The sequence below is a fragment of the Aquamicrobium soli genome (genome assembly GCF_042646345.1).
GTDB lineage: Bacteria > Pseudomonadota > Alphaproteobacteria > Rhizobiales > Rhizobiaceae > Mesorhizobium > Mesorhizobium soli_A.
Genome location: NZ_JBHRTK010000006.1, coordinates 110446 through 212517, shown reverse-complemented (window position 1 = coordinate 212517; position 102072 = coordinate 110446). Strand labels below are relative to the sequence as shown.

General features: G+C 65.6%; 95 protein-coding genes (1 of these 95 only partly in view). 45 read left to right on the top strand and 50 right to left on the bottom strand.

Annotated elements, in window-relative coordinates; all coding sequences use genetic code 11:
- Positions 1–189: 189 nt before the first annotated feature.
- A complete protein-coding gene (locus ACFOHJ_RS06240) occupies positions 190–1800 on the bottom strand; it encodes an ABC transporter substrate-binding protein (RefSeq protein WP_378219587.1) in 1611 nt (536 codons plus the stop codon).
- A gap of 287 nt (positions 1801–2087) precedes the next feature.
- On the opposite strand from ACFOHJ_RS06240, the gene ACFOHJ_RS06235 reads away from it, so the two are divergent.
- A complete protein-coding gene (locus ACFOHJ_RS06235) occupies positions 2088–3278 on the top strand; it encodes a M24 family metallopeptidase (RefSeq protein WP_378219618.1) in 1191 nt (396 codons plus the stop codon).
- A 43-nt stretch (positions 3279–3321) separates the two neighbouring features.
- On the opposite strand, the gene ACFOHJ_RS06230 is transcribed toward ACFOHJ_RS06235, so the two are convergent.
- Genes ACFOHJ_RS06230 through ACFOHJ_RS06220 form a run of 3 tightly spaced genes read right to left on the bottom strand, consistent with a single transcriptional unit; the run spans position 3322 to position 5807 of the window.
- Positions 3322–3741 carry a cupin domain-containing protein gene (locus ACFOHJ_RS06230; protein WP_378219585.1) on the bottom strand — a complete coding sequence of 140 codons (420 nt, stop codon included), beginning with the start codon at positions 3739–3741 and terminating at the stop codon, positions 3322–3324.
- A gap of 26 nt (positions 3742–3767) precedes the next feature.
- A complete protein-coding gene (locus ACFOHJ_RS06225; protein WP_378219583.1) occupies positions 3768–4601 on the bottom strand; it encodes a phosphoenolpyruvate hydrolase family protein in 834 nt (277 codons plus the stop codon).
- A gap of 9 nt (positions 4602–4610) precedes the next feature.
- Positions 4611–5807 (bottom strand): Tm-1-like ATP-binding domain-containing protein, encoded by a 1197-nt coding sequence (locus ACFOHJ_RS06220; RefSeq protein ID WP_378219581.1) that lies wholly within the window; start codon positions 5805–5807, stop codon positions 4611–4613.
- Positions 5808–5910: 103 nt separating this feature from the next.
- Between ACFOHJ_RS06220 and ACFOHJ_RS06215 the strand changes: the two genes are divergently transcribed.
- The 7 genes from ACFOHJ_RS06215 to ACFOHJ_RS06185 all read left to right on the top strand — a co-directional run bounded on the left by ACFOHJ_RS06215 (position 5911) and on the right by ACFOHJ_RS06185 (position 12604).
- Complete coding sequence (locus tag ACFOHJ_RS06215) at positions 5911–6561, top strand: TetR/AcrR family transcriptional regulator (RefSeq protein ID WP_378219579.1); 651 nt, start codon at positions 5911–5913, stop codon at positions 6559–6561.
- Positions 6562–6918: 357 nt separating this feature from the next.
- Positions 6919–8238, top strand: a complete 1320-nt coding sequence (locus ACFOHJ_RS06210; protein WP_378219577.1) for an ABC transporter substrate-binding protein — start codon at positions 6919–6921, stop codon at positions 8236–8238.
- 72 nt (positions 8239–8310) lie between these two features.
- Positions 8311–9216 (top strand): carbohydrate ABC transporter permease, encoded by a 906-nt coding sequence (locus ACFOHJ_RS06205; protein ID WP_378219575.1) that lies wholly within the window; start codon positions 8311–8313, stop codon positions 9214–9216.
- Between the two features lies 1 nt (position 9217).
- Complete coding sequence (locus ACFOHJ_RS06200; protein ID WP_378219573.1) at positions 9218–10177, top strand: carbohydrate ABC transporter permease; 960 nt, start codon at positions 9218–9220, stop codon at positions 10175–10177.
- The gene (locus ACFOHJ_RS06195) at positions 10174–10395 is read left to right on the top strand and encodes a hypothetical protein (protein WP_378219572.1); all 222 of its coding nucleotides are present in this window, start codon (positions 10174–10176) and stop codon (positions 10393–10395) included. Before ACFOHJ_RS06200 ends, ACFOHJ_RS06195 begins: the two co-directional genes overlap by 4 nt.
- Positions 10392–11498: an ABC transporter ATP-binding protein gene (locus ACFOHJ_RS06190; RefSeq protein WP_378219570.1), complete on the top strand. Its 1107-nt coding sequence runs from the start codon at positions 10392–10394 to the stop codon at positions 11496–11498. The genes ACFOHJ_RS06195 and ACFOHJ_RS06190 overlap by 4 nt, the downstream gene beginning before the upstream one ends.
- Positions 11498–12604, top strand: coding sequence for an ABC transporter ATP-binding protein (locus tag ACFOHJ_RS06185; protein WP_378219568.1), 1107 nt, complete (start codon positions 11498–11500; stop codon positions 12602–12604). Before ACFOHJ_RS06190 ends, ACFOHJ_RS06185 begins: the two co-directional genes overlap by 1 nt.
- Before the next feature lie 35 nt (positions 12605–12639).
- Here the strand turns inward: ACFOHJ_RS06185 and ACFOHJ_RS06180 are convergent, their stop codons facing one another.
- From ACFOHJ_RS06180 to ACFOHJ_RS06165, 4 genes are all read right to left on the bottom strand, one after another.
- Positions 12640–13617 (bottom strand): hydroxyacid dehydrogenase, encoded by a 978-nt coding sequence (locus ACFOHJ_RS06180; protein ID WP_378219566.1) that lies wholly within the window; start codon positions 13615–13617, stop codon positions 12640–12642.
- A 3-nt stretch (positions 13618–13620) separates the two neighbouring features.
- Positions 13621–14334, bottom strand: a complete 714-nt coding sequence (locus ACFOHJ_RS06175) for a FadR/GntR family transcriptional regulator (protein WP_378219564.1) — start codon at positions 14332–14334, stop codon at positions 13621–13623.
- Positions 14335–14336: 2 nt separating this feature from the next.
- The gene (locus ACFOHJ_RS06170; RefSeq protein WP_378219562.1) at positions 14337–15506 is read right to left on the bottom strand and encodes a mandelate racemase/muconate lactonizing enzyme family protein; all 1170 of its coding nucleotides are present in this window, start codon (positions 15504–15506) and stop codon (positions 14337–14339) included.
- A gap of 67 nt (positions 15507–15573) precedes the next feature.
- On the bottom strand, positions 15574–16461 hold the full coding sequence (locus ACFOHJ_RS06165) for a sugar phosphate isomerase/epimerase family protein (protein WP_378219560.1): 888 nt from the start codon (positions 16459–16461) through the stop codon (positions 15574–15576).
- Positions 16462–16850: 389 nt separating this feature from the next.
- Between ACFOHJ_RS06165 and ACFOHJ_RS06160 the strand changes: the two genes are divergently transcribed.
- The 10 genes from ACFOHJ_RS06160 (at position 16851) to ACFOHJ_RS06115 (ending at position 26533) form a co-directional block, all read left to right on the top strand.
- Positions 16851–17906 (top strand): sugar phosphate isomerase/epimerase family protein, encoded by a 1056-nt coding sequence (locus ACFOHJ_RS06160; RefSeq protein WP_378219558.1) that lies wholly within the window; start codon positions 16851–16853, stop codon positions 17904–17906.
- A gap of 37 nt (positions 17907–17943) precedes the next feature.
- Positions 17944–19131, top strand: a complete 1188-nt coding sequence (locus ACFOHJ_RS06155; protein ID WP_378219557.1) for a Gfo/Idh/MocA family protein — start codon at positions 17944–17946, stop codon at positions 19129–19131.
- 33 nt (positions 19132–19164) lie between these two features.
- Positions 19165–20016, top strand: coding sequence for a sugar phosphate isomerase/epimerase family protein (locus ACFOHJ_RS06150; protein ID WP_378219555.1), 852 nt, complete (start codon positions 19165–19167; stop codon positions 20014–20016).
- A 135-nt stretch (positions 20017–20151) separates the two neighbouring features.
- Positions 20152–20505 (top strand): DUF2946 family protein, encoded by a 354-nt coding sequence (locus ACFOHJ_RS06145; protein WP_378219553.1) that lies wholly within the window; start codon positions 20152–20154, stop codon positions 20503–20505.
- Between the two features lie 100 nt (positions 20506–20605).
- Positions 20606–21133 (top strand): copper chaperone PCu(A)C, encoded by a 528-nt coding sequence (locus tag ACFOHJ_RS06140; protein ID WP_378219551.1) that lies wholly within the window; start codon positions 20606–20608, stop codon positions 21131–21133.
- 32 nt (positions 21134–21165) lie between these two features.
- On the top strand, positions 21166–21693 hold the full coding sequence (locus tag ACFOHJ_RS06135) for a YcnI family copper-binding membrane protein (RefSeq protein ID WP_378219549.1): 528 nt from the start codon (positions 21166–21168) through the stop codon (positions 21691–21693).
- Positions 21694–21750: 57 nt separating this feature from the next.
- Positions 21751–23382, top strand: a complete 1632-nt coding sequence (locus ACFOHJ_RS06130) for a copper resistance CopC/CopD family protein (protein WP_378219547.1) — start codon at positions 21751–21753, stop codon at positions 23380–23382.
- A gap of 139 nt (positions 23383–23521) precedes the next feature.
- Entirely contained in the window at positions 23522–24946 is a 1425-nt protein-coding gene (gene gndA, locus ACFOHJ_RS06125; protein ID WP_378219616.1) for an NADP-dependent phosphogluconate dehydrogenase, read from the top strand.
- 44 nt (positions 24947–24990) lie between these two features.
- A complete protein-coding gene (mgrA, locus tag ACFOHJ_RS06120) occupies positions 24991–26034 on the top strand; it encodes an L-glyceraldehyde 3-phosphate reductase (RefSeq protein ID WP_378219545.1) in 1044 nt (347 codons plus the stop codon).
- Between the two features lie 94 nt (positions 26035–26128).
- Positions 26129–26533 carry a Fur family transcriptional regulator gene (locus ACFOHJ_RS06115; RefSeq protein ID WP_378219543.1) on the top strand — a complete coding sequence of 135 codons (405 nt, stop codon included), beginning with the start codon at positions 26129–26131 and terminating at the stop codon, positions 26531–26533.
- A 225-nt stretch (positions 26534–26758) separates the two neighbouring features.
- Here the strand turns inward: ACFOHJ_RS06115 and ACFOHJ_RS06110 are convergent, their stop codons facing one another.
- Positions 26759–27922, bottom strand: coding sequence for a GGDEF domain-containing protein (locus ACFOHJ_RS06110; protein ID WP_378219542.1), 1164 nt, complete (start codon positions 27920–27922; stop codon positions 26759–26761).
- 446 nt (positions 27923–28368) lie between these two features.
- Positions 28369–31305, bottom strand: a complete 2937-nt coding sequence (gene polA, locus ACFOHJ_RS06105) for a DNA polymerase I (protein ID WP_378219540.1) — start codon at positions 31303–31305, stop codon at positions 28369–28371.
- A 395-nt stretch (positions 31306–31700) separates the two neighbouring features.
- Between polA and ACFOHJ_RS06100 the strand changes: the two genes are divergently transcribed.
- From ACFOHJ_RS06100 to ACFOHJ_RS06080, 5 genes are all read left to right on the top strand, one after another.
- A complete protein-coding gene (locus tag ACFOHJ_RS06100) occupies positions 31701–33086 on the top strand; it encodes a M20/M25/M40 family metallo-hydrolase (RefSeq protein ID WP_378219538.1) in 1386 nt (461 codons plus the stop codon).
- Between the two features lie 11 nt (positions 33087–33097).
- Positions 33098–33718 (top strand): ribonuclease D, encoded by a 621-nt coding sequence (locus ACFOHJ_RS06095; RefSeq protein WP_378219537.1) that lies wholly within the window; start codon positions 33098–33100, stop codon positions 33716–33718.
- Between the two features lie 50 nt (positions 33719–33768).
- A complete protein-coding gene (locus ACFOHJ_RS06090; RefSeq protein WP_378219535.1) occupies positions 33769–33972 on the top strand; it encodes a hypothetical protein in 204 nt (67 codons plus the stop codon).
- Positions 33973–34062: 90 nt separating this feature from the next.
- Positions 34063–34317 (top strand): GlsB/YeaQ/YmgE family stress response membrane protein, encoded by a 255-nt coding sequence (locus tag ACFOHJ_RS06085; RefSeq protein ID WP_378219533.1) that lies wholly within the window; start codon positions 34063–34065, stop codon positions 34315–34317.
- Between the two features lie 34 nt (positions 34318–34351).
- On the top strand, positions 34352–34498 hold the full coding sequence (locus ACFOHJ_RS06080; RefSeq protein ID WP_378219531.1) for a hypothetical protein: 147 nt from the start codon (positions 34352–34354) through the stop codon (positions 34496–34498).
- A gap of 29 nt (positions 34499–34527) precedes the next feature.
- On the opposite strand, the gene ACFOHJ_RS06075 is transcribed toward ACFOHJ_RS06080, so the two are convergent.
- Positions 34528–34836 carry a DUF982 domain-containing protein gene (locus tag ACFOHJ_RS06075; protein ID WP_378219529.1) on the bottom strand — a complete coding sequence of 103 codons (309 nt, stop codon included), beginning with the start codon at positions 34834–34836 and terminating at the stop codon, positions 34528–34530.
- Positions 34837–35015: 179 nt separating this feature from the next.
- On the opposite strand from ACFOHJ_RS06075, the gene ACFOHJ_RS06070 reads away from it, so the two are divergent.
- Both ACFOHJ_RS06070 and ACFOHJ_RS06065 read left to right on the top strand, forming a co-directional pair.
- Complete coding sequence (locus tag ACFOHJ_RS06070; RefSeq protein ID WP_378219528.1) at positions 35016–35219, top strand: hypothetical protein; 204 nt, start codon at positions 35016–35018, stop codon at positions 35217–35219.
- 73 nt (positions 35220–35292) lie between these two features.
- A complete protein-coding gene (locus tag ACFOHJ_RS06065; protein ID WP_378219526.1) occupies positions 35293–35448 on the top strand; it encodes a hypothetical protein in 156 nt (51 codons plus the stop codon).
- Positions 35449–35633: 185 nt separating this feature from the next.
- Here ACFOHJ_RS06065 and ACFOHJ_RS06060 read toward each other — a convergent pair whose 3' ends face one another.
- The 5 genes from ACFOHJ_RS06060 to ACFOHJ_RS06040 form a co-directional block, all read right to left on the bottom strand.
- Positions 35634–36413, bottom strand: a complete 780-nt coding sequence (locus ACFOHJ_RS06060; RefSeq protein WP_378219524.1) for an amino acid ABC transporter ATP-binding protein — start codon at positions 36411–36413, stop codon at positions 35634–35636.
- Between the two features lie 24 nt (positions 36414–36437).
- On the bottom strand, positions 36438–37127 hold the full coding sequence (locus ACFOHJ_RS06055; RefSeq protein WP_378219522.1) for an ABC transporter permease: 690 nt from the start codon (positions 37125–37127) through the stop codon (positions 36438–36440).
- Positions 37117–37836, bottom strand: coding sequence for an ABC transporter permease (locus ACFOHJ_RS06050; RefSeq protein WP_378219520.1), 720 nt, complete (start codon positions 37834–37836; stop codon positions 37117–37119). Before ACFOHJ_RS06050 ends, ACFOHJ_RS06055 begins: the two co-directional genes overlap by 11 nt.
- 96 nt (positions 37837–37932) lie before the next feature.
- The gene (locus tag ACFOHJ_RS06045; protein WP_378219518.1) at positions 37933–38727 is read right to left on the bottom strand and encodes a transporter substrate-binding domain-containing protein; all 795 of its coding nucleotides are present in this window, start codon (positions 38725–38727) and stop codon (positions 37933–37935) included.
- A gap of 276 nt (positions 38728–39003) precedes the next feature.
- Positions 39004–39975, bottom strand: a complete 972-nt coding sequence (locus ACFOHJ_RS06040) for a LysR substrate-binding domain-containing protein (protein ID WP_378219516.1) — start codon at positions 39973–39975, stop codon at positions 39004–39006.
- A gap of 137 nt (positions 39976–40112) precedes the next feature.
- Between ACFOHJ_RS06040 and ACFOHJ_RS06035 the strand changes: the two genes are divergently transcribed.
- Both ACFOHJ_RS06035 and ACFOHJ_RS06030 read left to right on the top strand, forming a co-directional pair.
- The gene (locus tag ACFOHJ_RS06035) at positions 40113–40895 is read left to right on the top strand and encodes a maleate cis-trans isomerase family protein (protein WP_378219514.1); all 783 of its coding nucleotides are present in this window, start codon (positions 40113–40115) and stop codon (positions 40893–40895) included.
- A gap of 39 nt (positions 40896–40934) precedes the next feature.
- Positions 40935–41930, top strand: coding sequence for a 2-hydroxyacid dehydrogenase (locus ACFOHJ_RS06030; RefSeq protein ID WP_378219512.1), 996 nt, complete (start codon positions 40935–40937; stop codon positions 41928–41930).
- A 44-nt stretch (positions 41931–41974) separates the two neighbouring features.
- On the opposite strand, the gene ACFOHJ_RS06025 is transcribed toward ACFOHJ_RS06030, so the two are convergent.
- The 6 genes from ACFOHJ_RS06025 to ACFOHJ_RS06000 form a co-directional block, all read right to left on the bottom strand.
- Complete coding sequence (locus tag ACFOHJ_RS06025; protein WP_378219510.1) at positions 41975–43096, bottom strand: ABC transporter ATP-binding protein; 1122 nt, start codon at positions 43094–43096, stop codon at positions 41975–41977.
- A gap of 46 nt (positions 43097–43142) precedes the next feature.
- The gene (locus ACFOHJ_RS06020; RefSeq protein ID WP_378219508.1) at positions 43143–43934 is read right to left on the bottom strand and encodes an ABC transporter permease; all 792 of its coding nucleotides are present in this window, start codon (positions 43932–43934) and stop codon (positions 43143–43145) included.
- Between the two features lie 9 nt (positions 43935–43943).
- On the bottom strand, positions 43944–44798 hold the full coding sequence (locus tag ACFOHJ_RS06015) for an ABC transporter permease (protein WP_378219506.1): 855 nt from the start codon (positions 44796–44798) through the stop codon (positions 43944–43946).
- An 85-nt stretch (positions 44799–44883) separates the two neighbouring features.
- The gene (locus ACFOHJ_RS06010) at positions 44884–45900 is read right to left on the bottom strand and encodes an ABC transporter substrate-binding protein (protein ID WP_378219504.1); all 1017 of its coding nucleotides are present in this window, start codon (positions 45898–45900) and stop codon (positions 44884–44886) included.
- A gap of 274 nt (positions 45901–46174) precedes the next feature.
- Entirely contained in the window at positions 46175–46774 is a 600-nt protein-coding gene (locus tag ACFOHJ_RS06005; protein ID WP_378219502.1) for an SRPBCC family protein, read from the bottom strand.
- A gap of 109 nt (positions 46775–46883) precedes the next feature.
- Positions 46884–48155: an ArgE/DapE family deacylase gene (locus ACFOHJ_RS06000; RefSeq protein ID WP_378219500.1), complete on the bottom strand. Its 1272-nt coding sequence runs from the start codon at positions 48153–48155 to the stop codon at positions 46884–46886.
- 279 nt (positions 48156–48434) lie between these two features.
- Between ACFOHJ_RS06000 and ACFOHJ_RS05995 the strand changes: the two genes are divergently transcribed.
- The 3 genes from ACFOHJ_RS05995 to ACFOHJ_RS05985 are packed head-to-tail and all read left to right on the top strand — an operon-like array spanning position 48435 to position 52137.
- On the top strand, positions 48435–49304 hold the full coding sequence (locus ACFOHJ_RS05995) for an FAD binding domain-containing protein (RefSeq protein WP_378219498.1): 870 nt from the start codon (positions 48435–48437) through the stop codon (positions 49302–49304).
- Positions 49301–49792: a (2Fe-2S)-binding protein gene (locus ACFOHJ_RS05990; protein ID WP_378219497.1), complete on the top strand. Its 492-nt coding sequence runs from the start codon at positions 49301–49303 to the stop codon at positions 49790–49792. Before ACFOHJ_RS05995 ends, ACFOHJ_RS05990 begins: the two co-directional genes overlap by 4 nt.
- A 2-nt stretch (positions 49793–49794) precedes the next feature.
- Entirely contained in the window at positions 49795–52137 is a 2343-nt protein-coding gene (locus tag ACFOHJ_RS05985; RefSeq protein ID WP_378219495.1) for a xanthine dehydrogenase family protein molybdopterin-binding subunit, read from the top strand.
- A 185-nt stretch (positions 52138–52322) separates the two neighbouring features.
- Here the strand turns inward: ACFOHJ_RS05985 and ACFOHJ_RS05980 are convergent, their stop codons facing one another.
- The 5 genes from ACFOHJ_RS05980 to ACFOHJ_RS05960 form a co-directional block, all read right to left on the bottom strand.
- Positions 52323–53513: a diaminopropionate ammonia-lyase gene (locus ACFOHJ_RS05980; RefSeq protein ID WP_378219493.1), complete on the bottom strand. Its 1191-nt coding sequence runs from the start codon at positions 53511–53513 to the stop codon at positions 52323–52325.
- A gap of 145 nt (positions 53514–53658) precedes the next feature.
- The gene (locus ACFOHJ_RS05975) at positions 53659–54342 is read right to left on the bottom strand and encodes a GntR family transcriptional regulator (protein ID WP_378218886.1); all 684 of its coding nucleotides are present in this window, start codon (positions 54340–54342) and stop codon (positions 53659–53661) included.
- A 97-nt stretch (positions 54343–54439) separates the two neighbouring features.
- Positions 54440–54772, bottom strand: coding sequence for a cupin domain-containing protein (locus ACFOHJ_RS05970; protein ID WP_378219491.1), 333 nt, complete (start codon positions 54770–54772; stop codon positions 54440–54442).
- A 25-nt stretch (positions 54773–54797) separates the two neighbouring features.
- Entirely contained in the window at positions 54798–56438 is a 1641-nt protein-coding gene (locus tag ACFOHJ_RS05965; RefSeq protein ID WP_378219489.1) for a thiamine pyrophosphate-binding protein, read from the bottom strand.
- 28 nt (positions 56439–56466) lie between these two features.
- A complete protein-coding gene (locus ACFOHJ_RS05960) occupies positions 56467–57255 on the bottom strand; it encodes an SDR family oxidoreductase (RefSeq protein ID WP_378219487.1) in 789 nt (262 codons plus the stop codon).
- 160 nt (positions 57256–57415) lie between these two features.
- Here ACFOHJ_RS05960 and ACFOHJ_RS05955 point away from each other — a divergent pair, with 160 nt between their 5' ends.
- Genes ACFOHJ_RS05955 through ACFOHJ_RS05935 form a run of 5 tightly spaced genes read left to right on the top strand, consistent with a single transcriptional unit; the run spans position 57416 to position 62598 of the window.
- Positions 57416–58879: an aldehyde dehydrogenase family protein gene (locus ACFOHJ_RS05955; RefSeq protein ID WP_378219486.1), complete on the top strand. Its 1464-nt coding sequence runs from the start codon at positions 57416–57418 to the stop codon at positions 58877–58879.
- A gap of 19 nt (positions 58880–58898) precedes the next feature.
- Positions 58899–60167 (top strand): alpha-hydroxy acid oxidase, encoded by a 1269-nt coding sequence (locus tag ACFOHJ_RS05950; protein WP_378219484.1) that lies wholly within the window; start codon positions 58899–58901, stop codon positions 60165–60167.
- Between the two features lie 31 nt (positions 60168–60198).
- A complete protein-coding gene (locus ACFOHJ_RS05945) occupies positions 60199–61473 on the top strand; it encodes a flavin-containing monooxygenase (protein WP_378219482.1) in 1275 nt (424 codons plus the stop codon).
- Positions 61474–61501: 28 nt separating this feature from the next.
- Positions 61502–61918, top strand: coding sequence for a RidA family protein (locus ACFOHJ_RS05940; RefSeq protein WP_378219480.1), 417 nt, complete (start codon positions 61502–61504; stop codon positions 61916–61918).
- Positions 61919–61923: 5 nt separating this feature from the next.
- Positions 61924–62598 carry a DUF1028 domain-containing protein gene (locus ACFOHJ_RS05935; protein WP_378219478.1) on the top strand — a complete coding sequence of 225 codons (675 nt, stop codon included), beginning with the start codon at positions 61924–61926 and terminating at the stop codon, positions 62596–62598.
- A 21-nt stretch (positions 62599–62619) separates the two neighbouring features.
- On the opposite strand, the gene argE is transcribed toward ACFOHJ_RS05935, so the two are convergent.
- The 10 genes from argE to ACFOHJ_RS05885 all read right to left on the bottom strand — a co-directional run bounded on the left by argE (position 62620) and on the right by ACFOHJ_RS05885 (position 74023).
- Entirely contained in the window at positions 62620–63786 is a 1167-nt protein-coding gene (argE, locus tag ACFOHJ_RS05930) for an acetylornithine deacetylase (RefSeq protein WP_378219476.1), read from the bottom strand.
- Positions 63787–63893: 107 nt separating this feature from the next.
- Positions 63894–64970 carry a tartrate dehydrogenase gene (locus tag ACFOHJ_RS05925; protein ID WP_378219474.1) on the bottom strand — a complete coding sequence of 359 codons (1077 nt, stop codon included), beginning with the start codon at positions 64968–64970 and terminating at the stop codon, positions 63894–63896.
- A complete protein-coding gene (locus ACFOHJ_RS05920) occupies positions 64957–66048 on the bottom strand; it encodes an isocitrate/isopropylmalate dehydrogenase family protein (RefSeq protein ID WP_378219472.1) in 1092 nt (363 codons plus the stop codon). Before ACFOHJ_RS05920 ends, ACFOHJ_RS05925 begins: the two co-directional genes overlap by 14 nt.
- 45 nt (positions 66049–66093) lie before the next feature.
- Positions 66094–67503, bottom strand: coding sequence for an MmgE/PrpD family protein (locus ACFOHJ_RS05915; protein WP_378219470.1), 1410 nt, complete (start codon positions 67501–67503; stop codon positions 66094–66096).
- Positions 67504–67723: 220 nt separating this feature from the next.
- Positions 67724–68431 carry an FCD domain-containing protein gene (locus ACFOHJ_RS05910; protein WP_378219468.1) on the bottom strand — a complete coding sequence of 236 codons (708 nt, stop codon included), beginning with the start codon at positions 68429–68431 and terminating at the stop codon, positions 67724–67726.
- Between the two features lie 225 nt (positions 68432–68656).
- Positions 68657–70387, bottom strand: a complete 1731-nt coding sequence (locus tag ACFOHJ_RS05905; RefSeq protein WP_378219466.1) for an ABC transporter permease — start codon at positions 70385–70387, stop codon at positions 68657–68659.
- A gap of 247 nt (positions 70388–70634) precedes the next feature.
- The gene (locus ACFOHJ_RS05900; RefSeq protein WP_378219464.1) at positions 70635–71681 is read right to left on the bottom strand and encodes an ABC transporter substrate-binding protein; all 1047 of its coding nucleotides are present in this window, start codon (positions 71679–71681) and stop codon (positions 70635–70637) included.
- An 11-nt stretch (positions 71682–71692) separates the two neighbouring features.
- Positions 71693–72760 carry an ABC transporter ATP-binding protein gene (locus tag ACFOHJ_RS05895; protein WP_378219462.1) on the bottom strand — a complete coding sequence of 356 codons (1068 nt, stop codon included), beginning with the start codon at positions 72758–72760 and terminating at the stop codon, positions 71693–71695.
- 148 nt (positions 72761–72908) lie between these two features.
- Positions 72909–73448, bottom strand: coding sequence for a chromate transporter (locus ACFOHJ_RS05890; RefSeq protein ID WP_378219460.1), 540 nt, complete (start codon positions 73446–73448; stop codon positions 72909–72911).
- On the bottom strand, positions 73445–74023 hold the full coding sequence (locus ACFOHJ_RS05885) for a chromate transporter (protein WP_378219458.1): 579 nt from the start codon (positions 74021–74023) through the stop codon (positions 73445–73447). Before ACFOHJ_RS05885 ends, ACFOHJ_RS05890 begins: the two co-directional genes overlap by 4 nt.
- Positions 74024–74202: 179 nt before the next feature.
- Here ACFOHJ_RS05885 and ACFOHJ_RS05880 point away from each other — a divergent pair, with 179 nt between their 5' ends.
- From ACFOHJ_RS05880 to ACFOHJ_RS05870, 3 genes are all read left to right on the top strand, one after another.
- Positions 74203–74883, top strand: coding sequence for an FCD domain-containing protein (locus ACFOHJ_RS05880; RefSeq protein WP_378219456.1), 681 nt, complete (start codon positions 74203–74205; stop codon positions 74881–74883).
- A gap of 2 nt (positions 74884–74885) precedes the next feature.
- The gene (locus ACFOHJ_RS05875) at positions 74886–75635 is read left to right on the top strand and encodes an SDR family oxidoreductase (protein ID WP_378219454.1); all 750 of its coding nucleotides are present in this window, start codon (positions 74886–74888) and stop codon (positions 75633–75635) included.
- Between the two features lie 104 nt (positions 75636–75739).
- Positions 75740–77080: an MmgE/PrpD family protein gene (locus tag ACFOHJ_RS05870; protein WP_378219452.1), complete on the top strand. Its 1341-nt coding sequence runs from the start codon at positions 75740–75742 to the stop codon at positions 77078–77080.
- 64 nt (positions 77081–77144) lie between these two features.
- Here the strand turns inward: ACFOHJ_RS05870 and ACFOHJ_RS05865 are convergent, their stop codons facing one another.
- Together ACFOHJ_RS05865 and ACFOHJ_RS05860 are read right to left on the bottom strand one after the other, a co-directional pair.
- Complete coding sequence (locus ACFOHJ_RS05865) at positions 77145–78218, bottom strand: tartrate dehydrogenase (RefSeq protein WP_378219451.1); 1074 nt, start codon at positions 78216–78218, stop codon at positions 77145–77147.
- A gap of 89 nt (positions 78219–78307) precedes the next feature.
- A complete protein-coding gene (locus ACFOHJ_RS05860; protein ID WP_378219449.1) occupies positions 78308–79384 on the bottom strand; it encodes a PdxA family dehydrogenase in 1077 nt (358 codons plus the stop codon).
- Positions 79385–79516: 132 nt separating this feature from the next.
- On the opposite strand from ACFOHJ_RS05860, the gene ACFOHJ_RS05855 reads away from it, so the two are divergent.
- The gene (locus tag ACFOHJ_RS05855) at positions 79517–80500 is read left to right on the top strand and encodes an alpha/beta fold hydrolase (RefSeq protein WP_378219447.1); all 984 of its coding nucleotides are present in this window, start codon (positions 79517–79519) and stop codon (positions 80498–80500) included.
- A 39-nt stretch (positions 80501–80539) separates the two neighbouring features.
- Here ACFOHJ_RS05855 and araD1 read toward each other — a convergent pair whose 3' ends face one another.
- The 4 genes from araD1 to chvE form a co-directional block, all read right to left on the bottom strand.
- Positions 80540–81535, bottom strand: coding sequence for an AraD1 family protein (araD1, locus tag ACFOHJ_RS05850; protein WP_378219445.1), 996 nt, complete (start codon positions 81533–81535; stop codon positions 80540–80542).
- Between the two features lie 17 nt (positions 81536–81552).
- The gene (mmsB, locus tag ACFOHJ_RS05845; protein WP_378219443.1) at positions 81553–82767 is read right to left on the bottom strand and encodes a multiple monosaccharide ABC transporter permease; all 1215 of its coding nucleotides are present in this window, start codon (positions 82765–82767) and stop codon (positions 81553–81555) included.
- Positions 82764–84299 carry a multiple monosaccharide ABC transporter ATP-binding protein gene (mmsA, locus tag ACFOHJ_RS05840; RefSeq protein ID WP_378219441.1) on the bottom strand — a complete coding sequence of 512 codons (1536 nt, stop codon included), beginning with the start codon at positions 84297–84299 and terminating at the stop codon, positions 82764–82766. The genes mmsB and mmsA overlap by 4 nt, the downstream gene beginning before the upstream one ends.
- A gap of 115 nt (positions 84300–84414) precedes the next feature.
- The gene (chvE, locus tag ACFOHJ_RS05835; protein WP_378219439.1) at positions 84415–85485 is read right to left on the bottom strand and encodes a multiple monosaccharide ABC transporter substrate-binding protein; all 1071 of its coding nucleotides are present in this window, start codon (positions 85483–85485) and stop codon (positions 84415–84417) included.
- Positions 85486–85786: 301 nt separating this feature from the next.
- Here chvE and ACFOHJ_RS05830 point away from each other — a divergent pair, with 301 nt between their 5' ends.
- Entirely contained in the window at positions 85787–86770 is a 984-nt protein-coding gene (locus tag ACFOHJ_RS05830) for a LysR family transcriptional regulator (RefSeq protein WP_378219614.1), read from the top strand.
- Here ACFOHJ_RS05830 and ACFOHJ_RS05825 read toward each other — a convergent pair.
- From ACFOHJ_RS05825 to ACFOHJ_RS05805, 5 genes are read right to left on the bottom strand one after another with little or no spacing between them, the layout of a single operon-like run.
- The gene (locus tag ACFOHJ_RS05825) at positions 86740–88239 is read right to left on the bottom strand and encodes a lipopolysaccharide biosynthesis protein (protein WP_378219437.1); all 1500 of its coding nucleotides are present in this window, start codon (positions 88237–88239) and stop codon (positions 86740–86742) included. The genes ACFOHJ_RS05830 and ACFOHJ_RS05825 overlap by 31 nt on opposite strands.
- On the bottom strand, positions 88236–90113 hold the full coding sequence (locus ACFOHJ_RS05820; RefSeq protein ID WP_378219435.1) for a glycosyltransferase family protein: 1878 nt from the start codon (positions 90111–90113) through the stop codon (positions 88236–88238). The genes ACFOHJ_RS05825 and ACFOHJ_RS05820 overlap by 4 nt, the downstream gene beginning before the upstream one ends.
- Entirely contained in the window at positions 90113–91168 is a 1056-nt protein-coding gene (locus ACFOHJ_RS05815) for a UDP-glucuronic acid decarboxylase family protein (RefSeq protein WP_378219433.1), read from the bottom strand. Before ACFOHJ_RS05815 ends, ACFOHJ_RS05820 begins: the two co-directional genes overlap by 1 nt.
- Before the next feature lie 39 nt (positions 91169–91207).
- Positions 91208–92602 carry a sugar transferase gene (locus tag ACFOHJ_RS05810; protein ID WP_378219431.1) on the bottom strand — a complete coding sequence of 465 codons (1395 nt, stop codon included), beginning with the start codon at positions 92600–92602 and terminating at the stop codon, positions 91208–91210.
- The gene (locus ACFOHJ_RS05805; protein ID WP_378219612.1) at positions 92595–93419 is read right to left on the bottom strand and encodes a WecB/TagA/CpsF family glycosyltransferase; all 825 of its coding nucleotides are present in this window, start codon (positions 93417–93419) and stop codon (positions 92595–92597) included. The genes ACFOHJ_RS05810 and ACFOHJ_RS05805 overlap by 8 nt, the downstream gene beginning before the upstream one ends.
- 498 nt (positions 93420–93917) lie before the next feature.
- Between ACFOHJ_RS05805 and ACFOHJ_RS05800 the strand changes: the two genes are divergently transcribed.
- The 5 genes from ACFOHJ_RS05800 to ACFOHJ_RS05780 are packed head-to-tail and all read left to right on the top strand — an operon-like array spanning position 93918 to position 100534.
- Entirely contained in the window at positions 93918–95123 is a 1206-nt protein-coding gene (locus ACFOHJ_RS05800; RefSeq protein WP_378219429.1) for a polysaccharide biosynthesis/export family protein, read from the top strand.
- A gap of 23 nt (positions 95124–95146) precedes the next feature.
- Positions 95147–96097 carry a glycosyltransferase family 2 protein gene (locus ACFOHJ_RS05795; protein ID WP_378219427.1) on the top strand — a complete coding sequence of 317 codons (951 nt, stop codon included), beginning with the start codon at positions 95147–95149 and terminating at the stop codon, positions 96095–96097.
- Complete coding sequence (locus tag ACFOHJ_RS05790) at positions 96094–97197, top strand: glycosyltransferase family 4 protein (protein ID WP_378219425.1); 1104 nt, start codon at positions 96094–96096, stop codon at positions 97195–97197. Before ACFOHJ_RS05795 ends, ACFOHJ_RS05790 begins: the two co-directional genes overlap by 4 nt.
- 26 nt (positions 97198–97223) lie before the next feature.
- Positions 97224–98366 (top strand): glycosyltransferase family 4 protein, encoded by a 1143-nt coding sequence (locus ACFOHJ_RS05785; protein ID WP_378219423.1) that lies wholly within the window; start codon positions 97224–97226, stop codon positions 98364–98366.
- Complete coding sequence (locus ACFOHJ_RS05780) at positions 98363–100534, top strand: GumC family protein (RefSeq protein WP_378219421.1); 2172 nt, start codon at positions 98363–98365, stop codon at positions 100532–100534. Before ACFOHJ_RS05785 ends, ACFOHJ_RS05780 begins: the two co-directional genes overlap by 4 nt.
- An 86-nt stretch (positions 100535–100620) precedes the next feature.
- Here the strand turns inward: ACFOHJ_RS05780 and ACFOHJ_RS05775 are convergent, their stop codons facing one another.
- Positions 100621–101253: a response regulator transcription factor gene (locus ACFOHJ_RS05775; RefSeq protein ID WP_378219420.1), complete on the bottom strand. Its 633-nt coding sequence runs from the start codon at positions 101251–101253 to the stop codon at positions 100621–100623.
- Between the two features lie 242 nt (positions 101254–101495).
- A protein-coding gene (locus tag ACFOHJ_RS05770) for a Crp/Fnr family transcriptional regulator (RefSeq protein ID WP_378219418.1) crosses the window boundary here: on the bottom strand, positions 101496–102072 show its 3' portion. Its footprint extends 209 nt past the window's final position; only the last 577 of its 786 coding nucleotides appear in the window; the start codon falls outside the window, past its right edge; it ends in the stop codon at positions 101496–101498.

Here is a 102072-nt window from a genome sequence, read left to right as displayed (position 1 = left end):
CACGTCCCCCTCCCCCTTGTGGGGAGGGACCAGGGGTGGGGGTCTGGTGCCCACGATGCGAACGAATTCCATATCGGCGATTGCCATGCGTTTGCAGGGACGACAGCAGGCAGGATGGTAGCGGGCGCGAGCGAGCGATCACGGCGGCAGTTGAGCATCAGCAGGCGGGGGTTGCAAGCGTCCGTCGGCTCACCCTTCCAGCCACGTATCGGCCCAGTTGGAGACGGCCCAGCGCGGGTTGTCGGCGATGTTGTGCAGCTTGTCGCTGGCGACCGAGGTAAAACTCCAGTCGGCGACATTGATGAGCGGCAGGTCCTGCGTCACCTTCTTCTGGAATTCCTTGTAGAGGTCGATGCGCACCTTTGGGTCGAGCGTCTCCGACGCCTTCTCGATGAGGGCGTCGATCTCCGCGTTCCTGTAGCCGCCCTGGTTGGAAAAGGGCACGCCGTCGGGAATGCCGCTTTGCACCAGGATGGTGGTGGAGATCGCCGGGTCGCCGCGGAAGACCGGCGGGCCCACGGCAAGGTCGAAGGCATGGTCGGTATAGACGGCCTTGATGTGGGCGGCGGCATCGTTGTTGACCAGTCGGGCGTCGATGCCGATGGCGGCCAGTGCCTGGCGCAGATAGTCGCCGAACTGGCGGGTCTCGTTGAAATAGGGCGCAGGCAGCAGCTTCAGCGAAAAGCGGGTGCCGTTCGAGGTCCGCTTGTAGCCGGCTTCGTCCAGCAACGCGTTGGCCCGGGCGACGTCGAACGGGTAGAGTTCGACGTCCGGCGTATAGAATTGCGGATCGTTCTTCGGTACCGGTCCGGTGGCGGCCTCGGCGTAACCGAGGAAGATCGTCTTGACGACGAAATCCTTGTCGATGGCATGGGCGATGGCCTGCCGCACCTTGAGGTCGGCCAGTTCCTTGCGGCGGTGGTTGATCTCGACCACCAGTTGATAGGTCAGCGCTTCGTACCCCCTGGTGACGACCTTCAGCCCCGGAACTTTGGCCATGCGGTCGAGATCGGCCAGCGGCACGGCCGAGAAAGCGGCCAGCTGGATTTCGCCGGCCTCCAGTGCGCTCGCTGCCGCCGCGCGGTCCGGCAGCACCTGGTAGACGATCTCGTCGAGATAGGGCTCGCCTTCGCCCCAATAGGCGTCGTTTCTGGCCAGCCGGTAATATTCGCCGGGCTTGTACTCGGCGAATTTGAACGGGCCGGTGCCGACCGGCGCGTTGTTGGCCGGGTTGTCCTCGATGCTGCCTTGCTCGTAGAGGTGCTTCGGCACCACGCTCGACAGCGCGGGCAGGGCGTTGCGGATCAACTGGAACGGTGTCGGCTTCGAGAACTTGAAGATCGCGGTCCGCTCGTCCGGCGTGTCGACGGCGACGAGGTCCTTGAAGACGGTTCGGCCGAGATTTTGCAGCGGTTTCCACAGGCTGAGCGCAGAAAAGGCGACGTCGGCCGAGGTGAAGGGCTTGCCGTCGTGCCACTTCACGCCCTCACGCAGCTTGAAGGTCGCCGAGAGGCCGTCGGGGGCGCCTTCCCAACTGACGGCCAGCCTCGGCGCCAGGCCGTTCTCGCCGTCGAACGAGGCTTCGGCCAGGGGTTCGACGATCTTGCTCGAGACGAAGAAGACGCCGTTGGAGGCAACGATGGCGGGGTTGAGGTTGCGCGGCTCCGAATCGGCGGCGACCACCAGCCGCCCGCCTTTCCTCGCCTGCCCGGCCCAGCCGATGCGGGGCAGCGCGGTGGAGGCCAGCAGAAGCGCCGAGCCGGAAAGAACGGTGCGCCGTGAAACCTTGTATCTCGACATGATCCTCTCCACGCCCACCGTGGGGCGATGTCTTGCTGCCTTGCGCCGGGCCGGCCGGGGCCGCCGAACCGCACGCGATTATGCCCATAGGCTTTGGTTTCGCCAGAGAAGGATACGCTAAGACGCGGGGTGGCTTTGAGGAATCTTTTTCCTGGATCAATTTATGAGGCCAGAAAGAATCCCGCTTGATCTGGTAGGACCAGATTGGCAGAATGGCGAATACGCGTTACGAATGCGCTTTCGCGCGCGGCATTGCGCTGCGGCCGTCGAGTTTCGGGGAGATCAAGATGGATAGTGTACCGGGCAAGGCCAGCGTCATGGCTGTGCCGTTCGACCAGGCCCGTGTCGACCGGCTGATGGACGAGGCCGGCATCGACGTCCTTGTCTCGACCTCCAAGCACAACACGCAGTACCTGCTCGGCGGCTACAAGTTCATCTTCTTCGCCGCCATGGACGCCATCGGCCACAGCCGCTACCTGCCGATCGTGGTTTACGAGAAGGGTGCGGTGGAGCGCGCCGCCTATATCGGCAACAAGATGGAGATTGGCGAGCACCAGAACCAACCGTTCTGGACACCGAACGTCCACACCGCGACCTGGGGCACGCTGGATGCCGCCGCCCTTGCGGTGGCGCACCTGCGCAAGACCGGCAAGGAGCGGGCACGCATCGGCATCGAGCCCGGTTTCCTGCCGGCCGACGCCTATCTCCATCTGCGCAAGGAATTGCCGCAGGCCGAACTGGTCGACGCGACCGGCATGTTGGAGCGCATGCGCGCCATCAAGACCGATGCGGAACTCGACCAATTGCGCATCGCCTCGGAAATCATCACCGACGCGATGCTGGCGACCATCGGCTGGGCGCGCGAGGGATCGAGCAAGAGCGAGATCATCGAGCAGCTTCGGCGCGAGGAGACCAGCCGCGGCGCGCATTTCGAATATTGCCTGCTGACCCTGGGGGCGAGCCATAACCGCGCCAGTTCCTCGCAGGCCTGGAAGAAGGGCGAGGTGCTGTCGATCGATTCCGGCGGCAATTATCACGGCTATATCGGCGATCTCTGCCGCATGGGCGTGCTTGGCGAGCCGGACGCCGAACTTCAGGACCTGCTCGCCGCGGTGGAGGCGGTGCAACAGGCGGCGTTCTCGAAGGTGCGGGCCGGCGCCCTCGGCGGCGATATGATCGAGCACGCCACGGCGGTGCTGAAGGCATCGAAAGTGGCGCCTTACACGGATTTCTTCGCCCACGGCATGGGCCTGATCACGCATGAAGTGCCGTTCCTGATGACCAACCATCCGGTGGCCTATGAGGGCACGGACGCCGCGAAGCCACTGGAAAAGAACATGGTGCTGTCGGTGGAAACGACGATGCTGCACCCGACGCGCGGCTTCATCAAGCTGGAGGACACGGTCGCAGTGACCGAGACGGGATACACCATGTTCGGCGATCGCGGCCGGGGCTGGAACCGGGGCGCGGCCGCATAGCGGCCGGTCCCGCAAACGGGCGGGCCGGCCACGACGCTCTGCCTTACTTGCCCGTAGGCGGCAGCAAGCGGAAGTCGGGCAGTTCGCGCAGGCCGAGTTCCGGGCCGGCGGGCGAATAGACGACGAAAAGCTGCATCGGCGCGTCGCTGGTATTCAGCGTCGAGTGGAAGCGGGCCTGCGGCACGAACACCGTGCAGCCGGGGCCCACCTTCCTCGTCACCGGCTGGCCGTTCTCGTCTTCCACCATCTGCTCGCCGTTGCCGGAAATGACGAAGATGATTTCCTCCGCTTCCGGGTGGTTGTGGCGGGTGTGGCCCTTGCCCGGCGGCAGGTCGACCACGCCGCCCGAGAACTGCGTCGCGCCGTTCACTTCCGGCCCGACGGTCAGGGAAAGCCTGCCCCAGTCGAAGCCGAAGGCGCTGACTTCGCTCGGATGGACGAAATGGTTCGTTGGCTTGCTCATATCTTCCTCCCCGGATTGTGTCGTGTTCAGCCGAGCGTCACCGCCTTGAAATCCGCGGTCTGGCGGGCGATCGCGGCTTCGGCGGGCAGGCGCTCCATGGAGCTTGCGCCGTAGAAGCCGTGCAGACCCTTGCAGCGTTCGAGGATGTAGCGGGCATCCTCGGGCATCGAGATCGGCCCGCCATGGCAAAGCAGGATGACGTCGTTGCGAACGGAGCGCGCGGCATTCGCGATCGCGTCGATTTCGGCGACGCAGTCGTCCAGTGTCTTCGCCGAGGTCGCGCCGATCGAGCCGCCGGTGGTGACGCCCATATGGGCGACGATGATGTCGGCGCCGGCCTCGGTCATCGCCCTGGCTTCATCGGGGTTGAATACATAGGGCGTCGTCAGCAGATCGAGCCTGTTGGCCTCGGCGATCATGTCGACCTCCAGCCCGTAGCCCATGCCGGTTTCCTCGAAGCTTACCCGCATGCGGCCGTCGAACAGGCCGATGGTGGGGAAGTTCTGCACGCCGGAAAAGCCCATGGCCTTCAGTTCGGCCAGGAATTGCGGCATGAGGACGAACGGGTCGGTGCCGTTGACGCCGGCCAGAACCGGCGTCTTCCTCACCACCGGCAGCACCTCATAGGCCATTTCCCGGACGATCTGGTTGGCGTTGCCGTAGGCGAGAAGCCCGGCGGCGGAACCGCGCCCGGCCATGCGGTAGCGGCCGGAATTGTAGATGATGATGAGGTCGATGCCGCCCGCCTCCTCGGCCTTGGCCGACAGCCCGGTGCCGGCGCCGCCGCCGACGATGGGCACCCCCGCCGCGATCATGTCGCGGAATTTCTCCAGTATGGCCTTGCGCGGAATGGCGGGCATGGTCTTTCCCTAATGTCTGGCGATTTCTCTGAAGGCGGCGACGGCCGCTTCGGCGAATGCGGGGTCGTTGATGTGCAGCGGCAGCCGCTCTATGCGACGGTTTTCGCCGGGTTGGATGGTACGTTCGATGGCGTCGAACAGGGCGGCGTCGGCTTCCGGATCGAAGAAGGCTCCGCCTTCGATATCGAGCGCCGACACGCCTTTTTCCGGGATCAGGAAGCGGATCGGCCCTTCGCAGCGGGCGAGCCTGCCGCCGATCCATTCGCCGATCTGCCGGCATTCGTCGGCCGTTGTTCGCATCAGTGTCACGTTCGGATTGTGCTCGTAGAACAGGCGGCTTCGGTGCTTTTCCGGAATGGTCGAAGGCGCCCAGAAATTCACCATGTCGAGCGCCCCGGCCGAGCCGACATAAGGCAGCCTCGTTCGCTCGACGGTGCCGAAGCGGTCCTGCGTCGCTGGAAGCACGCCGCCGAACAGAAGGTCGCAGACTTCCGTGGTGGTGATGTCGAGGATGCCCGCCATCAGGCCGCTGTCGGCCAGCTTTTCCATGCTGCGGCCGCCGGTGCCGGTGGCGTGGAAAACCATGCAGTCGTAGTCGGCCCGCAATTGTTCAGCGATCGCCATGACGCATGGCGTGGTGACCCCGAACATGGTGAGGCCGATCGACGGCTTTCCCACCACCGCTGGCGCGGGGTGCGCCGCCATGCCGGCTATCGCATGGGCTGCGTTGTGCAGGACGATGCGGGAAATGCGGTTGAGACCGGCCATGTCGGTAACGGCCGGCATAATGACGATGTCGGACACGTCGACATAGGGCGCGGTGTCGCCGGAGGCGAGCGTCGAAACCATGAGCTTCGGCAGGCCGAGCGGCAGCGCCCGCATGCCGGCGGTGACGATCGAGGTACCGCCGCCGCCGCCGATGCCGATCATGGCGGCGATGTCGGTTCGCGTCGCCGTGAACTCGGCGAAGGCCCGGCCCATCGCGGCGACGGAGGAACCCCGGTCATCGCTGCCGAGCACGGCCTTTTCGCCGTCGGGATGGTGGGCGGCGACCGTCCGGGCGGAAATGTCCACGGGGATGGTGGGTTCGCGGGTGCCGACATCGACGCGGGCGACCGCTACGCCGGTCGCGGCGATCGTGTCCGCCAGGAAAGCCAGTTCCTCGCCCTTGGTGTCGGCGGTGCCGACGACGTAGATGCGCTTCATGGCCTCCTCCCGGGGGAAGGCAGGCACCGGAAAGAGGTAGCGTGAGACGGCATGGGATGAAGCAGCCATTGCATCATTTTTGAGACGAGCGTATCGTATTGATATGGATATCTCACGTCAACCGGCATCGAAGGACAGTTCAGGCAAGGGGCCGCGCGCCCGCACCCGGCGGCTGATGCTGGAGACGGCGACGCGGCTGATGCAGGCCGGCGCCACGCCGTCCGTCAGCGAGGTGGCGGAGGCAGCGGAGGTTTCACGGGCGACTGCCTACCGCTATTTCCCGAGCCAGGCGGCGCTGGTGCAGGCGGTGGTCGGCGAGGGCCTCGGCCCCATCCTGACATGGCGCTCGGCGTCCACGGACGCGGCGGAGCGCGTCGCCGACCTGATCGACACGTCGATGCCGCGCATCGAAGCGTTCGAGGCGACTTTCAAGGCGGCGCTGAAGCTTTCGCTTGACCAGTGGGCGAGCCGGCAGGCGGGGACGCTGGGCAGCGAGCCGGCCTTCGTGCGCGGCCATCGGGTAGCGCTGCTGGAGGATGCGCTTTCCCCGCTGAGGGAAAAATTGCCCGCGCCGGCTTTTGCGCGGCTGGCGCAGGCGCTGTCGCTGATTTTCGGCGTCGAAGTGCTGATCGTGCTCAAGGACATGTGGGGCCTGGACGGGAAAGACACGCTGTCGGTGGCGCAGTGGGCGGCCCGCTCGATGGTGCAGGCGGCCATCGCCGAAGCGGGCGAGGGCCACGGCGGAACGGAATAAAGGGCAGGCGTAAACTGGCTTTCTGGTTGGACCAGATTGATTTTCAGACGATTTGATAGGCGAAGCCGCCTGCCGATTGTTTAGGGTGTTGGAGAGCCAGTCGCATGAAATGGCGGAAAAATGGCGAGGTGACCGGGATGCCTGGCTCCAGTCGGGGCTGGCGATCCAAGAATCCGCTTGACGCGCATTTCGAATTGGTACTACCAGATTGGAGGGGAAAAAGCAGATCACGGCGGTGTCATGCACCCTGATTTTCCGGCGGGGCGGGGAGGCCCTGCCTTATCGTCGTGAGAGGGCGACCCGGCGGCCGATGGCCTGCCCATAAAGAATTGAATGCGCACCAGGGAGGAGACCATCATGCGCAAGACAATGACCAGCGTGCTGGCTGGGGTAGGCTTGATATTGGCCTGCGGAACGTCGATCGTTCACGCACAGGACAAGGAACTCACCATCTTCTGGGCGGAGTGGGATCCGGCCAACTACCTGCAGGAACTCGGCAACGAGTATGAGAAGGAAACCGGCGTCAAGATCACCGTCGAAACGACGCCGTGGGCCGATTTCCAGACCAAGGCCTTCACCGAATTCAACGCCCATGGCGACGCCTACGACCTGGTCGTCGGCGACTCCCAGTGGCTCGGCGCCGGTTCGAGCGGCGGCCACTATGTCGACCTCACCGACTTCTTCAACGAGCACAAGCTCAGCGACGTGATGGCGCCGGCGACGGTGAAATATTACGCCGAATATCCCGGCAACAGCGGCAAGTACTGGGCGATCCCGCTCGAGGGCGACGCGGTCGGCTGGTCCTATCGCAAGGACTGGTTCGAGGACCCGAAGGAGATGGAGGCGTTCAAGGCCAAGTACGGCTACGACCTCGCGCCGCCCAAGACCTTCAAGGAACTGCGCGACATCGCCGAGTTCTTCCACCGCCCCGACGAGAAGCGCTACGGCATCGCCATCTACACCGACAATTCCTATGACGCGATGGCCATGGGCTTCGAGAACGCGCTGTTCTCCTATGGCGGCGACCTCGGCGACTACTCGACCTACAAGGTCGACGGCTTCATCAATTCCGACAAGGCGGTCGCCGCCCTTGAGATGTACAAGGAGCTCTACAGCTTCACGCCTCCGGGCTGGGCCAAGACCTTCTTCGTCGAGGACAACCAGGCGATCACCGAGGGCCTGGCGGCGATGAGCATGAACTACTTCGCCTTCCTGCCCTCGCTGCTCAACGAATCGACCAATCCCTATGCCAAGGTGACGGGCTTCTTCGCCAATCCGGCCGGCCCGGACGGTGACCAGTTCGCAGCGCTTGGCGGGCAGGGCATCTCGATCGTCTCCTACTCGCAGAAGCAGGAAGAGGCGATGAAGTTCCTCGAATGGTTCATCAAGGACGAAACCCAGCAGAAATGGGCCGACCTCGGCGGCTATACCTGCAGCCAGGCGGTGCTGAAATCGGAAGCCTTCCAGAACGCCACGCCCTATAACAAGGCCTTCTACGAGACCATGTTCAAGGTCAAGGACTTCTGGGCGGTTCCGGAATATGCCGAACTGCTGCAGCAGCTCAACCAGCGCGTCTATCCCTACGTCGTCGGCGGCGAGGGGCAGGCCAAGGACGTACTCAACGCCTTGGCTGAGGACTGGAACGGCACCTTCAAGAAATACGGCCGCACCCAGTAGGCGAGTCTTCATGGCGAAGGGGGTTTTTGGGCCTCCTTCGCCCTTCGTTTCATGCAAAAGGGAGTTGGGGTCTTGGCGACCGCGATGATGACCACGCTGGATTCCAATTCGCGGGCTGCGGCGCGCGGCTTGAGCGACCTTTCGATCCGCAATCTCTTCATCATACCGACGATCCTGTTCCTGATCGTCTTCAACATCTTCCCGTTGATCTACTCGCTCGGCTATTCGTTCACCGACTTCCGGGCCTCGACCAACGCGCCGGCCAATTTCGTCGGCCTGCAGAATTACCGCGAGCTGCTCAACGATCCGTTCGTGTGGTCGAACTTCGCCATCACCGCGCAATATGTCATCGTCTCGGTGGCCGGCCAGCTGGTGGTCGGGTTCGGCGTGGCGATGCTGCTGAACCGCGACATCCCTTTCAAGGGGCTTTTGACGACGCTGCTGCTGTTGCCGATGATGCTGTCGATGGCGGTGGTGGGGCTGTTCTGGAAGCTGCTCTACGATCCCTCCTTCGGCATCATCAACTATGCGCTCGGGCTCGGCACCTTCGAATGGCTGGCCAACCCGAAGATGGCGCTCTATGCGGTGGCGCTCACCGATATCTGGATGTGGTCGCCCTTCGTCATGCTGCTGTCGCTGGCGGGGCTGTCGGCGGTGCCCAAGCACCTCTACGAGGCGGCCGCCATCGACCGCGCCGGGCCGTTCTACACCTTCTTTCGCATCACCCTGCCGCTGGTGGCGCCGATCCTGATGATCGCGGTCATCTTCCGCACCATGGAAGCGTTCAAGACTTTCGACCTCGCCTACATCCTGACCAGCCAGCCGACCACCGAACTGATCTCGATCCGGCTCTACAAGATGGCCTTCCAGGAATGGCAGACGGGGCGCTCCTGCGCACTGGCCTACATCGTCCTCATCATGGTGATCGCCATCACCAACATCTACGTGAAATACCTGAACAAGGTGAAGGAGCGCTAGGATGGCCCAGGTCCGCACTTCTTCGGAGGTCGCGCTCAACCGGTTCGCCATCGTGGCGGTGCTGGTGGCCACCGTGATCTTCCTGGCGCCGATCTACTGGATCGCCTCGACGGCCTTCAAGCCGCGCAACCTGGCGACCACGGTGCCGCCGACGATCGTGTTCCAGCCCGAGGTGTCGCCCTTCGTCAAGCTGTTCACCAAGCGCTCGCAACTGCGCGCGCAGCCGACGCCGGAAGAATATGCGGCGGCGCCGTGGTGGGAGCGCGTCGTGTTCGACGGCGGCGAAAAGGTGGTGCGCGACGGCAAGGGCGCGGTCCAGTGGTCGGGCTATCCGAGCCGCTTCATGAACTCGCTGATCGTGGCCATCACCTCGACCGTGCTCGCCGTCGGCATGGGTACGCTGACCGCCTACGGGTTCTCGCGTTTCAGGGTCAAGGGCGAGCAGGACTGGCTGTTCTTCATCCTGTCGACGCGAATGCTGCCGCCGGTGGTGGTGGCGATTCCGATGTTCCTGATGTACCGCACCGTCGGCCTCAACGACACGCATATCGGGCTGATCATCCTCTACACCGCCTTCAACCTGTCGTTCTCGGTGTGGCTGATGAAGGGCTTCATCGACGAGATCCCGAAGGAATACGAGGAAGCGGCCCTCGTCGACGGCTATACCCGCATGCAGGCCTTCTTCAAGGTGGTGCTGCCGGAGGCCGCGACCGGCATAGCCGCGACTGCCGTGTTCTGCTTCATCACCGCGTGGAACGAGTACGCCTTCGCGCTGATCATGACCAACCGGCGCGCGCAGACGGCGCCGCCCTTCATCCCCAGCCAGGTCGGCTCCGGCATCCCGGACTGGACGGTGATCGCCGCCGGAACCTTCCTGTTCCTGCTGCCGGTCGCGATCTTCACCTTCCTCCTGCGCAACCACCTCTTGCGCGGCATGTCGTTCGGAGCCATCCGCAAATGAGCTTTCGCGCCATCAACCGAAAGTACCTGGAGCCGGGCTCGCAATGGCTCATGATCCTCGGCATGGTCGCGCTGTGCCAGCCGTGGAGCCTGTTCCTGCACCGCTACGGGCTGACCATGATCCTGGTCGGGCTGGTCGCCTTCATGCTGACCGGCAAGATCGCGCCGGAGGAACAGGCCGATAGCGGGCAGGCGCGCATTTCGGGGGCAGGCCATTGACCCAGATCGAGCTTCGCGGCGTCCAGAAATATTTCGGCGCCGTCCAGGTCATCAAGAACCTCAACCTCGCCATCGCCGACAACGAGTTCATCGTGCTGCTCGGCCAGTCAGGCTGCGGCAAGACGACGACGCTGCGCGCCGTCGCCGGGCTGGAGACGATCGACGAGGGCGACATCCTCATCGACGGCAAGCCAGTCCAGAACCTCAAGGCGGCCGACCGCGACATCGCGCTGGTGTTCCAGTCGTTCTCGCTCTACCCGCATATGAGCGTCTACGAAAACATCGCCTTTCCGCTGCGCGCGACGCGCAAGAGCAAGGCGGAGATCGACACCGAGGTCCGCTCGATCGCCGCCACGCTCCAGATCACGCATCTGCTCGGCCTGAAGCCGTCGGCGCTTTCGGGCGGCGACATGCAGCGTGTGGCGATCGGCCGGGCGCTGGTGCGTCGCCCCAAGGCGCTTTTGATGGACGAGCCGATCGGCGCGCTCGACGCCAAGCTGCGCGAGGAGATGCGCGCGGAAATCAAGCGGCTGCATGTGCGCCAGGGTTCGACCACCATCTACGTCACCCACGACCAGATCGAGGCGATGAGCCTCGCCGACCGCATCGTCATCATGCACGAGGGCGTGCTGCAACAGGTCGGCACGCCCGACGAGGTCTATTCGCGCCCGGCCAATCTGTTCGTGGCACAGTTCGTCGGCAGCCCGGTGATGAACGTCTCCAGCGCGATGCTGGCGGGCGACGGCGGGGCGGTTTCGGTGCGGATCGGCGGCCACGAGAAGGGCTTCGAGTTTCCGCCGGCGCTTGCTTCGTGCCTCAATGGCCATGCCGCCGGCGGTGCGCTGGTGCTCGGCATCCGCCCGGAAGGCATCGTCGTGCGACACGATGCGGCGGCTGGGTTCCTGCCGGTCGAGGCGCAGATCATCGAACCGCTCGGCGCCTACGATATCGTCGATCTCAAGGTGGGCTCGGCCATCCTGCGGGCGCGCACCAAGAGCGGTTTCGTCCCTGGGGCGGGCGCCCGGGTGTTTGCCCGCGTCGACCCCGAACAGGCGCATTTCTTCGACGCCGAAAGCGGCCAATCCCTTGGAGTAAGCCTCTGATGGCGCATATCCGGCTCGAAAACATTTCCAAGAAGTTCGGCAGCCACACCGCACTTTCGGGGCTCGACCTGGAAATCGCCGATGGCGAGTTCTTCGTCCTGCTCGGCGAGACGGGTGCCGGCAAGACCACGACGCTGCGGCTTATCGCCGGGCTCGAAAAGCCGACCGAGGGGCGCGTGTTGATCGACGGTGTCGATGTCGCCGAATGGGGTGCGGCCGAACGCGACGTGGCGCTGGTGCTGCAGCAATATTCGCTTTATCCGCGCTATACGGTGCGCGAGAACCTGGAATTTCCGCTTCGGCCGAAAATCCGCCGCCTGCCCGAGGAGGAAATCCGCGAGCGCGTGGCGCGCGCCGCCAAGACGCTGCGCATCGAACACCTGCTTGATCGCAAGACCGACCGGCTTTCCGGCGGCGAGATGCAGCGCGTCTCGATCGGACGCGCCATCGTGCGCAAGCCGCGCGTCTTCCTGATGGACGAACCGCTGTCGGCGCTCGACGCCAAGCTGCGGGAATCGCTGCGCACCGACTTGAAAAGCCTGCAGGTGCAGCTTGGCGCGACTTTCCTGTTCGTCACCCACGATCAGATCGAGGCGATGTCGATGGGCGACAAGGTCGGCGTCCTCAACCATGGCCGCATCGTCCAGAGCGGCACGCCGCAGGAAATCTACAACAACCCGCGCGATACCTATGTCGCGAGCTTCGTCGGTTCGCCACCGATGAACCTGCTCGACGGCCGGTTGGTCGACGGCCGCGCGGTCATGGCGGCGCCGGGATTCGAACTTCCCTATGCGGGGGCAGGAGGGGGGAGCGGGGGCATGCCGAAGGCAAGCGGCGCGGCGGGCGGCCGCCCGCTCGTCTTCGGTATCCGGCCGGAAGACGTCCATCTGGAATCCGGCGCGCCGGTGGAGGCGATCGTCCACGACGTGGAGAACCACGGCGTCGAAAAGATCCTCACCCTGCAGGTGGGCGGCGCGACGTTGCGGGCCACCGTACCGGCGCGCACCGATGTCCGCATCGAGCAGCCGGTGCGCTTTGCCTGGAATCCGGAAAAGGTGGTGCTGTTCGACAAGGAGAGTGGCATCAACCTGCGCCATGTTGCGTAAGTTTTAGCTTACGCGATGCAGACGGGCCCAGACCTTCAGGCGGCTGGAAAGCGCTTGCGGTAGCTTTCGACCACTTCGGGATTGCGCAGGTTGAGCGGCAGTTCGTTTGCCAGCACCCGCAGCGCCTCGGCGGCAGCACCCGTGCCCATGCGCATCATCGATTCTTCCGTGATGCCGGCCATGTGTGGGGTGACGATGACGTTGTCGAAGCTGAAATAGGGATGGTCGGGCGGCGGCGGTTGCGTGGCGAATACGTCCAGCGCCGCACCGCCGATCCTGTTTTCACGCAGGGCGGTGACCAGCGCCGCGTCATCGATCACCGGGCCGCGCGCGACGTTGACCAGCAAGGCGTTCGGCTTCATGTGCGCGATGCGCCGGGCATCGATCAGGCCGCGCGTTTCCGGCGTCAGCGGGCAGCACAGGACGACGATGTCGGCGGCGGCGACGAGGTCGTCGATGGCGACGAAGCGCATGGTTTCGGTGGTTTCCCGGGCGCTGCGCGTCGTTGCCAGGACGTTCGCCCCGAAGCCATGATGTGCTATCTGCGCTACCGCCTGACCGACGGCGCCGAAGCCGACAATGCCGATGGTCTTGCCGGCAAGCTCATGATTGCCGTCCGCGTAAGCGCGGCCGGCGGCCCAGCCGTCATGGCGCAGCGCGCCGTCCATGGCGCGAAACCGCCTAAGTAAGATTAAACTTACCATAAGTGCGTGCTCAGCGACCGAGCGCGCGTTGACGGCCGGCACGTTGCCCACCAGCACGCCGGCTTGCGTGGCGGCTTCCATCGGGATCATGTCGAGGCCGGCGCCGTGGCGGATCGCGGCCCTGAGGCGGGGTGCGCTGCCGAACAGGGCAGGCGGCAGGGGCGCGCGCACGATGACGATGTCGGCGCCGGCCGCCTGCCTCACCAGCGTGTCGGCGTCGAGCGCCGAGGCGACGACCAGTTCTCCCGCGCTGGCCAGCATTTCCGTCGCGCGCGGGTGCAGGGGATGGGTCGAGAAGATGGTCGGCATGGTTCAGGCGCGCTCGAGAACCGGGTTGTGCGCGTCGCTGCCGCCGCCGATCAGGCCCTTCCAGTAGCTCTCCGCGCCTTGCAGATGCGCGCTCATCAGCGCCTGCGCCAGGTTGCCGTCGCGCCGCAGCAGCGCCTCGTAGATCTGGATGTGCTCGGCATGGGACTTGGCGCTGCGTTCGTGGTCGTTGAAATAGACCGGCAGGCGCTGCTCGCCCATGACGTAGTAGACGCTGCAGATGCGGTAAAAGACGCTGTTCTGGGTGGCGCGCACGATTTCGAGATGGAATTCGCGGTCCTGCTTGGCCAAGCCTTCGCCCTTGGCGAGCTGCTCCTCGGATTCCCTCAGGATTTCGCGCAGCCGCTCGTAGTTTTCTTCCGTTGCGCGCGAGCAGGCAAGTTCGGCCGCCTTGATCTCGTGGATCTTGCGCAATTCCACCGTCTCGTAGATCTGGATCGGGTCGAGCGGCAGCCCGGCCTTGGCAAACAGCGCCATCGCCTCGACGCTGGCCTGCTTGATGTCGACATAGATGCCGGACTTCGCGCGCCGCTCGACGATGCGCATGGCCTCCAGGATGGCGAGCGCCTCGCGAATCTGGCCGCGGCTGACGGTGAAGTGCTCGGCCAGCTCGCGCTCCGAGGGCGTGCGGCCGGTCTCCTTGTCGGCATGGGAGAACAGGTAGGCGGCAAGTTCGGCGAGAAGGTTCTTTTCTTTCATGGTCAGCCGCTTTGCGCGTGTGCCTCCAGGAATCGCTCGGAAACGGTAAAGCCCAATCCGGGCTTTTCGGGGATCGCTATCATACCGTCCCGCGCTTCGACAGTCTCTTCGACGAGATCGTGGATCATCGGGTTGGCGCCGAGCGAATATTCGATGATGAAGCTTGCGGGCGAGGCCGCGCAGATATGCAGGCCGGCGAAGAAGCATGGCGCGCCCGCCCACAGATGCGGGGCGAAGCGCAGGTTGAAGGCGCTGGCCAGCGTGCCGATCTTCATCGCCTCGCTGATGCCGCCGCAAAAGGCGGGATCGGGCTGGAAGATGTCGGCCGCCTTGAGCACGGCGAGATCGCGGAAGGCATAGCGCGTCGCCTCGCTCTCGCCGGTGGCGATGGGCACGCTGCCGGACGCGCGCACTTCCGCCAGACCGGGCTTGTCGTCGGCGATGACGGGTTCCTCGAACCAGGCGAGATCGTAATCGCGCACGAGGTGGACGAAGCGCTTGGCTTCCGCCACGGTATAGGTGCCGTGCGCGTCGACCATCAGTTCGATGTTGGGGCCGATCGCCTCGCGCGCGGCGCGCACCCGCGCCGCCGAGACGGAGGGGGCGCCGTCCATCGCGCCGACCCGCATCTTCAGCGCCTTGAAGCCGCCCTGGTCGATATAGGACTGAAGCTGCTCCCCGAGCGCGTCGGCGGCGGCCCAGCCGCCGGAAGCGTAGGCCGGCAGGCGGTCCTGCTTGCGGCCGCCGAGAAGCCGCCACACCGGCTGGCCGAGCGACTTGCCCAGAATGTCCCACAGCGCGATGTCGACGGCGCTGATGGCGGCTATGCTCAAGCCGCGCCGGGCCAGTTGCGGCATGGCGTGGCCGCCCGCCGCCGCCGTCTCGTGGCGCACGCCATTGTAGAGCATCTCCCAGATGACGCCGATATCGGCCGGATCGCGGCCGATCAGCTGCGGCCCGACCTCGTGGTTGAGCATGTGGACCAGCGCGCCGTAGCTGCCGGCGCTGCCGGCGGCGTTCTTGCCCTCGCCCCAGCCGACCAAGCCGTCCTCCGTCTCGATGCGCAGGATGGCGGCGTCGAACGTCGTGACCTGGCCGAAGTCGCTGCGATGCTGGCGCGCGGCTTCGATCGGTACGCGAACCCACCAGGCCTGAACCGTCTTGATACGCATGGCAGTCCCCGTCCCGGCCGCCGGCCAGGCCGGGACCTGGGGCGGGGGCTTGTTTCAGGATGGCTTCCTACTTGATCAGCGGCAGCAGCGTCTCGGCCGTGATGCGCATCTGGTCGGTGTAGAATTTTTCCGTCAGCAGGCTGGAGCCGTGGTCCTGGATGAACTTGAGCTGCTCGGGGGAGATGTCCACCGGGTTGCGCTCCACCATCTCGGGATAGCGGTTGGCCGGCGTGCGGTCGACCGGGGCGACGAACTCGTTGGTCAGGGCGCCGTCATAGCCGATGTCCCTCAGGGTGCCGACGATCTTCTTCCAGTCGATGGTGCCGATGCCGGCGGCAAAGCGGTTGTTGTCGGCGACGTGGAAGTCGAACAGCCGCTTGCCGGCCTTGCGGATCGCTTCCTCGACGTCGAACTCCTCCATGTGGATATGGTAGGCGTCGAGGCAGATGCCGCATTCGGGCGAAACCGCGTCGGCCAGCGCCATCGCCTGCTCGCCGCGGTTGAACAGGTAGGTTTCGAAGCGGTTCAGCGGCTCGATGGCAATCCGGACGCCTACCTTTTTAGCGTGGTTGAAGCATTCGCGCGTGGCGTCCACCACCCAGTTCCATTCCTCCGCCTCGGTGCCGTCCGGCACGACCTTGCCGACGGTCGCCGGCACCAGCGTGATGATCTCGCCGTCGAGTTCGCTGACCATGGTCAGCACGTCCTTGACGTACTGGACCGAGCGCTCGCGCTGGCCCTGGTCGCGGGCGGCGAGGTTGCGTTCGCCCAGCATCAGCGTAACCGCGCCCCAGCAGCGGATGCCATGCTCTTTCAGAAGCGCGCGCGTCTCGGCGGTCTTGTACTGCTCGGGCTCGCCGGAAATCTCGATCGACTCATAGCCGAACTTCTTGATGCGCTTCAGCGTCACCTCAAGCGGCTCGGCCCTCATCCAGTTGTGCGTCGAAAGATGCATGGTTCGTCCTTCCCAATTCACTCGGCTTCATTGCCTTGCGGCGCGCATCGCCGTCCGGTGCCGCCTCCTCCTCCCGAAGCGCTCCTGTTTCGCAAACTGGTTCGACCAATCGGGTATGAGGGTAGCTCTACAGCAATTTTATCCACGCGACAAGAAGCTGTTTCTCAGTGAAGGAGATACCTATTATGCACTTGATTTAGAATGCTATAATTGAGAAATGCGGGTATTTTTGCGGCTCTGCCGGCCTGATGGGCTGGCTTGACCAATTCGGCGTATTTGGTAATACCAGTGCCGCGACGGCGTGGCCGTAAGACATGCGAACGGGGCAGGTTGTGCCGGCGTCGCATCGGGCGCTATGTTCGGTCGCACCGCAAAGGGGAGGAATTTCGATGCCGACGACCATCAAGGGGCCCGCGCTGTTCCTGGCGCAATTCGCGGGTGATGCCGCGCCGTTCAATTCGCTGGCCTCGATCACCAAATGGGCGGGGAGCCTGGGCTACAAGGGCGTGCAGATTCCGACCTGGGACGGGCGGCTGTTCGACCTCGAAAAGGCGGCCACCTCCAAAACCTATTGCGACGAGGTGAAGGGCATCTGCGCCGACGCCGGCGTCGAGGTGACCGAGCTTTCCACCCATCTGCAGGGCCAGCTTGTCGCCGTCCATCCCGCCTATGACGCGCAGATGGACGGTTTTGCGCCGGCCAAGGTCCACCACAACCCGAAGGCGCGCCAGCAATGGGCGGTCGAGCAGATGAAGTTCGGCGCCAAGGCGTCGCGCAATCTCGGCCTCGACGCCTCCGTGACCTTCAGCGGCTCGTTGGCCTTTCCCTATCTCTATCCGTTCCCGCAGCGGCCCGCCGGGCTGATCGAGGAAGCGTTCGAGGAACTGGGCAAGCGCTGGAAGCCGATCCTCGACGCCTATGACGAGAACGGGGTCGATGTCGGCTACGAGATTCATCCCAGCGAGGACGTGTTCGACGGCGCCACCTTCGAGATGTTCCTGGAGGCGGTCGGCAACCACAAGCGCTGCGCCATCAACTACGATCCCTCGCATTTCCTGCTGCAGCAGATGGACTACCTCGCCTTCATCGACATCTACCACGAGCGCATCAAGGCCTTCCACGTCAAGGACGCCGAGTTCAACCCGGATGGCCGGCAGGGCGTCTATTCGGGCTACCAGAGCTGGATCAACCGCGCCGGCCGCTTCCGCTCGCTGGGCGACGGCCAGGTCGATTTCGGCGGCATCTTCTCCAAGCTTTCGCAATATGGCTACGATTCCTGGGCGGTGCTGGAATGGGAGTGTTGCCTGAAGCATCCGGAAGACGGGGCGGCCGAGGGCGCGCCTTTCATCCAGAGCCACATCATCCGCGTGACGGAAAAGGCCTTTGACGATTTCGCGGCCGGCACGACGGACAAGAAGCTGCTCAGGGCGATGATGGGGATCTGACCCCGGCGAAAAAAGCTGTTCTTTGAGGGAGGAAAAGATGGTCGGCGCTTCGAAGGCGGAGAAGGGAGGCGGCCCGATCCGCCTCGGCATGGTCGGCGGCGGGCAGGGCGCCTTCATTGGCGCGGTTCATCGCATCGCCGCGCGGCTGGACAACGAGTTCGTGCTGGTGGCCGGCGCGCTCTCGTCCGATCCGGCGCGCGCCAAGGCTTCGGCGGTCGAGCTCGGGCTCGACCCGGAACGCAGCTACGGCTCCTTCGCCGAAATGGCGAAGGCGGAGGCGAAGCGGCCGGACGGCATCGAGGCGGTCGCCATCGTCACCCCCAACAACGTGCATTTCCCGGCGGCGAAGGCGTTCCTGGAAGCCGGCATCCACGTCATCTGCGACAAGCCGGTGACCTCCACGCTTGCCGATGCGAAGAAGCTGGCGGCGCTGGTGGAAAAGACCGGCAAGGTGTTCGTGCTGACCCACAACTACACCGGCTATCCGATGATCCGGCAGGCGCGCGAGATGGTGGCCAAGGGCCAGCTCGGCGACGTCCGCGTCGTGCAGGCGGAATATCCGCAGGACTGGCTGACCGAGGCGCTGGAGACGACCGGGCAGAAGCAGGCGTCGTGGCGCGTCGATCCCAAGCAGTCGGGCGCGGGCGGGGCGCTGGGCGATATCGGCACCCACGCCTATAACCTCGCCCGCTTCGTTTCCGGCCTCGAACTGGACAGCGTGTCGGCCGACATCGACGCCTTCGTCCCGGGCCGGCTGCTGGACGACAATGCCAACGTGCTGCTTCGCTTCAAGGCGAAAGGCAAGGCGCGCGCGGCCAAGGGCATGCTGTGGGCAAGCCAGGTGGCGCCCGGCAACGAGAACGGGCTGAAGCTCAGGGTCTACGGCACCAAGGGCGGGCTCGAGTGGACGCAGGCCGACCCGAACTATCTCTGGTACACGCCGTTCGGCCAGCCGAAGCAGCTTCTGACGCGCGCCGGCGCGGGCGCTACGGCAATAGCCGGCCGCGTCACGCGCGTGCCGTCCGGGCATCCGGAGGGCTATCTGGAAGGCTTTGCCAACATCTACCAGGAGGCCGCGCGTGCCATCCGCGCCGCCCGGCGCAAGGGCGGCAAGCCGGACAGGGACATGGTGTTCCCGACCGTGCAGGACGGCGTCGAGGGCGTTGCCTTCGTCGAGGCCTGCGTGAAATCCGCCAAGAAGAACGGGGCGTGGACGAAGCTGTAGGGACAGCGAGCGCGTCCCTGGGAGGGGGCAAGAATGAAAATCGGCATGTGCATGTTCCTGTGGACGACAGCGGTGTCGAAAAAGCACGAGCCGCTGTTGCGCGACATCAAGGCGACCGGCTTCGACGGCGTCGAAATCCCGATTTTCACCGGCACGCCGGACGACTACCGGAAACTCGGCGACCTGCTCGACCGCATCGGGCTGGAGCGCACCGCGGTCGCGGCCATGGGCGATCCGGGGCTGAACCTGATTTCGCCCGACGCCGCGACGCGCCGGGCCGGCATCGAGGCCGTGAAACGGGCGATCGACTGCGCCGACGCGCTCGGCGCGCGCACCCTTTCCGGGCCGCTGCATTCGACGCTCGGCGCCTTCTCCGGCACCGGGCCGACGGCGGCGGAAAGGAAGCGCTCGCTATCCTCGCAGCGGGCCATCGGCGACCATGCGGGCAAGCGCGGCGTCACCATCGGCCTGGAGGCGCTGAACCGCTTCGAATGCTACCTGTTCAACACCATGGCCGATCTGTGCGAGCACATCGACCTCGTCGACCGGCCGCATATCAGGGCGATGTACGACACGTTCCATGCCAATATCGAGGAGGCCGATCCGATAGGCGCCTATACGAAGCACGTCGGCAACATCGTCCATGTCCATATTTCGGAGAACGACCGCGGTGTGCCGGGGCGCGGCAACATTCCGTGGAAGGAAACCTTTTCCGCCATCCGCAAGAGCGGCTACGACGACTGGCTGACCATCGAGGCGTTCGGCCGTTCGCTGAAGGAACTCGCGGCCGCGACGAAAGTCTGGCGCGATTTTTCGGAAACGCCCGAGGCCGTCTATCGCGACGGCTACAAGCATATCGAGCACGGCTGGCGGCAAGCCGCCTGATCGCCCGGGCAGTGCTACGCGCGTGTTGACGCAGCCGTGATCAAGCGATTTCCGGCCGGCCGATAGCATGCTAGGGATAGGCCGATATCGCTTTGAGGGGCGGCCTTGACCAGCAACCGGCGCAGACGATGGAGCATGATGGCGGCTTTTGCCGCTGCGCTCCTGCTCGTCCTGCAGACCACGTTCGGCGCCATGGCGCTCGGTGGTCCTGGCAGCGGCGCTCCACTGGACCGTTTCGGCAACATCATCTGTACCCATGACGGCGCTGCCGAACTGCCGGGTGGCGACCAGCCCGCCCGGCACATGCCGGCCTGCTGCGTGCTCGGTTGCGCCATGGCCACGCCGGCGCTGGACACGCCTCCCGACACGGCTGAATTGTCCATCGCGCGCTCGTTCCAGAGCGTCGTCTACCTGCCGTTGCGGGAGGGGTTCGTCGCTTCCATTCCGGACTGGTCGCCGTCCAATCCGCGCGCACCGCCTGCTGCCTGAGCGACGCCTCGCCGGGCGGAACTTTCCCCGGCTTTTACCATCCAAGACTTGAATCCTTCGCGTCCCACGAGACGGCGCGACCCTTTTTGACGGAGCCATCATGTTCCATTTTTCCATCCCCGGCGCGAGCGCTGTCGTTTCCCGCAAGCTTTGCCTGGCGGTCCTTTCCGCCGGTTTTCTCGCCGCTGCGGGCCAGAGCGTTTTTGCGCATGAGTTCAAGGTCGGCGACCTCGAGATCGAGCATCCGTGGTCGCGCGAGACGCCGGTCGGCGCCCGCGTCGCCGGCGGCTACTTTACCGTGAAGAACAACGGCGCGTCGGCCGACCGGCTCGTTGCCGTGACGTCCGAGGTTTCGGCCAAGGCGGAAGTCCACCAGATGGCGGTCAGCGACGGCGTCATGACGATGCGACGAGTCGAGGGCGGGCTCGAGATACCGGCCGGCGGCACGGTCGCGCTGGAGTCCGGCGGCTACCATCTCATGTTCATCGACCTGAAGCGGCAGCCCAGGAAGGGCGAGAGCTTCCCGGCGACGCTCACCTTCGAGAAGGCCGGCAGCGTCACCGTGGATTTCGCGGTGGAGGGTCTTGGCGAGTCGGGTGCGGATGCGCACGGAAGCCACGCCGACTGATCCGATCGCAAGCAGCCGTTCAGGAGATGATGATGTTCAAAACTTCTGCGATCGCTTGCGCGGTCGCGACCCTTCTCGCCACCGGCACGGGTGCGGCTTTGGCCCATGTGACGTTTGAAACGCAGACGGCGGCGGTCGGCTCGACCTACAAGGCGGTGCTCCGCATCCCGCACGGCTGCGAAGGCAAGCCCACGACGGCGATCCGCGTGAAAATCCCGGAAGGTTTCATCGCGGTGAAGCCGATGCCCAAGCCCGGCTGGAAGCTGGAGGCCGTCAAGGGCAGCTATGCCAAGGCCTACACGCTGTGGGGCGAGACGGTGAAGGAGGGCGTGACGGAAGTGGGCTGGAGCGGCGGCAGCCTGCCGGACGAATTCTACGACGAGTTCGTGTTCCGGGGCACGCTGGCCAGTGACCTCCCGGCCGGCGAGACGCTGTTCTTTCCCGTCGTGCAGGAATGCGAAGGGGCCGTGGAGCGGTGGATCGAGATACCGGCGGCCGGCCAGGGCGAGGACGCCCTGGAAATGCCGGCGCCGGGCCTTAAGCTCACGCCGGGGAAATAAGCTGCGAAGCGGCGCTTGCGAAAGCGCCGCTTTGCTGGGCGGGTGATGATGATGGCTATGCGCGACCTATCGGGCGTGGAAGGCTGGCAGCTGCGATGCGCGGGGCTGGCCGCAGGCATCTTTTGCGTGCTCACGCTGCTCTTCGCCCTGGCCGCATCGACGCCCGCCTTCGCGCATGCCGCGCTGGTCGCCACCGATCCCGCCGATGGCGCGGTGCTGGCCGAGAGCCCGACGCGGTTTACGCTGACCTTCAGCGAGCCGGTGTCGCCCCTGGTGCTGACGCTGGTCGGCCCGGACGGGAAGGCGCAGGCGCTGACCTCGTTCCGGGAAAGCGGCCAGACGGTCGAAATCGATCCCCCGCAACGGCTTGCCAACGGCACGCATGTGTTGAGCTATCGCGTCATTTCGGCCGATGGCCATCCGGTCGGCGGCTCCGTGCTGTTTTCCATCGGCGCAGCGAGCGCCGAACCGCCGGCGGCTGCCGAGCCCGTGGACGAGGCGCTGCGCGGGGCGATCTGGCTGGCGAAGGTCGTGCTCTATGCCGGCCTGTTTTTCGGCATTGGCGGGGCGTTCTGCCTTTCCTGGCTGGTTCCGGGCCTGCCCTCGGGAAGGCGTTTTGCCGTCGCCATGATGCTGTGCGGCCTGCCGGCAGCGCTGTTGTCGCTGGGTCTGCAGGGGCTTGATGCGCTCGACCTGCCGCTGGCGAAAATCACCTTGCCGCTCGTGTGGGAAACGGCGTCGGGAACGACGTTCGGCTGGACGGTGGCGATCGCGCTGGCCGCACTGCTGCTCGGGCTTCTGGCGCTGGCGTCGCCGCGCGCCGTCGCCCGGTTGCTTTCGCTTGCCGGGCTGGCGGGGGTCGGCGCTGCCCTTGCCGCCAGCGGCCACGCCAGCGATGCCGATCCGCAATGGCTGACGCGGCCGATGGTGTTCCTGCACGGGGCGGGCATCGCCTTCTGGGTCGGCGCGCTGGTGCCGCTGATGCTGGCCCTGAAGGACGCCGCGCCGGGAGCGGACCGTTTCCTGCGGCGGTTCTCGAAGGCGATCCTGCCCGTGGTCGCGGTCCTTGCCGTGGCAGGCATTGTCCTTGCCGTCATCCAGGTCGAAAAACCGTCCGCCCTTGTCGATACCGCCTATGGCCGGTTGCTGCTGGCCAAGCTGGCGCTGCTGGCGGTGCTGTTCGGCTTCGCCGCCGTCAACCGCTGGCGGCTGACGGTCCCGGCCGAGGCGGGCGAGGCGGTTGCGTGGAAAAAGCTCGCCCGGTCGGTTGCCGTGGAAGCGTTGCTGGCGCTCGCCGTTTTCGGCGTGGTCGCCGGCTGGCGCTTCACGCCGCCGCCACGCGCGCTGGCCATCGCCGCCGCGCAGCCGGTGTCGACCCATATCCATGCGCTGAAGGCGATGGCGGACCTTACCATCGCGCCGGGCCATGCCGGGCCGGTTACCGTCTCCATCATGGTCATGACCGGCGATTTCGGGCCGCTCGACCCCAAGGAAATCACCTTGGTCCTGTCCAAGCCGGATTCCGGCATCGAGCCGCTGAAGCGGCCGGCGCGCCGGATGGGCGACGGCACATGGAAAGTGGAGAACCTGGTCATTCCGGTGGCGGGCCGCTGGACGGCGGGCCTCGACATCCTGATTTCGGACTTCGAGCTTGTGAAAATCGCCGGGCAGGTCGATATCCGGCCGTGACCGCGATCCGATTTTGCCCTAATCGATTGAAAGAAATTAACAACCGGCGGCCTCCGCGTGTTGACGTTGTCGGCGCGCAGGGTCGATCATGCGCTCCACGGCGAGGAGCGCGGGCCTGCGAACAGACGGGAGCGAGATGATGGAAAAAGCCGAAATCGGACTGATCGGCCTTGGCACGATGGGCTCCAACCTGGCGCTCAACATCGCGGAAAAGGGGCATCGCATCGCCGTCTTCAACCGCACGCCGGAGAAGACCGACGCCTTCGTCGCCAATGCCGGGACGCTGAGGGACAGGCTGGTGCCGTGCAAGAGCCTGGCCGAACTGGCCGAGGCCATCCGCCCGCCGCGCCCGGTCATCATCATGGTGCTGGCCGGGCAGCCGGTCGACGACCAGATCGCGGCGCTGCGCGGCGAACTTGCCGCCAACGACATCATCATCGACGCAGGCAACGCCAATTTCCACGACACGGTGCGTCGCTTCAAGGAACTGGAAGGCTCCGGCCTGACCTTCATCGGCATGGGCGTGTCGGGCGGCGAGGAGGGCGCGCGCCACGGCCCCTCGATCATGGTCGGCGGCACCGAGGCCTCGTGGAAGCGGGTGGAGAAGGTCATCACCGCGATTTCCGCGAAGTTCAAGGGCGAGCCGTGCGCGGCATGGCTCGGGCCGGACGGCGCGGGCCATTTCGTGAAGACCATCCACAACGGCATCGAGTATGCCGACATGCAGATGATCGCCGAGATCTACGGCGTGCTGCGCGACGGGCTCGGCATGGGGCCGAAGGAGATCGCGCCGGTTTTCGCCGGCTGGAACAAGGGGCGGCTCGATTCCTACCTGATCGAGATCACCGCCAAGGCGCTGGAGGCCGACGACCCGAAGACCGGCCGGCCGGTGGTGGACATCATCCTCGACCGCGCCGGCCAGAAGGGCACCGGCAAGTGGTCGGTGATCGAGGCGCAGCAGCTTGGCATTCCGGCCACCGCCATCGAGGCGGCGGTTGCGGCGCGCGTGCTGTCCTCGCTCAAGAGCGAGCGCGAGGCCGCCGAAAAAGCCTATGGAAAGCTTTCCGTGACGACGTTTTCGGGCGCAAGGGACGAGGTGCTGAAGGACCTGGAACTGGCGCTGCTCGCCGGCAAGATCGCCGCCTATGCGCAGGGTTTTGCGGTGATGAGCGGCGCTTCGAAGGAATTCAACTGGAACCTGCCGATGCCGACCATTGCCAGGATCTGGCGGGCAGGCTGCATCATCCGCTCGCAGATGCTCGACACCATGGCCGAGGCCTTCGGCAAGGGCGGCGCCGAGGTCAACCTTTTGATGGCGCCGGCCTTCATCGACATGATGAAGCAAGCGCATCCCTCGCTGCGCCGGGTGGTGGCGCGGGCGGCCGAGGCCGGGCTGCCGGTTCCGGCGCTATCCTCGGCGCTCGCCTATTTCGACGCCTACCGGCAGGGCCGCGGCACGTCCAACCTGATCCAGGCGCAGCGCGACTTCTTCGGCGCGCATGGCTTCGAGCGCATCGATGCCGCCGGGGCCTTCCATGGGCCGTGGGGCGGGACGCAAGGCTGAGCCGCGACCGGCCGCAGCCGGCCGCTCATCTGGAGGAAACGACGATGACCTATGTTCCAGCCGAAAACCGCTACGAAAGCATGATCTACAATCGCTGCGGGCATTCCGGCCTGAAGCTGCCGGCGATCTCGCTCGGCCTGTGGCACAATTTCGGCGAGGATGCCCCGCACGAGCGCAAGCGGGCGATCGCGCGCAAGGCCTTCGACCTCGGCATCACCCATTTCGACCTCGCCAACAATTACGGGCCGCCGCCGGGCTCCGCCGAGACGGCGTTCGGCGAGATGCTGCGCACGGATTTCGCCGGCCATCGCGACGAGCTGATCATTTCGAGCAAGGCCGGCTACAATATGTGGCCCGGTCCCTATGGCGAATGGGGCAGCCGCAAATATCTGCTGGCGAGCCTCGACCAGAGCCTGAAGCGCATGGGGCTCGACTATGTCGATATCTTCTATTCGCATCGCTTCGATCCCAATACGCCGCTGGAAGAGACGATGGGCGCGCTCGATGCCGCCGTGCGGGCCGGCAAGGCGCTTTATGTCGGCATCTCGTCCTACAACTCGCAGCGCACGCGCGAGGCGGCCGCCATCCTGAAGCAGCTCGGCACCCCGTGCCTGATCCACCAGCCGAGCTATTCCATGCTCAACCGCTGGGTCGAGGACGACGGCCTGCTCGACACGCTGGACGGGCTCGGCATCGGCTCCATCGTGTTCACGCCGCTGGCGCAGGGCATGCTGACCAGCAAGTACCTGAACGGCATTCCGCAGGACAGCCGCGCCGCGCAGGGCAAGTCGCTGCGCCAGTCGTTCATCAATGAGGAGACGCTGGCCAACATTAAGGCGCTGAACGACATCGCCGGGCGGCGGGGACAGACGCTGGCGCAGATGGCGCTGGCCTGGGTGCTGCGCCATGGCCGGGTGACCTCGGCGCTGATCGGCGCTAGCCGGCCAGAGCAGGTCGAGGATTGCGTCGGCGCCCTCCAGCGCCTCGACTTCAGCGAGGACGAGCTTGCCGAGATAGACCGCTACGCCCGCGACGGCGGCATCAATTTGTGGGCGGCCTCCGCCGAGCGCGCGGAGACGCCGCGCTAGGCCGATCTGCCGCCGCCGCCCTGCATCGCGAAGCCGCAGGCGGTGGCAAAGTCGCGCGCGCGTTGCTATGTCTTGGGGCAGGAAGGCTGGGAAAATGGCTGCAAGACAGGCTCTGACGAAAAACCAGACATGGGTGCTTGAAAAGCTGGAGGCGGCGGGCGCGCCGCTCAGCGCCTACACGCTGCTCGACCAGTTGCGCGAGCAGGGCTTCCGCGCGCCGCTGCAGGTCTACCGGGCGCTCGACGCGCTGATGAAGGAAGGCCTGGTGCATCGGCTAGAGAGCCTGAACTCCTTCGTCGCCTGCTGCGAGCCGCACGACCACGGCCATTCGATGACCGCCTTCGCCATCTGCGACATCTGCGGCCAGGTCACGGAATTCTCCGACCCCGACGTCAGCCACCAGCTCGACGAATGGATGCACTCGACCGGCTTCTCGGCCAAGAAAGCGGTAATCGAATTCCGCGGCACCTGCGCCAAATGCCAAGCGGAAGCGGCGTAGGGGGGTGGTGGGTTTCGACCTTATTCCCGGTCGTCCGTGTCGGCGGTCATCACTCCTGAAACCGGACCTTGCAGGCGGCCACCGTCATCGATTCTACTCTCGCAGAAGTCAGGTGCAGACTTGTCGCTTTAATCGGGCGTTTCGCCACTGTGGTCGATCGATGGCGCGAGATTATCGGCAGGTCAGGCTGCCTACATCACGCCGTTCCGTCCGATTGGAAATGCTTCACCCAGCGATCGACCACTTAGCGTCAAAGTGCTGTTCCAAGTCGCGAACGCAGTCGCGTCCCTCTGTCTTGGCTCGGTACAGAGCCCGGTCGGCCTGATCCAGCAAAGACCCTAACTCCTCGGTTCCGGTAGCGACGGCGATGCCAAAGCTTGCGGTCGGGAGCAGCGCGCCTTGAACGATATTGGGCGCAGCAGCCTTGAAGGTCACCCTGATGTCTTCGGCGATTTGATGGGCCATGCTCAGATCGCAGGACGGCAACAGAACGGCGAACTCTTCACCGCCCAGTCGAGCGAGTATTGCTCCCTGCGGACAGCTATGCCTAAGTAGTTTTGCAAAACCCTGGATGATCCTGTCACCAGTTTCATGCCCGCAGCGATCATTGATCGACTTGAACAGATCGAGATCACTCACGATCAGAGCGGACGTATCCTGATCTGGCTGCGCATGCAGGAATGCTTTGGCGTAGCGCTCGAAACCGCGCCGGTTGAGCAATCCAGACAAAAAGTCACCTTCAGCTTCGGATCGTATTCTCCCCGTCACGTCCACCGCAATGATCGCGAAAATTCCGACAGCCAGTGTGGAGCATATCAGCGTATCGGAGATCGAGATGGCGAGCCAATAAGCAGTTTCGAAGTCTTCACCGACGATGCCAGGCATCGCAAATAGCGGTCGGCAGGCGAAGGCCAGGGCAGTCGCCGCTACCAGCCAGAATAACAGCGCCTCTACGGGTGTTCGTTGCTGTCGCTTTGGTATATCGGCCAGGATGGTCAGGCAAATGGCCGCAAGGCCGGCACCGAGTATTGCGCCACGTTCCAGCAAACTGTCATGCACAAAGATGTAAAACCCGAGGCCAGACAGGGTTAAGAACATGATGGCTGACAAAAGTACATAGTGGGGACGCTTTTTGAATCTCTGCGATACCCCTATCGACAGAAGCACCATGGTCAACAGAATCAACGCGTTGCTGACCATGCGGAGTGGCATGGTCTGTTCACTCAGTGCGACAAATACGACCAAGAAGCAAATTGCGCGCACTGCATACGACGAGGCAAAAAGCGCGATATAGGTAAGTCGACGCTGGTGCCACCAGAGCGCCAGCAAGCTGATGCTAAAAATTGCCGACATTGCGGGGTTAAGCACCCCTAATACCATGTAACTCATCGCGCTCACGCTAGCGCGGCAAAACCGCGGTACGGTCCACTAAATCGTAGATGGAGAACAGCACGGCTCAGGTGTCATATCAGTAAAGTATTATGGTAAACGATCGCCCGCGTTGTAAAGAAGTCGAATAATCTGCGACCGATGAGGGGTTGCGCCATGTACGCCCAGCAGCCGGGCAACCTCGGCCGGCTGCCAGTGGCCGCCGTGCGGCCTGCTCATCTTCGCGCGAAGTCACAGCGCTTCCGGCCAATCCACCGCGCAAATCCTGAGTTTCGCCACAAAATTGTCGCTCCTCATATCGGCGGGGAGTTTTGTCGCAAAAATCGGGCGCAATACTCGGTGGCACAGTGAGAACTTTTGCGACACCTCTAAGGGCTGCTTTTTGGCCAGCCGAATGGAAGGCTGCCTGGCCGCTTTCCACCCCATACCAGTCTTCCACCCCCCTCTCAGTGCGCTTCGTCCCAGTTTAGCGCGGCGCGGGCGTCTACTTGCAGGGGGACGCGCAGCGCGACTGCGGGCATGGCCGCGTTTTCCATTACGGCTTTCACCACCGGCATCGTCGCCTCGGCTTCCGCTTCGGCCGTCTCGAAGATCAGTTCGTCGTGTACCTGCAACAGCATGCGCGCCGACAGGCCGGCCTTGGCGAGGGCGGCGTCCATGCGCACCATGGCGCGGCGGATGATGTCGGCGGCAGAGCCCTGGATCGGCGCGTTGATGGCGGCGCGTTCGTTGTTGGCGCGGATCGACGGGTTGGAGGCGCGGATTTCCGGATAGTGGGCGCGCCGGCCGAAGATCGTCTCGACATAGCCGTTCTCGCGCGCGAACGCCTTGGTCTCTTCCATGTAGTCGCGGATGCCCGGAAAACGCTCGAAATAGCGCTTGATGTAGTCGCTGGCTTCCTCGCGGGCGATGGAAAGCTGGTTGGCGAGGCCGAAGGCCGAAATGCCGTAGATGATGCCGAAATTGATCGCCTTGGCGCGCCGGCGCACCTCGGACGGCATGCCTTCGACCGGCACGCCGAACATTTCGGAGGCGGTCATGGCGTGGATGTCCACGCCGTCGGCAAAAGCCTGCACCAGCTGCGGAATGTTGGCCATATGCGCCAGCACGCGCAGCTCGATCTGGCTGTAATCGGCCGAAATCAGCCGGTTGCCCTTGCCGGCGATGAAGGCGGTGCGGATCTTGCGCCCCTCGGCGGTGCGCACCGGGATGTTCTGCAGGTTCGGCTCGACCGAGGAAAGGCGACCGGTCGTCGTCGAGGCCAGCGAATAGGAGGTGTGGACGCGCATGGTCTGCGGGTCGACATGGGCGGGCAGGGCGTCGGTATAGGTGGATTTCAGCTTGGTCAGCTGCCGCCAGTCGACGATCTTGCGCGGCAGCTCGTGGCCCTCGGCGGCCAGTTCCTCCAGCACCTGCGCGGTGGTCGACCACTGGCCGGTCTTGGTCTTGGTGCCGCCGGGCAGGCCCATGCGCCCGAACAGGATGTCGCCCAGCTGCTTGGGCGAGCCGATGGTGAAGCGCTCGCCGGCGTGCTGGTAGACTTCCTCCTCGAGCCCGGCTGCGCGCTGGGCAAGCTCGCCCGACAACCGCGACAGGATCTGCCGGTCGATGGAAATGCCGCGCTGCTCCATGGCGGCAAGCGTTTTCACCAGCGGCCGCTCCAGACGCTCGTAGACGGAAACCAGCCCTTCGGCGGCGAGACGGGGCTTCAGCACCCGCCACAGGCGCAGGGTGATGTCGACTTCCTCGCCGGCATAGGCGGTCGCGCGCTCGACGGCGACGTGGTCGAAGGAAACGGCGCTCTTGCCGGTGCCGGTCACGTCCTTGAAGGCGGTGGCGGTGTGGCCCAGCCATCGCTGCGACAGCGCTTCCAGGTTGTGGTGGCTGCTGGTGCCGGCATCAAGCACGTAGGAAATCAGCATGGTGTCGTCGAAGGGCGCGATGTCGAGCCCGTAGCGCTGCATCACCGTCAGGTCGAACTTGCCGTTCTGCAGGATCTTCAGCACCGAAGCGTCGGCCAGCAGCGGCTGGATCGCCGCCAGCGCGTCGCGCACGGCGACCTGGTTTTGAAGCAGCCCGCCGCCCAGCAGGTCGCCGTCGCCGGCCTTGTGGGCAAGCGGCACATAGGCGGCGCGGCCGGGGGCGAAGGCGAGCGCGAAGCCGCACAGTTCGGCCTGCATCGGGTCCTGCGTGGTGGTCTGGGTATCGAAGGCGACGACGCCGGCCTCCTGCGCCGCGGCGACCCAGCGTTGCAGGGTCGGCAGGTCGCGGATGGCCTCGTAGGCGGCGGCGTCGAACTTGCCGGCGACGGCGGCCTCGGCGCGCAGGGCCGACAGCAGCGAAGGCGTCCTGCCTTCCTCCGGCGTCGCCGTAGGCGGGGCGCCTTCCTCGTCCGACAGCCGCAGGGCGGGTTGCCCGGCGCCGACATCCGGGCCATGGGCGGTATCGGCCCGCTCGACGGCGACCGTCGCCGCCGCGATCTCGCCGGCCTCGGCGCCGGTCGCCTCGGCCACGCGCCGCGTCAGCGTGGAGAATTCCATCGCCTTTAGGAAGGCGATCAGCTTCGGGCCGTCTGGTTCGTGGAGCGTGAAGGCTTCAAGGCCCTCGGACACCGGCACGTCGTTCTTCAGCGTCACCAGCTTGCGCGAAATGCGCGCATTGTCGGCGTTGTCGATGATCGTCTGGCGGCGCTTCTCCTGCTTGATCTCACCGGCGCGCTCCAGAAGCTGGTCGAGGTCGCCGAACTGTTCCAAGAGAAGCGCCGCGGTTTTCGGGCCGATGCCGGGCACCCCCGGCACGTTGTCGATGGAATCGCCGGTCAGCGCCTGCAGGTCGATCATCTTTTCCGGCGGCACGCCCCATTTCTCGACCACTTCCGGAATGCCGATCTGGCGATCCTTCATCGGGTCGTACATGCCGACCGTGGGGCCGACCAACTGCATCAGATCCTTGTCGGAAGAGATGATGGTGGTGTCGCCGCCCACCTCGCAGGCAAGCCGCGCATAGGTGGCGATCAGGTCGTCGGCTTCGTATCCTTCCATCTCGATGCAGGGCAGGTTGAACGCGCGCGTCGCTTCGCGGATCAGCCCGAACTGCGGGATCAGGTCCTCGGGCGGGGCGGAGCGGTTGGCCTTGTATTCGGGGTAGAGATCGTTGCGGAAGGTCTTGGAGGAATAGTCGAAGATGACGGCGAAGTGCGTCGGCACCACGCCCGCATCGGTGTTGCGGGCGTCCACCATCAGCTTCCACAGCATGTTGCAGAAGCCGGCGACCGCGCCGACCGGCAGGCCGTCCGACTTGCGCGTCAGCGGCGGCAAAGCATGATAGGCACGGAAGATGTAGCCCGAGCCGTCGACTAGGAAGAGATGATCGCCTTTTTTCATGGGCGAAGGGATAGCGCGGCAAGGCTTTGCGGTCCATGGCAAAGGCGAGGGAAAGGCGCCGGTTACGACAAGCCCCTGACAGATGTTCGTCCGGGATTGCCGATCACGCCTATGTTACGAAGTTGTAATTTTCGTGCCCTTGAATTGCCACCTTCCGGATCACAAATAGGGGGCATCGGCAATTTTCGCCGAGTCCGGAGCAAGGCCCGTCCCCCGCCTATCCCGGACAAAGCGGCAGCCTATCCCCCTCTCCGGGCTGCCGCGCCGTTTAAAGCGCCGCCGTGGTTCCCCTCCGCCACGGCGGCATTTTTTTGCGCCGCTGGCCCATCCGGCCGGGCTTTTCGATCGCCCTCCAGCGCTTTAGGGTGCTGCGCAGAATCGAAAGGCCTCGAAAAATGTCCGCAATTTCTCCCGTCCTCGACCACCTCGACCAACAACTCGATCATAGCCTGCAACGGCTGTTCGAACTGCTCAGGCTGAAATCGATCTCGACCGATCCGGCGTTTGCCGCCGAATGCCGCAAGGGGGCCGAGTGGCTGGTCGCCGACCTCAAGTCCATCGGCTTCGATGCCAGCGTGCGCGCCACCCCCGGCCATCCGATGGTCGTGGCTCACCATGACGGGCCGGCGGGCGCGCCGCATGTGCTGTTTTACGGCCATTACGACGTGCAGCCGGTCGATCCGCTCGACCTGTGGGAGAGCGATCCGTTCTCGCCAGCGCTGAAGGAAGTCGCGCCGAGGCACAAGGTGATCACCGGGCGCGGGTCTGCCGACGACAAGGGCCAGCTGATGACCTTCGTCGAAGCCTGCCGTGCCTGGAAGGCGGTGCATGGCAGCCTGCCGTGCCGCATCACCATCCTGTTCGAGGGGGAGGAGGAATCAGGCTCGCCCTCGCTGAAGCCGTTTCTCGAGGCCAACGCCGAGGAACTGAAGGCCGATTTCGCGCTGGTGTGCGATACCGACATGTGGGACCGCGACACGCCCTCCATCTGCACCTCGCTGCGCGGGCTGGTCGGCGAAGAGGTCGTCGTCACGGCCGCCAATCGCGACCTGCATTCGGGCATGTATGGCGGGCCGGCGGCGAACCCGATCCGCATTCTCGCCCGCATCCTTGCCGACGTCCATGACGAAAACGGCCGCGTCACCATTCCCGGTTTCTACGACGGGGTGGAGGAAACGCCCTCGCAGGTGCTGCAGTCCTGGGAAACGCTCGGCCAGACGGCGGAAAATTTTCTCGGCCCGATCGGCCTGTCGCAGCCGGCCGGCGAGAAGGGCCGCTCGGTTACCGAGATGGTGTGGGCGCGCCCGACGGCGGAATTCAACGGCATTTCCGGCGGCTACGAGGGCAAGGGCTTCAAGACGGTGATCGCGGCGGAGGCCATGGCCAAGGTCTCGTTCCGCCTCGTCCACAAGCAGGACCCGGACAAGATCCGCGCCGCGTTCCGCAAATTCGTCGAGGGGCGGCTGCCGGCCGACTGCTCGGTGGCGTTCCATCCGCATGGCGGTTCGCCGGCGATCCAGCTTTCCTACGATTCCCCGTTCGTCGCCAAGGCGAAGTCAGCGCTGTCAGAAGAATGGCCCAAGCCGGCGGTGCTTACGGGCAGCGGCGGTTCCATCCCGGTCGTCGGCGACTTCCAGACCTATCTCGGCATGGAATCCTTGCTCGTCGGCTTCGGGCTTGCCGACGACCGTATCCATTCCCCCAACGAAAAATATGAACTGTCGTCCTTCCACAAGGGGCAGCGCTCGTGGGCGCGCATCCTGGACGCCCTGACCCGCTGAAAGATCTTTTCATGACGACGATCCGTTTTCACAAGAACGACCTGCCCGACCTCACGCATTACGACGTCGATGCGGTTGCCATCGACACCGAGACGCTGGGCCTCAACCCGCACCGCGACCGGCTCTGCGTGGTGCAGATATCGCCGGGCGACGGCACCGCAGACGTGATCCAGATCGCGCCCGGCCAGAAGCGGGCGCCGAACCTCGTCACCCTGCTCAAGAGCCGCCGGGTGACGAAGCTGTTCCATTTCGGACGCTTCGATATCGCCGTGCTCTACCACACCTTCGGCGTCATGGCCGAACCGGTGTTCTGCACCAAGATCGCCTCGCGGCTGACCCGCACCTATACCGACCGCCACGGGCTGAAGGACATCTGCAACGAACTCCTGGGCATCAGCATTTCCAAGCAGCAGCAGTCCTCCGACTGGGCCGCGGAAGTGCTGTCGCCGGAACAGCTCGAATATGCGGCTTCCGATGTGCTCTACCTGCACCGGCTTCGCGACGTGCTGGCTGGGCGACTGGCGCGCGAGGGGCGCACGAAGGAGGCCGAGGCCTGCTTCCGGTTTTTGCCGACTCGTGCCAAACTCGACCTGATGGGATGGGCGGAGACCGATATTTTCGCGCATAGCTAGCCGGAACAAAAACGGCTGGCATGCGTTACAGGCAGCAGTGAGGGGACAGCATGCCAGCCAGACAACCCATTTCCACCGCGCCCAAGGACGGCTCCCGCATCACGGTCTTCTGGACCGACAGCGACGGCGTCGCCAACGAGTCCATTGCCCGCTGGGACAAGGAGGACGGCGCCTGGTGGACCTACACGGACAGCAACACCCAGAAGAAGATCGAGCCGACCGCCTGGCGGCCCTCTTCCGCTGACGAGGACTGATGCTGCCGGATCGCGACCTTTTCCGATCTCGACGTTTCAACCACGGCCCGGACGGGGACTAGCCGCGGGCCAGCAAAACCGGAGGAGAAAATGGGTATCGAAAGTCTGATCATCTTCCTGATCATCGGCGCGATTGCCGGCTGGCTGGCCGGGCTGATCGTGCAGGGCTTCGGCTTCGGCCTGATCGGCAACATCATCGTCGGCATCGTCGGCGCGGTGATCGCCGGCTGGCTGCTGCCACGCATCGGGCTCGCTTTCGGCGGCGGAATCCTTGCGGCGATCATTCATGCCGTCATCGGCGCGGTGATCCTGCTGTTGATCATCCGGCTCGTGAAGCGAGCGTGACGTTTCGGTTACTCAACGACGAGAGGGCGCGCCTTTGAACAGGAATACGCTTTACATGGTCATCGGCGCGCTCGCCGTCGTGGTCGTCGTGCTTGGCGTCTACATCTACCAGCAGCAAACGAAGCGCGAAGGCATCGAACTGAAATTCGACGACAACGGCATCTCGATCCAGAAAAACTGAAGCCTTCGCTTTAGTTTCGGTCCGTCAGGCTAGCGGACGGCGGTCTTTGCCGCGGTTTCTTCGCTGGCCAGATGGGCTGCGGCGGTCAGGCGGTCCTCGACCAGAAGCCCGGTGATGCGGGCAAAGCCGGAGAAGGAGCGCCGCGCTTCCTCTGCCGTCATCTGCGCGGCCATGGCGGCGGCGCAGCAGTTAAGGGCGCAGCGATAAACCGGCCCGCGCCGGCCGACCGGCCATTCGCGCAGGAACGCCATCGCTTCCGCCACGCTGTCGATCTCCTCGACGGGATGGCCCTTGCCACGGGAAACACGCACCGTCGAAAGAAATTGCAATCTATCCATAGGTTCCTCCCGTGCGACTGAATTCAGGCTGTTAACCATCCTTAACGGTCGTCTACGACTTTAGTTCCATAAAAGCGGCGGTACCAAGGCCGCATCAACTAATGGGCCAGGCATGGCGTTTGGGAGCGGATTTGCTAGAGTGTGTGCGGCTGGGGCGGCCTCATTGATCGAGGGTTCGGTTGACAAAGTCGGTTGAGGTGACGCTGGTCATCACGGTTTCCGTCGACGAACAATATTCCGGCGCCGACCACGCGAGGGACATCGTTTCGACGGCCGTGAAGACGTTTCCCGCCTCCGACGTTCGGGTCCTGGCGATCTCGATCGCCAGCGACCGCGACCTGGTGGAAGGCAGGACGCCGCGGATCGACGACCTGGCGGGGTGACCGGCAGGCTGATTGCGGGAATGGCCGGAATGAGCTATCCGAGCGGCAATCGCAAGATCATCCGAGGTGTCCGATGAAAGACCATCACGACGAGTACATCTACACCCGCGATCACAGGACCCCGGCGGAACGGCGAGCCGCCAACCGCGAGGCGCTTATCGGCTGGATCTCGCTGATCACCTTCACCACGGCGACATTCGTCCTGGCCAATATTTTCCTGGTGAAGTGATCGCGTGGAGCCCCGGCCGCCTGGAGCGGGCGGGCAGTCAAGGCTTTGGAGCGGGGATAAGTGAAAATGCCCGGCTTCACGTCGGCGACAGTGGCAATCCGTCATTCCGGGACCGCGTAGCGGAACTCGGAATCACGTGAGCGAGCAAGGCCCGCCGCCTGCTATAGGAACTGATCGGCTACAGGCTACAGAACCTGGTCCAGGAACGCCTTGAGGCGAGGGCTGTCCGGGTTGCCGAAGAACTGGGCGGTTGGTGCGTTCTCCACGATCTCGCCGCGCTCCATGAATACGCAGCGGTGGGCGACCCGCCGGGCAAAGCCGATCTCGTGCGTCACGCAGATCATGGTGATGCCGGTGGCCGCGAGCTTCTCCATGATACGCAGCACCGAGCCGACCGATTCCGGGTCGAGCGCCGAGGTCGGCTCGTCGAAAAGCATGATGCGCGGCTTCAGGCAGAGCGCGCGGGCGATGGCGACGCGCTGTTGCTGCCCGCCGGACAGTTCGCCCGGATATTTTGCCGCCTGGTCCAGCACGTTGACCTGTTGCAGGTGCTCGCGCGCGACCTCTTCCGCCTCGGCCTGCGGCATGCGCAGCGCCTGCCGCAGGGCGAAAGTGCAGTTCGCGAGCACCGTCATATGCGGGAACAGGTTGAAGTTCTGGAACACCATGCCGAGGCTGCGGCGCACCTCCATGACCCGCGCGGGCTTGCCGGTGAGTTCCAGCCCGTTGACGTGGATGGTGCCGGAATTGTGCTGCTCGAGATGGTTGATGCAGCGGATGAGGCTGGACTTGCCCGAGCCCGAGGGGCCGCAGATGATGACGATCTCGCCATTGGCGACATCGAGGTCGATGTCCTTCAGGGCGTGGAAGGCACCGTAATGCTTGTTCAGGCCGCGTACCGAAACCGCCATCTGCATATCGGGTTGCGCGGTTGGCGGGGCTGCCGTGGCTTGGGTGGCTGGCATGGTCTGATCCTTGGTGGAACGTCGTTATTTCAACGCGAGATGCCGGTTCAGGCGGCTGTCGGCGACGTTGAAGGCGTAACGCATGGCGTTGATGATGACCCAATAGATGCCGGCGGCGGTCACCAGCGGCGTGAACGGGTCGTAGGTGTAGTCGAACACGGTGTTGGCCGCGGCGGTAAGATCGACCAGGGTGATGGCGCTGACCGCCGAGGTGCTTTTCACCATGATCAGCAGTTCGTTCTGATAGGCGCGCAGGGCGTAGCGCGCCGCCATGGGTAGGCGCAGCTTGAACAGGATCTGCATGCGGCCGAGGCCGAGTGCCTGCGCCGCCTCGATGGTGCCGGGCGGCACCGCCGCTAGCCCGCCCCGGACGATTTCTCCCATATAGCCGGAATGGGTGAGCGTCAGCCCGACCCAGGCGCAGAAATAGGCGTTGGAAAACAGGGTCCAGAGCGCGGTGTTGCGGATGACGGAAAACTGCGGCAGACCGCTGTAGATGAGGTAAAGCAGCACGATGCTGGGCACGCCGCGGAAGAAGACGATGTAGGCGGCGGCCAGCAGCGAGCCCGGGCCCCGCTCCAGCCGGGCAAGGGCTACGGGGATCGATATCAGCAGGCCGAGCACCAGCACCGGCAGCAACACGATAAAGGTGGTCAGCGTTCCTTGAAGAAGCGTCGGCAGGCTTTCCCAGGCAAGGGCGATGTCATAGTGCACGGGCGGTCTCCTCCCGGGCGGGGGCCGCGCGGCGCAAGCCGCGCCCTGTCCAGCCTTCGATCCGTTGCGTGACGAGGTAGGTGAGGCCGGTCATCAGCAGGAAGAACGCGGCCGCGAGGATGAAGTAGATGAACGGTTCCTTGGTGACGCCGGAAGCCAGCCGCGCATAGGTCATGATTTCCTTGAGCCCGATCAGCGAGATCAGGGCGGTGTCCTTGAGCACGACGATCCACATGTTGCTCAGCGCCGGCAGTGCGAGGCGAAGCACCTGCGGCAGGATGACGAAGAACCAGGCGGTCGGGCGAGGGATGAGCAGGACGTTGGCGGCCTCGAACTGGCCGGGCGGCACGTTATGGATGGCGCTGCGGACGATGTCGGCGATATAGGCGCCGTAGACGAGGCCAAGCGCCACCACGGCCGCCGCGAAGGGGTTGACCTCGATATTGACCCGCATGCCGACAACGGAAAACAGGCTCGCCAGCATGCCGGAGCCGGCGTAGTAGAACAGGAAAGCGACCAGCAGCGAAGGCACGCCGGTGAAGATCGAGGCGTAGACCTGCCAGATCGCATTGACGATGGGGCGCCGCCGTACCGTGGCGAGCGCAAACAGGGTGCCGACCAGCAGTGCCAGCAGGTACGAGAGGACAGCGACCTCTATCGTAACCATGGCCCCGAGGCCGAGCTGTTCGACAAATCCCAGCAAGGGCATGACAAGCGTGCTCCGGGCGTGCTTCGGTGACGGCGAGCCATCCGCCGTCGAGGGAGACAGGAAGGCCGCGGCGTGGTGCGCCGCGGCCGCTGAGAATTACTTGCAGGCTTCTTCTTCAGGCAGGAGCCCCACATCCATGAACTGCTTGCGCAGCTTGGTGAAGGTGCAGTCCGCGATGATGGTGTCGAGCGCCTTGTTCATGCGATCGATCAACTCGGCGCTGTCCTTGCGCGCGATCCAGCTCGACCCCTGTTCGCCGCCGCCGGTCCACAAATCGCCGCCGGCGAACTTCCAGTCCTTGCCGGCCGGCTTGGACAGGAACTCGTTCGTCCAGCTGATCTTCGGCCCGAGGCTCATGTCGAGGCGACCGCTGGCCAGGTCGAGACGGATCTGGTCGGGATTGTCGTACGGGATGATCTCGACCGCGTCGCCGAACGTTTCCTGCACGTATTTCGCCTGCGCCGAGCTGCGCTGCAGGCCGATGCGAACACCCTTCAGCCCTTCCTTGGTGAAGGTGTACTCCTTGTCCTTGGGGATGACGTAGGAGTCCGGGTTGAACAGGATCGGGCGGCCGAAAAGAACCTTGGCCTTGCGTTCCGGAAGCGGTTTGGTCTGGGTTGCAACCGCGTCGAGCTTGTTCTGAAGCAGGGCCGGGATCAGGGCCTTGAAGTCCATGACCACGATCTCGCATTCGACGTTCATGCGCTTGCACATTTCGCGTGCCAGTTCCGGCTCGAAGCCCGTCAGGGTTCCGTCCGGCGAAACCATGCTGAACGGAGGATAGCTGCCCTCGTTGCCCAGAATGAGTTTTTCGGCACTTGCCGGCATGATGCTCGCGACCGCGAAGACGGATGCGGCCACTGCGCCGAGCCAATTCAATCTACGTTTCATGCTCTTCTCCTCCAACAGAAAAACGGATCGCGGCTGTTCCGGTGATTTTCAATCAATTTGCCGGCTAATTTACTGGATGCGGGCCAGTAAGTGATTGATTCCAAACCCTCTCTCATGGCTGTCTGTTGCAATCGTCGTGGGCCGACATCGGCTGTAACGAGCACCAGATTTCACCGGTTTTCAGTCCGATCGAGGCACAGGGTATGCGCAGAACTCTCGAGATGTCTACAAAAAAAATATGATTGCATACAATATCGGGTTGGAGGAGTGCCGGACTTAGGGGTTCGAGCCGGCGCGGCCGTCGCTTTCGGCGGGGAGGGAATCGGCCGCAGAATTGGCTCCGAAAAGCCCTCCCGGTGTGAAGGATTCGGCCAGGAAGGAGGCGAATAATTCCGCGGCCGGCCGCATCTTTTGCCGGCGAAGGCTGAGCGCCACCACCTGCACCGGCGCCACCTGTTCGGCGATCGATAGCGCGACGATGCGGCCGCCGTCGTAGTTCAGGCCGTGGCGCGGCAGGACGTTGTGGATGGTGTAGCCGCGGCCGTGACCGATGAGGTTGCGGATCAGTTCGGGCGAGCGGGAGCGGTAGGCGATGTGCGGCTCGATGCCGTGGGTGAGGAACAGGTTGAGGAAATAGTTCCGCGAAATCGGCAGGTCGAGCAGGATGAACGGATCGCCGCCGATGTCGTGGATGCTGATCCGCCGGCGCCCGGCCAGCCGGTGTTCAGGCGAGACGAGCACATAGGGGGGCAGTTCCGTCAGGCGCTGCGCCTTGATGTCGTCGGGCACGGCGTAGGCATAGGCCAGCGCCAGTTCGAGGCGTCCGCTCACCAGCCCGTCGAGGATTTCCTGCTGGTTGCCTTCCTGCAGGTTGACGGTGATTCCGGGCGCGCGCCGGGCGAATTCGGCCAGGAGCCCCGGCATGAACCGGGTCGCGAGGGTGACGAAACTGCCGACAGTAATCTCGCCCGTCACGGTGGCGCCCAGCGTCTCGGCGTTGCGGGCGAAGTCGCGGGCGTGGTTGAGCAGGATGCGGGCCTCGTTGACGAAGCGCTGCCCGGCGGCAGTGGTGGTCATGCCGCGCGCATGGTGGCGCACGAACAGAGCGACCCCGAGCCTGGCCTCGATCTGGGCGATGGCGGCGGAAACGGACGGCTGGGAGCTGTTGACCAATTGCGCGCCGCCGTTGACGCTGCCCGCCTCCGCCGTCGCGACGACGTATTGCAGGGCGCGGAAGGAAAATTGCATCGGATTTCCCAATCTAGATGAGCAAGTAAAACTATTTTATCGATGCATGAGGCTGCGGCATGATGCAAGCGGGGTAGGCCGAGATCGGTGCGCTTGAACGCGGACATGCCGGCCCGGAATACGAGAGGAACTTCGCCATGACGAATGCAGAACGAGTCCAGGCCGGGCAGCGGCCGGTTTTCCACTATGACGGCAACGGCTCGTTGGCCAGGGTCGGCCTGATCTTCATGGCGTCGAGCGTAGTGATGGAATCCGAAATGTGGGCGATGGCGGCCGAAGGCGTGTCCGTCCACACCACGCGCATCAAGCTTCCCAAGGTCACGCTCGAAGGGATCGAGCAGATGATGAACGCGCCGCAACTCGAGGAGGCCGCGCGCCTGCTCGGTTCGGCGCCGATCGACGTGCTGTGCTTCGGCGGCACCAGCGCCTCGTTCCTGCACGGCACCGCCTATGACAAGGCGCTGACGAAGAAGCTCGTCTCCTGGGCGCCGGGCAAGAAGATCACCACCGCGTCGACCGCCAGCCTGGCGGCGCTGGCGCAGGTGAAAGCCGGGCCGGTGGCGCTGGCCACCCCCTATATCGACGAGATCCACCAGCGCGCCATCCGCTTCCTGGAGGAGAACGGCCACAAGGTGCTTCGCTCGCAAAACCTCGGCATCAACACCGACGTCGAACTGGCGGAGGTCTCGCTGGACCGGGTCTACGACCTGTGCTGCGCGGTGGACCATCCGGAAGCGACCGCCATTTTCGTCAGCTGCACCAATTTCCGCACCGCCGGCGCCATCGAGGCGCTGGAAACCGCGCTCGGCAAGCCGGTCGTTTCCGCCATCCAGGCGTCGTTCTGGCACAGCCTGACGCTTGCCGGCGTCAAGGGAGCGAAGCCCGGTTTCGGCAGCCTGATGCGCGACGTGACCGCCTGACGGTCACGGGCGAAGCGTAGCGGTTTGGAGGAAATGGCAGTGACGGCACAGGCAACTAGATCGGTTCCGGCAGCAGGCTCGGCTGAAGCGGACGATGCGGCGAAGCGCTACGGCGCGGTATTGTTCTTCAGCGATTTCGACGACCCGGTCACCTGGGGCGACGCGCTCAAGGCGAACATCCCGGGCCTCGATTTCCGTGTCTATCCGGATGTCGGCGATCCGGCCGATATCCGGCATGTGCTGGCCTGGAAGCCTGCTCCGGGGTTCTTCAAGCCATTCACCAATATCGCGCAGGTCATCAATCTCGGCGCCGGCATCGATTCCCTGGTCGGCCGCGACGACCTGCCGGAGGTGCCGATCTCGCGCCTGTCGGACCCGGGCATGATCGCGCTGATGCGCAGCTATGTCCTGTTTTCGGTGATCCGGTACGCCCGCAACATTCCCGAGTTCGAGCAGGCCAAGCGCCGCCGCGAATGGCACTATATTCACCCGCGCCCGCTGCACCAGATCAAGGTCGGCGTGCTCGGCCTCGGCCATCTCGGTAGCGCGGTGGCGGCGGGACTGGCGGCGGCCGGCTTCGACGTGCGTGGCTGGGATATCGCCGCCAAGACGATCGAGGGCGTGCGCACCTATACCGGGCCTGAACGGGATGCGTTCCTTTCGGAGGTCGAAATCCTCGTCAACATGATGCCGCATACGCCGCAGACGGAGAAGCTCATCGACAAGGCGGTGTTCGATGCGCTGCCGCGCGGGGCCAAGTTCGTCAACGCCTCGCGCGGACCGGTGGTCGACGAGCCGGCGCTGGTCGAGGCGCTGCGCTCCGGCCAGATCGGCGGGGCCACGCTCGACGTGTTCTGGGTCGAGCCGCTGCCGTCGGACCATCCGTTCTGGGACATGGAAAACGTGCTGATCACGCCGCACCTGGCCAGCATCACCGTTCCGGAGGCGGCGGCGCGCGACGTTGCCGAAAGCATTCGCCGGGTCAGCGCCGGCGGGGAACCGCTCCACCGCGCCGATACAAGGCGCGGCTACTGAAGACCGGTTCGAAGTAGGAAGGGAAGGGGGGCTCCGGCGCGAAGTTACTTCGCGCCGGACGCCTTCAGGACCACTGCGTTTTCAAGCGAGATCCGGACATCGATCGGCGAGCCTGCCGGCTTCTGGTCGATGATGTGGCCGCCGCCGACGCGCATGTCGAGCAGGCCGAGGCCGGGGGTCTCGATGCGGGTGACGGTATGCGTGCCCTGATAGATATGGGAAACCACCTTGGCCTTGACGACATTGCCGGGACCGCCTTGCACACCGGCGACATCGATGCTTTCCGGCCGCACGAAGATGCTGACGTCGCTGTTGTCGTCGAGGTGGGCATGGTCGCCTTCGGCTTCGAGGGTGACCCCTTCCTGGAAGGCGAACGCGACCGCCTGGCCGCTGCGCTTCAGCCGCGCCACCGGAAGCTGGTTGATCTCGCCGATGAAGGAAGCAACGAAGCTGTTGACGGGACGGCTGTAGAGCTCCAGCGGCTTGGAAATCTGCTGGATCTCGCCCTTGCTCATCACCACGATGCGGTCGGACATGCTGAGCGCCTCGCCCTGGTCGTGGGTGACGAAGACGGTGGTCAGGCCGGTCTTGCGATGCAGGTCCTTCAGTTCGAACTGCATCTGGGTGCGCAGGTTCTTGTCGAGCGCCGAGAGCGGCTCGTCGAGCAGCAGCACCTTGGGGCCGAAGACGATGGCGCGCGCCAGCGCCACGCGCTGCTGCTGGCCGCCGGACAGTTGCTTGACCCGGCGCCCGCCCATGCCCGAAAGCTTGACCATGTCGAGGGCGGCTTCCGCCTCGCGGGCGATCTTCTGCTTGTCCACCTTGCGCATGCGCAGGCCGAAGGCGACGTTGTCGAAGACGGTCATGTGCGGGAACAGCGCATAGTTCTGGAACACCATGCCGGTGTCGCGCAGGTGCGGCGGCACGTTGGTGACGTCGTGGCCGTCGATGCTGATGGTGCCGGCGGTCGGCGCCTCGAAGCCGGCGATCATGTTGAGCAGCGTTGTCTTGCCGCAGCCGCTGGGGCCGAGCAGGGTGAGGAACTCGCCGCGCCGGATCGGCAGCGACACCTGCTTGACGGCGACCACCGCTCCGTAATTCTTGGCGACATTGGCGATGTCGACCGCGATATCGCCCTGCTGCCCGGTTGCCGGTTGAGTGCTCATGTTTTCTCCCTAAAGGTCTTGCGCCGAAGCGATCTTTCTAGCGGGGTTAGTGCGATTCGATTGCCAGCACGCGCTTGAGGCCCAGTGTCCGGTCGACGATGAACATGCCTAGCGTCGTGGAGATGATAAGCAGGGCCGAGATCGCGGCGATCGTCGGATCGGTGTATTCGCGCACATAGGTGTACATGGCCACCGGCAGCGTCTGCGTGGCGTAGCTGGTCACGAACAGCGAGGCGGTGAATTCGGTGAAAGAAAGGATCGCGGCAATGATCCAGCCGCCGACGATGCCCGGAGTCAGCAGCGGCAGCGTGATGCGCAGGAGCACCGTCACCGGCGAGGCGCCGAGGTTGGCGGCCGAGCGCTCCAGCGTGCGGTCGACGTTGACCAGGCTGACATAGACGCTGCGGGTGACGAACGGCAGCACCAGCACGATGTGGGTGATGATGACGATGGTGTAGCCGTTGTTGATGCCGATGCCCGCGCCGACGAGCAGGAAGCCGAACCCGGTGGTGAAGCGCGGGATGATGAGCGGGGCGGCGAGCAGGAACTCCAGCAGGCGCCGGCCGCGGAAATTGTAGCGGTGGGTGACGTAGGCCGCCGCCACGCCGATCACCGAAGCGATGGTCGAGGCGAACAGGGTGACGACCATGCCGTTATAGAAGGAGTCCCGGAAATCCTGGTAGGTGAACGCGCGGGCGTACCAGTGGAGCGAGAATCCCTTCGGCGGGAAGGCCAGCGTCTCGGTCGGGTTGACCGAACTCATGATCACCACGACCGCCGGAACGGTGAGGAAGACGAGAATAACGGTTATCAGCGTCCAGAAAAGGAACTTTCCCATCACATCCTCCTATTGTTCGGCGACGCGGCGTTCGAGCCGCGTCACGAAGGGCTGAACGAGCGCCAGGCTGCCGACCGCGACGATGAAGGCGACGGCGCTGAGGACGGCGGCGATCGGGAAGTTGAACGACGACAGTCCCTGCAGGTAGACGAGGTTGGAGATCATCAGCACCTTGCCGCCGCCGATCAGCTGGGGCGTGGCGAAGGCGCTCATCGTCCAGGCGAAGATGACGACCGTGCTGGCGACGATGCCGGCCATGGTCAGGGGCACGGTGACGCGCCAGAAAACGGTCAGCGGGGCAGCACCCAGATTGGCCGCCGCCTTTTCGAAGTCGCGGTTGACGTGGCTGACGGCGGTGGCGAGCATGATGATCATCACCGGCATCGAGAAGTGCACCAGCGCGACGATGACGCCGAACTTCGTGTACATGAACTGTACCGGCCGGCTTACGATGCCGAGCGCCATCAGCGTCGAGTTGATGAAGCCGTCGGAGCCGAGAACCAGCATCCAGGCGTAGGTGCGCACGATCTCGCCGGTAAACAGCGGGGTGATGGAGAGGATGACCAGCAGGGTGCGTACCCATTCCGACTGCGTGCGCACCAGCGCGTAGGCAACCGGGTAGCTGAGCAGCAGGCAGAACACCGCGGTCAGGAAGCTGATGAGCAGCGTATCGAGGATGACCAGGAAATAGACCGGCCGGCCGATGCTGTAGAAATTGTCGAGCGTGAAGCCGCCGGTTTCAAGCGAACCGGGGACGAACTCGCGGAAGCTGTACTGGAAAACGGCGGCCAGCGACATGACCACGGCAACTGCCACGAGCATGCAGGGCACTATGAAGAACCACCATATCCGACGATCGTTCATCGCAGTCTCCAGCGGGTGTACGGGGTAGAGGGAAAATTCCGCCGCTCCCGGTTGCGGGAGCGGCGGCCAGTCAAGTCGAAAACCGTCAGCGGGTCATGTTCTCGGTGAACCAGGACTTCCACTCGGGAAGCAGCTTGGCGCGGGTTTCGTCGTCCACGAGGATCTGCTTCTGCAGTTCATCCACCGAGGTGAAGATGCCGGGCATGGCGGCGAGCTCGGCGCTGACATGGGCCTTGGAATTCATCGGCGAGCACTTGTAGATGCCGCACAGCTTCTCCTGCACCTGCGGGTCGAGGGCCGTGTTGATGAATTCATACGCGGCGTCCGTCATCTTGGTGCCGGCGCTGATGCCGACCGCGTCGATGCCGACCACGCCGCCTTCTTCAGGGATGACCAGCTTGATCGGAATGCCCTGGCTCATCTGGTGGTAGGCGTTGATCGAAAGCAGGACCTGCACCGGGGTTTCGCCGGTCTTCATCAGTTCCTGCGAGGTCGCGTCGGACTGGTAGAAGGCCTTGATGTTCGGCTTCAGCTTCTCGAGCATCGGAATGCCTTCCTTCCAGTCCTTCACATCGGCGCCGGACAGCTTGGCGGCGGCGATGATGATATGGCTGGGATCGAAGTCGGGCAGGCCGAGCTTGTCCTTGAGCTGGTCGCTCCACAGGTCCTTCCAGCTCGTGATCTTGTAGTCGGCCGGCATCAGGTCGGTGCGATAGGCCGGCGCGTAGACATAGGAATAGAGGCCGATCGTGTAGGGGCTGCGCTGCGCAACCGGATAGGCATCCTTCAGGTTGGGGATCTTCGAGGTGTCGAGCTTCTCGAAGAGATTGTCGGACGAATAGAGATAGGCCACGTGGCTGGTGGTCAGCGTGACGTCGGCCTCGGGCGCGCCGGCCGAAAGCTTGGCCTTGGTCAGGCGGTCCATGGTGCCGCCGGTGATGAACTGCACCTCGATGCCGGTGCGCTTGGTGAATTCGGTTGCGATCGCTTCCTGCGCGCCATCGCGCCAGTTTCCACCCCAGATGCTGACGACCAGCTTGTCCTGAGCGGAGGCGATGCCCGTTCCGGCCAACAATATGGCGGCGGCGAGCAGACCTTTCATGCGAATTGCCATCATTTCCTCCCTGGTTTGAACTTCGTCCGGAACCCGGCTTCCATCCTGGCCGACGGTTCCGACCGGGCCGGCACGTATGCTTCCCAGTACGGGACCGTACCTTTCGCCAATTCTGTATTCAAGTCAATACGCAATGCATACCATTATTAGTAGATTGCATACGTAACTGGATTCCCACAGCGACCAGACCGGAGGAGGCCTCATCTCGGCAATGGAAGCAACCCGTCCGGTATGCCCATGTCGGCAAACCGCGTGGGATCGCTCAGGCACGCCCCACGAGTGCCGCCACCTTTCGACGCAGGATCGCCATGACCAGACCGAGCGCGTTGAGTTCGCGGGCCTTGCGCGGAACCTCGATCCTTGCCGGGGCGCCGGCTTCCTGCGCCGGCTCTGCCGCTTGCCGGCTTTCGGCGTTCATCTGCGTTTCCAGGTTGGCCGCGAAGTCGCGGCAGATCTGCTCGGCGACGGCGTCGACGATGCCGCCCCGGGCGAATTGCGCCAGCGAGCCGGCAAGCGTGTAGTCGACGACGACCGACACCCTGGTGGCTGCGCCGCTCGCCGCTTCCTCGAGCATGTAGACGATCTCGCCCTTGGCGCGCGAGCCGTGGCTCTTGTCCATGCCGGTGCCGACGATCTTGCCGCGGTAGTTCCCTTCGTCGGCCTCGATGTCGACGGCGCCGGTGAACTCGGCGCGCACCGGGCCAAGCTTGACCGTCATGCGGCCGTCGGCATGGTTTGCCGAAGGCACGCCCATCAGCGACGCACCCGGCAGGCACTCGGCCATGCGCGGCAGGTCCTGGAACTGAGCCCAGACGGTCGAGCGCGGATGGTTGACGCTGAAGGCCTGCTTTATCTGGGGCACGGATCACTCCCGATCTTCATTCGACAAGGGGCGGCGACAGGGGGGCGGCAACAGGTGCCGGCCACCGCGCGACGGCCCGGCGGGGCCGTGCGCGGAGCAGGTGCCGGCGTTATTCTGCCGGCTCGCACCAGTCATGGATGCAGAGCGCCATCACCTTGATGGCGGTCAGGTAGTCCTCGATCGACACATATTCGTCGTTGGCGTGCATCACCGCCGTCGAGCCGGGGCCGAAGATGACGGTCGGCGTCGCCGCGTACTGGTTGAGGAAGCGCGTATCGGCCGCGCCCTGCCGGCCGCTGATGATCGGATCGCGGCCCGTCAGTTCCTTGTAGGTGTTCGACAGGGTGGTGACGATGGGATGATCGGTGGGGATTTCCGACGCCTGAGCGTCGTAGCCGACGAAGCGGACCACCGGCGGATGATCCTTCATCCACGGGTCCTTGCTGGCGACCTCGGCGATCTTGTCCACCAGGCTCTGCTTGACGCCCTCGTGGTCCTCGCCCGGGACGGTGCCGATCGAGCCCTTGAGCACCGCGCTGGCGGGGAAGGCGCTGGGATAGTTGCCGGCCTGGAACGAACCGATGATGCAGGGCAGGGAGTCGATCGCGCTCGGGTAGAGCGGATGCCGGACAGTGGCAACGCGGTGGTCCTCCAACTCCTGCACGGCCTTGACGATCTTGTTGCCGAGGTCGATGGCGCTGATGCCGAGATAACGCTGCTGGATGCCGGCCGGCTTGCCCTCGACATCGATCTGGAACCAGATGCGGCCGATGCAGGCGGGCTGCACGTGCAGGTCGCTGGTTTCGCCGGAGATGCCGGCGTCGGCCTTGTAGCCGCGGATGACGGTGTCGAGCGTGCCGTGGCCGCTCACTTCCTCGTCGATGACGACATTGATGTAGACGTCGCCCTTGAGGTCCACACCGGCTTCTTTCAGGAACTGCACGGCAAGGATGTGGGCGGCGACGCCGCTTTTCATGTCGCAGGAGCCGCGGCCGTAGATGCGGCCGTTCTCGATCTTGGCCGACCACGGATCGTCGCTCCAGCCTTCGCCGTTGCCGACCGGGATCACGTCGGTGTGGCCGTTGAGCAGGAGCGAGCGGCCGCCGCCCTTGCCCTTGCGCGTGCCGACGATGTTGGGCCGGCCCTCATAGCCGCGATCGACGGGGCGGTAGCCGGGATGCTTCTTCAGTTCCTCCCAGTCCGTCTCCCACATGTCGACGTCGAGGCCGATGCCTTTCATATAGTCGGCGACGAAAGCCTGGATAGCCGCTTCGTCCCCGGTAACGCTCGGGATCGCCACCATCTTGCGCAGAAGCTCGATGGCCTTGTCCTTGTTCTTGTCGATCGTATCGAGGACGGCTTGCCGGCTTGCGCTGCTCATAGGGGTCAACTCCATGCTGTCTGGTGGCTGGCACGCCTCGCCTCGTGCCTTGTCTGGGCCTTCCGCCTGCCGGGCAGATGCCGGACGTGCGTATCGGGAATGCTATTTACGATACGCATTATCCCCGAACTTGTCTACAATCTTTTTAGTATTGCATACAAGTCTGCGTTGCCCTAAGTTCCCTGCGCACAGACCGTCGACTGGCCCGGTTCGAATGACTATTGCGGTGGGCTGTGCTCCGGCGAGCGCATAGTTGTCGCCACCTGCCAGAGGAATGCAATGAGGCCCGCTTCTTTTGAATATCACAAGGCAGCCGATATCGAGGATGCCGTACGCCTGCTTGCCGAGTTCGGGGACGAGGGGCGGCCCATCGCCGGGGGGCAGAGCCTGGTGCCGATGATGAACCTGCGGCTGGCGCGTCCTGGCCATCTGGTGGACATCAACGCGCTGGCGCTGGACGAGATCGAATTCGACGGCGGTGTCATGCGCGTCGGCGCGCTGGTGCGGCATGAGCGCTATGCCGGCGATCCGCGCATAGCCGAGCATTTCCCGGCGCTGCTGGATGCCGTGCACTGGATCGGCCATCCCACCATCCGCCGGCACGGCTCGATCGGCGGCAGCCTTTCGCATGCCGATCCGACGGCGGAACTGCCGGCGGCCGCGGTTCTTTACGATGCCACGATGATCGTGCGCTCGCTGGAGGGGGAGCGGCGGATCGCCGCCGCCGATTTCTTCGAGAGCGCCTATGTCACCGCGCTGCAGCCCGGCGACCTGCTGGTCGCGGTGGAGTTTCCGGTTCCACCCGCCAATTCGACCGGCAGCTTCATGGAGATCGGGGAGCGGCGCGGCGATTTCGCCATCGCCTCCGTAGGCGCCGCGATCGAGTTCGAGGCCGGCGTCATCACCAAGGCGGCGATCGTCTGCTGCGGGGCCGACCTGGTCGCCATCCGCGCGCCGGACATCGAGGCTTTCCTCATCGGCAAGCCGCTCGATGCGCCGCCGGCGAAGGAGGCGGGAGCGATGTTTGCGGCCGAAGTCGAGCCGTCGAGCGACCACGTTGCCGGCGCCGAGTACAAGACGGCCCTGATCGGCGAGTTGACGCAGCGGGCCGTCGAAGCCGCCTGCGCAAGGGCATTGGAACGCAAATGACGAACATCACGCTTGAGGTAAACGGCACTACGAAAGTGCTGGAGGTCGAACCGCGCCGCCTGCTGGCGGACGTGCTGCGCCACGAGTTCGGGTTCTCCGGCGTGCATATCGGTTGCGCGCACGGCGCCTGCGGCTGCTGTACCGTCCATATCGACGGCGTTCCGCGGCTTTCGTGCCTGACCTTCGCGGTCCAGTGCGAAGGCAAGGCCATCCAGACGGTGGAGGGCCTGGGCGGCCCCAATGCCGAGCATGCCCTGCAGCAGGCCTTCAAGAGCGAGCACGGCCTGCAATGCGGCTACTGCACTCCCGGGTTCATCATGACGCTTGCCCCGTTCGTCGGCGAGATGGCGGCGCAGAAGCGCATGCCCGACGAAGACGAAATCCGGGAAGCGATGAGCGGCAATGTCTGTCGCTGCACCGGCTACCACGGCATCGTCGCAGCGGTTCGCAAGGCAATCGGCGACCAGCTTGCCGAAGGGGGTAAGTGACCATGGTTCAGGCTGAAAACCCGAGGCATATCGGCGCGCGGGTGCTGCGCTTCGAAGACGATCGCCTGCTTTCGGGCGCCGCGCGCTACCTCGACGACATCGTTCGGCCCAACATGCTGCATCTGTCGCTGGTGCGCGCGCAGGTGGCGCACGCCACCATCCTCGGCGTCGATTCCTCGGGGCTGGCGGATGTCGGTTTTCCGACCCAGGTATTCACCGCCGAGGATCTTGGCGGCCTCGCGATCAAGGCGCACCAGGACTATCCGCAGATGCAGTATTCCGAGCAGCCGGTCCTGGCCTCGGGCAAGATGCGTTTCGTCGGCGAGCCTGTCGTGGCGGTTCTGGCCGACGATCCCTACAAGGCCGAGGACGCGGCGGAACTGGTCTTCGTCGACTACGATCCGCTGCCGGTCGTCGGTACCATGGACCAGGCGCAGGATCCTTCGCTGCCGACCCTGTTCGACGGCTGGAAAAGCAACGTCATCGTCGAGCGCGAAATGAAGGGCGGTGACCTCGACAAGGCGCGTGCCGAAGCGGCGCATGTCATCCGCCGCACCTACAGCACCCAGCGCCAGGCCGGCGTGCCGATGGAATGCCGGGGCGTCGTGGCCGAATACAACCCGTCCGACCGTGTGCTGACGGTGTGGTCGTCCACGCAGTTTCCGCATATCGTGCGCACCTGCCTTTCCGAGGTTCTCGGCTGGCCAGAATCGCGCCTGCGCGTCATCGCGCCGGATGTCGGCGGCGGCTTCGGCGTCAAGGGCCAGGTCTATGTCGAGGAAGTGCTGGTAGCGTGGCTGGCCGTAAAGACCGGGCGTCCGGTCAAATGGGTCGAGGACCGCCGCGAACACCTGATGGCGAGCATCCATGCCCGCGACCATCTTCATGTGCTCGAAGCCTATGTATCGGCGGACGGACGCCTGCTCGGCCTCACGGCCGACGTCACCGTGGATAACGGCGCCTATTCGACCTATCCGTTCAGCTCGGCCGGCGAGCCGGGCATGGTCGGCAAGGTGCTGCCCGGTCCCTACGACTTCCAGGCCTATCACGCCGTCTATCGGGCGGTTGCCACCAACAAATGCTCGATCGGCACCTATCGCGGCGTCGCCCGGCCATCGGCGGTGTTCTCGCAGGAACGGCTGATGGACGACATCGCCGAGGAACTCGGCCTAGATCCGATCGAGTTCCGGCTGAAGAACATCATCCGCAAGTTCCCCTACAAGAACGTGCTCGGCTTCAGCTACGACGAGGGCTCCTACGCCGAGTCGCTGGAAAAGATGCGCGACCTTCTGGCGGCGGACCGTGCCGAGGCCGAGGCTTCGAAGAATTCGAAGACCAGGCGCGTGGGCGTGGGCATCGCCTGCTTCATCGAGCAGACGGCGCATGGAACGCCCGACTTCATCCGCCGCCGCGTTCCCATCGAGACCGGCTATATCGCGGCCCGCGTCGAGATGGAGCCGGACGGGCAGGCGATCGTCGACCTCGGCATGCAGAACCACGGCCAGGGCCTCGAGACGACGATGGCGCAGGTGGCCGCCGATGCGCTCGGCATCGAGCCCAAGGACGTGTTCGTGCGCCATGGCGACACGCTGATGACGCCCTATTCGGTCGGCACCTGGGGCAGCCGCGGCGCGGCGCTGGGCGGCGGTGCGGTCCATACGGCCGCCACGCAACTGGCCGACAAGCTGCGCGCCATTGCCGCGCACCTGTTGCAGGCCAAGGCGGAAGACATCGTGCTCGGCGGCGGCAAGGCGAGCCTCAAGACCGACGCCGGCCGGTTCGTCGAGATCCGCCGGCTGGCGCGCATCGCCCTGCGCAATGCCGACCAGATGCCGGAGGGCATGGTGCCCGGTCTGGAAGCCTCCTTCAGCCAGGACGGGCCGGCGGACGGCACCTATTCCAACGCCGTGCATGCCGCCGTGGTCGAGATCGACGTGCCGACCGGCAAGATGAAACTGCGCCGTTTCGTGGTGGTCGAGGATTGCGGCGTCGTGCTCAACCCGATGATCGCCGACGGCCAGGTTCGTGGCGGCGTCGTGCAGGGCATCGGCTCGGCCATGCTGGAGCATTTCGTCTATGACGCCGAGTGCCAGCCGCTGACCACCAGCTTCGCCGACTACCTGATGCCGCAGGCACCGGAAATCCCCAGCATCGAGGTCCACCACATCGTCACGCCGACGCCGCTGACGCCGCTGGGCGCCAAGGGCATGGGCGAGGGGGGCGCCATCGGTCCCGCCGCGGCCATCGCCAACGCGGTTTCGGATGCGCTCGACGTGCAGGTCACGTCGACCCCGCTCAACGGCAATGCGATCTGGAAGCTTTCGGCCGGCCTGCGCGACGCGTAGCCATCCCAGCCGACAAATGCGAATAGGGCGGTTCTGCTTTCGCTAAGCAGAGCCGCCCTATCTCTTTGTCAAAGCTGAATTTTTCGGGAACAGCCCGCATCACGCTTCCGACTGGAACTGACTTAAGAAAAAGGCTGCGCCGCCTTCCGGCAACGCAGCCTTTCTGATGTCCCTTCCGGGGCGGCTCAGTGCGCGGCGAAGGCCGCCGTGCCGTCCTTCAGCAGTCGCTCGTAGAGCTCGGGATCGGTCGCGCCTTCCGTGCCGATCAGCAACACCCGCGATTTCTCGTCCAGCCCGAGCTTGTCGCGCATCGCCGGGTCGGCAACCGCCGTAAGCAGGCCGGCGAGGCCGGCGGCACCGGATTCGCCGATCCGCAGCGCCGGATCGCCGGCGACCGGCCGGGCGAGGCGTCTAAGCGCTTCCACCGCCTGTTCGTCATCGACGTCGAGATAGAAGTCCGCGCTCTTTTCCAGGATGTCCCAGGCCACCAGCGAAGGCTCGTAGCATTCGAGCATGGCCATCACCGTGGCATCGCCCGCATCCATGGCGAGACGGCGGTTGGCCTCGGCGCTGCGTTGCAGGCAGTTTGCGCGCGTCGGCTCGACGACGATGGCGCGGGGCCGCTGGGCGCCGAACCGGTCGAGCAGATGGCCGGCGACGACGGCGGCCAGGCCGCCGACACCGCCCTGCACGAAGACATGGGTATAGGGGGCGGCGGACTGCTGGACGATCTCGTCCATCATGATCGCATAGCCCTGCATGACCATGCCGGGGATCTCGGTATAGCCCTCGGACGAGAAGTCGGAGACGACGGTCCAGCCCTCGGCCTTGCCGGTGGCGCTCGCTTCGGCGACCGACTGGTCGTAATTGCCGTCGGTGCGGCGGATTTCCGCGCCGAAGGCGGCGATGGCGGCCTCGCGGCCGGCCGAAACGCCGCTGTGCAGGAAGATCACGCAGCGGCAGCCGAACATCTGCGCGCCCGCCGCGACGGAGCGGCCATGATTGCCGTCGGTGGCGCAGCATACCGTCATGCCGCGCGCCAGCGCCTTGACTTCGTCGCCGAGCAGCTCGGCCGGCTGCACGTCGCGGCCGAGCTTTTCGCGCGCATGTTCGAGCACCAGCCGCGCCACGGCATAGGCGCCGCCGAGAGCCTTGAAGCTGAACAGCCCGTAGCGCTGGCCCTCGTCCTTGACGGCGATGCCGGCGAGGCCGAGCGACTGCGCCAGCCCCGGCAGTTCGACGAGCGGCGTTTCCTTGTAGATCGGAAACGCCGGCAGGTAGCGCCGCACTTCCGCGGGCGCTGCCTTGCCGGCGATCCCGGCCTCGCTCGCGCTGAGCGCCTGATCATGGTTGGCGGACCTGTTTTCGACCAGCATTGTCCTGTCTCCTTTTCGTTCGCGGGATGGCCGATCGCGGCAATCCATTTCGTTCAAGCAGGCGCACGCCATCGCCGCAGCAGACCGTGCGGAAATCGGTGCCGTTATTCGGTTTCGGTCCTTCGGGGCGCGAGCCCGCTCCGGGTCAGGCCTCGCCGCTCTGTGCCTTGAGGGCGAGGACGACGTCGGCGGCGGAACCGGCCAGCAGGTCGACATGCTCGCGCATCAGCCGGTGGGCCTTCTCCTCGTCGCCGGCCTCGATGGCGGCGACGATGCCGGCGTGCTCCTGCACGGACTTGTGCATCAGCCGCGGCCCGGTGATGTGGCGGCGGTAGACGTTGACCCGGTTGCGCAGCTTGCGCGCCTCCTGGTGCAGGAACTCGTTCTTCGAGCCGAGGAAGATCGCCTCGTGCAGCAGGTTGTTGGCGGCGAAGAAGCCCTCGTAGTCGCGGCCCTCGGCCAGCGCCGTGCATTCCTCGTGGCGGCGCCGCATGACCTCGATCTCCTCCGCCGACATGCGCCGGGCGCTGAGGCGGGCCGAAAGCCCCTCGAACTCCGCCATCACCTGGAACATCTCGATCAGCTCGGTGGTCGTCAGCCGCCGCACCGCCGCGCCCTGGTTCTTGCGGATCTCGACCAGGCCGCTTGAGGCCAGGTGGCGCAGCGCCTCTCGCACCGGCGTGCGCGAGACCTCGAAGCGGCGGGCCAGCGACTGCTCGTCCAGCCGGTCGCCGGGCTTGAGCTTGCTGTCGAGGATGTCGCCTTCAAGAATGCGGATCAGGCTGTCGGACGAGAGCCTGGTTTCCTTTTCTTCCGCGATGGCTTCCACGACGACACTCCGGTTTTCACGGGCGGGACTTTGAAAGCTTCGATCAACCATCGGCTTGCCGCCGATGTGGCTGTTCGAGCTTCGGGCACGCCCCGTTCTACTGCTTCACGGTGATGACGAGATAGACGCTCTCTTCCTCACCCTCGTTGATCGTATAGTGCGGGTCGCGCGGCTCGAAAAGCACCGCCTGACCCGCCGACAGCTTAAATCGCTCCTTTCCGGTGTCGAAAGTCATTTCCCCGCTGATCATGTAGAAAACCTGCGACCAGTCGTCGTGATGGTGCAGTTCGCCGCCGCCGCCTTTCGGCGCCCTCGAGACCTGCACGGAGAAATTGCTGCCGGCGAACGGAACGACGTCGAGCACGGTCAGGCCGCCAAAGTGATTGGGAGGGGTGATTCCGGCGGCAGCGCCGTTCTTCCAGATCTTCATCGGGTCGTCCTCGTTGTCTCGATTTTCAGGAGATGTAGGCCATGTAGGGGCTGATGACGCTGCGCACCGGCACCTGCACGATGGCCGGCTTGCCGGCGGCGATCGCCGCCTTGATCGCATCGCCGATCGACTGCGGATCGCGGCACAGATAGCCGTTGCCGCCGAGCCCTTCGGCGACCTTGGTCCAGTCGCGCCGCGGCAGGTCCATCTGGTAGGTTTCGCCAAAGCTCTGCTGCTGGGGCAGCGAGATGGCGCCCCACTTCTGGTCGTCGAGCACGACGATGATGAAGGCGCGACCATAACGCTCGGCGGTATCGAGTTCCGAGACGTGGAAGCCGACGCCGCCATCGCCGACGAAGACGATTACCGGCGCCTGCGGATCGGCGAAGCTCGCGCCCGCGCCGTAAGGGACTTCCGCGCCCAGCGATCCCGACTGGCCGGCGCGCAGGTAGCGGCCGGGGGCGGTGAATTTCAGCCTTGCGTCTGCCCAGAAGTCGACATTGCCGTGGGAGGAGACGAAGATCGTGTTGCCGGGCGCAGCATCGGTGACCGCGTCGACCGCGACGATCGGGTGGATGCCGGAATTGTCGCCATCGCCGCGCTGGGCGTTCCATTCCGTCGCCCAGTCGGCGAGGACGGAGGAGACCCAGGCGCTGTCCGGCTGCATCGCCGGCGCTTCGGCGAGAACGTCGAAGAAGGCCGACGGCCCGGCCGCGATGGCGAGGTCGGCGCGGTGGTTGCGGTGCAGCAGTTCGGTATCGGAAGCGACCTGGACGACCCTGGTGTCGGGGCCGAGCGTCTCGCCGAATTCCAGGTCGAACTCGAAATGGTGGCCGACCAGGAAGATGCAGTCGGCTTCGGCCAGCGCCCGGCGCAGGGTCGCGTTGCAGGCGGTGTAGCCGGGGCCGGCGAAACGCTCCTGCGTCTCGTCGATGATGCCGCGCGCCAGGCGCAGCGTCGAGAAAGGCAGGCCGTGCTTGTCAACGGCTTCCTGGATGCGGCTGGAGCGGTCCCAGAACGTCTCGTCGCCGAGCAGCAGCAGGGGCCGTTTGGCCGTCTTGCACAGCGCGCGCAGGGCTTCGCCGTCGGCGGCGGAAACACCGGGTCGGGCCGGGGCGGGCGGGGCCGGCAGCGAGGCAACGGCCGAGGCGTTGTCGACCGCGCTGGACAGGATGTCGGTCGGCACTTCGAGGAAGACGGGGCCGGGGCGGCCCGCCCACATCTTGCGCCAGGCCATGTCGAGATATTCGGTGAGCCGGTTGGCGTCGATGCAGCGCGCGGCCCATTTGGTCACGCCCTGCATCAGCGGCAGGACCTCGTAGGACATGCCCGCGCCCTTCTCGAAGGTGCGCGTGCCCGAATGGGCGCCGATGATGATCATCGGCGTTCCGGCCATGGTCGCCACCAGCGAGGGGGTGACCGCGTTGGTGACGCCGGGTCCGAGCGTCACCACCGCGGCACCCGCCTTGCCGGTGACACGGGAAGCGGATTCGGCCATGAAGCAGGCTGCGGCTTCGTGGCGAGCGTGGATGAGGGGCAGGCCCTGTTTCGTGCAGGCCCGGTAGATCGAGTTGATCGGTCCGCCGGAGACGGAAAAGACGTTTTCCACTCCAGCCGCCTTGAGCCACGCGACGATCGAGGCGCCACCATCCATCTGAACTGTCATTTCAATCTCCGCTGGAATTTTCCGGCGCTTAGTATGCGCGCGACTTGCCGCCATCGAGCGAGATGGCCGTACCTGTGATGAAGCCGCCGCGATCGGAGGCCAGCGTTGCCACGATGGCTCCGAAATCGCGCGGATCGCCGAACTTGCGCGCCGGAACCTCGTCAAGCCACACCGCCTCGGCGTCCGAGCGCGAGAGCCCGTCGCGTTCCATGCTGGCGACGATCAGGTCTTCCATGCGGTCGGTGGCGAACGGGCCGGGGCACAGGCAGTTCACCATGATGTTTTCATGCGCGAACTCGATCGACAGCGACTTGGCGAGGCCGACGATGGCGAGCCGCAGCGAATCCGACAGCACCATGTTGGGCTGCACCATCTTCACGCCGACGGTAGTGACATACATGATGCGCCCGCCGCCCGCGGCCCGCATGTGCGGCAGCACGGCGCGGGAAAGGTCGACCAGCGGCAGCAGGATCTCGTTGATGCCGGCTTCCCAGGCTTCGCGCGAGACGTCGAGGAAGGGGCCGGAGGCGGGGCCGCCGGTATTGCCGAGGAAGATATCGAGCCCGCCCAGACGTTCGGCCACGGCGTCGACGGAAGGGCGCAACGTGTCGTGCCTGGCGAGGTCCATCTCGACGGCCATGGCATCCGGCGCGCCGACGGAACGCAGTTCCTGCACCAGTTCTTCCAGCGCGGCGACGCTGCGGCCGGCGACCGCCACCTTGGCGCCTTCGGCACCCAGCGCAAGCGCGGAAGCGCGACCAAGCCCACGTGACGCGGCCGTCACCAGAGCGCATTTTCCCTTCAGTCCGAGGTCCATGGACTCCCCCAGTTGATGACCATCTGTGTGTTCGACGCCTAACATTCTGCCGACATACTGTCAAATGATGTCGACAAATATTAGTTGATTGTATACACCACAGTGACATATTGCGCAATCGTGATGTTGGCGCGTGCCAGCTACGGGAAAGGGAAAAGACATGACCGCTCATCCTCATTTCATTCCGCTCGTCTGCGGCAACAAGGTCCTGAACGAGGGCTCCGACGGCGTGGGGCAGAGCGTCGATCCGTCGACGGGCGCAGTCATCGCCGAGTTCGCCCGGGCCGGCGCCGCCGAGGTCGAAGCCGCCGTTGCCGCAGCGCGCGAGGCGTTCGACAACGGCCCGTGGCGCCGCATGCGTCCGTTCGAACGCGGGCGCGTCATGCAGCGCATCGCGACCCTGCTGCTCGAGCGCCGCGACGCCATCGCGCGCATGGAAAGCACCGACAGCGGCAAGCCGCTGCGCGACGCCTATTGGGAAGTCGACTGCTCGGCCCGCTTCTTCGAGTTCTACGGCGGCGCCGCCGACAAGCTGCAGGGCAACTCCATTCCGCTCGGGCCGGACTGGTCCGACTGGACGGTCAAGGAGCCGATCGGCGTCAGCCTGCACATCATTCCCTGGAACTACCCGCTCCAGCTCATCGCGCGCGGCGTGGCGCCGGCGCTCGCCGCAGGCTGCTCGATCATCATCAAGCCGTCGGCGGAAACGCCGGTCACCGCCTATGAGTTCGTGAAGATCTGCCAGGAAGCCGGGCTGCCCGACGGCCTCGTCAACCTGGTCAACGGCCGTGGTTCCGTGGTCGGCGACCTGCTCGCCCGCCACAGGGGCGTCGACCAGATCACCTTCACCGGCTCGGTGGAAACGGGCGAGCGGGTGCTCGTCGCCGCCGCCTCGCATGCCATTCCCTGCAACATGGAACTGGGCGGCAAGTCGGCGCAGATCCTGTTTGCCGATGCCGACATGGACAAGGCGCTGCCGATCGTGGCAGGCGGATTCCTGACCCATTGCGGCCAGGTCTGCAATGCCGGCACGCGCCTGTTCGTGCAGCGCTCGGTGCATGACGAGGTCGTGTCGCGGCTGCATTCGCGCATCAGCCGCATGACGCTCGGCGCCGGCGTCGACGATCCGGACATGGGGCCGCTGATCAGCACCAGGCACAAGCAGGATGTCGAGCGCTATTTCGACGTCGCGCGGCAGGATGGCGATCTTCTGCTCGGCGCCGAGACGCCGAAGGACGCTTCCCTGGCCGGCGGCGCGTTCGTGCGCCCGGCGCTGGTTGTGGGCGCCGGCAACGATACCCGCATCGCCCGCGAGGAAATCTTCGGCCCGGTGCTGACCATCATTCCCTTCGATACGGCGGAGGAGGCCGTGCGGCTGGCCAATGATTCGCCCTTCGGCCTCGTCGCGGGCATCCACACCAGCAATATCAGCGCGGCGCTGAGCGTCGGCGAAAAGCTGCGTGTCGGGCAGGTCTGGGTCAATTCCTTCGGCGTCGGCCTCGATGTGGAGTTTCCGTTCGGCGGCTACAAGCTGTCGGGTTATGGGCGCGAGAAGGGACTGGAGGCGCTTGCGGCCTACCAGCAGATCAAGAACTTCTGCATCCATCACGCGATGCCGGCGTGAGCCGGTCGGGAAGATCGGCATGAGCGGTCCTAAACAGGAGCAGGGCGGCACGGGCTGGGGCGCAGGCGCCTCCAGCGGCGCCGAGGCCGCGCTGCTCAGGCGGTATCCGGGCTTCCGGTCGCTGATGGAGCGGGCGAAGCGGCGCAGCCCGCGCTTCGCCTTCGACTATCTCGAAGGCGGCGTCGGCGACGAGTTGTGCATCGACCGCAACCGGCAGGCGCTGGACGCGATCGAGATCGTCCCGCGCTACGGGATCGACGTCGCGGCCGTGTCGTCGGCCGCCTCGCTGTTCGGGCGCGACTATGCGATGCCGCTCGGCATCTCCCCCATGGGACTGGCGGGGCTGGTCTGGCCCAATGCCGACGACGCCATGGCGGCAGCCGCGCAAAAAGCCGGCATTCCGTTCGTGCTTTCCATGGTCGCCAACACGGATATCGAGACGATCGCGCGCATCGCGCCGGGCGTGGTGTGGCTGCAGCTCTACGCGGTGCCGCAGGACGACTATCGGGTGACGCTGGACATGGTCGACCGCGGTTCGCGGGCGGGCGCGCATGCGCTGGTCCTTACGCTGGACACGCCGACGCGGCAGAAGCGCCTGCGCGACCTGCGCAACGGGCTGACCGTGCCGTTCCGACCGACCTGGAGGACCGTCTACGACGTGGCGCGGGCGCCGGCCTGGGCGCTTTCCACGCTTCGCAACGGACAGCCGCGTTTCGCCAATTTCGTTCCCTATGTGAAGGGGCGCGCGCGGCCCGGCGACGTCGCCGGCTATGTCGACCGGCATATGGCCGGCGCCATGACCTGGGACCTCATCAAGCGCATCCGCGACAGATGGCCGGGGCCGCTGGTGCTGAAGGGCATCCAGCATGCGGACGATGCGGAGCATGCGGCGGGCCTCGGCATCGACGGCATCATCATCTCCAACCATGGCGGCCGCCAGTTCGATGCCGCACCTGCCGCCATCGACATGGTGCAGGATATGAAGCGCCGTGTCGGCGGCCAGGTTTCCGTCATGCTGGACGGCTCCATCCACTCCGGGCTCGATATCCTGCGGGCGCTCGCCTGCGGCGCCGACTTCGTCTTCGCCGGCCGGCCCTTCCTCGCCGCGACGGCGGCGCTGGGAGCGGGAGGGCCGGTCCATCTGGCAAGGATGTTCCAGGCAGAATTGAGGGGCGTCATGGCGCAGGCGGGCGCGACCGACATCGCCGCGTGCAGGACGCTGAGTTTCCGCATGGGGCGCGCGCAGGAATTTTCGCAATCGCATACGGGGCTTTGCAAGCAGCGGTGACACTCGTATCGTCACCAGAAAGGGCGCTGGAATGTCAGTCGAAAGGGTGGATACGCTTGTCGTAGGGGCTGGCCAGGCAGGGATAGCGATGAGCGAGCACCTGAGCCAGTGCGGGGTCCCGCATCTGGTGCTCGAGCGCCACCGCATCGCCGAGCGCTGGCGAACCGGGAGGTGGGATTCGCTGGTGGCCAACGGCCCGGCGTGGCACGATCGCTTTCCGGGGATGGAGTTTCCCGTCACCGGCCCGGACGGTTTTCCGCCCAAGGATGAGGTCGCCGACTATTTCGCCGCCTATGCCGAGATGATCGGCGCGCCCGTGCGCTGCGGCGTCGAGGTCAGGGAAGTGCGCCGGCTTGCCGGACGGCCGGGTTTCCGGGTCGAGACTTCCGAAGGCGTGATCGAAGCCGACAGCGTGGTGGCTGCAACCGGTCCGTTCCAGCGCCCGATCATGCCGGCCATCGTGCCCGAAAGCGCCGGGTTGGTGCAGGTCCATTCCAACGCCTACTACAATCCCCAGCAATTGCCGGACGGCGCGGTGCTGGTCGTCGGCGCCGGATCCTCCGGGGTCCAGATCGCCGACGAGCTGCTGCGCTCGGGGCGGCGCGTCTATCTGTCGGTCGGCCCGCACGACCGGCCGCCGCGCGCCTATCGCGGCCGCGACTTCTGCTGGTGGCTGGGCGTGCTCGGCAAATGGGACATGGAGACGCCGGGCCCCGGCACCGAGCATGTCACCATCGCGGTCAGCGGCGCGCGCGGCGGCGAGACGATCGATTTCCGCCGCCTTGCCCATCACGGCATGATCCTGGTCGGCCGCACGCAAGCCTATCGGGACGGCGTGCTGACGTTCGCGCCCGACCTTAACGAGAATATCGCGCGCGGCGATGCCAATCTGATGGCGCTGCTGGACGAGGCCGACGCCTATATCGCGGCCAACGGCCTCGACCTGCCGGCAGAGCCGGACGCCCGCCGCATCGAGGCTGACCCATCCTGCATGACCGATCCGGTGCTGGAGCTCGATTTGGCCGGAGCCGGCGTCACCTCCATCATCTGGGCGACGGGCTACGGTCTCGACTATGGCTGGCTGAAGGTCGATGCCTTTGACGACAAGGGGCGGCCAAAACACCAGCGCGGCGTCTCCGCCGAGCCCGGCATCTACTTCCTCGGCCTGCCGTGGCAGGCCCGTCGAGGCTCCAGTTTCATCTGGGGTGTCTGGCACGACGCCAAGCATGTAGCGGACCGCATCGCGACGCGGCGCAAATACCGGGAATATCACGAAGCTGCCCGCCATGCGGCCGAGCGGCGGTAGCAAAGGCCAGATTTTCAGGGAGAACACGATGGCGCATACCCGAATCCGCAAGTTCAACACCAAGGACACCTATCCCGAGCAGAAGCTCGACAACGACCTGTGCCAGGCGGTCGTCACCCGCGGCGGCAGGACCGTCTATCTCCGGGGCCAGTGCCCGCAGGACCTCGACACGGCCAAGGACATCGGCAGCCACGACCCGGTCGAGCAGACCCACAAGGTCATGCAGAACATCCGGCAACTGCTCGAGGAGTGCGGCGGCGGCATGGAGCATCTGGTCAAGGTGGTGGTCTACATCACCGACGTGCGCCATCGCGAGGCGGTCTACCGCACCATGGGCGAATATATCAAAGGCGTGCATCCGGTTTCGACCGGGCTGGTGGTCTCGGCGCTGGCCCGTCCGAACTGGCTGGTCGAGATCGACGGCACCGCCGTCATTCCGGACTGAGCGCCATGACCTTCTCCATCGTCGCGCGCTGCGCCAAGACCGGCATGTTCGGCGTCGCCGTCTCGTCTTCCTCGCCGGCGGTTGCGGCGCGCTGCGCCTATGCGCAGGCCGGCGTCGGCGCGGTCGCCAGCCAGAACGTCACCGACCCGACGCTGGGCACGCGCGGGCTCGAACTGATGGCGCGGGGCGCCTCGGCGGCCGAGACGATCGCCATCCTCAAGCGCACCGGCTCGCATACCGACTACCGGCAGGTGCTCGCCGTCGATGCGAGCGGCCTCAGCGCCATCCATTCCGGCCCCAAAGCCCTCGGCATCTGGTCGCAGGCGCGGGCGGATAACGTCGCCTGCGGCGGCAACCTGCTTGCCCATGACGGCGTGCCGCAGGCGATGGTCGATGCGTTTATCGCTTCGGAAGGCCATCTCGGCGACCGCATCATCGCTGCCATGCGCGCCGCGCTGAAGGCCGGCGGGGAGGCGGGCCCGGTGCACTCGGCCGGCATGAAGCTGGTGCGCGACGTCGCCTGGCCGGTCGCCGACCTGCGTTGCGACTGGACCGACGATTGCCCGGTCGAGCAGCTGGCGACGATCTGGGAACTCTACAAGCCGCAGCTCGACGCCTATGTGACCCGAGCCATCAATCCCACCGAAGCCCCGAGCTACGGCGTGCCGGGCGACGAGTGACGGGGTTGGGTTAGCGGTGCCCTAGATTGCCAGCGGCGTGTCTTCGGCCAGCCGGTCGAGCAGCTTCTCCAGCATGTCGTCGCAGCGGTTCAACTGCTCGACGCTGACGAACTCGTCCGGCTTGTGCCCCTGCGCCATGGAGCCCGGCCCGCAAACCACGGTCGGTACGCCCACGTCGCGGCTGAAGAACCCGCCTTCCGTGCCGTAGGCCACCTTGATGGTGCCGTTGGCGCCGGTGAGCGACTTCACGAAGGCGACGGCCTGCGAAACGGCCGGCGTGTCGAGGCCGGGATAGGTGTTGAAAATCTCGATATCGATCGCGGCTTCCGGCGCGGCCGAAGACGCGGCCGTGACGATGCGCTTCGCCTCGGCACGCAGCCGATCGAGGATGGCCGAGGCGTCGTCGGCCGCAATGTTGCGGATTTCGAAATCGAGCGTGCACAGGTTGGGAACGATGTTGAGCGCGACGCCGGCGTTCATCTTGCCGACGTGGACGGTGGTGTAGGGGATGTCGTAGTCGCCATCGCGAGCCCCCTGCGTGGCCAGCCTTTCCTGTTCGGCACGAAGGGCCGCGACGAAGTCGCAACCGAGGTGGATGGCGTTGAGCGCCAGCGGCGCCAGCGCCGAATGGCCCTCGCGACCCCGGCACACGGCGCGCGCGCCGATCTTGCCCTTGTGGCCGGTCGCCACCTGCATGTTGGTCGGCTCGCCGACGATGCACAGTAACGGCCGCTGCGGCGCATCCTGCAGCATTTCGATCAGGCTGCGCACGCCGATGCAGCCCACTTCCTCGTCATAGGACAGGGCCAGGTGAAGCGGGGTCTTGAGCGGCAGTTTCGATGCCTTGATGCAGGCTGAAATCGCGCAGGCGACGAACCCCTTCATGTCGGCGGCGCCGCGGCCGTACAGCCTGCCGTCGCGCCGGGTCATCTCGAAGGGCGGCAGCGTCCAGTCCTGCCCGTCGACGGGAACCACGTCGGTGTGGCCGGACAGCATGACGCCGGCCATGGCGGCGGGGCCGATCGTGGCGAAAAGATTCGCCTTGTGGCCGTCCTCGCTGGGGATGACCTGGCTTTCTATGCCGTGCGCTTCCAGCAGTTCCGCGACGTAACGGATGAGGTCGAGGTTGGAATCCCGGCTGACGGTCGCGAACGCGATCAGCTTGTCGAGGATGCTAACGCTGTCCATGGCTGCCCCTGTCTACCTATCTGGCGGCTGTTTAGCACCGCCAGGGCAGAACATAGAAGCTTCATTTCGGAGGCCGGCGAAATTAGCTTCCGGCCGCCGAACAGCGGTCAGGCGTTGTCGCCGCGAAGCGCCGCGATCACCGCATCCGTCACCTCGGCCGTGTTGGCGGACCCGCCGAGGTCGGGGCTCAGGTGCTCGCCGCGCGCCGTTACCGTTTCGATGGCGGCCATCAGCCGGCCGGCAGCGGCCTTCTCGCCCAGGTGCTCCAGCATCAGGCAGGCGGTCCAGAACGAGCCGAGCGGATTGGCGATGCCCTTGCCCATGATGTCGAAGGCCGAGCCGTGGATCGGCTCGAACATCGAGGGGCGTGCGCGCGAAGGGTCGATATTGGCGGTGGAGCCGATGCCGAGCGACCCGCCGAGGGCGGCGGCGAGGTCCGACAGGATGTCGGCGTGAAGGTTGGTGGCCAGCACCGTGTCGATGCTGCCGGGCTTGTTGACCATGCGCTGGGTCATGGCGTCGACCAGCATCCAGTCGACCGTCAGATGCGGATAATCGCGGATCACTTCGCGCACCACCTCGTCCCACAGCACCATGCCGTGGCGCTGGGCGTTGGACTTGGTGACGACGGTGAGCAGCTTGCGCGGGCGCGACGAGGCGAGGTCGCAGGCAAAGCGAGCAATGCGCTCGATGCCGGCGCGGGTAAAGACGGCGACGTCCATGCCGACCTCGATCGGCAGGCCGCGATGGGCGCGCCCGCCGACGCCGGCATATTCGCCTTCGCTGTTCTCGCGCACGATCACCCAGTCGATCTCCCTGCCGAGTTCGGGGCGCAGCGGCCCAGTCAGCCCCGGCAGCAGGCGCGTCGGGCGGACATTGGCGTACTGGTCGAAGCCCTGGCAGATGGCGAGCCTCAGCCCCCACAGCGTGATGTCGTCGGGAAGGTCCGGGTCGCCGACCGAGCCGAAATAGATCGCATCGGCGTGCCTGATCTTTTCCAGCCCGTCCTCGGCCATCATGCGGCCGGTGCGTCGGTAGTAGTCCGATCCCCAGTCGAAGCGCTCGAAATCGAAGGCGAGGTCCGGCTCCAGCGCCGCCAGCGCTTCCAGCACCTTGACGCCGGCCTCGACCACTTCCGTGCCGATGCCGTCACCGCCGATGACGGCGATCTTATGCGAGGACATTTTCGGTTTCCTTCTCGATGCCCGCCAGGATGGCGCGGGTCATGCCTTCCGTGTCGGTGGTGCCGCGGATGTCGCCGGTGCGGGTCTCGGGCCGGGCAAGGGCTGCCACCGTGGCCTTCTGCATCAGGGCAGCGGCCTTTACAGCTTCGTCGATGCCGCGGTTGTGACCCAGCCACTCCAGTAGCATGCGGGTGGATTCGATCATCGCGTAGGGATTGACGATGCCCTTGCCGGCGATGTCGGGGGCCGATCCGTGCGCTGCCTGTGCCATGGCGATGTTGCCTTCGCCGATGCACAGGCCGGGCGCCATGCCGAGCCCACCGACAAGGCCGGCCGCCTCGTCGCTCAATATGTCGCCGAACATGTTGGTGGTGACGACGACGTCGAAGGTCTGCGGGTCGCGCAGAAGACGCATGGCGAAGGTGTCGACGATGACCTCGTCGACCTCGACGTCGGGGAACTCCTTCGCGGCGTTGTAGCATTCTTCCACGAACATGCCGCAGCCGAGCTTGAACACCGTGTCCTTGTGGACCAGAGTGAGCTTCCTGCGGCGGTTGCGGGCGAGTTCGAGCGCTGCCTTGGCCACGCGGTAGCTGCCGGAGCGGGTGATGACGCGCACCGAGATGGTGGTGTCGTGGGTCGGGCGGAACTCGCCGGAGCCGGCCACGACGTTGCGGTCGGGCTGGAAGCCTTCGTTGTTTTCCCGCACGATGATCAGGTCGACATCGTCGAACAGCCCCCCGATGCCGGGATAGGAGCGCGTCGGCCTGACATTGGCGAACAGGCCGAAATGCTTGCGCAGGATCGGGTGCGGATTGATGGCGCCCGGCACCTTCGGATAGGCGCGATGCCCGATCGGCCCGAGGATGAAGCCGTCGAGCACCGACAGCTTGTCCAGCGTGTCCTCGGGCATGGTGGTTCCGAGCGTATCGAGCGCGCGGTGGCCGATGGGCATCGGCCGCCAGTCGATGGCCAGGCCGGTGCGGGCGGCGGCGGCCTTGGCGATGCGCACCGATGCCGGCACGATTTCGTGGCCGATGTCGTCGCCGTTGAGGATGCCGATCGTCAGGTGCGCCATTTCCGTCCGCCCTTTTCCTGTTATGCCTCGTGGATGCCGGTGGGCTCAGCCCGCCTTGGCGACGAGCGCCATCAGGCGTTCGAGCGAGGGCTGACTCTCGAGATCGCGCACCAGCGAGACGACCTCGTCGACGGCGGCGCGGGAAAGGCGGGCATGGTCGGCATTCTCGCGGAACTTGTTGGCCACCTCGTCGTAGCTCATAGGGTTTGCGGGGCTGCCCTTGCCGAAATCGGCCTCGCCGTGAATGACGCGGCCGTCGTTCAGGGTGATGTCGATGATGGTCGTCATCTTGTGGTAGCCGGCCTTTTCCGCCTTGTCGTCGACGACGAAGTCCACCTTTTCGATCATCGCCTTGACGTCCTCGCGCTGGGTGGTGGCGTCTGTGAACTCGCCAAGGCCGGCCTTGCGGTCGAGGAGCAGGATGGCCATGCAGAATTCCATAGAGAACTTGGCCTGCAGTTCGTCCTGCGGGCGGTGGTGGATCAGGGCGTTCGGCATGTTGGAATTGGTCCCGATGCGCACATGCTTAACGTCCGCGGCCTTGATGTCGTGCTCGCGGATGAGGCGCGCCATTTCCGTCATGCCGGGATGAGTCAGCGAGCCCGACGGATGCGGCTTGATCGACACGCCGGGGTTGGCGAAGGTCCACGGGTCGCCGAGACGGTTGCGGATCGCGTCGGCATCGTAGCCGCCGCCGGCGGCGCTGAAGAAGCCGCGCGGGGCTTCGAGGATCTTGTCGGTGGCCGTCCAGCCGATGGCGGCGAACTGGGCTGCCGCGACACCGCTTTCGGACGAGCGGCCGGCATGGAACGGCTTAGTCATGGTGCCGAAGTTCTCGCGCAGGCCGGCCGACTGGCTGCCGGCGATGGACAGCGCGCGCGCCGTGGTCTCCACGTCGAGGCCGAGCAGCGAGGCGGCGGCGGAGGCGGCGGCGAAGGTGCCGCAGGTGGCGGTCGCGTGGAAGCCGGTCTGGTAGTGGCGCGGCGCGATCGCCTCGGCGATCTTGCACTCGACCTCGACGCCGAGGTGATAGGCGAGCATGACCGCGGCGCCCGACGCACCGAGCGTTTCGCCCATGGCGAGTGCTGCGGGCAGGGCGGGCGCGGTCGGGTGGGTCAGCAGGCCGTAGACACGGTCCGCGGCCACCGCCAGCTGGGTGTCGTCATAGTCGTCGGCGTGGATGCCGACGCCATTGGCAAAGGCAGCGAAGCGCGGGGCGACCTTGCGGCCGGCGCCGATCACCGTGGCGGACCCCGGCGCCAGACCGAGGTCGTCGAGATGGCGGCGCACCAGCGCGCCGCTATGCGCCACCGAGCCGGACAAGGCGAGGCCGATGCCGTCGAGGATCGACTTCTTGCCGAGCGCCACGACGTCGTCAGGCAGGTCCCGGAGGCCGGTGCCCACGACAAATTCAGCCACGTAACGGGTCAGGCCTTTTTCTACGACGGCGTGCATCGTTCTTCCTCTCTGTTTGACTGCCATGCCTCGGCGCGGGAGCCTGTCCCGAATCCGCCGGAGGATCAGCGATGTCCTTCGACTAGGAGGCTAGTTTTGGTAAACTGTCAACAATTTTTTGTCTACAGTAACGTCGACTATTGGCCGTCAGGCCGGCTCGGACGGCCGCCGCGCGGCCGGAGACGGCGAGGGTTTCCTGCCGGCTGCGGCGTCCTGAAGGTCAGTCGGCCCCGTGACGGAGCGCTTCCGTTGCCCGGCGCGTGCGCTTGGCGCCGTTGACGATATGGGCCCGGCCGGCCGTGAAGGCCTGCTGCGGGTCATGTGCGGCCACCGCGTCGAGGATGGCGCGGTGCTCGCGGTTGGAGATGTCGAGCACGGCGTCGCTGGCCAGCGCGCGATAACGCTGGATATGGAGCTCGCGGGCGAGGCCGAGATAAATCTGCGCCAGCCGCTCGTTGCCGCACATTTTCGCCAGTTCGGAGTGGAATTCGAGATTGACGGGGTAATAGTCGCTGACCTCGCCCGCCTTCGCCAGCGCGTCCATCCGGTCGACGAGCGCGCGCAGCCGGGCGATCTCCTTGCTGGTGATGCGCTCGGCGACGCTCATCATCATGCAGGCGAACACATAGGCGCGCGCCTCGGCGACGTCGCGGGCTTCCTCGTCGCTGAGTTCGCGGACGAAAAAGCCGCGGTTGGGGATGACCTGGATGAGGCCGAGCGCCGCCAGCGCGCTGCAGGCCTCGCGGATCGGGCCGCGGCTAACCTTGAGCTGCTGGGCCAGCGCGTTCTCGTTGATGCGCTCGTTGGGCGTGAATTCGCCCTCGACGATCATCCGCTCGATCTCGTGCTGGACGACATGCGCCAGCGAGCGCGTGCGCAGGAAGTCGATGGGAGAAAGGTCTGCAGTGGTGTCGCTTGCTTTAGCCATGGGCACTCAATCTGTCATCGGGCGGTCATCAGGGGCAGCGCGGTCTGGAAAGTCCGCCCGAACAGGCCCCTGGGCCATGAGCAACTTGCGAGCCGATCAACCACGCCTTGTCTCCCTTATCGAAGCAGCCTTTGCAACCGCAAGCCACAGATCATGACCGGGACGATACACCGCGTTGTCAAGCAATGCAGCGACAATTGCTGTGGAATTGCTTGCGATACCATGTCAGCCGCCGCTGCGCTGGCCGGCGCCGCCGAGCACCGGTACCCGGTTGGCGATGAAGACCACGGTGAACGAAACGACCAGCAGCAGGATGCCGAGCACGGCGATGGCACCGTAGTCGCCGCTTTCGTTGAGGTCGTAGATGATGACCGAGACCAGCTTGGTCGGGGCGGTGGTCAGAAGGATGGTCGCCGACAGCTCCCGGATCGTGCCGATGAAGACGAAGCACCACGCAGCCACCAGGCTGGTGCGCAACAGCGGCGCCGTGATCTGCCACAGGGTTTTGAGGCGGGTGGCGCCGAGGATGCGGCTCGCTTCCTCCAGTTCCGGATGCACGCCGAGGAAGGCCGAGGAAAGCTGCTGGTAGCCTGCCGGCAGTTCGATGGTCATGAAGGCGATCAGGAGAATCCACAGCGTTCCGTAGAGACCGAAGGTCGGGTTGGCGTAGGCGAGGAAAAGGCCGACGCCGAGCACGATGCCGGGAATGGCGATCGGGGCCGTCGCCAGCATGCCGAGCAGCGAGGAGCCGGGCACCGCGCTGCGGGCGACGAGGTAGGCGACCACCAGCGCGATCAGGGTGGCGATGGTGGCCGTGGACAGGCCGAGGATCAGCGTGTTCCAGATGGCGAGCTTGGTCGAGGAGAACTCGAACAGGACGAAGTAGAAATTGTGCAGCGTCAGCGCGCTCCAGCTCAGCGGCTCGGACAGGTTGTGCGTCAGCGCCACCTTGAGCAGCGCGAGATACGGGAACAGGATCGTCACGCACAGGATGAGCAGGACGTAGAGGCCGGCGAGCCACTTCCAGGCGCCGAGCTTGATGCGCCGCGGCGCCCCGCTTTTGCCGCCGAGCACGGTGTAGCCGCGGCGGCCGAGGATCCATTTCTGGCCCCAGAGAAGGAACATCGTCACCATCAGGAGCGGCACGGCGCTGGCCGCCGCCATGTCTAGGCGCGGCGGGAACTGGAAATAGCTCCAGATCTTGGTGGTGAGCACGTGGAAGCCGGCCGGCAGGGCCAGGATCGCCGGCGAGCCGAACATGGTGAAGGCCTGGACGATGGCGACGAGCGAGCCGGCGAGCATGGCCGGCAGCACCATCGGCAGGGTGATGCGCCACAGCGTCCTGCCCGGCTTGCCGCCGAGGATGGCGGAGGCTTCCTCGAGGTCGGAAGGCACCTTGTCGAAGGCGTTGGCGACCAGCGTGAACACGAACGGGAACGAATAGCAGGTGATGGCGAAGACGAGGCCGGTGAAGGTGTAGATGTTGAACAGCGCCTGTGACTGGTCGAGCCCGAAGACCCAGCGGTAGATGTTGTTGAGGATGCCGCTGTTGGGCGCGGCCAGCATCGCCCAAGCGATGGCGCCGAGGAAGGGCGGCGTGACGAAGGAGGCGGTGACCAGGCTGCGCACCAGGCGCTGTCCCGGCATGTCGGTCCGGGCGACCAGCCAGGCGAGCGGCGTCGCCACCACGCAGGAAAAGAAGCCGACGCACCCGGCCATGGCCAGCGAGATCAGGAAGGCCCTGCGGATGGTGGCGTCGGTGAACAGCCGCGCCAGGTTGGCGAGCGTGAAGGAGCCGGCCTTGTTGGTGAGGGCGTAGTAGCCGAGCCAGAACAGCGGCAAGAGGACCAGCACGCACAGGAGTACGGCGAGCAGCGCGAACAACGGCGTCGACAGATCGAACCGGCCGAGACGCCGCCGGGAGACCGGATCGGGGGACACTGCTGCGATGGTCACCTTTGTCACCTATGAGCTTGATTGAAGGGATGGAACATCCGGGGGCCGCGGGTCTGTCTGGGTCAGGGGCGGGCTCCGCCGGATATTCCGCACCCTGCCTGCGTCGTTTTGCCGGGCGCCGGCAGGCTGCTGTCGTCGACGCGGCAGGCCGTTGGCGGCGCGAGCGGCAGGACAGGGCAGAGTGCGGCTGCCGCCGGCACCCTTGTCCTGCCCTCGCGTCGCGTCCTGCCTCCCGGGCCGTGGGCGGTCAGGTGCCGAAATACTCTTCGTACTTCTGCTTGATCTCTTCCATCGCGTCGCGAACGGCGGCCGGATCGGAATCGAGCAGCTTGATCTCGGAGAGCGGCGTGCGGTTCGACTTTTCCACCACGTCCGGCCTTACCGAGCGGAGGCCGCCGAAATCGTCGTTCAGCTGCTGCGCTTCCTTCGAGAACATGAAGGAGTAGAACAGCTTGGCGGCATTCGGATGCGCGGAATGCGAGAGGATGGCGGCATTGCCGTAGGCGATCGAGGTGCCTTCCGGCGGATAGATCGGCGTGATCTGCACGCCCTTATCCTGCAGCATGAAGACGTTGTACTCGTTGCCGTCGGCCTGGATGAAGCGCTCGCCCTGGGCCAGGACCTTCGGCGGCTCGGTCGACGACTGCACCTGCATCACGCCCTGCTTGCCTAGCTTCTCGAAGAAGTCCCAGCCGAGAAGTTGGCTGAGCGCATAGGTGGCGGTCATGACGTTGCCGCTGTAGCCGGGATGCGACTTGACCAGCTTGTCCTTGTATTTGGGGTCGAGCAGGTCGGTCCAGGTCTTAGGGGCGTCCTCCGCGCTGACCTTGTCGGAGCGATAGGCCATCACGGTCAATGTCGCGCGGAAAGCGGCATACATGCCGTCGGGGTCGCGGTCCTTTTCCGGCCACAGCTTGGCGACGTCCTCCGGTACGGCCGGGGTCAGCCAGTTCTGGTCCTTGAAAACCAGGAAATGCGAGGCGTCGGACGTCTCGATCACGTCGGCGTTGTAGATGCCGCTGGAATATTCCTGGCCGATGCGCTGGAACACGCGTTCCGAACCGGCACGTTCGACCTGTACCTTGATGCCGGGATAATGCTTTTCGAAGGCGGCGCCCAGCTTTTCGGCGACCTGCACGTCCGTAGAGGTGTAGTAGACGACCGTCCCCTCCTTGGTCGCGGCTGCGACCAGGTCATCCGTTACCGCATAGGGCTCCGGCGGCGCGGCCCATGTGATCTGGCTCCAGGCCATGGCGGCCACGAGCGCGCCGGCTGCGACTTTCATTTTCGGCATTTCTCTCTCCCTTAATGCGCGAGTGCCCGGCAGCGATCAGGTGGGCAATGAAGCCAAACTTGCTGGTTCTCCGGGATCGCGAGTCCTACGGGCGCGATCGCCCGTACGGTTTCGCCACCTGATAGACTGATGAGGTAGTCGCGGTGCGAGCCGAGATAGACCTGGCGCACGACCTTGCCGGTCGCCCAGTTGGTCGGGTCGCCCTCGGGCTTCTTGTCGACGAGATGCAGGTCGTGATGGCGAACGGAGACCGCGGTCTCGCCGCTGGCGGCGAAGTCGCCGCTGCCGCACCTGAGCACGAGGCCGTTGCCGCAATCGACGGCGTCGGCGCCCACACGCTTGCCCTTGAAGATATTGGTGCCGCCTATGAACTGGGCGACGAATTCCGACTGCGGCCGCTCGTAGATGTCCTCTGGCGAGCCGGCCTGCTCGACATTGCCCTGGTTCATCACCACGATAATGTCGGCCGCCGTCATCGCTTCGGTCTGGTCGTGCGTCACATAGACGGTGGTGTAGCGGAACTCGTCGTGGAGGCGGCGGATCTCGAAGCGCATTTCCTCGCGCAAATTGGCGTCCAGGTTGGACAGCGGCTCGTCGAGCAGCAGCGTTTCCGGCTCGATGACCAGCGCGCGGGCCAGCGAAACGCGCTGCTGCTGGCCGCCCGACAGTTCCGCCGGGTAGCGTTCGGCGAGGTTTTCCAGCTTGGTCGCCTGCAGGATGCGGCGGGCCTTGCTCTCGATGTCGCTTTTGGCCATGTGGCGCAGCCGCAGGCCATAGGCGACGTTCTCGAACACCGTCATGTGCGGCCATAGCGCATAGCTCTGGAAGATCATCGACATGTTGCGCGCTTCGGGCGGCGCGCTGCCGGAAGGGGAGGATACCACTCGCCCGCCAACCCGGATGTGGCCGTCCGACGGCTGCACGAAGCCGGCGATCAGGCGCAGCGTGGTGGTCTTGCCGCAACCGGAGGGGCCGAGCAGGCACACCAGGGTTCCCTTGTCGATCGCCAGATCCACCTCGTTGACGACCGTGGCGCTGCCATAGCGCTTGGTCAGCCGGTCGAGTTCCACAAAGGCCATAGATCCTCCGAACATTCCCTTCACAGGCCGTGCGCCTGCGTCCTCACCCGGAAAGGTTCCCCCAATTCTGTCAATTGTCAACGATTAACTGAAAACTATCGGCGAGATCGGCGCTACTTTTTCGGACGGCACCTGTCGGCGGGCCTTGCTACCCGGCCACTGCCAGCAATGCGCAGAACAGGATCGCGCCGAGGCCCATCAGCGCGAGCGGGCCGAGGCGCACCGTTTGCGCCGCGCCGGCGACGAGGATTGCCACGCACCATGCGATCCAGCCGCCCCGGGCCTGCTGCAAGAGGGCGTGGACGCTTGACAGCACCAGCCCGGCTGCCAGCGGCGCGAGGCCGTAGATCAGGGCCTTTTGCCACGCCGCATCGGGGTGGCGGTGCCAGACATAGGCGATCGCCACTACAAGCAGGGAGGATGGCGCAAAGATGGCGATGGTGGACAGCACCGCGCCCAGCCAGCCGGCAAGATGCCACCCGATCAGCGTCACGATCAGGGTGCCTGGCCCCGGCGCGACGCGCGAAATGGCGAACATGTCCATGAAGGCCTTGTTGGTCAGCCACTGCTGGCTGTCGACCACGCTGTACTGCAACTGGCCCAGGATGGAGGAGCCGCCGCCGATCGCCATCAGCGACAGCGGCGCGAAGACGAGGCACATGCTGAGGAGGAGATTATCGTCCTTCATGGGCGGCGGCCTTTCAGGAAACCGATGGCGATGCCGATCGGGGCGAGCACGGCGACGACTGCGAGCGCGGAGACATGAAAGGCCGTGGCGCCGATGAAGGTGGCGAGGAACAGCACGACGGCCGCGAGGTCGGTGCAGGCATAGCGCATGGCGAGGTAGCCGACGGAGAGCGACAGGCCGGTGGCCGCGACGGCGAGGCCGGCCAGCGCCGTCCCGATCGCCGAAATCGCGCTCAGCCTCAGCACCACGTCGCCGACGAGGATGATGGTGACGGCCGGCGGCAGCAGCACCGCTGGCAGCGCGACCATGGCGCCCGCGACCCCGCGGCACTGGTAGCCGAGCCAGAGCGCGAGGTTGGCCACATTCACCCCCGGCAGGGACTGGCTGAGCGCCAGCCCCGAGAGGAACTGCTCGTCGGTGAACCAATGCCGGTTGGTCACGAATTCGGTATGCATCATGCCGTTGACACCGCCGCCGATGCTGGTGATGCCGAGCTTGGTGAAGGCGAAAAACAGCTCCAGGAAACCCGGCACCGGTGCGGGGGGCTTCGCTGCGAGAGGGTCGGCCTGGGACATGAAGGCTCCGTTCTACTTGGGACGCATCCTCGCCTGCGGCCGGGTCCTTGCCGGGTCCGCCGCGCGCGCCGCGGCGTACCGGACAGGCACGCCGAGGCGCAGGAATCCTGCCGTTCCGTTTACTGTATTCTGTTGACAGTTTTCAGTAAATAGACGATCACAGGCCCATGAGATCGCAATTGGAATTTCTGCAAAGCCATTCGCTGACCAGCGTTCTCCAGCGGGAACTGGAGGCGCTGGTGCTGTCGGGCGAGTTCCAGCCGGGCGAGCGGCTGAACGAGAATGCGCTGGCCGCGCGGTTTTCGGTAAGTCGCGGGCCCGTGCGCGAGGTGTGCCGGGCACTGGCGGAAAAAGGCCTGCTCGAACATATCCCCAATCGCGGCGTGTTCATGCGCCGCATGGACGAGCGGCAGGCGGCCGAACTCTACGACGTGCGTGCCGGCCTGTTTGCGGCGGCGAACCGGATCCTTGCCCTGAGCGCGACGCGCGAGCAGATTTCGACGCTCGAGGGCCTGCTGGAGCGCATGGAAGCGGCGGTCGCGACCAATTCGCTCGATGATTACTACCCGCTCAATCTGGAATTCCACGATTCCATCCTGCGCTTTGCCGGCAACAGCCGGCTGCACCGGGCCTATGCCGAACTGATCAAGGAACTGCACCTGTTCCGCGAGCGTGCCCTGCTGCAGGGCGGCGGGCTGGCCATCTCCAACGTCGAGCACCGCCGTATCGTCGATGCGCTGAAGGCCGGCGATGCGCCCACCGCGATGGAGGCGGCCTATGTCCATGTCCTCAGCGGCAAGAGCCGCATGGTCCTGCCGCACGAGGCGGCGCCGGCGGCCGCCACATCTTCGGGAGAATAGCGATGCAATCCACGCGCGAACTGGAAGGGCGGGTCGCCCTGGTGACCGGGGCAGCCCGCAACATCGGGCGGGCCATGGCGCTGGAATTCGCGCGCGCGGGGGCTGCGGTGGTCGTGAACGCGCGCCATTCCGAGGCCGAGGCCAATGCGGTGGCGGCCGAGATCGTGGCTGCCGGTGGCCAGGCGAAGGTCGTGCTCGCCAATGTCGCCGACCCTGACGGTGCCGAAGCCCTTGTCGCCGCCGCCGTCGAGCATTTCGGCCGGCTCGACATTCTCGTCAACAGCGCCGCGATCCGGCGCGAGACCCCGTTCTCGGCGCTCGGTTTCGCCGAGTGGCGTGAGGTCGTCTCGACCATCCTCGACGGGGCGTTCCTGACCAGCCATGCCGCGCTTGCCCACCTGCGGAAGTCCGACCAGGCGGCCATCGTCAACCTCGGCGGCATGTCCGCGCATACGGGTGCTGCCGGCCGCGCCCATGTCGTGGCCGCCAAGGCCGGCGTCGCCGGCTTCACCCGGGCGCTGGCGCATGACCTTGCCGGCGACGGCATCACCGTCAACTGCGTGTCGCCCGGCATCATCGATACCGTGCGCGCTGGCGCCGAACCGGGCCACCATGCCGGCAAGATGCCGCTGGTCGGCCGGCGCGGCACGCCGCAGGAAGTGGCTTCGCTGGTCCGCTATCTCAGCGGACCCGAGGCCCGCTACGTCACCGGCCAGACGATCCACGTCAACGGCGGTGTCTTCATGGCGTGAGCCACGCCGCTTTCATCGACCGTCCAACCACCGGACAGATCGCCCGGGCGGCACAGGCCGCTTGAGGCCAGCAGACCCCAAGCAGACCTGAAGGAGAGCTATCAATGGATGTCACCGCCACCCTGGCCCGCTATGTCGTATCCGCGCCGGCCGACAGTGTTCCCGAAAACGTCAGGCGGGAGGCGGTGCGCTCGTTCCTGAACTGGATGGGCTGCGCCGTCGGCGGCTCGCGCCACGAGACGGTCGATATCGCGCTGGCCGCCATATCGCCGTTCGCCGGCAAGCCGCAGGCGGCCGTCCTCGGTCGCGGCGAGCGGCTCGACATTATGCACGCGGCGCTGCTCAACGGCATTTCCAGCCATGTCTTCGACTTCGACGACACGCATCTGCGCACCATCATCCACCCGGCCGGACCGATTGCGTCGGCGATCCTCAGCATGGCGCAACTGAAGCCGGTGAGCGGGCGCGACTTCCTTCATGCCTTTATCCTCGGCGTCGAGGTGGAATGCCGCATCGGCAACGCCGTCTACCCGGCGCACTACGATATCGGCTGGCACATCACCGGGACGGCCGGCGTGTTCGGCGCGGCGGCGGCGGCCGGCAAGCTGCTCGGGCTCAACGAACAGCAGATGATCTGGGCGCTCGGCATCGCCGGCACGCAATCGTCGGGCTTCCGCGAAATGTTCGGCACCATGTGCAAGAGCTTCCACCCAGGCCGCGCCGCGCAGAACGGCCTGCTCGCCGCGCATCTGGCCGAGCGAGGCTTCACCTCATCCAACCGGGTGCTGGAGGCGCCGCGCGGCTTTGCGCATGTCATGTCCACCGAACGCAATTTCGACGAGATCACCAAGGGCCTCGGCGACAGCTTCGAGATCGCGCTCAACACCTACAAACCGTTTGCTTGCGGCATCGTCATCCATCCGATCATCGACGGCTGCGTCCAGTTGCGCAACGAGTTCGGCCTGAAGGCCGACGAGATCGAGCGCATCGACCTCGAAGTCGATCCACTGGTGCTGGAACTGACCGGCAAGAAGACGCCGCAGGTCGGCCTTGAAGGAAAGTTCAGCGTCTATCACTCGGCGGCGGTGGCCATCATCGACGGTAAGGCCGGCGAGGAGGAATATTCCGACAGCCGTGTGCGCGATCCGCAGGTGGTGACGCTGCGCGACAAGGTTCACGCCGTCGCTTCGAACACCATTGCCGAGGACGAATGCCACGTCACGGTGACGCTGAGCGACGGGCGCGTCTTGAAGAAGCATGTCGAGCACGCCATCGGCAGCCTGGCGCGACCGATGAGCAATGCCGACCTGGACGCCAAGTTCAGCGGCCTCGCCGATCCGGTGTTAGGGGCAGGGGCGGCGGCCCGGTTGCGCGACCTGTGCTGGAACATCGAGAAGCTGGAAGACGTTGCCGTGCTGGCCACCGCTGCCGTGCCCGCAGCCTGACACGAAAAAACGCCGCCGCCTGGGAAGCCAGCGGCGGCGTTGTCCTGTCGGATACGTTTTGTTCTTACAGGGCCTCGGCCACGGCCTTGCCGCATTCGACCGTGTTGGCGGAGCCGCCGAGGTCGGCGGTACGCCGGGCCGGATCGGACAGCACCTTTTCGATGGCGGCAACGATCGCCGCCGCCGCTTCCGGCTGTCCGAGATGGTCGAGCATCATCGCCGCCGACCAGATCTGACCGATCGGGTTGGCGATGCCCTTGCCGGCGATATCCGGCGCCGAGCCGTGCACCGGCTCGAACAGCGAGGGAAACGCGCGCTCAGGGTTGATATTGGCGCTCGGCGCGATGCCGATCGTTCCCGTACAGGCCGGCCCGAGATCCGAAAGGATGTCGCCGAACAGGTTGGAAGCCACCACCACGTCGAACCAGTCGGGGTGCAGCACGAACTGCGCCGTCAGGATGTCGATGTGGTACTTGTCCCAGCGCACGTCCGGGTAGGCCTTGGCCATTTCCTCGACCCGCTCGTCCCAGTAGGGCATGCTGATCGAGATGCCGTTGGACTTTGTGGCCGAGGTCAGGTGCCTGCGCTCGCGCTTCGAGGCCAACTCGAAGGCGAATTTGAGCACCCGGTCGACGCCGATGCGCGTCATCACCGTTTCCTGCATCACCACCTCGCGCTCGGTGCCGGCGAACATCTTGCCGCCGATGGAGGAATATTCGCCCTCGGTGTTCTCGCGCACCACCCAGAAGTCGATGTCGCCCGGTCCGCGCCCGGCCAGCGGGCTCGGCACGCCCGGCATCAGCCGCACCGGCCGCAGGTTGACGTACTGGTCGAATTCGCGCCGAAACTGGAGCAGGGAGCCCCACAGCGAGACGTGGTCGGGAACGCCCGCCGGCCAACCCACGGCGCCGAAGAAGATGGCGTCGTGCGAGCCGATCTTCTGCTTCCAATCGTCGGGCATCATCTGGCCGTGCCTGGCGTAGTAGTCGTAGGAGGCGAAGTCGAACCAGTCGAACGACAGGCCGATGCCGAAACGCGCGGCGGCCTTTTCCAGCACGCGCACGCCTTCGGGCATCACTTCCTTGCCGATGCCGTCGCCGGGGATGACGGCAATGCGGAAACTGTTGGATGGCGCCATGCGAAACTCTCTCCTGATTGCGGGTGCCTAAAGCATCGGGCCGAAAAGTGTACGCGGTTTTCGGATAACCCGATGCTCCATCAAAAAGGCTAGCGCGCGCCTTGTGCGTCCGGAAGGACGCGCGGCGCGCTAGGGGTGCCGGCGGCGCTGTTGCGGCCGGCGAGCTGGGCGGCGAGCCGGATAGCGCTTTCGAGCGCGCCGGTCGAGGCGACGCCCTTGCCGACGATGTCGAAAGCGGTGCCATGCGCCGGCGTGGTGAAGACGGTGTCGAGCCCCGCCGTCACGGTGACGCCGCGGTTGAAGCCGCGCAGCTTGGTCGCGATCTGGCCCTGGTCGTGATACATGGCGACGACGCTGTCATACTCGCCGGCGAAGGCCTTGAGGTAGATGGTGTCGGCCGGGAAGGGGCCCTTGCAGTCGATGCCGGTGGCGGCCGCCGCCCTGACGGCCGGGCCGATCAGGTCGATCTCCTCGCGCCCGAACAATCCGTTTTCGCCGGCATGCGGGTTGAGCGCGGCGATGGCGATGCGGGGCGATGCGATGCCCGCCCGCCGCATGGTGCGGTCGACCAGTTCGATCGCCTCGATGATGCTGTCATGCGTGATCTGGTCGAGCGCGGTGCGCAGCGAGACATGCGAGGTGACGCGCGACATCCACTGGCCGTCGAGCACGTTCATCTCGGAAAAGTAGCCCTTGTGATCGAGCAGATGGGCGAACATCTTGTGCTCGTCCGGGAATTTCCAGCCGCCGGCATGCAGCGCCGCCTTGTTCAGCGGGGCGAAGGTGATGGCGTCGAAGTCGCCCCTCACCGCCAGCCGGACGGCTTCGGCCAGCGTGTCGCCGGTCAGCTTGCCCGACTTAGCCGAAACCTCGCCGCGCGGCAGGGTGGCCGGATCGATGTTGGCTAGGTCGATGAGTGGCGTTTCCGGCGCGCTCCAGTCGATGGCGGCGGCGTTTCCCACGGTCCTGATCGACAGCACGACCCCGGCGTCGCGGGCGCCCATTTCCAGCACGCGGCGATCGCCCAGGACCGCAATGCGGGCAACGTCGGCCAGCCGCCGGTCGGCGACCACGCGCGCCACGAGTTCGGGCCCGATGCCGGTCATGTCGCCCAGGAGCAGGGCAAGACGCGGTAAGGTGGAAGGCTGAAGGGAGGGAGCGGCCATCGAATTCACCTCGGGCTTGGGAACTGCCGTAATCGGAATTTGGTGTCGCGCCGTGGGATGGGAAAGTCAACTGAAAATTGTTGACAGTATTCAATTTTGGCGCAAGGTTGGCGCGCTTTCAGGAGGTGTAACATGACCAGCCAGACCAGTCCGTCCCCCGTTGCCGCGTCCATGCCGCCGCTGGAAACGAATCACAAAAGCTTGATGGAGGGGTTCTCCTATCGCCGCATCAAGACGCGGGGAGCGGAGATCAACGTGGCGGTCGCCGGCAACGGTCCGCCGCTGCTTCTGCTGCATGGCAACCCGCTGACGCATGTCGGCTGGCACTGCATCGCGCCTTCGCTGGCCAAGTCGTTCACCGTGGTGGCCATGGATTTGCGCGGCTATGGCGACAGTTCCAAGCCTGACGGCGGTCCCGACCACGCGGCCTACAGCTTCCGCGCCATGGGCGAGGACGGCTTCGACGTGATGAGCGAGTTCGGCTTCGAAAAATTCGCTCTGGCCGGGCACGATCGCGGTGCGCGCACCGGCTTCCGCATGGCGCTCGACCAGCCCGACCGGATCACGCATTTTGCCGCGCTGGACATCATCCCGACCCACCATCTGCTCACCAACGTGACGATGGGCTGGGGCCTCGAAAGCTACCACTGGTTCTTCATGGCGCAGAAGGCGCCGTTCCCGGAAAAGCTGATCTGCGCCGACCTCGACTATTACATCCAGTACAAGCTGAACAAGAAGGGCGTCGGCCTGCAGATATTCACGCCCGAGGCGTTCAAGGAATATGCCCGCTGCACGACGCCGGAGCAGATCCATGCCGTGTGCGAGGACTACCGCGCCACCGTCACCATCGACCTGGCACTGGATACCGCCGACTTCGGCAAGAAGAAGATCGAGTGCCCGGTGCTGGTGCTGTGGGGTTCGAACAGCCATGTCGGCCGCCACCTGCCGGTGATGAAGGCGTGGTCGCCATGGGCGCCGGACCTGCGGGGCTGGGCGATCCCGACGGGGCACTATCCGGCCGAGCACCGTCCCGACCTGGTCTATGAGAGCTTCTGGTCGTTCTTCAACGGCATCGAGCCGCAGCCCTATCGCGCCGACAACGACAGCGCCGCCTGAGCGGCTGCCTGCCTGTAGGTGCGGGCTGCTCGTCCGCGCCTACAGGGCCCTGACCGCCACCGTCGTCGGTGTCTCGAACTCGACCGGATTGCGCAGCGGCAGGCCGAATTCCCGCGCCTCGATCTCGAAGGTATCGCCCGCCTTCGTCGTGACGCCGTCGACGAACGACAGGGTCGCGGTGCCGAACATATGCACATGCACGTCGCCCGGCTGGCGGAAGGCGGCATATTTGAAATGGTGGTGCTCGAGGTTGGCGATGGTGTGCGACATGTTCGCCTCGCCCGACAGGAACGGCTTTTCCCAGAAAACCTTGCCGTCGCGCAGGATGCGCGAGGTGCCGCGGACATCGGCGGGCAGGTCGCCGATGAGGATTTCCGGGCCGAAGGAGGCATTGCGCAGCTTGGAGTGGGCGAGCCACAGATAGTTCACACGCTCGGTCACGTGGTCGGAGAATTCGTTGGACAGCGTGAAGCCGACGCGGAACGGCTGGCCGTCGTCGCCGATGACATAGATGCCGGCGATCTCCGCCTCCTCGCCGGCATCAGCGGCGAAGGAGGGCGAGACGAGCGGTGCGCCAGGCGCGACCGCCATGGTGCCGTTGCCCTTGTAGAACCATTCCGGCTGCACGCCGATGCCGCCGTTGGCCGGCTTGCCGCCTTCCAGCCCCATGCGGAACATCTTCATGGAATCGGTAAGCTGCTCCTCCTGCGAGGCGTCGAGCTTCTTGTGCATGGAATCGCGGGCGGCGGCGGAGCCGAGATGGGTGAGGCCAGTTCCCGTCAAATGCAGATGCGCGGGGTCCGGATGATTGATCGGCGAAAGCAGCCAGCCCTTGCGGCAGGCAGCCTCCAGGTCGACGGTCTCGCCCAGCCCCTTGCGCTCGATCAGCGCAGCGAGGCCTGAGCCAGTTCGCGCCGCCTCCAGCGCCAGCGAGTAGACGCTGCGCGCGCCGTTGACGATGCGGGCCTTGCCGCCGCTTTCGCGGGCGGCGACGCGGATGGTCTCGCTGTCGTCGAGTATCTGGGAGATCAGCATTATCGCTCCTGTCCGCTTCAGGACTTGTTCTTGTTGTAGACGTCGAAGACGACCGCGCCGAGCAGCACCAGGCCCTTGATGACCTGCTGCCAGTCGATGTTGACGCCCATGATCGACATGCCGTTGTTCATCACGCCCATGATGAAGGCGCCGATGACGGCGCCTGCGACCTGGCCCGAGCCGCCGGCCATCGAGGCGCCGCCGATGAAGACGGCTGCGATCACGTCCAGTTCGAAGCCGAGGCCCGCCTTGGGCGTCGCCGTGTTGAGGCGGGCGGCGAAGATCAGCCCGGCCAGCGCCGACAACACGCCCATCAGGATGAAGACGATGAAGGTCAGCCGCTCGGTCTTGATGCCGGAAAGAGCGGCCGCCTTGACGTTGCCGCCCATGGCGTAGATGCGCCGGCCGATGGTCATGCGCTTGGTGAGGAACACGAAGATCGCGATCAGCAGCCCCATGACGATCAGCACGTTGGGCAGGCCCTTGTAGGAGGCCATCATGGTGATGAGGAACAGCACCACCGCCGAGATGATCAGGTTCTTGACCACGAACAGCGAGAACGGCTCGGCCTCGTAGCCGTGGCTTTCGCGGCTGCGGCGGCTTCTCAGGCTGAAATAGAGCATGGCAGCGACGATGGCGACGCCGATGACCAGCGTGGTCGAGTGAAGTTTTGTGGCGCCGATGGTGATCGGGCCGATGACGTCGGGGATGAAGCCGGCCGACAGCAACTGGAATTCGCGCGGGAACGGCCCGACCGACATGCCGCCGAGCAGCCACAGCGCCAGCCCCTTGAACACCAGCATGCCGGCCAGCGTGACGATGAAGGAGGGGATCTTCAGATAAGCGATCCAGTAGCCCTGGCTGGCGCCGATGACGCCGCCGGCGATCAGGCAGATCAGCCCGGCCAGGAACGGGTTCATGTGGTATTGCACCATCAGCACGGCGGCGATGGCGCCGACGAAGCCCGACACCGAGCCGACCGACAGGTCGATGTGCCCGGCGACGATGACCAGCAGCATGCCGAGCGCCATGATGATGATATAGCTGTTCTGCAGCACGATGTTGGTCAGGTTCACCGGCTTGAACAGCACGCCGCCGGTAAAATACTGGAAGAACAGCATGATCAGGATCAGTGCGATGACGAGGCCGTAGTCGCGCAGGTTTTCCTTGAGCGCGCTCATGGCGGAGGCGCGGGCGTTGCGCTCGGCGTTGGAAAGGGTTTCGGTGCTCATGATGCTTTTCTGGCCTCCCCGTGGACGATCATGCGCATGATTTTTTCCTGCGATGCCTCCGCTGCCGGCAGTTCACCGACCACGCGGCCTTCGTTCATGACATAGATGCGGTCGCAGATGCCGAGCAGTTCGGGCATTTCCGACGAGATCACCAGCACGCCCTTACCCTCGTCCGCGAGCCGGTTGATGATGGTGTAGATCTCGTATTTGGCGCCGACGTCGATGCCGCGCGTCGGCTCGTCGAGGATCAGCATGTCGGGCGCGGAGAACAGCCATTTCGACAGCACCACCTTCTGCTGGTTGCCGCCCGAAAGGTTGCCGGTGATCTGGTAGACGCTGGAGGAGCGGATGTTGGTCCTCTTGCGGTAGTCGTTGGCGGCGTTCAGTTCGCGCATGTCGTCGAGCACGCCTGCCTTCGAAACCGCGTCGAGATTGGCGATGGTGATGTTGTGCTTGATGTGGTCGATGAGGTTGAGGCCGAAGGTCTTCCGATCCTCCGTCGCGTAGGCGATGCCGTGGCTGACGGCGCGGTCGACCGTCGAGGTGTCGATCTTTCGGCCGTGCAGGAAGACCTCGCCGCTGATGCCCTGGCCGTAGCTTTTGCCGAACACGCTCATGGCGAATTCGGTGCGGCCGGCGCCCATCAGCCCGGCGATGCCGACGACCTCGCCCTTGCGCACGGAAAGGTTGACGCCTTTCACGATCCGCCGGTCGGCGTGCTGCGGGTGATGGACCACCCAGTCCTTCACCTCGAAAATGGTCTCGCCGATATCGGGCGTGCGCGCGGGGAAGCGGTCGTCCAGCGAACGGCCGACCATCGAGGTGATGATGCGCGCCTCGCTGATGTCCTGCGCGTCGAGGGTCTCGATGGTCTTGCCGTCGCGCAGCACGGTGATGCGGTCGGCGACCTTGCCCACCTCGTTGAGCTTGTGCGAAATCAGGATCGAGGCGATGCCCTTCTGCTTGAAGTCGACCAAAAGGGACAACAGCGCGTCGCTGTCCTTTTCGCTGAGCGAGGCGGTCGGCTCGTCGAGGATCAAGAGCTTGACCTCCTTCGACAGCGCCTTGGCTATTTCGACCAGTTGCTGCTTGCCGACGCCGATATTGGTGATGAGGGTGTCGGGATGCTCGCGCAGGCCGACGCGCTCGAGCAGCCTGGCGGCGCGCGAGCGCACCACGTTCCAGTCGATGACGCCGTAATGCGCCTGCTCGTTGCCGAGGAAGATGTTTTCCGCGATCGACAAGAGCGGCACCAGCGCCAGTTCCTGGTGGATGATGACGATACCGACCTTCTCGCTGTCGTGGATGCCGGAGAAGCGGCATTCCTGGCCGAGGAAATGGATGTCGCCGCTATAGGTGCCGTGCGGATAGACGCCGGACAGCACCTTCATCAGCGTGGACTTGCCGGCCCCGTTCTCGCCGACGATGGCGTGGATTTCGCCCTCGCGCACCTCCAGGGTGACGTCCTGAAGCGCTTTTACGCCGGGAAAGGTCTTGGTGATGCCGCGCATCTCCAGAATGGTCTTTTCCATAGCGAACCCATGGTTGCCGGGTGAACCGCCGCGGGCGGCAGTGGCGAATGATACTTGCGTGGTTGCGGATTAAAAAGGGCCCCGCGCGGGTGCGCGGAGCCCCTTGCAGGGTGCGTTACTGCAGGTCTGCGGCCTTGATGTAGCCGGAGTCGACGACCTTTTCCTTGTAGTTCGACTTGTCGACCTCGTAGGGCGTCAGGAGCACCGAGGGGACGACCTTGACGCCGTTGTTGTAGGTCTTGGTGTCGTTGATCTGCGAGGGCTCCTTGCCCTGCATGACCTCGTCCACCAGGTCGGCGGTGACCTTGGCCAGTTCGCGGGTGTCCTTGTAGACGGTCGAGTACTGCTCGCCGGCGATGATCGCCTTCACCGAGGGCGTCTCGGCGTCCTGGCCGGAAACGATCGGCCAGGGCTGGTCCTCGGTGCCGTAGCCGACGCCCCGCAGCGAGGAGATGATGCCGCGCGACAGGCCGTCATAGGGCGACAGCACCGCATCGACGCGGCTGCCGTCGGAATAGTTGGCCGAAAGCAGGTTATCCATGCGCGCCTGTGCGACCGCACCGTCCCAGCGCAGCGTGCCGACCTTGTCCATGCCCATCTGGCCCGACTTGACGACGAAGTCGCCCTTGTCGATCAGCGGCTGGAGCACGCTCATGGCGCCGTCGTAGAAGAAGAAGGCGTTGTTGTCGTCGGGGGAGCCGCCGAACAGCTCGATGTTGAACGGCCCCTTCTTTTCCGGATAGCCGAGGCCCTTGAGCAGCGAGTTGGCCTGCAGGACGCCGACCTGGAAATTGTCGAAGGTGGTGTAGTAGTCGACATTCGGGCTGTCGCGGATCAGGCGGTCATAGGCGATGACCTTGATGTTCTTGTCATGCGCCTGCTGGAGCACGGCCGACAGCGTGGTGCCGTCGATGGAGGCGATGATCAGCGCCTTGACGTCCTTGGTCACCATGTTCTCGATCTGCGCGAGCTGGTTGGGGATATCGTCCTCGGCGAATTGCAGGTCGGTGGTGTAGCCCTTGGCTTGCAGCGCCTTGACCAGTTCGTTGCCGTCGCTGATCCAGCGCAGCGAAGACTTGGTCGGCATGGCGATGCCGACGCTGCCCTTGTCCTGGGCCTGCGCCGAGTAGGTCGTGGCCGCCAGGCCGACCGCCAGCGCGGCGATCAATGTCTTGATGATTTTCACTTGCTGTCTCCCTGTTGATGGACCCGACGCCTCGGGCGACTAGCCGCACGGGGTGAGAGGAAGCGCCTGGGGCGCTTCGTGTCCTGTCGATATCCGGTATCCTCCCAATCAGCCGCCAACCGGTGATTCAATCGATACAGGTGCCGGCATCGACTGCGCTCAGGGCTGGAGGCAAGTTAACCTGCCGTTGCTTTGACATAACTGTCAAATGCGATTTCTGATGATTGATATACCGAAGATGGTATATGAACATCGGCGCCGGACTGGCCGGCGAGGTCAGGTGGGGTGGGTCGTCATGCCGATGCGTAATCCGGCTAATCTGGTGAAGGATGCGGGCCGCTTCCTGTCGGCCGGCGACAAGCTGGTGCGCAGCGGCCTTTCGCTGCGCCACATGCGCATGATCGTGGCGCTGGACGACCATGGCCGCGTCAGCGCCGCCGCCCAGGTGATGAACATTTCGCAGCCGGCGGCCTCGCGCATCATCGCGGAGATGGAATCGGCGCTGGAGGTGAAACTCGCCGAGCGGCTGCCGCGCGGCATCCAGCTTACGCCCTATGGCAAGGCGCTGGCCAAGCGGGCGCGTTCCATCCTCCTGGAGATGCGCGAGGCCGACCGCGAGATTTCCGAACTGAAGGCGGGCAAGGGCGGCTCGGTGTTCCTCGGCGCGGTGACGGCGCCGGCGATCGAACTGGCGGTGCCGGCGATCCGCGAAATCCGCCGGCTCTATCCGCGCATCGAGATCACCATGCAAGTGGAGACGTCGAACGTGCTGGCGCGCGAGCTGATCGCCAGTCGCCACGACTTCATCATCGCGCGTATCCCGGACGACCTCAATCCGCGGCTGTTCGAGGCGCGCGTGATCGGCATCGAGAAGGCCTGCCTGATCGTGCGGCGCGGCCATCCGCTGACGGCGGGCGGCGGCACCGTGGGGCTCGACCGCACCGCCGCCTACGACTGGGTGTTCCAGTCGGGCGGCTCGCCCCTGCGGCAGGCGATCGAGGCCAATTTCCTCAACCGCAACACGCCGCTGCCGGAACGCATCCTCAATACCAGTTCCCTGTTGCTGACGCTGGTCATGGTGGCGCAGTCGGATGCGATCGCTCCAGTATCGGTGCAGGTGGCGCGATTTATCCAGAGTGCCGAGGGGCTCGGCGGCGCCATCGACGTGGTGGCGACCGAGTTCGACATCGAAGTGAGGCCCTACAGCCTGATCACGGCCAGGAACCGGGTGCTCTCGCCGGCCGCCAAGATGCTTTACGACCTCATCCTGCGCGAAGTGGGCTGAGGGCCGGCTTTTCCCCAACGCTCCGGCAGCAGGCGCTCCATCAGGAAGGTCCCGGCACCGGTGATCTCCCGTTTCCCCGGATGATCGACGGCAATCAGCGCCGCCAGCCAGCCGGCCCCGCCGCCGGCCAGCGCCAGCAGCGTGCGGGTCCAGGTGAGGTCGAAGCCCGACGGCGAGGTCGCCACGACCAGGACCGGCGCCAGCGCACAGCCGAGCGCGAGGAGGGCGTTGCCGCGAAGGGTCAGCGCCAGTTCGCTCGCGGTCAGGCCGATGGCGCGGCGGATGAACAAAAACGCCACCAGCATCTGGAACGGCGCGACGAGGAGGAGGCTCGCCGCAACGGTTTCCAGGCTGAAGAATGCCGCGCCGATGATGATGGCCGCCGACGGCGGGAGGCTGATGAGGCTTGCCCGCAGCGCATCGCCGATGCGCCCGGCCGAAACCAGGACCGGGAAGGTCAGCGCCGCCGGGGCCAGCGCCAGGTTGGCCAGCGTCATCAGCCGCACCAGCGGCGGGACGGCGCCCCATTGCGGTCCAAGCAGCAGGTGGACGACCGGGTTGGCGAGCAGCGAAAGCAGGATCAGCGCCGGCCACTGGATGGAGAGCATGAGGGCGAGGCCGTGCAGGTAGCTTTGCTTCAGCGAGCCGCCGGCCCGTGCCTCGGCGGCGAAGGCCGGCAGCACGACCGGATTCAGCACCGAGACGATGGCCCGGTCTGGCAATTGGCAGACATTGATCGCCCTGGCATAGAGGCCGACGGCATCGAAGCCGAGGATCTTGCCGAAGGCGAGCCTCGGCAGAAGGTCGTACAGCATGTTGATGACGGTGATCAGCGAGGAAACGATGCCGAAGGACAGAAGCTTGCGCGTGCCGACGAAACAGGGAACGAAGATCCATCCGTGCGGCCGCGAAGCGAAGGCGAGCGCCGCCATGACGAAGCTGGCGCCGACGAAGCCCCAGATGTAGCTTACCGGGCCGAACCCCTCGAGGCCGAGCGCGATGGTGATGGCGGAACCGGTGAACGCCGCCGCCATGTTGATGCAGGCGACGGCCCGGAACGCCATGTCGCGCTGGAGCAGGGCCATGATCGGGCTGCTGAACGGGACGGCCAGGAAGCCGAGCGCCGAAAGCGCGAGCAGCGTCTTCAGGTCCGGCGCGGCGTAGAAGGCGGCGATAGTGCCGGAACACAGATAGATCAGGGCGCCTATCGCCAGCGAAAGCGCCAGCGTGACGGTGAAGGCCGAGCGCACGAGCGCCTGGTCGAGATGCTGTTCCTGGACGATGTAGACGCCGACGCCGAAGGTGCGGAAATTGTCGGCCAGCAGGATCACCGCGTTGGCGGTCATGTAGAGGCCGGTTTCGGCCGGTGTCAGGATGCGCGCCATCGCCGCCGTCGTCGCGATCAGCAGGATTTGCGAGACATATTTGTCGGCCATCGAGAAAGCGAGGGATCGCCGGATCGTGTTCATCCCGGCACGTCCGTGCGCGAGGCAGATCCGTTCGTGCTCGTCACGAAAACCCGGGCGCGCCCGAGACGCTTCGACAATGCGGCCGCGACGGGCAGCAGGCCGCGTCTTTTGAAGATCGGTCGCGCCAGGTTGCGCGCCAGGTGTCCCCAATAGCGGAACTCCGGCATCGGCGGCACGTTGGGCCTTCGCCGCCCGAGGCCGAGCAGGACCACTAGCTTATCCGTTCCGGCGCAGGAACGGGCTTTCAGCGATTTGGCTAGGCCGTGTCCGGTGGGCCGCCGGGCCGGGCGGGAAACCGCTTCGCCCTGGGAATGACCCAGCCGGACGCCAAGACCATCTTGGCCGCATCGCTGGAGGACTTCCGCCAGCCAGGCCAGCCATTGCCGGTCGTCGCGGTTTGCAAGCTGATGGAGGCTTTTGCGCGAGCGGCGGGCGAATTCGGGCGTCGAGCGGCCGGTCAGCTGATCCATGGCGTGGCGGGTTCGCGACAGTTCGCGGTGGGAAAGGCGCGGATAGAAGTCGCGTATGCTGTCGGCCTGTTTCAGGTCGCCCCGGCAGATCAGCGCGAGCAGGAAATAGGCCCATTCGACCGGGTCCGGGTCGGCTGCGCCATAGTCGAGGGTCGTCACCTCGATCAGGTCGGCAAGCAGCCGAGCGGCGTGGTCTGGGTCACCCTGGTTCAGCGCGCACAGTGCCAGCCCGAACCGGGCCTCCGGCAGGTAGGACACATAGTCGAGGCAGCGCGCATAGCAGTTCCTGGCCTCTTCCGCCTTGCCTTGCGCCAGAAGCCGGTCACCTTGCCGGAGCAGGGCGCGGTCATGCGCGGCTTCGGCGATATGGATACTGTTTTGGCCGGACTTGCGCTCGACGCGGACAAGGTCGCCGAACGGTCCGACCTGGATTATCTTCTCGCCCGGCCGCAACTGGCGGTTCAGCGTGAACCACTGATGGATCTGCGGGCGATGCTTCAAGGTGTGGCGCGCATGGACCAGGTCGTGGCCGGCCTGGGTGATGCGCCGCAACTCGTCGCGGTGGGCGAACAAATGCTCCAGCTTGCCGATGACGTCGTGCCGGTCGGCAAAGACGCAGTTCTCCCCGTCGACGAAACCCGCCGCGACCAGCCCGGGCGTGGCTTCGGTGACCAGGCAGGCCATCGCGGCCGGTATCTCGAAATGCTTGCGCACGACCTCGCCGCCCTCGGTGCCGCAGGTGGGGACGACGAGGCTTGCGTTGATGGCGCGCGCATAGGCCTCGCCGATCAGCGCGGCGCCGGCATCCTTGCTGGCATAGTCGTGCTGCGGCGTGACCAGGCAGGGATAGCGGTCGCGGATCAGCGGGAATATCTGCTGGCGCCAGGGATAGAGGCTGTAGACCTGGCCTGTCAGCATGGCGGGGACGACCTTGTGCTGGCCGTAGTCATGGAAAAGCGCCGGGTCGATGAAATTGGGCCAGACGAACAGGTTTTCCCCAAGCTCGGCGGTGTAGCGGGGCATCAGCGTGCTGATCGAGAAAAAGGTATCGATGCCCCACTGCTCCATGTCGGAGAGAAAGCCGGCGCGCCGGTCGCACCAGGGGTCGCCGTTGTGCAGGCCGAGTTTCGGCACCGCCGGGTTCGCGGCGGTGTTGGTGATCGTCGTGCGGCGCGATCCGTGCGAGCGATAGCCGCTTTCGAACAGGGCGAGGTCCGGCTGATGCCGGTCGCAGATCTCGGCGTAGTCGCAGTCCTGATTGACCACGACCACGTCGAAATGGGTGGCCAGGCATTTGACGTGCTGCTGCATGTGCAGGAGCAGGTAGCCGGCCGCGCCCGCGTTCGGCTGATGGTCCCACTGGAAGAAGACGAGCTTCGGCTTGCGCTGGTCGTCGGTCATCATCACGGGGCCGTTGGCGTTGCTCCTGCATTGGTGCCGGTCACGCCGGCGGCCGGCACGGGTGGGCGGCGGGTCGGGTCGCTGCCCGCGCGGTCGCGCCACGGGCCCGAGCCTGCCGAAAGCTTCCACTCGAAATAGGCGATGGTCTTTGCCAGGCCTTCGGCCAGCGGCACCGTCGGCTGCCAGCCGAGTTCCGCCTTCGCCTGGCTGATGTCGGGCTTGCGGCGCGTCGGGTCGTCCGCCGGCAGCGGCTTGTGCACGATGCGCGACGCGGAGCCGGTCAGGGCGATGACCATCTCGGCCAGTTCCCGCATCTGGAATTCGCCGGGGTTGCCGAGGTTCATCGGCCCGGTCACGGTGTCGGGGGCCGCCATCAGCCGCAGGAACCCTTCGACCAGGTCCTCGACGTAGCAGAAGGAGCGCGTCTGCAGGCCGTCGCCGAACAGGGTGATCGGCTCGTTGCGCAGCGCCTGGACGATGAAGTTGGAAACCACGCGCCCGTCGTTGGGATGCATGCGCGGCCCGTAGGTGTTGAAGATGCGGGCGACGCGGATGTTGACGCCGTACTGGCGGTGATAGTCGAAAAACAGCGTCTCGGCGCAGCGCTTGCCCTCGTCGTAGCAGGCGCGCGGGCCGATCGTGTTGACGCTGCCGCGATAGTCCTCGGTCTGCGGGTGGACGGCGGGATCGCCGTAGACCTCGCTGGTGGAGGCCTGGAAAATCCGCGCCTTGGTCCGCTTGGCGAGGCCGAGCATGTTGATGGCGCCGTGCACGTTGGTCTTGACCGTCTGCACCGGGTCGAACTGGTAGTGGACGGGAGAGGCCGGGCAGGCCAGGTTGTAGATCTCGTCCACTTCCACATAGAGCGGGAAGGTGACGTCGTGGCGAAGCACCTCGAAATGGGGATCGTCGAGCAGGTGCAGGATCGTCTCGCGCGAGCCGGTATAGTAGTTGTCCACGCACAGCACGTCGTTGCCTTCCTTCAGCAGCCGCTCGCAGAGGAACGAGCCGAGGAAACCGGCGCCGCCCGTGACCAGGATTCGCTTTCGACTTTGCATGTCATTCTCCCTTTCCGGTGACGGTGACGGCAGGGCTCGCTATGCGCCGCTGCGCCTGAAGATGGCGGGTATGGTGCGAAGGACGATGTGTCCGTCGAACCAGGGCGACCGGTTGTCGATGTAGAACTCGTCCAGTTGCCGCTGCAGTTCGAGGTCGGCGTCGCTGCGTTCGGAAATCTGCCACAGGCCGGTGAGGCCGGGGATGACCGAGCGCCGCCGGTGGCGGAACTCGGCGTTCATCGCGTTGAGATGGTACTCGGGGAAAGGCCGCGGCCCGACGATGCCCATGTCGCCGGCGATGACGTTCACCAGTTGCGGCAGCTCGTCCAGGCTGGTCGAGCGCAGCAGGTGCCCGACCACCGGCAGAATGCGCGGGTCCTGCTTCAGCTTGAAATGCGTCGACCATTCGGTGCGCGCGGCGGCGTCCGTGGCCAGCAGGGCCTCCAGGCGCTGCTCGGCGTCGCGGTACATGGTGCGCAGCTTGAGGACGCGGATCGTCCTGCCTGCCAGCCCCTCGCGCGGCTGCCGGAAGAACACAGGTCCCGGATCGACGAGATAGATGGCGGCCGCCGCCAGCAGCAGGAAGGGAGCGGACACGAGCGCGGCGGGAATGGCGATCGCCAGGTCTGCCGCGCGGCGGGCAAGGGCCGAGTCCGGACGTTGCTCGCCGGTGGCGAGCCGGAGGCCGAACTGCCCGTCGATATCGGCGGGGCGAAGGCCGGCGACCTTGAAATAGGGGGTATCGGCAAGCAGCACGATCTCGGAGAAATGCCGGCGCGCCGTCGCAAGGTCGGCAGTCGTGAGCAGGGTTTCGTCGGCGATCACGGCAATGCAGGCTGCGGTCGAGCCCGGCATGTCCGGCGCGCCTGCCGGCACCGGGCGCAGGCCGTGCTGCCAGTTCCGCGTGAAATAGTCGATCAGGGCAGGAGCCCGGTTCGGCCCGGCGAGAATGACGGCCCGTTCGCCCCACAGGCCGAGCCGCCGGCATGCCTGCATGGCGACCCAGTGCATGAAGGGCTGGCCGATCAGGCCGAGGGCGAGGAAGGCGACGACGGCCAGCGCCAGTTGAGGCCGCTCCGTCAGCAGCATCGCTGCGAAGGCGGCGATGGCCGCGACCTTGCAGGTGGCGAGCACGCGGCGGCGAAGCTGTTCGCAGGGCTGAAGCCGGTAGCCCGGATAGAGCCGGGCGGAGGCATGGAGGACGATGACGGCGGTCGCGAGGAGAATGGCGACGCGGGCGAAATTCGCGCCGCCGATCAGGGTGCCGAACGGCATGAGAACGAGATAGGCGAGCGCGAACGCGCCGGCGTCGCCCGTGGCCAGGGCGACCTGCGTGAGCCGGCGCGGCAGGCGGGCTCCCACGCTGCCGCGCGCGGTGGATGCGGCCCGGCTCCAGGGGGCCGGGATGAACGAGGCGAAATGAATTTCACTCATCTGCGGCCTGCCCGGTTGCGGCGCGGATGGCGCCGGGCGCGTCGTCGGTCGGAAACTGCCTGAGGCCGAGCCGCTGCAGTGCGCTCAGGCAGATGAAGCCCGGCACGGTGACGGCGTAGCGCCGCCACAGCCGGCGCGGCTCGTGTACGAGCCGGAACGCCCATTCCAGGCCGCTTTTCTGGATCGCCTTCGGGGCTTGCCGCTTGAGGCCGGCATGAAAGTCGAAGGCGGCGCCGACGCCGATCAGCATCGGGGCGTCCAGCCTGCCGCGCATCTCAGCCATCCACAGTTCCTGCTTCGGGCTGCCGAGGCCGACCCAGACGATGTCCGTGCCCGAACGGTTGATCCGCTCGGCGATCCCCGCTTCTTCCTGCGGGCAAAGGGCGCGGAAGGGGGGAGCGTAGGCGCCGGTGATGCGGGCGTTGGGGAATTTTTCCAGGAGGCGCGTTTGCAACTTCTCCAGCGTTGCGGCCGTCGCGCCGTAGAGGAAATGACGCAGGCCGCTCGCCTCGCCGGCCCGGAACAGCGAGAGCATGAGGTCCGGGCCGTAGACCCGGCCGGCATCCGCGTAGCCGGCGCGCCTCAGCGCCCATACCAGCGGCATGCCGTCGGGGGTGACGAGGAAGGCGTGGTTGTGGATCGCCCGCAGCCGCGCGTCCCGCTGGCAGCGGATCACGCCGTGGGCATCGCGGACGCAGACATAGCCCTTCTTGCCGAGGGAAATGGCGTTTTCGATGCGGCGGGTTGCGCTCGACAGGTTGACCGCGGAGATGTTGACCCCGAGCACGTTCGCCGCTCCTGGGCGGGTCCAGGACATGGCGGCGGGCGACTGGTGGTTTACCGCGATGGTTTCCATCCTTGCGCTCTCAATGGAAGGAGCGGCGGTTGCGCGCTCCAGATCGACCGGCACTATATTTTCGCGGTCGATGCGGCCCTACACAGCCTTCCGGATACAGCGCCGGGAGAAACCACGCCGTTTGCGGGCTTTGCGTACCGCCGATGCCCGATAGCCGGCACGCGGGCCTAGCCGTCCGTGCCGGCAACCCGGCCTATTCGGGGCACGCCTACCTCAAAAGCCTGATGCGTCCGGCAGGGCGCCGGCGGTCGGGTTCCGGCTGGCGGCAGATAGCGCCGGTCGTTCCCGGGCTACCTCGAACGGATAGGCGCGCCTTCCAAAGGTGGTGCCCCGTCCGCCCCTTATGCGTCGGCTCGCCGAAGGGCTGACGGCCTTGCCCGGCGCATTGCCCATTGGCGTAGTTTTCGGAAGCGGCGCTCCCCCGATACAGTTTTGCCGGTGCATGCGCAGGGTACCCCGATGGCTCGATCTTCCCTCTCCACGACGCTTCGTATCGCCGCGAGAGCCTTCGGGCTCGGCGTGCTGGCTATGGCCGCCTGGCCGGCCGCCGCCGAAATGCTGATCGCGCCGGGCGATACCGTTCATGTTTCCATCGCCGAGGCGCCCAAGCTCGACGGCGACAGCAAGGTCGACGCCGATGGCGACATCGTGCTGCCGCAACTCGGCATCGTGCGGGTCGCCGGCATGGACCTCGATGCGGCGCGGGCGCGGATCGAGGCGGTGCTCATCAAGCAGGACATCCTCAAGGCGCCGACCGTACTTGTCGCCATCGCCAAGTACCGTCCGTTCTACATCGGCGGCAAGGTGGCCCGGCCGGGCGCCATCGACTACGAGCCGGGGCTGACGGTCCGCCATGCGCTCATCCTCGCGGGCGGGCTCGGCCGCTCCGACGAGGACAAGCTCAAGGTGGACATTCCCGGCCTGAGGGCCAAGTGGCAGACCGGGTCCTACCAGCTCCTCCAGGCCAACAGCCGCATCGCCCGGCTCGAGGCGGAACTGACGCGCGACGAGCAGGGGCCGAAACCGGTTTCGCCGGGCACGGTGCCCGCCCAGGAGGCCGATGCGCTGGTGTCGCTGGACCAGCAGATCTTTCGCGACCGGCTGAAAACCTGGTCCGGCACCCAGTCGGAGCTTCGCGACGGGATGGCGCTGCTCGATCTCGAGATCGACGTGCTCGGCCAGCAGGCCAGCCTCCAGCAGAAGGAACGCGACCTCGACAAGGAACAGGTCGAGGCGGCTCGCACGCTGGTGGACAAGGGTCTGATGCCGCTGCCCAAGCTGCAGGAATTGCAGCACGAGGAATCGCGCGCCTCGCGGGATCTGCTCGAAAACCAGGCTTTTACGGCGCGGGCGCGCCAGAGCCGCTCGACGGCGGAGCATGAGCTCAGCGCCGCCGACGTCAAGTGGCGGATCGATATCCGCCAGCAATTGCGCGACGCAATGCTCGACCGGGTCCGGCTGAAGGCGGAACTCGACGCCCTTTCGACCGAAATCCTCAATGCCGGGGTCAGCCTGTCGGAGCGTGCCGACAAGGCCGCGGAAGCCGTCGTGGTCATCCACCGCACGACCGAAGGTCGGGACCAGACGATAAACGCGCAGATGGATACGCAGGTCCTGCCGGGTGACGTATTGGACGTTTCGGTGTCGATGGACGCCGCCGGATGATGGCCGCCGTGGGGAGAGCCACGATGGAGCGCCCCGCCGCCAGCGTCGTCGTGAACAACTACAATTACGCGCGGTTCGTGCCCCGTGCCGTCGCCAGCGCCCTGTCGCAGGCCGGCGTCGACGCCGAGGTGATCGTGGTGGACGACGGCTCGAGCGACCGGTCCCGCGAGGTCCTGGACGATTTCAGGGGCCGGGCGAAAATCGTCTTGCAGGAAAATCGGGGCCAGGCTGCCGCGATCAACACCGGCGTCAGGGCCAGCCGGGGCGAGATCATCTGCTTCCTCGATGCGGATGACTGGTGGATGCCGGGAAAGCTGGCGGCCGTCGTTGCGGCATTCCGCGCCGATGCCGGCGCGTCGCTGGTCTATCACCGGTTGCAGCCGGTGCTGGTCGGCGGCGAGCCGACGCTGAAGCCGGTGCCGCGCACGCTGTGCACCGGCGACCTTTCCCGGCTGCTGGCGCGATCGGCGGGCTGGTGGCCCTTTCCCATGACCTCGGCCATCGCCGTTCGCCGCAGCGCCTGGCAGGCGGTCGGCGACATCCCCGAGCATTTCCGTATCTCCGCCGATGCCTGGCTGGCCGGCATCTATCCGTTCTTCGGGCGCGTGGCGGCGTTGCCGGGCAGCCTCGGCTACTACCGCATCCACGCCAACAACTGGTACCGGCCGGTCGACGACGCGGCGATGCTGGAAAAGCGCATGGCGCACTGGCGTGAAACCGTGGAGGCGACGAACCGGTTTCTCGCCGGACACGGCATGCCGGCAAGGGTGCGGCTGGCCGATCACTATCCGTATCATGTCGCCGCCGCGCGGCTGGCAGGCGTTAGCCTGCACCGGCGGCTCGAACTCGCCTTAGAGGGGCTGTGCTTCGCGGGCGAGCCGAACCTTTTGCGGCGCAGCCGCGACGCGCTGCGCACGGCCTGGAACCTGCCTGCCGCCCACCGTCGCCCCGGCCTGTCGGAGGCGCTCGAATGAAGGCGCTGCTGCTCACCGCGGATATCGAAGACTACACCGTTTCCTATGCGAACGGGCTGGCGCATCATCTGCCGGTGGTGCTCGGCGTTCCGTATCGGCGCTATGCGTCGTTTGCCCGCTGGTTCGATCCGGCCGTCGACCTGCGGCTGCTCGACTGGCCGCGCCACAGCGCGCTGTCCAATCCGCGCTTCTTGTTCAACCTCACGCGGCTGATCCGGCGCGAGCGCCCGAGCGTCATCCACCTTCTCAGCAACAACACGCTGTGGCTCAACTTCGCCGCGCCGTTCTGGCGGCCGATCCCGATAATCACCACCATCCACGATCTTTCGCTGCATCCGGGCGATGTCGAGACCAGCCTGTTGCCGCGCTGGTCGAAGGACCTGATCGTGCGGCAATCCGACCATGTCGTGGTGCATGGCGAGGGGCTGCGCCGCATCGCGCTCGATCGCTATGCGAAGCCGCCGGATCGCGTGCATGTGCTGTCGCATCCGGCCATCGTGCGCTACTGCGAACTGGCGCGCCGTGAAAACCTGGCGCGCCGCCCGGAGGACGGCACGCTGCGCGTGCTGATGTTCGGCCGGATCTTCGCCTACAAGGGGCTGGAGCAACTGATCCGCGCCGAAGCGGCGCTGAAGGATGCGCTGCCCGAAATGCGGCTGACGATCGCGGGGCGCGGCGACGATCCCTGGGCGTTCCGCGAGTTGATGGGCCGGCCGGAACGCTACGATATCCGCCGTGGCTATATCGAGGACAAGGAGGTCGCCCAGCTTTTCCTCGATGCCGACATGGTGGTGCTTCCCTATGTCGAGGCGTCGCAGAGCGGTGTCCTCAACCTCGCGGCCGCCTTCGGTAAACCGGTGATCGTGACCGATGTCGGCGAACTGCGCGCCAGCGTGGAGCCCAACGGGATCGGCCTCGTGGTTCCGCCAGGCGATCCCGAACAGTTGGCTCGCGCCATCCGGATGCTGGCGGAAAGCGCCACGCTCAGGGACGAGCTCGGAGCCAATGCGCTCTCCTGGGCAAACGGCCCCAATGCCCCCGAGACCATCGGCGCCGCCGCCGCCACCCTCTACCGAACGGTGGTTCGCTCATGCGCGTGAGTCCGTATAGCGAACCCCCCGTTGCGATGCGTGCGGTCACTGCCGAGGCCCGACCCGGCGCGCCGGGCAGTCGGGTGGTGCGGGTGCGCCATTATGTGGCCGGTGGGTGCGAGAACGGCGGCGGTATCGGCCGCCTGGTCGGCTACATCGTCGCGACGGCCGACGAAAGCCGGGTGGCACACCGGGTCACCGATACGCGCGGCCCGCGCTGGTTTGCGCCCATATCGCTGGTGCGGCTGGCCTGGGCCATCCTGTCGATGGCGCTGGACCGGCTGTTCGTGCCTGGCCGCATCCATCATATCCACGTTGCCGGGCGCGGCAGCACGGCGCGCAAGCTGGTGCTGGCGGGGGCGGCGCGCACGCTGGGCTGCGTTCATGTCCTGCATCTGCACGACTATGCCTATGCCGACGACTTCGCCGCCCGTTCGCCCCGCCAGAGGCGGCTCGTGCGCGCCATGTTCCGGGGGGCGGACCGGGTGATCGTCCTCGGCAATGGCGACCGCATGATGCTGGAAACCCTGCTCGGGGTCGATGGCCGCCGCATCGAAATCTTCCATAATTGCGTGCCGGACCCCGGCCCGAGGACGCTGCGCATCGCGCCGGCACCGCTGATCCTGTTTCTCGGCCGGCTGAGCGAACGCAAGGGCGTGCCCGAACTGTTGTCGGCACTCGCCAGCCCGGCGATGGCCGGTTTGCGGTGGCGGGGGGTCATCGCCGGCGACGGGCCGGTCGCGGCCTACCGGGAGCAGGCGGCGGCGCTCGGCCTGTCCGGCAGGGTAGAGATGCCGGGCTGGCTGGATAGCGGGCAGACGCGCACCCTGTGCCAGAACGCCGACATCCTGGTCCTGCCGTCGCATGCCGAAGGCATGGCGATGGCGGTGATCGAGGGGCTGGCGCATGGGCTGAGCGTGGTCACCACCCGCGTCGGCGCGCATGAAGAGGCCGTCATCGATGGCGAGAACGGGCTTTTCGTGCCGGTGGGCGACGAGGCCGCGCTGGCCGGCACGCTGGCGCGGCTGGTGTCCGATCCGGACCTGCGCAACGGCCTCTCGGCACGGGCGCGCGAGGCATACCTGTCCCGGTTCAGCATGGCCGCCTACCAGCTTCGGCTGGAGGCATTTTACGAGGCGATCCTGAGCCAGGATCAAGCAAGGGTTCATGCCCGATGACCGTTCTGATGCCGACCCCCCGCAAGGTGCCGCGCGTGCTGATGCGGCGCGAGCCGCCGAGCCCGTTCGAATCCGGGCCGGGCGAGTTCGACCTTTTGTCGGCCTTGCGGCTGGTGCGGCGCCGGCTGCTGACGATCGTGCTGGTCAGCGCCCTGATCGTCCTGGCGGCGGTGCCGATGATCCTGCGGCAGAAGTCCGTCTACCACGCGGAATCGCGGCTGATGGTGCATGCCCCGCTGGTCTCGGTGCTGGATACGAATACGGGGACGGCGGCGGCTGCGCTCAACACCACGTCCGAGATGGAGCGCCTGCTTTCCCGGCGGATCGCCGAGCGGGTGATCCGGGAACTGCATCTCGAGGAAAGGGCCGAGTTCAACCCGGCCTTGCGCCCTGGCTCGTGGCTCGATACCGCGCGTGGGGCGTTGCGAGGCCTGATCGACAGCGGCAAGCCGGCCACGGCCGCGCCGGCGGGCATTGAGCTCATCATTCCCGAATATTACCGTGCCCTCGATATAGGGCGCGATACGGGGTCGGACGTCATCCGCATAGGCTTCAATTCGATGGATCCCGAACTGGCGGCCGCCGTGCCCAACCGGCTGCTCGACATCTATCTTGACGAGCGCCGGGCCGGAACGCGCAACGATCTCGACACGGCGATCGGCTGGATTCGCCAGCGCGTGGCGCGACAGCAGGAGCGGGTGGACGCGGCGCGCGCGGCCGCCACCCGCACCCGCGAGGCGGCGGGCGTGGTTTCCAACGACGCGCAGGCCGAGGATATCAGGTCGGTGGCGGATCTGAGCTCGCGTCTCGCCGACATCGCGCGGCAGCGTACCGATACGGCCACGGCGATTTCGGCCCTGGGAAGCGGGAGCGACGAGGCCATTGCCCGGATCGACGTGCCCGACAGCATCGGCGGGCTGCAACGCAAGCTGGAGAGCAGGAACAAGGACCTCGACAGCCTGCTGCGGACCTATGGCGAGCGGTCGGACCAGGTGGTCGCCCTGCGCGCCGAACTGCTCAAGATCAAGGGCGACCTCGATTTCGAGATCAACCGTTACCTCCAGGCCCAGCGCGCCCGGCTGGCGGCCTTCGACCGGCAGGAGCACGAGGCGGGGCAGGCGCTGGCGGATGCGCGAGCCCGGCTTTCCCGCTCGGCCATGGCGCAGACCGAACTGGCGCGGCTTTCGCGCATCGCCGATACGGAACAGACGGCGCTGGACAAGCTGCAGGAGCAGGAACGCGACCTTGTGGCGCAGGCGGCCGTGCCGGCCGTCGAGGTGGAAGTCCTTTCCGCGGCCACCCTGCCGCTGCGCCCGGAGGGCCGCGGACGGCTGTTCTACCTGCTCGCCACGATGCTGGCGTCGCTATCGCTCGGCGTCACCGCGGCCTTCGTCCTCGAGATGATGGACAAGTCGGTACGCAGCCACGAGCAGCTTGACGGCATTGCCAACACGATGCCGGCGGGGCTGCTGCCGGTGCTGAGCGAACGGGCGGGCAAGAACCTGCCCCTCGTCTTCGGCGAAAGCGAGGGCGGGCTGTTCTCGGAATCCGTCCGCGCCATGGTGATGGCGCTGAAACAGGCCAACGCGGGCCAGTTACCGGGCAGCGTGCTGGTTACCTCGGCGCATGCCGGAGAGGGCAAGACGCTGGTCGCGCGCTCGCTGGCGATCGAACTGGCCGCTACCGGAAGGAGCGTGCTTCTGGTCGACGGCGACCTGCGCAGCGGCGACCTGGGCTCGCTGATGAAATCCGGTATCAGGACCGGCCTGAACGAATTCCTGACCGGCGAGGCGGGTCTCGGCGATATCATCCATCACCACAGCAACAGCGGCATCGATTTCATCGCGCGCGGCGCGCCGAGCCAGCGCAAGCGGCCCGACCTCGCCGGCCTGGGAGAGATCGCGGCAATGGCCAAGGCGAGCGGCCGGCTGCTCATCGTCGACAGCGCGCCGATCCTGGGTTCGACCGATACCGCCTATCTGGCAAGCATGACGGAGGCGGCGCTGCTGGTCGTGCAGTGGGGCAGGACGCACCGTCGCAGCGTCGAACTGGCGGCGCAGCGTCTGGAAGGCCTCGGCGGGTCGGAGACGCTGGTCGTGGTCAACAAGGTCGATCCGCGCCGGCACGCCTTGTACGGGTTCAGGGATTCCGAGATATTCTTGAGGTAGGGGAAGCGCGCTGGGTTACGCCGAAACCGGCCTTCGCATGGGCAAAGGCCGGTTTTGCTATCTGGCTTGTGATCGCCGCGTGGCGATCAGGGATGTGCAAGCGTCTCGGGAATGAGAAGATCGTTTATCTTGTAGGCGACCTCGGTTCGATTGGTTGCCCTGAGCTTTCTCATGATGTTGCGGATATGGACCTTGACGGTGCTCTCGCGCATGTTGAGCTCATAGGCGATGATCTTGTTGGCCTTGCCGCGCCGCAGCGCCATCACCACGTCGGCCTGGCGCGGCGTGAACATGCCGGCGAAATGCTGCTCGGTATCGCCGCCGTCGATCATCTTGCTCATGGCCATGACCGGATTTGCCGGGATGAAGATGCCGCCGGCGATCGCCAGCTTGATGGCCTCGATGCAGACGGCGAGACCGACGGAGGACGGAATATAGCCGCGGGCGCCGCATTCGAGGGCGCGCAGGATATGCTTCAGCTCCTCGCCGTCGCCAAGAATGACCACCGGGATCGGGGCGAAGTCGGAGGCCGCCTGCCGGATGCTGGTGGCGGTTTGCGGGTCGGACAGCTTTAGTCCGCCGATGCTGAGAACGACGACCGAAACAGGGTGGGAAGCGCCGCCGCTGGCCAGCCATTCTTCCCGCGACCCGAAGGCCGTGACGTGGAATTTCTGCTCGTGGGATCGCAGGAAGCCACAGAAGCACTCCCGGTCAAGCACACGCGAGTCGATAACGAGTATATTGGGTTCCCCATCGGTCGCTATGTTATTGTCGACCTCTTCTTCGTTTACTTGCCGCCCCGAGATAGTCATATGGTTCAGATCGGGGCCGAAGCCACCTGGCGAGATTTTATTCATGATACCACCCATTCTGGTTTACACGACTATTCATGCGTATAGGCGTAGACCTATGGTTGTATCATGCCATGATATCTATCGGCGTTTATAACATTTATTAACTGTTACTCATTTTCCTTAAGGAATAATTTACTTTTGCTGTCCGGGCGTGACCCCGCGATCGACGCCGGGAACAAGCCCGCCCTGGTCAGGAAGTCGGCATCGAAATCGGCGTACTCCACGGTCGCGGCGTAGTCGAGGAACTCGACGTGCCCGCGGCGGAACTCATACAATCCGAGCGTGCGGGCGTCGCGCAGCATCCTGTTGGCGTGAATGGGAGTGAGGCCGAGCGTGTCGGCCAGGTCCTGCTGGGTCAGCGGGCACTGGTAGCCCTTGTGGCTTCCCACCCCGTTCAGGGCGAGGCGCACCCCCAACTCCAGCAGGAAGTGGGCGATGCGCATGCCGGCGTCGCGCTTGGCGAGGTCGATCAGCCGTTCCACGAGCGTGCAGCGCCTTCGCCGGCTTGCATGGGTCAGGAAGGTGGCAACCGCCTTCTCGCATTCCGCCAGCGTGCGCAGCCGGGTCGAGGGGCCTTCCCACAGCGTCACGTCCGTCAGGGCGGAAAATTCTTCCTGGTGGCCGACCGCGGTTACCGAGCAGTCCAGGATGTCGCCGGCGATCGGAAACTCGATGAGCTGGCGT

What these genes read in the sequence shown, in the direction of transcription:
- ACFOHJ_RS06240 (WP_378219587.1), bottom strand. Translation starts at nt 1,800, where the DNA reads ATGTCGAGATACAAGGTTTCACGGCGCACCGTTCTTTCCGGCTCGGCG.
- ACFOHJ_RS06235 (WP_378219618.1), top strand. Translation starts at nt 2,088, where the DNA reads ATGGATAGTGTACCGGGCAAGGCCAGCGTCATGGCTGTGCCGTTCGAC.
- ACFOHJ_RS06230 (WP_378219585.1), bottom strand. Translation starts at nt 3,741, where the DNA reads ATGAGCAAGCCAACGAACCATTTCGTCCATCCGAGCGAAGTCAGCGCC.
- ACFOHJ_RS06225 (WP_378219583.1), bottom strand. Translation starts at nt 4,601, where the DNA reads ATGCCCGCCATTCCGCGCAAGGCCATACTGGAGAAATTCCGCGACATG.
- ACFOHJ_RS06220 (WP_378219581.1), bottom strand. Translation starts at nt 5,807, where the DNA reads ATGAAGCGCATCTACGTCGTCGGCACCGCCGACACCAAGGGCGAGGAA.
- ACFOHJ_RS06215 (WP_378219579.1), top strand. Translation starts at nt 5,911, where the DNA reads ATGGATATCTCACGTCAACCGGCATCGAAGGACAGTTCAGGCAAGGGG.
- ACFOHJ_RS06210 (WP_378219577.1), top strand. Translation starts at nt 6,919, where the DNA reads ATGCGCAAGACAATGACCAGCGTGCTGGCTGGGGTAGGCTTGATATTG.
- ACFOHJ_RS06200 (WP_378219573.1), top strand. Translation starts at nt 9,218, where the DNA reads ATGGCCCAGGTCCGCACTTCTTCGGAGGTCGCGCTCAACCGGTTCGCC.
- ACFOHJ_RS06195 (WP_378219572.1), top strand. Translation starts at nt 10,174, where the DNA reads ATGAGCTTTCGCGCCATCAACCGAAAGTACCTGGAGCCGGGCTCGCAA.
- ACFOHJ_RS06185 (WP_378219568.1), top strand. Translation starts at nt 11,498, where the DNA reads ATGGCGCATATCCGGCTCGAAAACATTTCCAAGAAGTTCGGCAGCCAC.
- ACFOHJ_RS06180 (WP_378219566.1), bottom strand. Translation starts at nt 13,617, where the DNA reads ATGCCGACCATCTTCTCGACCCATCCCCTGCACCCGCGCGCGACGGAA.
- ACFOHJ_RS06175 (WP_378219564.1), bottom strand. Translation starts at nt 14,334, where the DNA reads ATGAAAGAAAAGAACCTTCTCGCCGAACTTGCCGCCTACCTGTTCTCC.
- ACFOHJ_RS06170 (WP_378219562.1), bottom strand. Translation starts at nt 15,506, where the DNA reads ATGCGTATCAAGACGGTTCAGGCCTGGTGGGTTCGCGTACCGATCGAA.
- ACFOHJ_RS06165 (WP_378219560.1), bottom strand. Translation starts at nt 16,461, where the DNA reads ATGCATCTTTCGACGCACAACTGGATGAGGGCCGAGCCGCTTGAGGTG.
- ACFOHJ_RS06160 (WP_378219558.1), top strand. Translation starts at nt 16,851, where the DNA reads ATGCCGACGACCATCAAGGGGCCCGCGCTGTTCCTGGCGCAATTCGCG.
- ACFOHJ_RS06155 (WP_378219557.1), top strand. Translation starts at nt 17,944, where the DNA reads ATGGTCGGCGCTTCGAAGGCGGAGAAGGGAGGCGGCCCGATCCGCCTC.
- ACFOHJ_RS06150 (WP_378219555.1), top strand. Translation starts at nt 19,165, where the DNA reads ATGAAAATCGGCATGTGCATGTTCCTGTGGACGACAGCGGTGTCGAAA.
- ACFOHJ_RS06145 (WP_378219553.1), top strand. Translation starts at nt 20,152, where the DNA reads ATGATGGCGGCTTTTGCCGCTGCGCTCCTGCTCGTCCTGCAGACCACG.
- ACFOHJ_RS06140 (WP_378219551.1), top strand. Translation starts at nt 20,606, where the DNA reads ATGTTCCATTTTTCCATCCCCGGCGCGAGCGCTGTCGTTTCCCGCAAG.
- ACFOHJ_RS06135 (WP_378219549.1), top strand. Translation starts at nt 21,166, where the DNA reads ATGTTCAAAACTTCTGCGATCGCTTGCGCGGTCGCGACCCTTCTCGCC.
- ACFOHJ_RS06130 (WP_378219547.1), top strand. Translation starts at nt 21,751, where the DNA reads ATGCGCGACCTATCGGGCGTGGAAGGCTGGCAGCTGCGATGCGCGGGG.
- gndA (WP_378219616.1), top strand. Translation starts at nt 23,522, where the DNA reads ATGGAAAAAGCCGAAATCGGACTGATCGGCCTTGGCACGATGGGCTCC.
- mgrA (WP_378219545.1), top strand. Translation starts at nt 24,991, where the DNA reads ATGACCTATGTTCCAGCCGAAAACCGCTACGAAAGCATGATCTACAAT.
- ACFOHJ_RS06115 (WP_378219543.1), top strand. Translation starts at nt 26,129, where the DNA reads ATGGCTGCAAGACAGGCTCTGACGAAAAACCAGACATGGGTGCTTGAA.
- ACFOHJ_RS06110 (WP_378219542.1), bottom strand. Translation starts at nt 27,922, where the DNA reads ATGAGTTACATGGTATTAGGGGTGCTTAACCCCGCAATGTCGGCAATT.
- polA (WP_378219540.1), bottom strand. Translation starts at nt 31,305, where the DNA reads ATGAAAAAAGGCGATCATCTCTTCCTAGTCGACGGCTCGGGCTACATC.
- ACFOHJ_RS06100 (WP_378219538.1), top strand. Translation starts at nt 31,701, where the DNA reads ATGTCCGCAATTTCTCCCGTCCTCGACCACCTCGACCAACAACTCGAT.
- ACFOHJ_RS06095 (WP_378219537.1), top strand. Translation starts at nt 33,098, where the DNA reads ATGACGACGATCCGTTTTCACAAGAACGACCTGCCCGACCTCACGCAT.
- ACFOHJ_RS06090 (WP_378219535.1), top strand. Translation starts at nt 33,769, where the DNA reads ATGCCAGCCAGACAACCCATTTCCACCGCGCCCAAGGACGGCTCCCGC.
- ACFOHJ_RS06085 (WP_378219533.1), top strand. Translation starts at nt 34,063, where the DNA reads ATGGGTATCGAAAGTCTGATCATCTTCCTGATCATCGGCGCGATTGCC.
- ACFOHJ_RS06075 (WP_378219529.1), bottom strand. Translation starts at nt 34,836, where the DNA reads ATGGATAGATTGCAATTTCTTTCGACGGTGCGTGTTTCCCGTGGCAAG.
- ACFOHJ_RS06065 (WP_378219526.1), top strand. Translation starts at nt 35,293, where the DNA reads ATGAAAGACCATCACGACGAGTACATCTACACCCGCGATCACAGGACC.
- ACFOHJ_RS06060 (WP_378219524.1), bottom strand. Translation starts at nt 36,413, where the DNA reads ATGCCAGCCACCCAAGCCACGGCAGCCCCGCCAACCGCGCAACCCGAT.
- ACFOHJ_RS06050 (WP_378219520.1), bottom strand. Translation starts at nt 37,836, where the DNA reads ATGCCCTTGCTGGGATTTGTCGAACAGCTCGGCCTCGGGGCCATGGTT.
- ACFOHJ_RS06045 (WP_378219518.1), bottom strand. Translation starts at nt 38,727, where the DNA reads ATGAAACGTAGATTGAATTGGCTCGGCGCAGTGGCCGCATCCGTCTTC.
- ACFOHJ_RS06040 (WP_378219516.1), bottom strand. Translation starts at nt 39,975, where the DNA reads ATGCAATTTTCCTTCCGCGCCCTGCAATACGTCGTCGCGACGGCGGAG.
- ACFOHJ_RS06035 (WP_378219514.1), top strand. Translation starts at nt 40,113, where the DNA reads ATGACGAATGCAGAACGAGTCCAGGCCGGGCAGCGGCCGGTTTTCCAC.
- ACFOHJ_RS06025 (WP_378219510.1), bottom strand. Translation starts at nt 43,096, where the DNA reads ATGAGCACTCAACCGGCAACCGGGCAGCAGGGCGATATCGCGGTCGAC.
- ACFOHJ_RS06020 (WP_378219508.1), bottom strand. Translation starts at nt 43,934, where the DNA reads ATGGGAAAGTTCCTTTTCTGGACGCTGATAACCGTTATTCTCGTCTTC.
- ACFOHJ_RS06015 (WP_378219506.1), bottom strand. Translation starts at nt 44,798, where the DNA reads ATGAACGATCGTCGGATATGGTGGTTCTTCATAGTGCCCTGCATGCTC.
- ACFOHJ_RS06010 (WP_378219504.1), bottom strand. Translation starts at nt 45,900, where the DNA reads ATGAAAGGTCTGCTCGCCGCCGCCATATTGTTGGCCGGAACGGGCATC.
- ACFOHJ_RS06000 (WP_378219500.1), bottom strand. Translation starts at nt 48,155, where the DNA reads ATGAGCAGCGCAAGCCGGCAAGCCGTCCTCGATACGATCGACAAGAAC.
- ACFOHJ_RS05995 (WP_378219498.1), top strand. Translation starts at nt 48,435, where the DNA reads ATGAGGCCCGCTTCTTTTGAATATCACAAGGCAGCCGATATCGAGGAT.
- ACFOHJ_RS05990 (WP_378219497.1), top strand. Translation starts at nt 49,301, where the DNA reads ATGACGAACATCACGCTTGAGGTAAACGGCACTACGAAAGTGCTGGAG.
- ACFOHJ_RS05985 (WP_378219495.1), top strand. Translation starts at nt 49,795, where the DNA reads ATGGTTCAGGCTGAAAACCCGAGGCATATCGGCGCGCGGGTGCTGCGC.
- ACFOHJ_RS05980 (WP_378219493.1), bottom strand. Translation starts at nt 53,513, where the DNA reads ATGCTGGTCGAAAACAGGTCCGCCAACCATGATCAGGCGCTCAGCGCG.
- ACFOHJ_RS05970 (WP_378219491.1), bottom strand. Translation starts at nt 54,772, where the DNA reads ATGAAGATCTGGAAGAACGGCGCTGCCGCCGGAATCACCCCTCCCAAT.
- ACFOHJ_RS05965 (WP_378219489.1), bottom strand. Translation starts at nt 56,438, where the DNA reads ATGACAGTTCAGATGGATGGTGGCGCCTCGATCGTCGCGTGGCTCAAG.
- ACFOHJ_RS05960 (WP_378219487.1), bottom strand. Translation starts at nt 57,255, where the DNA reads ATGGACCTCGGACTGAAGGGAAAATGCGCTCTGGTGACGGCCGCGTCA.
- ACFOHJ_RS05955 (WP_378219486.1), top strand. Translation starts at nt 57,416, where the DNA reads ATGACCGCTCATCCTCATTTCATTCCGCTCGTCTGCGGCAACAAGGTC.
- ACFOHJ_RS05950 (WP_378219484.1), top strand. Translation starts at nt 58,899, where the DNA reads ATGAGCGGTCCTAAACAGGAGCAGGGCGGCACGGGCTGGGGCGCAGGC.
- ACFOHJ_RS05945 (WP_378219482.1), top strand. Translation starts at nt 60,199, where the DNA reads ATGTCAGTCGAAAGGGTGGATACGCTTGTCGTAGGGGCTGGCCAGGCA.
- ACFOHJ_RS05940 (WP_378219480.1), top strand. Translation starts at nt 61,502, where the DNA reads ATGGCGCATACCCGAATCCGCAAGTTCAACACCAAGGACACCTATCCC.
- ACFOHJ_RS05935 (WP_378219478.1), top strand. Translation starts at nt 61,924, where the DNA reads ATGACCTTCTCCATCGTCGCGCGCTGCGCCAAGACCGGCATGTTCGGC.
- argE (WP_378219476.1), bottom strand. Translation starts at nt 63,786, where the DNA reads ATGGACAGCGTTAGCATCCTCGACAAGCTGATCGCGTTCGCGACCGTC.
- ACFOHJ_RS05925 (WP_378219474.1), bottom strand. Translation starts at nt 64,970, where the DNA reads ATGTCCTCGCATAAGATCGCCGTCATCGGCGGTGACGGCATCGGCACG.
- ACFOHJ_RS05920 (WP_378219472.1), bottom strand. Translation starts at nt 66,048, where the DNA reads ATGGCGCACCTGACGATCGGCATCCTCAACGGCGACGACATCGGCCAC.
- ACFOHJ_RS05915 (WP_378219470.1), bottom strand. Translation starts at nt 67,503, where the DNA reads ATGCACGCCGTCGTAGAAAAAGGCCTGACCCGTTACGTGGCTGAATTT.
- ACFOHJ_RS05910 (WP_378219468.1), bottom strand. Translation starts at nt 68,431, where the DNA reads ATGGCTAAAGCAAGCGACACCACTGCAGACCTTTCTCCCATCGACTTC.
- ACFOHJ_RS05900 (WP_378219464.1), bottom strand. Translation starts at nt 71,681, where the DNA reads ATGCCGAAAATGAAAGTCGCAGCCGGCGCGCTCGTGGCCGCCATGGCC.
- ACFOHJ_RS05895 (WP_378219462.1), bottom strand. Translation starts at nt 72,760, where the DNA reads ATGGCCTTTGTGGAACTCGACCGGCTGACCAAGCGCTATGGCAGCGCC.
- ACFOHJ_RS05890 (WP_378219460.1), bottom strand. Translation starts at nt 73,448, where the DNA reads ATGAAGGACGATAATCTCCTCCTCAGCATGTGCCTCGTCTTCGCGCCG.
- ACFOHJ_RS05885 (WP_378219458.1), bottom strand. Translation starts at nt 74,023, where the DNA reads ATGTCCCAGGCCGACCCTCTCGCAGCGAAGCCCCCCGCACCGGTGCCG.
- ACFOHJ_RS05875 (WP_378219454.1), top strand. Translation starts at nt 74,886, where the DNA reads ATGCAATCCACGCGCGAACTGGAAGGGCGGGTCGCCCTGGTGACCGGG.
- ACFOHJ_RS05870 (WP_378219452.1), top strand. Translation starts at nt 75,740, where the DNA reads ATGGATGTCACCGCCACCCTGGCCCGCTATGTCGTATCCGCGCCGGCC.
- ACFOHJ_RS05865 (WP_378219451.1), bottom strand. Translation starts at nt 78,218, where the DNA reads ATGGCGCCATCCAACAGTTTCCGCATTGCCGTCATCCCCGGCGACGGC.
- ACFOHJ_RS05860 (WP_378219449.1), bottom strand. Translation starts at nt 79,384, where the DNA reads ATGGCCGCTCCCTCCCTTCAGCCTTCCACCTTACCGCGTCTTGCCCTG.
- ACFOHJ_RS05855 (WP_378219447.1), top strand. Translation starts at nt 79,517, where the DNA reads ATGACCAGCCAGACCAGTCCGTCCCCCGTTGCCGCGTCCATGCCGCCG.
- araD1 (WP_378219445.1), bottom strand. Translation starts at nt 81,535, where the DNA reads ATGCTGATCTCCCAGATACTCGACGACAGCGAGACCATCCGCGTCGCC.
- mmsB (WP_378219443.1), bottom strand. Translation starts at nt 82,767, where the DNA reads ATGAGCACCGAAACCCTTTCCAACGCCGAGCGCAACGCCCGCGCCTCC.
- mmsA (WP_378219441.1), bottom strand. Translation starts at nt 84,299, where the DNA reads ATGGAAAAGACCATTCTGGAGATGCGCGGCATCACCAAGACCTTTCCC.
- ACFOHJ_RS05830 (WP_378219614.1), top strand. Translation starts at nt 85,787, where the DNA reads ATGCGTAATCCGGCTAATCTGGTGAAGGATGCGGGCCGCTTCCTGTCG.
- ACFOHJ_RS05825 (WP_378219437.1), bottom strand. Translation starts at nt 88,239, where the DNA reads ATGAACACGATCCGGCGATCCCTCGCTTTCTCGATGGCCGACAAATAT.
- ACFOHJ_RS05820 (WP_378219435.1), bottom strand. Translation starts at nt 90,113, where the DNA reads ATGATGACCGACGACCAGCGCAAGCCGAAGCTCGTCTTCTTCCAGTGG.
- ACFOHJ_RS05815 (WP_378219433.1), bottom strand. Translation starts at nt 91,168, where the DNA reads ATGCAAAGTCGAAAGCGAATCCTGGTCACGGGCGGCGCCGGTTTCCTC.
- ACFOHJ_RS05810 (WP_378219431.1), bottom strand. Translation starts at nt 92,602, where the DNA reads ATGAGTGAAATTCATTTCGCCTCGTTCATCCCGGCCCCCTGGAGCCGG.
- ACFOHJ_RS05805 (WP_378219612.1), bottom strand. Translation starts at nt 93,419, where the DNA reads ATGTCCTGGACCCGCCCAGGAGCGGCGAACGTGCTCGGGGTCAACATC.
- ACFOHJ_RS05800 (WP_378219429.1), top strand. Translation starts at nt 93,918, where the DNA reads ATGGCTCGATCTTCCCTCTCCACGACGCTTCGTATCGCCGCGAGAGCC.
- ACFOHJ_RS05795 (WP_378219427.1), top strand. Translation starts at nt 95,147, where the DNA reads ATGGAGCGCCCCGCCGCCAGCGTCGTCGTGAACAACTACAATTACGCG.
- ACFOHJ_RS05790 (WP_378219425.1), top strand. Translation starts at nt 96,094, where the DNA reads ATGAAGGCGCTGCTGCTCACCGCGGATATCGAAGACTACACCGTTTCC.
- ACFOHJ_RS05785 (WP_378219423.1), top strand. Translation starts at nt 97,224, where the DNA reads ATGCGTGCGGTCACTGCCGAGGCCCGACCCGGCGCGCCGGGCAGTCGG.
- ACFOHJ_RS05780 (WP_378219421.1), top strand. Translation starts at nt 98,363, where the DNA reads ATGACCGTTCTGATGCCGACCCCCCGCAAGGTGCCGCGCGTGCTGATG.